At 46.4% G+C, this 91,809-nt stretch carries 47 protein-coding genes and 8 pseudogenes (1 of these 55 cut by a window edge); 19 read left to right on the top strand and 36 right to left on the bottom strand.

From position 1 onward, the window contains the following. Positions 1-468 precede the first annotated feature (468 nt). The 4 genes from DW083_RS04590 to DW083_RS04575 all read right to left on the bottom strand — a co-directional run bounded on the left by DW083_RS04590 (position 469) and on the right by DW083_RS04575 (position 3,033). Positions 469-687, bottom strand: coding sequence for a hypothetical protein (locus DW083_RS04590; RefSeq protein ID WP_115498396.1), 219 nt, complete (start codon positions 685-687; stop codon positions 469-471). Beyond that, positions 684-1,172 carry a DUF3990 domain-containing protein gene (locus tag DW083_RS04585; protein WP_122331589.1) on the bottom strand — a complete coding sequence of 163 codons (489 nt, stop codon included), beginning with the start codon at positions 1,170-1,172 and terminating at the stop codon, positions 684-686. Before DW083_RS04585 ends, DW083_RS04590 begins: the two co-directional genes overlap by 4 nt. Then, on the bottom strand, positions 1,169-1,393 hold the full coding sequence (locus DW083_RS04580; RefSeq protein WP_115498398.1) for a DUF3791 domain-containing protein: 225 nt from the start codon (positions 1,391-1,393) through the stop codon (positions 1,169-1,171). The genes DW083_RS04585 and DW083_RS04580 overlap by 4 nt, the downstream gene beginning before the upstream one ends. A 65-nt stretch (positions 1,394-1,458) precedes the next feature. Continuing rightward, a complete protein-coding gene (locus DW083_RS04575; RefSeq protein ID WP_115498399.1) occupies positions 1,459-3,033 on the bottom strand; it encodes a beta-N-acetylhexosaminidase in 1,575 nt (524 codons plus the stop codon). 71 nt (positions 3,034-3,104) lie between these two features. On the opposite strand from DW083_RS04575, the pseudogene DW083_RS04570 reads away from it, so the two are divergent. Beyond that, positions 3,105-4,714, top strand: a pseudogene (locus tag DW083_RS04570) (dipeptidase). A gap of 38 nt (positions 4,715-4,752) precedes the next feature. Beyond that, positions 4,753-5,924: pseudogene (locus tag DW083_RS04565) on the top strand (aminopeptidase C). A gap of 92 nt (positions 5,925-6,016) precedes the next feature. On the opposite strand, the pseudogene DW083_RS04560 reads toward DW083_RS04565, so the two are convergent. Together DW083_RS04560 and DW083_RS04555 are read right to left on the bottom strand one after the other, a co-directional pair. Further along, positions 6,017-9,012: pseudogene (locus DW083_RS04560) on the bottom strand (glycoside hydrolase family 2 TIM barrel-domain containing protein). Between the two features lie 159 nt (positions 9,013-9,171). After that, positions 9,172-10,035, bottom strand: coding sequence for a helix-turn-helix domain-containing protein (locus tag DW083_RS04555; RefSeq protein ID WP_199659141.1), 864 nt, complete (start codon positions 10,033-10,035; stop codon positions 9,172-9,174). A 485-nt stretch (positions 10,036-10,520) separates the two neighbouring features. Between DW083_RS04555 and DW083_RS04550 the strand changes: the two are divergent. The 5 genes and pseudogenes from DW083_RS04550 to DW083_RS04525 all read left to right on the top strand — a co-directional run bounded on the left by DW083_RS04550 (position 10,521) and on the right by DW083_RS04525 (position 22,144). After that, positions 10,521-13,744: pseudogene (locus tag DW083_RS04550) on the top strand (SusC/RagA family TonB-linked outer membrane protein). Between the two features lie 17 nt (positions 13,745-13,761). Further along, complete coding sequence (locus DW083_RS04545; RefSeq protein ID WP_122331587.1) at positions 13,762-15,777, top strand: RagB/SusD family nutrient uptake outer membrane protein; 2,016 nt, start codon at positions 13,762-13,764, stop codon at positions 15,775-15,777. A gap of 347 nt (positions 15,778-16,124) precedes the next feature. Next, the gene (locus DW083_RS04535; protein ID WP_122331585.1) at positions 16,125-18,914 is read left to right on the top strand and encodes a glycoside hydrolase family 2 protein; all 2,790 of its coding nucleotides are present in this window, start codon (positions 16,125-16,127) and stop codon (positions 18,912-18,914) included. 762 nt (positions 18,915-19,676) lie between these two features. Next, positions 19,677-21,482 carry a LysM peptidoglycan-binding domain-containing protein gene (locus DW083_RS04530; protein WP_122331584.1) on the top strand — a complete coding sequence of 602 codons (1,806 nt, stop codon included), beginning with the start codon at positions 19,677-19,679 and terminating at the stop codon, positions 21,480-21,482. Next, positions 21,479-22,144, top strand: a complete 666-nt coding sequence (locus tag DW083_RS04525) for a porin family protein (protein WP_122331583.1) — start codon at positions 21,479-21,481, stop codon at positions 22,142-22,144. Before DW083_RS04530 ends, DW083_RS04525 begins: the two co-directional genes overlap by 4 nt. Before the next feature lie 7 nt (positions 22,145-22,151). Here the strand turns inward: DW083_RS04525 and DW083_RS04520 are convergent, their stop codons facing one another. The 7 genes from DW083_RS04520 to DW083_RS04490 all read right to left on the bottom strand — a co-directional run bounded on the left by DW083_RS04520 (position 22,152) and on the right by DW083_RS04490 (position 29,237). Then, positions 22,152-24,812: a two-component regulator propeller domain-containing protein gene (locus DW083_RS04520; protein ID WP_233551764.1), complete on the bottom strand. Its 2,661-nt coding sequence runs from the start codon at positions 24,810-24,812 to the stop codon at positions 22,152-22,154. A 409-nt stretch (positions 24,813-25,221) separates the two neighbouring features. After that, positions 25,222-25,683 (bottom strand): DUF4293 domain-containing protein, encoded by a 462-nt coding sequence (locus DW083_RS04515; protein WP_122331581.1) that lies wholly within the window; start codon positions 25,681-25,683, stop codon positions 25,222-25,224. Positions 25,684-25,849: 166 nt separating this feature from the next. After that, positions 25,850-26,182 (bottom strand): DNA-directed RNA polymerase subunit omega, encoded by a 333-nt coding sequence (locus DW083_RS04510; protein ID WP_115500999.1) that lies wholly within the window; start codon positions 26,180-26,182, stop codon positions 25,850-25,852. A 26-nt stretch (positions 26,183-26,208) separates the two neighbouring features. Then, a complete protein-coding gene (locus DW083_RS04505; protein WP_122331580.1) occupies positions 26,209-27,018 on the bottom strand; it encodes an outer membrane protein assembly factor BamD in 810 nt (269 codons plus the stop codon). Positions 27,019-27,084: 66 nt separating this feature from the next. Further along, entirely contained in the window at positions 27,085-27,510 is a 426-nt protein-coding gene (locus tag DW083_RS04500) for an amino acid-binding protein (RefSeq protein WP_115501001.1), read from the bottom strand. Between the two features lie 20 nt (positions 27,511-27,530). Beyond that, the gene (locus tag DW083_RS04495) at positions 27,531-28,832 is read right to left on the bottom strand and encodes a phenylacetate--CoA ligase family protein (protein WP_122331579.1); all 1,302 of its coding nucleotides are present in this window, start codon (positions 28,830-28,832) and stop codon (positions 27,531-27,533) included. Between the two features lie 147 nt (positions 28,833-28,979). Next, positions 28,980-29,237, bottom strand: a complete 258-nt coding sequence (locus DW083_RS04490; protein ID WP_115501003.1) for a hypothetical protein — start codon at positions 29,235-29,237, stop codon at positions 28,980-28,982. A 244-nt stretch (positions 29,238-29,481) separates the two neighbouring features. Here DW083_RS04490 and DW083_RS04485 point away from each other — a divergent pair, with 244 nt between their 5' ends. From DW083_RS04485 to DW083_RS04470, 3 genes are all read left to right on the top strand, one after another. Beyond that, positions 29,482-29,706, top strand: a complete 225-nt coding sequence (locus DW083_RS04485; RefSeq protein WP_122331578.1) for a hypothetical protein — start codon at positions 29,482-29,484, stop codon at positions 29,704-29,706. Positions 29,707-29,980: 274 nt separating this feature from the next. Continuing rightward, complete coding sequence (locus DW083_RS04475) at positions 29,981-31,792, top strand: helix-turn-helix domain-containing protein (RefSeq protein WP_122331577.1); 1,812 nt, start codon at positions 29,981-29,983, stop codon at positions 31,790-31,792. Next, positions 31,785-32,636: an SDR family oxidoreductase gene (locus tag DW083_RS04470; protein WP_122331576.1), complete on the top strand. Its 852-nt coding sequence runs from the start codon at positions 31,785-31,787 to the stop codon at positions 32,634-32,636. Before DW083_RS04475 ends, DW083_RS04470 begins: the two co-directional genes overlap by 8 nt. On the opposite strand, the gene DW083_RS04465 is transcribed toward DW083_RS04470, so the two are convergent. The 4 genes and pseudogenes from DW083_RS04465 to DW083_RS04450 form a co-directional block, all read right to left on the bottom strand. Further along, positions 32,615-33,622, bottom strand: coding sequence for an isoaspartyl peptidase/L-asparaginase family protein (locus DW083_RS04465; protein ID WP_122331575.1), 1,008 nt, complete (start codon positions 33,620-33,622; stop codon positions 32,615-32,617). The genes DW083_RS04470 and DW083_RS04465 overlap by 22 nt on opposite strands. Positions 33,623-33,636: 14 nt before the next feature. Further along, a complete protein-coding gene (locus tag DW083_RS04460; protein WP_122331574.1) occupies positions 33,637-35,853 on the bottom strand; it encodes a GH92 family glycosyl hydrolase in 2,217 nt (738 codons plus the stop codon). A gap of 99 nt (positions 35,854-35,952) precedes the next feature. After that, positions 35,953-36,832: pseudogene (tatC, locus tag DW083_RS04455) on the bottom strand (twin-arginine translocase subunit TatC). Positions 36,833-36,835: 3 nt separating this feature from the next. Then, positions 36,836-37,030: a twin-arginine translocase TatA/TatE family subunit gene (locus DW083_RS04450; protein ID WP_115501010.1), complete on the bottom strand. Its 195-nt coding sequence runs from the start codon at positions 37,028-37,030 to the stop codon at positions 36,836-36,838. 140 nt (positions 37,031-37,170) lie between these two features. On the opposite strand from DW083_RS04450, the gene fabD reads away from it, so the two are divergent. Continuing rightward, a complete protein-coding gene (gene fabD, locus DW083_RS04445) occupies positions 37,171-38,052 on the top strand; it encodes an ACP S-malonyltransferase (protein WP_122331573.1) in 882 nt (293 codons plus the stop codon). Positions 38,053-38,160: 108 nt separating this feature from the next. Here fabD and DW083_RS04440 read toward each other — a convergent pair. From DW083_RS04440 to DW083_RS04405, 7 genes and pseudogenes are all read right to left on the bottom strand, one after another. Continuing rightward, positions 38,161-39,377, bottom strand: a pseudogene (locus DW083_RS04440) (radical SAM protein). Between the two features lie 105 nt (positions 39,378-39,482). After that, positions 39,483-39,863 carry a type II toxin-antitoxin system RelE/ParE family toxin gene (locus DW083_RS04435; protein ID WP_122331572.1) on the bottom strand — a complete coding sequence of 127 codons (381 nt, stop codon included), beginning with the start codon at positions 39,861-39,863 and terminating at the stop codon, positions 39,483-39,485. Positions 39,864-39,874: 11 nt separating this feature from the next. Next, positions 39,875-40,150, bottom strand: a complete 276-nt coding sequence (locus DW083_RS04430) for a hypothetical protein (protein ID WP_122331571.1) — start codon at positions 40,148-40,150, stop codon at positions 39,875-39,877. Positions 40,151-40,276: 126 nt separating this feature from the next. Beyond that, entirely contained in the window at positions 40,277-42,196 is a 1,920-nt protein-coding gene (locus DW083_RS04425) for a SusD/RagB family nutrient-binding outer membrane lipoprotein (protein WP_122331570.1), read from the bottom strand. Between the two features lie 283 nt (positions 42,197-42,479). Next, positions 42,480-45,652: pseudogene (locus tag DW083_RS04415) on the bottom strand (SusC/RagA family TonB-linked outer membrane protein). A gap of 317 nt (positions 45,653-45,969) precedes the next feature. Then, the gene (locus DW083_RS04410) at positions 45,970-47,991 is read right to left on the bottom strand and encodes a RagB/SusD family nutrient uptake outer membrane protein (RefSeq protein ID WP_115501017.1); all 2,022 of its coding nucleotides are present in this window, start codon (positions 47,989-47,991) and stop codon (positions 45,970-45,972) included. A 12-nt stretch (positions 47,992-48,003) separates the two neighbouring features. Then, positions 48,004-51,227: pseudogene (locus tag DW083_RS04405) on the bottom strand (SusC/RagA family TonB-linked outer membrane protein). Between the two features lie 630 nt (positions 51,228-51,857). Here DW083_RS04405 and DW083_RS04400 point away from each other — a divergent pair. The 8 genes from DW083_RS04400 to DW083_RS04355 all read left to right on the top strand — a co-directional run bounded on the left by DW083_RS04400 (position 51,858) and on the right by DW083_RS04355 (position 68,899). Then, positions 51,858-55,094: a TonB-dependent receptor gene (locus DW083_RS04400; protein WP_122331568.1), complete on the top strand. Its 3,237-nt coding sequence runs from the start codon at positions 51,858-51,860 to the stop codon at positions 55,092-55,094. Positions 55,095-55,107: 13 nt separating this feature from the next. Continuing rightward, entirely contained in the window at positions 55,108-57,096 is a 1,989-nt protein-coding gene (locus DW083_RS04395; RefSeq protein WP_122331567.1) for a RagB/SusD family nutrient uptake outer membrane protein, read from the top strand. An 813-nt stretch (positions 57,097-57,909) separates the two neighbouring features. Continuing rightward, positions 57,910-60,099 (top strand): glutamine synthetase III, encoded by a 2,190-nt coding sequence (locus DW083_RS04390; RefSeq protein WP_122331566.1) that lies wholly within the window; start codon positions 57,910-57,912, stop codon positions 60,097-60,099. Between the two features lie 544 nt (positions 60,100-60,643). Continuing rightward, complete coding sequence (locus DW083_RS04385) at positions 60,644-63,868, top strand: SusC/RagA family TonB-linked outer membrane protein (protein WP_122331565.1); 3,225 nt, start codon at positions 60,644-60,646, stop codon at positions 63,866-63,868. A 20-nt stretch (positions 63,869-63,888) separates the two neighbouring features. Continuing rightward, a complete protein-coding gene (locus DW083_RS04380) occupies positions 63,889-65,349 on the top strand; it encodes a SusD/RagB family nutrient-binding outer membrane lipoprotein (protein WP_115499338.1) in 1,461 nt (486 codons plus the stop codon). Positions 65,350-65,600: 251 nt separating this feature from the next. Beyond that, positions 65,601-66,050, top strand: coding sequence for a hypothetical protein (locus tag DW083_RS04375; protein ID WP_122331564.1), 450 nt, complete (start codon positions 65,601-65,603; stop codon positions 66,048-66,050). 1,033 nt (positions 66,051-67,083) lie between these two features. Beyond that, positions 67,084-67,557 carry a hypothetical protein gene (locus tag DW083_RS04360; RefSeq protein WP_122331561.1) on the top strand — a complete coding sequence of 158 codons (474 nt, stop codon included), beginning with the start codon at positions 67,084-67,086 and terminating at the stop codon, positions 67,555-67,557. Positions 67,558-67,738: 181 nt separating this feature from the next. Continuing rightward, complete coding sequence (locus DW083_RS04355; RefSeq protein ID WP_122331560.1) at positions 67,739-68,899, top strand: 6-bladed beta-propeller; 1,161 nt, start codon at positions 67,739-67,741, stop codon at positions 68,897-68,899. Positions 68,900-69,149: 250 nt separating this feature from the next. On the opposite strand, the gene DW083_RS04350 is transcribed toward DW083_RS04355, so the two are convergent. The 12 genes from DW083_RS04350 to DW083_RS04305 all read right to left on the bottom strand — a co-directional run. After that, positions 69,150-70,832 carry a hypothetical protein gene (locus DW083_RS04350; protein WP_233551761.1) on the bottom strand — a complete coding sequence of 561 codons (1,683 nt, stop codon included), beginning with the start codon at positions 70,830-70,832 and terminating at the stop codon, positions 69,150-69,152. Continuing rightward, complete coding sequence (locus tag DW083_RS22575) at positions 70,820-71,449, bottom strand: hypothetical protein (protein ID WP_233551760.1); 630 nt, start codon at positions 71,447-71,449, stop codon at positions 70,820-70,822. Before DW083_RS22575 ends, DW083_RS04350 begins: the two co-directional genes overlap by 13 nt. Before the next feature lie 5 nt (positions 71,450-71,454). Then, positions 71,455-73,698 (bottom strand): hypothetical protein, encoded by a 2,244-nt coding sequence (locus DW083_RS04345; protein WP_233551759.1) that lies wholly within the window; start codon positions 73,696-73,698, stop codon positions 71,455-71,457. Positions 73,699-73,723: 25 nt separating this feature from the next. Then, positions 73,724-75,706: a DUF5054 domain-containing protein gene (locus DW083_RS04340; protein ID WP_122331559.1), complete on the bottom strand. Its 1,983-nt coding sequence runs from the start codon at positions 75,704-75,706 to the stop codon at positions 73,724-73,726. Positions 75,707-75,823: 117 nt separating this feature from the next. Then, positions 75,824-77,374 (bottom strand): glycoside hydrolase 43 family protein, encoded by a 1,551-nt coding sequence (locus DW083_RS04335; RefSeq protein ID WP_233551758.1) that lies wholly within the window; start codon positions 77,372-77,374, stop codon positions 75,824-75,826. 41 nt (positions 77,375-77,415) lie between these two features. Next, the gene (locus DW083_RS04330; RefSeq protein WP_122331558.1) at positions 77,416-80,334 is read right to left on the bottom strand and encodes a glycoside hydrolase family 2 TIM barrel-domain containing protein; all 2,919 of its coding nucleotides are present in this window, start codon (positions 80,332-80,334) and stop codon (positions 77,416-77,418) included. 13 nt (positions 80,335-80,347) lie between these two features. Continuing rightward, positions 80,348-82,774 carry a beta-galactosidase gene (locus tag DW083_RS04325; protein ID WP_233551757.1) on the bottom strand — a complete coding sequence of 809 codons (2,427 nt, stop codon included), beginning with the start codon at positions 82,772-82,774 and terminating at the stop codon, positions 80,348-80,350. A 178-nt stretch (positions 82,775-82,952) separates the two neighbouring features. Further along, positions 82,953-84,257 (bottom strand): family 43 glycosylhydrolase, encoded by a 1,305-nt coding sequence (locus DW083_RS04320; protein ID WP_122331556.1) that lies wholly within the window; start codon positions 84,255-84,257, stop codon positions 82,953-82,955. A gap of 131 nt (positions 84,258-84,388) precedes the next feature. After that, the gene (locus DW083_RS04315) at positions 84,389-86,518 is read right to left on the bottom strand and encodes a glycoside hydrolase family 2 TIM barrel-domain containing protein (protein ID WP_233551756.1); all 2,130 of its coding nucleotides are present in this window, start codon (positions 86,516-86,518) and stop codon (positions 84,389-84,391) included. A gap of 11 nt (positions 86,519-86,529) precedes the next feature. Next, positions 86,530-86,907 carry a hypothetical protein gene (locus tag DW083_RS22570; protein ID WP_233551755.1) on the bottom strand — a complete coding sequence of 126 codons (378 nt, stop codon included), beginning with the start codon at positions 86,905-86,907 and terminating at the stop codon, positions 86,530-86,532. 126 nt (positions 86,908-87,033) lie between these two features. Further along, positions 87,034-88,755 (bottom strand): RagB/SusD family nutrient uptake outer membrane protein, encoded by a 1,722-nt coding sequence (locus DW083_RS04310; RefSeq protein WP_122331555.1) that lies wholly within the window; start codon positions 88,753-88,755, stop codon positions 87,034-87,036. 21 nt (positions 88,756-88,776) lie between these two features. Beyond that, positions 88,777-91,809, bottom strand: the 3' portion of a protein-coding gene (locus DW083_RS04305) for a TonB-dependent receptor (protein WP_122331554.1). It continues 243 nt past the right edge of the window; 3,033 of the gene's 3,276 nt are visible here — the last part of the coding sequence; the start codon falls outside the window, past its right edge; the stop codon is at positions 88,777-88,779.

Genomic DNA, 91,809 nt, shown 5'->3' with positions numbered 1-91,809 from the left:
ACTATCCTTTTTTCAAAGGGTCTTGATTTAAATGGATAAGCATAAATCTATATATTTCTTTGCTTACGTGACAAAGGAAGGCCTTATATTTGACGTAAACAAATAAAAAACAATCTATTTTTATAAATATTGAATTTTCGGAGCTTTTAGACCGTAAATGCAGGTGTATTATCAGCTTTTACCGAAATACAGATGTAACAACTTCGCTTTCGTATCAACTTCCAAGCCTGTACAAGCCTGTTATAGTAGCGATAGATATTCCAAGAAAGTGAATGAAGTTCCCCCCCCAGAAATATCGGGTGAGCCAAAAAAGGGGCAAAATAGGGGGATTTTCTTTATGAAAACCTTACGGTCTGACTGACACAGGCACAGATTGCAGAATTGTTTTAGAAAAGAGAAAAGCGTTATTACGAAACATTTGAAAAATATATTCTCCAGCCAAGAACTGGAAGGGAATGTAGGAGCCCGTTACACCATTTTCCCTGTTGCCAGTTCTTTTTCAAGATATTCATACACATAGGCTGTACTTTGGGCATACAGTCCCGTTTCAAGATTAATAAGCCGAGTATATGTATCCGAGGTATAGAGTGCCTTGAGAGCCTCATTCATATCCATCTGATGTTCCTCCATAAGCAGCAACACAATTTCCTTGGAAATCTCCTCTATCATGAATGATTCTTTGGTCATACCTCACTTACTTTAGTTAAATAATGGACAGATTTTGGAGTACCGAAGAAGTACTGCATAGTCACACCTTTCATATATTTAAGTTCTTCAAGAAACTTGTCCATCTCTATCAGTCCGGATGTAAGACGACGTATCTGAAAGCCAACTGAATCATTTGCTATGGGACCGATAACGATATCATAACTATGCGAAGGTGTACGTGTACGATTCCGGCGATTCATCAATACAAACTCTGCCCATTCTTTGCTGTATTCCTGAAATTCGAGTACAGACAAACCCATATCACGCAAACTGTTCTCGTCAAATTTGTAAGTGTTCAGCGTAGGTGCTCCAATTCCCAATTGTTCGGTTTTTCTGACAGCCAACTCCAAGGCCTGTCCCTTATCTGCCGAAAGGTAGAAACCGCATCCAAAATCCTTGCCGACCTTAGAGATTGCAAGGTCTATCTCGGCGATGTCTGTATTAGAGCCATGATACAGAATCATACCAACGCTCCCCCTTTCCTGTGGCAATAGGCTGTAAGGTCTTCTATTACGTCTTCAAACGAGAGTGTATGCTCCACATTATAGAAACGGTTCACAAAATCGAGGCCTTTGAATCTCTCCAAATAGCGATATGCCTGTAATGTGTTAAGTGAATGGGCCGCGGCAAACTCACTTATAACGGCAATGATATATTCCACTTTATTTCTTACATTCGGATCCATTCTGTCTTCCTTTCTTGTCTTTCTGTTACGTCTAATGCAAAGATACACTTTTTTTTACAGAAACCTTACCCATTCTTCAACTCATCCTCCTTGTCCGGTGCACCGGGTTCGGGAGTGGTGTCGGGGGCGAAGGGGTTGAAATAGTAGATGCCTTTGGTATCGAGGTATTGCAGAAAGTAAGGAAGCTTCTGCATGAAGAGGCTGCATTCCTTTGACTTGGCCGGGGTCCAAGCGGATTCGGCTACGGCGACCAGACGGGGGAAAGTCATAAAGTCCAGACGCTTGGCATCGGCTACACGTTCGGTCCAGAGGGAGAACTGGAGGCCCATCAACTGGTCTTCGTAATCGCGTGTCAGGTGGATAATGGTTTCCGGGAAACGGCAGATATCCTCGACCGTGTTGTAACCACCCCATACACGGCCCACCTTATGAGCGCCGTACTGGATGAAGTCGGCATAGAACGGACGGCGCGGAGTCATAATCACACGGTAGCCGTTTTCGAGAGCTTTCACCAACTGATGTTTGCGGTCGTGGCGCCACCACATGATAACAGCTTTGTCAGGTGAAACGCCGGCGTCGATCATTTCATCCCAACCGATCATTGTCTTGCCTTTGGAGGCTACGATGTCGGCGGCACGGCGGATGAAGTAGTGTTCCAGGCCGACTTCGTTGCCCAAGTTCTTGTCTTTGATGAACTGCTGGATTTCGGGATCGGTGAACCAGCTCTGGTTACCGTAATGGACTTCGTCACCTCCGATATGGATATAGGGAGACGGGAAAAGAGCTACGATCTCGTCGAGTACGTTACTGATAAACTCGAACGTTTCATCCTTGCAGGGATGGAAAGTAAAGCCATTCCATTTACCTTCACCGCCGCCCGATACTTCGGGATAAGCGCGGCTGACGGAGGTGGCATGTCCCGGCATATCGAATTCGGGAACTACCATAATCTGGCGGTCGGCGGCATAGGCCACAATTTCTTTAATCTCGTCCTGGGTGTAGAACTGTGCCGGAGCTTTCGGATCATGCCAGTTGCCGATAGCGCCTACGCTGGTCAGCTTCGGGTAACGTTTGATCTCGATACGCCAGCCCGGTTCGTCGGTCAGATGCCAGTGGAAGACGTTCAGACGGAGAGACGCCATGATGTCCAGATATTGTTTCACTTTCTCTTTCCCGAAGAAGTGGCGGCTTTCGTCGAGCATGAAACCGCGCCAGCCGTAACGCGGCTGATCCTGTATCTTGCAGGCGCGTACACTGCCTTTACCGAAACGGGAGAGTTGCAACAGGGCTTCCTTGGCATAGAACAGTCCGGATTCGGAAGAGGCTTGCAACAGGATACTGCCGGGTTCAACAACGAGCGTATAGGCTTCATCGGCCATCTTCTGATCCGGGATCAGCTCCAGACGGATCGTCCCATTAGCAGGCGATGATTGCATACCGGCGTCTTTCAACTCGACCGGCAGGGCGGCAGCCAATTTATCGGCGTATCCGCCATTTCCTTGTATCTGGAGATTCTTTCCAATGGTGAACGAACCTTTGCCGTTCTGTACCTTTGCCGGCGTCGGGAACAAAGGTTGTTGTGCCATCGCAGGCAACACGAATAGAAGTAGTAATGTGCTTAAATAAATTAGTTTTCTCATGGCTTGTAATATTATTGGGCAAATATATATAAAATTTATATCTTTAGCCGCTGAACAAAAGAACAAAACTCATGAATAGACTTTTTATCCTTACGATCGCCTTTATCTGTTACTGTTGTAACCTGCTGGCCCAGGAAATCGAATACTCCCGGCCGGTCAATACTCCCGAAAGTTGTACAAGCATCATGGTCGGCAAGAAAGCCTCAGCCGATGGTTCGGTGATGACGAGCCACACGTGCGACGGAAACTACCGTACGTGGATGGAGATCGTCCCGGCTGCCCGGTATGACCGCGACACGACAGCCCAAATCTACAACGGACGCATGCACACCGAATACCCTGCCGACCGCACGAATGTGGAGTTGAAGGGGACAATTCCGGAAGCCCGTTCGACGTATCAGTTCCTGAACACCTCCTACCCTTGCCTCAACGAGAAGCAGTTAGGGATAGGCGAAACGACTATCTCCGGACGTAAGGAGATGCAGAACGAAAAAGGCATGTTCATGATCGAAGAGTTGGAAAAGATAGCTTTGCAACGTTGCACGACGGCACGTGAAGCGATCCGGTTAATCGGCCAATTGGTTGCCGAGTATGGATACGGGGATTCCGGAGAATGCCTGACGATTGCCGACCCCAACGAGGTGTGGCATTTCGAAGTGTTCGGCGAAGGGCCGGATAAGATCGGGGGCGTATGGGCGGCAGTCCGCATCCCGGACGACCATGTGGGGGTATCGGCCAATATCTCGCGTATCTCGACGCTCGACCTGAAAGACAAGGACAACTATATGGCTTCCGATAATGTATTCTCGGTGGCTAAAAAGATGGGATTCTGGGACGCAAGGAGCCGTTTAAGTTCTGGAAGGCCTATAGCGGAAGCAACTATTTCGGAGAACTGAAATCGTTCAGTGTCCGCGAGTATTTCATCCTGAATGCGCTTGCTCCTTCGCTCAACCTGTCGTACGACTCGGAAGAGCTTCCGATCAGCGTAAAGCCTGACAAACCGGTTGCCGTTTCGGATGTGATGGCCTTGCTCCGGCAGACATATGAAGGAACGGACTGGGATATGACGAAAAACCTGAAAGTGGCTGTCAGAAACCGGGAAACAAAAGAAATGGATACGATTGTCAGTCCGGCTGCCAATCCCTGGATGGGAACGGATATGCTGAATATGCTGAACAGTGTGAAGGAAGGAACGGTGACACGCAATCGCCTGGTGGCTGTCCCGCAATGTTCTTACTCGCATGTGATACAGCTTCGTAGTTGGCTGCCGGATGCAGTGGGCGGCGTCGCCTGGCTGTCGTTCGACAATCCGGGACAGAGTCCGCGTATTCCGATCTTTGCCGGGACAACGCAGCTTCCTGTTTCTTTCGGTATATGCGGACAACACCGCCACAGGGAAGATGCCATCGTATGGAAATACCGGACGGCTAACAAGTTGGCAACAGTCCGTTGGGGATTAACGAAAGACAAAATCAACGGAGCAGTCGCTCATTTCGAGGAGAAAGGGCTGTCCGAACTGCCTTTCGTGGAAAGCCGCTACAAAGAGTTACAGGGCACGAAAGGGGAAGAGGCTGCACGCGCATTCCTGACCGGCTACACGGCGGACTTCGCAGGGGCTACGATCCTTCGCTGGCAGGAGATGGCGGACGAGTTCTGGGGGATGTTTGCGAGAGGATTTTGAGAATTGAGAATTGAAAATTGAAAATTAAATTATATATCATGAAAAGACTTATTTTATCTTGTGTACTGGCGCTTTCTGCTTCGGCGATGTTTGGCCAGGGGTATCAGTTTACAGAGGTGGTGAAGGTTCCCGCTACTCCGGTAAAGAACCAGGCAGCAACAGGCACCTGTTGGTGTTTTGCCACTACTTCGTTTATGGAATCGGAGCTGCTCCGTATGGGTAAGGGGACGTACGATCTTTCGGAGATGTTCATTGTCCGCCAGAAATATATGAACCAGTTGCAGGACAACTACCTGCGTCGCGGGGAAGGGAACATCGGACAAGGCAGCCTCTCGCATACCTTTATGAATGCATACCGCCAGGTTGGGATCGTTCCGGAAGAGGTTTACACGGGTATCAACTACGATTCGGACCGGCATAACCACGGCGAAATGGTTCGTTTCATGCATGCTCTCGCCGACGTGGCTGTCAAGGCGAAACAACGCAGCCCGGAATATGACAAGCTGATCGAAAACCTGTTCGACACCTATTTAGGCAAGCTGCCGGAAAAGTTCACCTACAAGGGAAAGGAATATACGCCGAAGTCGTTTGCCGAATCATTAGGCTGAATATGGACGATTATATCGAACTGACAAGTTTCACGCACCATCCGTACTATGTGAAGTTCGACGTGGAAGTGCCCGACAATTGGGAACATTCCCTGATGTACAACCTGCCGCTCGACGAGATGATGGAAACGGTGGACTATGCCCTGAACAACGGCTATACGGTCTGCTGGGACGGTGACGTAAGCGAGAAGGGTTTCTCTTTCACGAACGGTGTCGCCATTAATCCGGAAGTGAAGAAAGTGGAAGATTTATCCGGTACGGACCGCGCCCGTTTCGAGAAATTAGGCGAGAAGGAACGCCTGGAAGAGGTCTTCAAGTTCGAACATCCTTATCCGGAAATCAACGTGACTCCGGAAGTACGCCAGGCAGGCTTCGAATCGTTCGTGACAACCGACGACCACCTAATGCATGTGACCGGTATCACCAAGGACCAGAACGGCACAAAATACTACATCACCAAGAACTCATGGGGCACCGACCGCAACAAGTTCGGCGGCTACCTCAATATGTCCGAAAGCTTCGTCCGCGCTAAAACCATCTATGTGATGGTTCATAAGGATGCAATACCAAAGGCTACTAAGGCTAAGTTGGGGATTAAGTAGCAACATTGCTGCAATCATGCACGCTGACACAATCTGTAATCATCCGCTCTATTAATGTCATCAGCGTGCCATGATATTACTTTTGAAACTTTTCAAAACACAATCTTCATCTCACCATAACAAGGCACAGCCTCCTGCGTCTTACAATAATTTCCCCAGGCTATTTCCGGGTAATCCCAGCGATTATTAATGTAAAACATCAACTGTCCGTCACCCCTTTTAGAGGCGCGGCAAGCCAGCGAAGCATCCGGTGAGCAAACCGTAAGCCCAACCTTTTCGCCCGTAGAGGAAAGTGTATAGCGATAGATATTTTCTTTCATGCCCTTTGCCATTTGGGTTAATGGGCGGTCACAGTTGGCACCCGCATCTGCCCAATAATAGTAGTTATGCGTATCAGACGACCAGGGTTGACCGGGATTCTCGCCATATTGTACTGACTTCGGATTATAAAGAGATGTTTTCCCCGTATTACCGGCAAAAGCATCTTCAGGATAATAGCTCCACATACCTTCACGCTGCCATTGCAGATAATCCAGGCATTCGGGCAGATAGAAAGACAAACCGGTTTCACGAAGATAGCCATTCGGCTGTCCCACTACCGTATAACTGACATTCATCTCACCATGAGGGGATATCCGGATCAGAATATCCGTTAACACGTCCTTATACGAACCAGCGAGAGCGACTTCCACAGTTCCCTCTTTTCTGGTATAAGTAAAGCTCTGTTTCTTCCAGTCGTTATCCGAAGTCAGAAACTTTCGGGCGCTTTTGCGAACTTCCGCTCCGGTCAGGTGGTTCAGGTTGATATCGAGATGCAGGAACGGGCCTTTCTCGATAAAAACCTGCCCTTTGGATGTAGCGTTACAGATCAGACCGGTTTCTTTGGAGAACGGAATCTCGAAGTCCATACCTTTTACACAAATCTGTCCGGGTGTCTCTTCTACCTGCAATTGGGCGGATACGGGAGACATCTGCTGCGAGACATCCCCATACGAATCACCGCCTAACGATACCTGCTCGGCATCCAGCAATTCACCGGTTGCCGTATAGAAACGAACCAGCAAGGGCTCTCCCTTTTCCCAAGCCTCGGCAGGGATTACCAAGAGTCCCTTTTGATGAGGAGCGACGGAAGGAGCGGCAAGCTCTTTTTCTAAACCTTTATAGGTATAACGTATCCGTATCTCGTTCAGATCGGTATGATCAAAACGGTTATAAACAGGAAGGAATAAACGCTGGCCGGAGGTAAAAGAGGGGATTTCGGTCACCATCAGGCGAACCGGGGAATAGGCTTTCTTGGTGGCCCAGAACTCCGGTTTCTCACGGCGCCAGATATCCACAATTCCCCATTCGCCATAGCCGACACATTTCCCCTGATAATCCTCCGGCTTGGCGGTATGGGCAAACTCTTTCCAGAATGCAGTACCGACTTTCGGTTCAGGAAGCATAAAAGTTTCATCCACATATCCCCAAATGGCACCTCCCAGACCACCGGGAGCTTCAAACAAGCCACTCCACATCTTCTCGAGAGAATGCCCCCAGAACTCACGGATATTCGGATCTTCCTGTAAGGTCTCATACGTGTAACAGGCCGGATGCGCCCACTCATCGAACAGGGCAGGTATCCCTTCTCCCTGAAAGCCTTGAGTCGTGCGGTTCCACTGATTCAGGTTACCGTTTACATCCTGATAGTGCATACTCAGAATATCGTAGACCGGCTTTTTCTCTCCTACCGATCCGGGATAACTGAAAATGACAGGACGAGTCTTATCCGTCGCCTTCACCCAGTCCCAGGACTGCTGGAAATTGGCACCATAGACGCTTTCATTTCCGATAGACCAAAAGAGAATGGAGGGATGGGAACGGAATGATTTCACCATCTCACGACATTGCGACAGGTAACGGGGAGCAAACTCTACACTATCCTGCGTCCTACCCGGCGCATAATTTTTCTGACGGTAAGTGTCGACAAAACATACGGCGGTTTCACTCTCTACATAGATGCCATAGCGATCGCAATATTCCAGAAAACGCTCCGTAGGAGGATAATGCGAGGTACGAACAAAATTCATATTAGAACGCTTAAACAAGATCACATCGAGACTATCCAGCTCTGCTGTAGTCGTACGCCCTAACGTCGGATGGATATCATGGCGGCAAGCGCCCCTCAATTTGACAGGCATACCGTTCACCAGCATACGGTCTTTCTCGATCTTCACGTCACGGAAACCGATACGGCGTTCAAAGCTGCCAATCTCTTTCCCGTCTTTTCGCAAGCTGACAGCCAGTTTATAGAGGCTCGGATGTTCGGCATCCCATTTCAAAGGACGCTCCACTGTTAGTTCGTTTATATTCTCACCCTTTTTTAAGGGAAATAAGGATCGGGATAACGGATATGTTTTCCCGTCAGGAGCGGTCAGTGTATAAGAGACTTCCACTCCATCCGGCTCGAGAGCGACATAGCCGACCTTCAAGACAGCATCCTGAAAGGCCGTATCGAGATGCGTTTCCGCATAGAAGTCGTACAGGCAGGTTTCAGGCAAAGCGAACAAGGTCACATCGCGCAAGATTCCTCCGATCGATGGTGTGCATAACCGGATGCATACGAAATATCGTCTATCCGATCCGTTACCTCCAGGCGTATCTCATTCTTTTTTCCAGGACGGACAAAAGTTGTTATATCCGTTTCCCAGCGGGTAAAGCCTCCATGATGTTCACGGACAAAAGTACCGTTCACGAAAAGACGGGCGTGGCTGTAGACACCGTCGAAACGCAGGATCGTATGTTTACCGGCATAATCAGCCGGAACGATGAACGACTTCCGGTATATAAACGGCTTGTCATGTTCAATGGCATATCCCTGCATGGCCGGTTCTCCCGGTACCTGTATAGGGGTCCATTTGCTATCCGGGGAATAACGGAACTGCCAGGTTCCGCTTAACAGGATAGCGGGGGTTTTGACTCCGGCCAATTCTTGCAGGACGGGATAGGACGCCTCATCCGGAAGCCTTTCAGCCTTAGCAAAAGTCGTTGGAACGGAAAGCAGAAAGCTGCAACCGATAGCGAATAATGTTGTCTTTATGTGTTTCATTTGTCTTGTTTAATTACCTCCAAAAATAATAAAGCCTTTTTGTTTGTTTTTCTGTTTACAAAGATAAAGTCCATGGAAAGGAACAAACGACCAGGAAGAACCCTGTTATTTATGCAACAAGGAACACAAAAGAGGAATAAGTAGACAAAACGGCTCTGGCTATTTTGTCACTTCACGCGGAGAAATCCCCATTTGCCGCTTAAAGATACGGGAAAAGTATTGAGGAGACTGGAAACCACAGGCAAAGCAAACCTCTTTAACAGACATCTCCGTATTCCGCAACAACTCTATGGCCTTGTTAATCCGTATTTGATTTAGATAGTCCAAAGGAGAAAGATTAAGATACCGGGAAAATAGCTTACGCAGATAACGCTCCCCTATCCCTGTCCGGGAAGCCACATCACTGATCGTGATATCGGACTGATAATTCTGGCGGATATATAAAATAGCCCTTTTTAACGAATCATTTGCACAAATCGGAAGATAAGCTTCATCCAGATAACGGTAAATCAGAATCAGCAATTCGGCATAATACATGACTACCAGATATTGATAATACTTACTCTTCTGATTCATTTCGTTCACGATGCACTGTACGGCACGCATGATACGGACATTATTGACGATCTTAATCAACCGGTTCTCCTCTGAAAAGATCATGACCGGCGTCAATTCATTTGCCGGTTCCTGCTCATGAGAATTGAAGCGAGAAAAAACTTCAGGCAGAAATTCAAGCTGCATCAGAGTCGTTTCCTCCGAACCCGCTTCAAACGTATGCTCGACATTGGAACAGATCACCATCATCTCATTCTCACTAAAACTGATACTCTCATTTTCCAAGTGCAGGATACAATTCCCCTTCTTCACATAGTTGATCTCGATACGCAAGTGCTTGTGCGGGCCAAACGTATCAAACGGCCGGAAAGAAACAAAACGGAACACATCTGCCAGACGTTTATGCTTCAGGTTTTCAGTTATACCTTCCAGTATTTCCCATAATGATTGTTCAGACGGTTGTTTCATATAACGCTGCATTTATTGATTGAACAAAGTTAACAAAAAATTAAAACAAGCACCGGTTCCGAAAAAGTATCCAACCCCTATCAACCGGTCGGATTAATTCCGTTTTATATCATTCTTTCCATCATTATATTCCTAAATATATACATATTTAAGCAATTAAAAAAGACTGTTTTTCAGTTATTACACCTATCGTACATTATTATAATATAATCCTTTTATTTGCTACACATCCGAACAAAACGTATATATAACACTAATATACAGAGATATGTAAAAACACACCTATTTACACACATCCAGAATATAATCCATTCTAATAATAAATTAATCCATTCCACCCAAATCAATAATAGCATTACTTTGCACAAAATTCAAGATGACACAAGAAGTACTATTCCAGATATATAACGAATCTATTCAAATGAAATATCGCAACAAACAAAATAAGATATATCTAATTTCTTTATTAATTAAACACATGAAGTATGTTGAAAAACTTTAAGCCGATCAGTCTAATCTTGTTAGCCGGCGCATTAAGCTATCCTGCTGTCAGCCACGCAGAGATGATGCCCAAACAACAGAATGTTGGTTTTTCCCAACAAAGTGGAAAACTCACCGGAGTGGTAGAAGATAGCTTCGGCCCGGTGGCCGGAGCGAGCGTTGTGGTGAAAGGCACCACAAATGGCATTATGACCGATATGAACGGACAGTTCATCTTGGAAGGAGTAAAAAACGGGGATATCATACAGATATCGTACATTGGCTATGTCACCAAAGAAATCAAATTCACAGGACAGGCAAGCCTGAAAATTTCTCTGGAAGAAGACACACAAAAACTGGATGAAGTCGTTGTTGTCGGCTTCGGTACACAAAAGAAAGTTAACCTGACAGGCTCAGTCGGCACGGTCAGTGCGGAAGCATTGGAATCCCGTCCCGTCCAAAACGCAGTCCAAGCATTGCAGGGCATGGTTCCGGGCTTACAAATCTCAACCACAAGCGGTACGCTGGATAAAAAGATGGACATGAACATCCGAGGTACCGGTACCATTGGTGAAGGATCAGAAGGCGGGCCGCTGGTATTGATCGACGGTATGGAGGCCGATATCAACTCCATCAATCCGCAGGATATAGAAAATATTTCTGTTTTGAAAGATGCGGCAGCCTCCTCTATTTACGGTTCACGTGCACCGTTCGGTGTTATCCTGGTAACAACCAAAAGCGGAAAAACCGGTAAAACGACCGTCAACTACAACAATAATTTCCGGTGGGGAAGCCCGGTTAAGATGCCGAAGCAAATGGACTCTTACACCTTTGCCACATTCTACAACGATGCTTGCTTCAATAAAGGCGACGGGGCCTATTTCAAGCCGGAGCATTTGCAACGTATCAAAGATTATCGAGACGGTAAAATATCTACGGTCAGCCTCGCAAACGGGGATTACTGGTATGACGGCTACACCGCCGGTAACGCCAATACAGACTGGTACGATACGATTTACCGCGACCACACTTTCTCGCAGGAGCATAATCTGAGCCTGAACGGCGGTTCGGAAAAAATCAACTACTATCTCTCCATGAACTATCTGGATCAAAATGGTTTGATGGAGTTCAATCAGGATACTTACAACCGTTATACGACAACAGCCAAAATCAATGTCATATTGACCGATTGGGCAAAACTCAATTACAGCAACCGTTTCACCCGCGAAGATTTCGGACGCCCTTCGGCTTTGACAAGCGACTTGTTCAGGGATCTTGCGAGACAGGGATGGCCGACATTGCCGGTATATGACGATAACGGCTATATGTACTCTTCCCCCTCTCCCGCCCTGGGATTGAGAGACGGAGGACGCGACAAAACCCAGACCGACAACGTCTACCAGCAGGCCTCATTGATTCTGGAACCGGTCAAAAACTGGATTACCCACGTCGATTTCAATTACAGGATCATGTCGGCCAACCGCCATTGGGACAAACAATACCTGTATAACCACGATGTCCACGGAAACCCGTATATATACGATTCAAGCTCCAATGTGCATGAAGACCAACTCAAAGAGAACTACATGAACATCAACGCTTACACGGAATACTCCCATAGCCTCGAATCCGGACATAATTTCAAAGGGATGGTCGGTTTCCAGGCAGAACAGTTAAAGAAGACCGAATTCGGATTGCAACGTAACGGCATCATCGTCCCGGGACAACCGGAAGTCGATATTACAACCGGACAGGACTATTACGGAAATACGATTACCCCGAGTACGAACGGTGCACGCTACGCCTGGTCTACAGCCGGTTTCTTCGGCCGTATCAACTATGACTACCAGGGTAAATATCTGGCAGAAGTCAACCTGCGTTACGACGGTACATCCCGTTTCCGTAAAGAACAGCGCTGGAATTGGTTCCCCTCCTTCTCTGTGGGATGGAACATTGCACGCGAAAGCTTCTGGGAACCCGTAGCCGATTATGTAGGCACACTAAAAATACGCGGTTCTTATGGTGAATTAGGAAACCAGAACACCAAAGAATGGTATCCGACTTACCGGGTACTGACGGTAAAAGCAAGTAACGGCGAATGGTTGCAAAACGGAATGAAGCCCAATACGGCAGAGGTCCCGGGCCTTATCAGCTCCTCTTTAGGTTGGGAACGCGTACGCAACTGGAATATCGGTTTCGACTTCGGAGCCTTCAACAACCGTTTGACCGGTTCATTCGATTATTATAACCGCATGACGCTCGACATGGTAGGCCCGGCACCCGAATTGCCTTACATCCTCGGCCTGGAAGTCCCCAAGACGAACAATACCGACTTGAAGACATACGGCTTCGATCTGGATATCAGCTGGAACGACCGCTTGCAGAACGGCCTGGGATATGGAATCAAATTTATCCTTTCCGATGCCCGTACCAAAATCACCCGCTATCCGAACCCGACCAATACGCTGGACAAATACCAGACCGGCCAGATGATGGGCGATATCTACGGATACGAAACGATCGGCATTGCCAAATCGAAAGAAGAGATAGACCAACACTTGGCCTCACTCCCGAACGGCGGACAAAATGCGCTGGGAACCAATTGGGATGCCGGTGACATCATGTACAAGGATCTGAACGGAGACGGTAAAATCGATAACGGCGGTAACAAGTACGACGACATGGGCGATATGAAAAAGATCGGTAACAACACGCCCCGCTACCTGTTCGGCCTGGATCTGAGCGCTGATTACAAAGCTTCGATTTCCGCGCCTTCTTCCAGGGAGTGATGAAACGTGATTACTGGCAGGGCAGTTCTTATTTCTGGGGTGTAACCAGCCTTTGGCACTCGACCGGTTTTGTAGAACATACAGACTATTTCCGCGCGGAAGCGTCAAACGACCTGTCGGCCAATTTAGACGCTTATTATCCCCGTCCCGTATTCGACTCCAGCAAAAACAGACAGAAACAGACAGCTTATCTGCAAAATGCCGCTTATATTCGTTTGAAGAACGTCCAGTTAGGCTATACATTGCCAGCAAACCTGACGCATAAGTTCTATGTTTCGAAACTGCGGGTATTTGTTTCCGGAGAAAACTTGTGGACCGGGACATCACTGGCTAAAATGTTCGACCCTGAGACTATCGGAGGAGGTGATGACACCGACAAAAACGGTAATGCTTATCCATTATCCAAAACGATATCTTTCGGTATAAGTGTAACTTTATAACAAAAACAAACAGAATCATGAAACAGATCAATATATTCAAATATGTAGCCGGAGCCGCACTGATCACGGTTTTCAGTTCCTGCAACGACTTTCTGGACAAGGAACCCCAAGCTACGATTTCACCGGACAAGTACCTGGTAGAAGAATCGCAACTGGCATCTTATGCAAACGGATTGTATAAAGACATACTGCCCGGGCATGGTTACGGCTACGGTATTTTCGGCGAAGACAAAGACACCGATAACCAGGCAAGCTTCGATTATAACGACCGGTACATTCCCGGACAATGGAAGACCAAACAGTCGCAAAAAATGGACGACGACTCTTACCGTTTCAAGTTCATCTATAGCTGCAATTATTTCCTCGAAAACGTATTGCCGCACTACAACGGGAAAACACTTTCGGGAGACGATACGAAAATCCGCCAATACATAGGGGAAATATACTTCCTCCGTGCACACGAATATTTCAAGCGTTACCAGATGTTCGGCGATTTCCCGATCGTACGCAACACGGTACCCGACCAGATGGAACCGCTGGCAGATGCCAGCAAACGCTCACCCCGTAATGAAGTGGCACGATTCATCATTTCCGACCTCGACTCGGCAATCATGCTGATGGGATCGGGCAAAGGCACCGACAAAACACGCATCAACAAGGAAACCGCTCTGTTGCTTAAATCGCGTGTCGCCCTGTTCGAAGGTACCTGGTTGAAATATTTCAAGAACACAGCGTTTGTCCCTAACGGACCGGAATGGCCGGGAAAAAGCAAAGAGTACAATGCGGGGTATCAATTCCCGACAGGAGATATCGACAAAGAAATCAACTATTTCCTGACTCAATCGATGGAAGCGGCCAAAGCAGTGGGAGACGCAATCACATTGGTTGAAAACACAGGCTTGGTACAGCAATCTGCAGCAGAAGCCGCCAACCCTTATATGGATATGTTTTCAGCAGAAAATATGTCCGAATACAGCGAAGTATTGTTGTGGCGTCCGTACAGCAAAGCTCTTGGGGTTACGCACAACGTAGTGACAGCAGGACAGCACGGCAACTACGGGATCGGCCTTACGCGTGGTATGGTAGAAGGTTTCCTGATGGCCAACGGCCTGCCGATCTATTCGGCTAATAGCGGTTACCAGGGAGACGAAACAATCGCCGACGTACGTAAAGACCGTGATTCGCGCCTCTCGATCTTCCTCAAAGAACCGGGACAAAAGAATATCCTGTTTGAAGCAGCGGGAGGAGACATGGCCGTGCCTGTCGAACCCTATCCGGTCATCCTGAACAGTAACCCTGAAAAAGGATACTCCACCGGTTACGCTTTACGTAAAGGCGGTAGCTATGACCGGAAGCAATGCGATAATACGCTTAACTATACGGGAGCTGTGGCATTCCGTGGCACGGAAGCCTTACTCAACTACATAGAAGCTTGCTACGAAAGAGACGGAGCATTGGACGGAACAGCCCAGAACTATTGGAGACAGATCCGCGAACGTTCCCATATCGATCCGGATTATAACAAGACAATCGCCGCAACAGACATGAGCAAAGAAGCGCTGAACGACTGGGGAGCATACTCCGCCGGACAACTGGTGAACCCGACCTTGTACAACATCCGCCGCGAACGCCGCTGCGAACTGATGGCGGAAGCATTGCGTTATATGGACCTGCGCCGTTGGAGAGCCATGGACCAGATGATCAATACTCCTTACCACATTGAAGGATTCAAAATCTGGGGCGAAATGCAAAACTGGTATAAAAACGAAGATGGCACGTCGCAACTGGTTTATGGTATGGACAATCAGAAATCAAACGTTTCGGAACCGACACGCAGCAAATACCTGCGCCCATACGAGAAAGTCAACAATAATATTGCAAAAGACGGATATAGATGGTCAATGGCACACTACCTGACTCCGTATAATATCCAGCATTTCGATATTACATCGAGCACCGGAAATATAGAAGATTCTCCCATTTACCAGAATCCATACTGGCCGACAGAAGCCAATATGCCGGCTATCCGGTAAGTTTCCGATATAAAAAAGAATTTTTACAACAAGAAACGCCGTTTCCTGGTACGAAAAACAAAATTTGCGGCCAGCGGAGGCGTTTCTTGCTGTAAATTTTGTTTTTTGAAGCCAGAAACAGCGTTTCCGGGTGTAAAAAAATCATTTTGTATCAAGCGGAGCCTCTTCTTGAACAAAAAATCACCGTTCGCAACAAGAAACAACGTTTCCTGAAACAAAAAAAATCATTTTGACACTTTCCACAAACGAAAACAATAAAAAGATTCTCCATCATAATCCATATTTAGTCTATCTTTATTACAAGACAAATACCTTTATTTGCACACGATAATTCTAATCTCTAATTTATGCGACGAATAAATATCTACATCTTGTTGACAGGCCTCCTTACCTGCCTGTTTTCATGTTCAAACAATCCTTCCCACATCTCCCTGGCCGGGGAATGGGAGTTTGCCTTAGACAGCACCGACACCGGAATAAACGAAGGTTGGTACTCGCAAACCCTCCCCAGCACTATCCAGCTCCCCGGTACGACAGACGATGCCGGATACGGGACACCCAACAAACTAAAGCCTGCCCTCCAGAAGCCGCAGGTCCTGCATCTCACCCGCAAGAACAGCTACGTCGGGCCCGCCTGGTACAGCAAAGAGGTCGACATACCTTCCGGTTGGAACGGAAAAAACGTCGAGCTCAAGCTGGAACGGGTGATCTGGCAGACATCCGTCTGGGTGGACGGAAAGCGAGTCGAAGGTATGCAGGAAAGCCTGGTCGCCCCTCATCTGTACGACCTCACAGAATATCTGACTCCCGGAAAACACAAAATAACGGTCCGCGTCGATAACCGGAAACGATATGATATTACGGCAGGCGACATGGCACATGCCTATACGAACGAGACACAGATCATGTGGAACGGGATCATCGGGGAAATATCCCTGACAGCCAAAGATGCCATATCGATCCGCAACCTGCAGGCATATCCCGACTACAAAAACAAGCAAGTAAGGATAAAATGCCAAATAAACAACGCGGGAGCCGCAACCACCGGTGCACTGACAACCGACATAAAAACGGCAACGGGGCCTGCAACGCAAATACAGCAACACGTAACGCTCCAGCCCGGAGAAAACCTTATCGACCAGGTATGCCCAATCAAAGACGATATCCAGGTATGGAACGAACTTTCGCCCACCCTTTATACGCTCCGGGCCTCCCTTGAAACAGATCCCTGCAAAGATTCCCGGGAAATCAAATTCGGCTTCCGGGATTTGGAGAAGAACGGACCGGCACTGCTGTTGAACGACCGGAAGATATTCCTTCGCGGGACGTTGGAATGCTGTATCTTCCCGCTTACCGGCTATCCCCCGATGGAACACGAAGGATGGGAAAAGGTGTTCAAGACTGCACGCGAATGGGGACTGAATCATCTCCGTTTCCATTCCTGGTGCCCGCCAAAAGCGGCGTTCGAAGTGGCGGACTCGCTCGGTTTCTATCTTCAGGTGGAACTTCCGCTCTGGTCGACCAATTTAAAGAAGGATGAGCGTGCCCCCTATTTATATGCCGAGGCGGATCGCATACTGGAAGAATACGGCAACCATCCCTCCTTCTGCCTGTTCAGCTTGGGGAACGAACTTCAATATGACTTCGAGTTCTTAGGCGCACTCCTGAATCATGTCAAAGAGAAAGACCCGCGTCATCTTTATACCACCACCTCCTTCACATTCGAAAGAGGACACGGCGACTGGCCGGAAGCCGATGACGACTTTTTCATCACGCAATGGACCCGGAAAGGATGGGTGCGCGGGCAAGGCGTGTTCAATACGGAATCCCCCCGGTTCGACAAAGACTATTCCGCCTCTGTCGAAGGGATGGATGTTCCCCTGATCACACACGAAATTGGCCAATATGCCGTCTATCCCGACCTGAAAGAGATCGAAAAATATACCGGCGTACTGGACCCGCTAAACTTTAAAGGCGTAAAAGAAGACCTCGAGAAGAAAGGACTGGCCGGCAAAGCAGACGACTACCTGATGGCAACAGGCCGGCTGGCAGCCCTGCTGTATAAGGAAGAGATCGAAAGAGCCATGAAGACTCCGGGAATCAGCGGTTTCCAACTGCTCGACTTGCACGACTTCCCCGGACAGGGAACGGCCCTTGTCGGACTGTTGAATGCCTTCTGGGAAAGCAAAGGCGTAACCGAGGCGGCTACATTCCGCCAGTCTTGCGCCCCCGTCACCCCCCTGGCCCGTTTCGCCAAAGCGGTCTATACATCCGCCGAAGAGTTCGAGGCAGGCATCGAAATGGTTAACTACAGCAATAGCGTTATCGAGGATGCCGTTATCGACTGGAAGCTGGCCGGACGGGACGGAAAGGCGATTGCCCAGGGAGAATTTCCGGCACGCCCGTTGCCTGTCGGAGAAAACAGCCCGGTCGGTAACATCCGTTGCCCGTTGAATACCGTCACAGAGGCAAAAGAGCTGACTCTGTCGGCTACATTACGAGGCAGTTCCTGCACAAACGAATGGAAGATATGGGTATATCCGACATCTTTGTCCGTCGACAAAGGGGACATTGTCGTCACAGACCGCCTCGCCACTGCCGAAAAAGCCCTGCAAGAAGGGAAGAAAGTATTATTCAACCCTCCTTACGAATCTTTGAAAGGATTGGAAGGGAAATTTGTCCCCGTCTTTTGGAGTCCTGTTCATTTCCCCAAACAGGCCGGAACAATGGGGCTGTTGCTCGACCCGGCCCACCCGGCATTCGCCCGTTTCCCGACTGACGGACACACAGACTGGCAATGGTGGAGGCTCACGACACAATCGAAAACGCTTTGCATCGACAGCCTGTACACGGAAGTCACCCCTCTTGTCGAATGCGTGGACAACTTTGCCAACAACCGTCGCCTGACCAACCTGTTCGAGACGAACTGCCTGAACGGCAAACTGATCGTATGCAGTATGGACCTGCTCCGCGAACAAGCCGAGAATCCGGAGAAGAAGCAATTGTTGTACAGCCTCGTGGAATATATGAAATCCGGTGCATTCAACCCGTCCCAACAGACCTCTCCCGCTACCATCCGGCAACTTCTAACCACCGGACAAACAGGTTCCCGGGAAAAACCGGAGTCCATTTATTAAGGACCTGCGATTTACAATAACTTATCGGGGATGTGTCAAAAACCGCTAAATGCTATAGGCAGGGGGTTGACGCATCCCTCTTTTGATTAATAATTCATAATACCGTGAATCCCCAAAAACACAGGAACTACAAGAATATCCATTCATTCCATTTTTTACAATAACCCCCTATTTTTCTATTTCACCTCAAAAAATGAACGATTTCAATTTGACTTTTCGCTATCGAAACAGCACATTTCGTGACAAACGGACCGGCGGCCTGCGCAGCCCGTTCAAAAAGGATGACATTTGTCAAAGCGGAGCAGAGACTTCCCGACATTCCGATAAAGCTTAACTCCCGGAGAATCGAATATTTGAAAGCATGAAGGGGAAGGGACAGGAATATGGCAAGGATTCGGAGGGTATTTTTCGGTAAACAGGCAGCTCTTTTCCATTACGACCGTCCTAATCGCCGTTACGACCGTCCTAATCTTCGCGAGGTGCCGAGTGCACTACCTATTAGCACGGTCGCGATGGCGATTAGGACGGTCGTCTTTTGGTAAAATTGCATATTTCACTAAAATAACCGGTCCGAAAGCGCTTTTTCGACCGGAAAACAATCGTCGGGGAGACACTTCTCGAAGCCTCTAAAGGAGGTTTTCAAGACGTTTTTTACAATAAGTAGGGTATATTTAGGGGTCAACTTATCTCAATAACCCATTTATGTATTTCACTCTCATTTTTTGTTGCTATCTTTGCCGCTAAATAATCCAATATCGGCAAATGAACAAGATTAGCATATATGTATTGACGTTCCTTCTGAGTCTGACCGGCGCGACTGCTTATGCGCAAAACAACAGGTCGCAAGTGGTTATTTCGAACGGACAAGACAACAATGTATTCTATCACACAATAGAAAGAGGACAAACCGTTTACGCGATCGCGACCATGTACGGAGTGACGACCGACGACATCTACCGGTTGAATCCGGGCAGCAAAGACGGTATCAAGGCTGGCGCCACCCTTAAAATCCCGCAACGGGACCTGGCAGGGGGCTCGTCGAAAAAACAGGACGGCAACTATATCTTCCATACGATCCAGCCGAAAGAGACACTGTATTCTTTGTCTATCCGCTACTCGGTACCGGCAACCGCCATCGTAAAAGCGAACCCTGGCTTGTCGACTTCCACGTTTACCATCGGCAAAACGATCCGTATCCCGGCCACACAGGTAGAAGATCTGCCGACAACGGAGGTAAAGACCGTCACCAAAGAGATTGAATACACAATACCGAAGAAAGAAACCATGTACCGGATCTGCCGGAAATTCAATATTTCAAGCTACGAGCTGATCAAGCGCAACCCCCAACTGAAAGAGGGCGTAAAAGCAGGCATGGTCATTAAAATACCGGTACAGACGAAAGAAAGCGTGACGACAAAACCGGCTACGGCCGTCCTTTCCGAACGGGATGCGAACGCCCTGCTTTCGGAACCGAAAAGCATCGAACGCGTCAATATGATCAAAGTAGCCCTGCTACTGCCGTTCATGACTTCCGAGACTAAGCCTTCGGCCGAGACGCAACGTTTCATCGAATATTACGAGGGCTTCCTGTTGGCAGTAGACAGCCTCCGCAATACGGGGTGCTCCGTCGACTTGTCCGTATTCGATACGGGCAACGGGACGAAGAAGCTCAAAGAGATACTTAAAGACGACGCTCTGCTGAACGCCAACCTTATCATCGGGGCTGTCCAGAACGACCAGATCAGCCCGGTTGCCGAGTTCGCACAGAAGAACAACATCAAGTATGTGATTCCGTTCACCTCGAAAAACGACGATGTCCTGTCGAATGCGCATATCTATCAGGTCAATACGCCTCACTCCTATCTCTACGCCAAGGCTGCACAAGCCGGTTGCGACCTCTTTGCAGCGGACAACGTGATCCTGCTGAACATGAACGACGGCAAAGACAAGACTGATTTTATCAAAACGTTCAAGACCGAAATGAAGCAACGGAACATCCCGTTCAAGGAGGTCAACTACAACGGCGAGACGCTGACAGCCGATATCGAGGCCCTGCTCGATGCGAACAAACGGAATGTGATCGTACCGACATCGGGCACGATGGATGCCTTGAACAAGATCAAGTCGCCCCTGCGCATGCTGGCGGAGACAAAACCGGAATTCGGGCTGACACTGTTCGGATATCCCGAGTGGCAGACTTATACGCGCGATTGCCTGGAAGATTTCTATGCGTTGAACACTTACATATACAGCAACTTCTATGCCGACAACCTGTCGAAAGAGGTTGCCGACTTCTATACCAAATATAAAAACTGGTACAGCAAGACGTTGATCAATATATTCCCGAAATACGGCATCTTAGGATTCGACACGGGCATGTTCTTCCTCGGAGCGATCAACAAATACGGTTCCAACTTCGAAGATAATCTGGATAAGATCAACTATCAGGGCGTACAGACGGGATTCGACTTCCACCGTGTAAACAACTGGGGAGGTTTCATCAATACGAACATCTTCATTGTTCATTACCAGAGTGATTTTAACGTAACCCGGAACGAAGTAAGATGATCAGAAAAGTTATTACTACAGCTCTCGTTTGCGTGCTTGCCTCAGGCGGCATCCATGCACAGGATAAGTTCAGACAGGAACTGTCGCTCGGCGCCTCTTTCGGCACGACCTTCTCCAAGGTGAGTTTCGCACAGACCAAAGTGCAGCAGGGCATGAAGATGGGCTACACGGGCGGGCTTACCATTCGCTGGATCACGGAGAAAAACCTTGGGTTGCAGGCGGAAGTGAATTTTGTCCAACAGGGTTGGGAAGAGAAGTTCGAGGAGCAACCGCAGTACAAATACAGCCGTACGATCAATTATATAGAGCTTCCGATCCTGACACATATCTACTTCGGCAGCAAGCGTTTCAGGGTATTCGTCAACCTGGGTCCGAAAGTGGGTTATGCTTTCGGCGAGAAGACGGACGAGAACCTGAACGGCGCCACGCCGAACACGGAAAACACGCAACACGGCATGCCGCTCGAAAAGAAATTCGACTGGGGATTATGCGGCGGACCGGGGTTCGAACTGCGTACGGGAATCGGTTCTTTCTTGCTTGAAGGCCGCTACTACTACGCTCTCGGGGATATCTTCAACAGCCGCAAGGAGGATTATTTCTCCAAATCGTCCTCACAGGTGATCTCTGCCAAGCTGACTTATATGATACCGATATTCAAATAAAAACGAGTTATAAATCCTGCCTGTACTGGGAAGGTGTCACACCGTACATCTGTTTGAACACGGTGCTGAAATAGCGTTGATGCGAGAAGCCGGCCTTCTCGGAGACTTCCTGTATGCTCAAGCCTTTGTCGGCAAGGAGCCGGACCGCTTCCTCCATCTTGAACTTATTGATATAATCGCCGATGCTGATATCTGCAAGCTGTTTCAACTTATTATAGAGCGAAGCGCGGCTCATCGCCATTTGTGTGGCAACAAACTGTACATCCAGATCCGGGTTCGTCAGGTTGCGGCTGATCAGGTCATTCAGTTTCTGCATGAACAGTTCGTCGGCCGGACTGAGGTTAATCAGAAAATGCAGTTTGTCTTCATACGTCTTACGTTCATGTTCCTGGATCGTCAAAGCCATTTTAAGCTCTTTTTTCTTCACTACTGACCATGCGGTCCACACCGAACCTCCCAGTATGACCAGAAGCAGCAGGGCGAAGAAACCGGTCGTCTTCCACCAAGGAGGCGTCACCGTAATCGAGAGCAGCTCGACGGGGGTACTCCAGTCGCCGTTTCGCTTGCTGCATGACACCCAGATATGATACTCGCCCACAGAGAGGGCATGGAAGGAAATGGCACGGCTGGAACGTTCGATCATCTCTTCCTGGTCGCCTCTCACATAATAACGGAACAGCTTCTTCCGCATCAGGTCGTTTTCCCTGACAATGATGTGGGCATTGAGGGAGGTATAGTTCCAGGGGATAGAGAGCCGGTTATTATTCCCTATCACGGCGGCACCGACCGATATGCCATCCAGTCCGACGTCGAGCAGGCTGATGGAGGGGTCCGCATCCTCGGGGAAGGGCACGTTGTCCCGGATATACACCAACCCGTTCACACCGGCCATATACAGATCGCCCGAAGTGGTCAGCAAAGGCGGCTTAAACAAATATTCATTGGCATAGACACCGTCGGATTCCCCGAAAACGACGGTTTTCTTCTCTCCCGGGATATAGGCGTATAGCCCGTTATGCGTCCCGATCCAGAGCCTTCCCTGTAAATCGAACCCTAACGAGCTGGTCCCGGCAAAACGGTTTTCCTCGATGGAAACAATCCGGCGTGTTGCGGGATCATACCGGAACAATCCGGTGGTTGTCCCGATCCAAAAACAACCTGCCTTATCGGGGCTAACAGTTCCCATCTGGCCGAGAGAATCAGGCGGATTAAAAAACGCACGTAGGGAATGGGTCTGGTGATCCAGTTCCAGCAATTGGAGCAAACTGCGCAGATAGGTGACAGAGTCGTTTCCGGAAACTTTCTGAAGGGATGAGCACACAAGGCCTTCCTCTTCGCACCTTATCGCTTTGAGACGCCCCGCCGGTTGGTCATACAAATAAACGCTATCGGAATACAAGAAAAAGCGGTCTTTATCCAGGCGGCTTAAATGGACGGACAAACCGGCACGGAAGATCCGGCGGGATCTTTCGGAATCCGCAACAGTATATTCACGCAAGCGGCCGGAAGATTTGTCGAAACGATACAGTCCCTGGCTGAAGACAGAAAGAAGGAGCTCTTTTTCTCCATAATCAATCACGGAGACCACCTTTCTGTCAAATGTCTCCGGATAATGGCGGAATACGCCGGTATGCGGATCAAAACGGTTAATACCGTCTCCGTCAGTTCCAAACCACAGAATATGGTCGCGGTCTTCATACATGCCGGTCACGGTCTTATAGCTCAGTCCGCCGGTCGAGTTTAGCGGCACGTCGCCATATGTATGCAGATAGGTTTCCTTCATGCCGATCAGTCCTCCCCGGATACTTCCGGCCCACATATTATTCTCCTGGTCGCTGTACAGGCAACCAAAAGAATTGACCGGCAAGGAATTGTCATCACCCGGCATATGCACGATCGACCGGATGCTATGTTTTTCCGTATTATAAATATAAATGCCGCCGCCATCCGTGGCAAACCACAGTTCGCCGTCTTTCTCCTTAATATCCAAAACGACATCGTTATTCAGCAGGTTTCCCGCATGCAGGTGGCAACGCTCCCTCCCTTCGCGCGTATAGCAATATACGCCATCCGCATATACCGACAGCCATATATCTTCCGAAGAGGCGAGGCAGACACTCGTTATCTCTTTTCCGGGCATAAAGGGGACCTGCTCCAGTTTGCCGCTTGCAGGGTAATACCACCACATCCCGTTACGGCGGCAGGCAAGCAGTATGATTTGCTTTTTCTCGTCATACATGCAGGCATGGGTAAAGGCCGAAGTCATCCGCCCGGGAATATCCACCGGCAAAACAGTGATCCGGTTACCGGCATAGGCATACCGGAAAGCCGTTCCTGCGCCGAAGAACAGCACTTCATCGTCAGTCACGACGGAACTGAACACATGCAAAGGCAAGCCGGCAAAAACGATGCGGATAAACTTGTCTTCACGGCGGTCATACCGGACCAACCCTTTATCCGTACCAATCCAGATATTGGAATGGCGGTCTTCCGTCAGAAAAAGAATATCATTACCGGGAATAGAGCAAGGATTATCTTTATCATAGAAATAAGACACGATCCGCTCCCGGTCGAAACGGTTCAGCCCGAAATTCGTCCCGATCCAGATCACTCCCTGATGGTCTGTCAAGACGCAATTGACCGTCGATTGCGAGAGACCGTCTTTCAAGGATATCTGTTTAAAATAATAGCTTGGAGAAACTGCTTGTGTAGAAAATATACATAAGATGAGACCTAATAATATGGCAAGCAGCTTTTTCATGTAGCAAATATAATAAAAAATATGATTTTTGAACAATCTTAGACGATATCAAACATAAAAATCAAGGTGTCCGAGTATCTTTGCATTGAAGACAAGCTAATAATGGGTAGCAGGCTCCTCCCAAAACAAGAACGCCGCCTTTCTCCCATAAAACCCGGAATCCTGTCCTGCAAAGGACTTGACGACAGGTATGCTAAGATTTATCAAAATGCTAATAGAGGTAAATATAGTCTTTAGGCTATCAGATTTAGGCCAAAAAAAGAGGATGTCTCAGTGATGAAACATCCTCTTCTTCTTATATAATATCAGATATTTATTATCTCAAACGATCCAGGGAACGAACCAGAGCTTCGTCCGCCCCGATATTGCGGATAGCTAAATAATCCAGAATCAGGCTGATCAGCGGGAAAGAGAGTGCAATCTTCAAGCTCAATGAGAAAATCTCCGTCTGGCCTTTCAGATTCCAACAAAAGAATGCAAACAGGCCATAAAAGCCCAACATCAAAATCGCATTAAATATGCAAAGACGTATCTGAAGGAGTCTTTTCTTAAACAGGAAGATTGTCAAAAGCGCCAGCAAAGAGATCACGACAACCAGCGCCAACAAGCCCCATGTCGGATACACGAGTTCCGGCTGGGCAGCCATCGTACTGATACCTGTCGCATCAAAAGTAAAAAACTGGTCGCCCGCTTGCAGGACAGCAAGGGGTAAAAACAAAATGGCAACCGTCAGTGCCACTATTATGAGTAAATATACGGTTTGTATTCGCTGTAGCATAATTTATATAAATTGAGAATTGAAAACTGAAAACTGAGAATTAAAAAGAGCAATTGCAAAAACCAAACCGGCTAAACCCCGTTTGTTATACACAATTGCTCCTTATACCTGAAAAAAGAAAACCAAAACATCTAATTGTCAATTCTCAATTTTCAATTTTCAATTATTAAAGGTTGTTCTTTTCTTTCGCCGGGTTCTTGTAATACACTTTCCCGTCTTCATACTCCTTAGCTGCGATCAGATTTGGTTTCGGGAGCTTTTCATAGTAACGTGAAATCTCAATCTGCTCTCTGTTTTCAAAAACTTCTTCGAGGTTATCATTATAAGATGCAAACTCCTGAAGTTTCTTTTCCAGATCCTGTTTCATTTCAACAGCAATCTGATTAGCACGTTTACCAATGATTGCAACGGTTTCATACACATTGCCCGTGTCTGCCGACAGCTTCATCATGTCGCGGGTAACTGTATTCGACGGAGCGTTAGTCTTTCTGTAATCCATACTTACTTTATTGATTAGTTGTTTCGTTAATACGTTTCTGTTATTCGTTTGCTGGCATAGTCGTAGAACTTCTGAACCTGTTTTACGTACTTGCCTTCGGGATATTCGTTCATGTAGTTGTAGTATTCATCCACAACTTCACGGTAACGGCCCTGCAACTTTTCTTCCACACTCACTATGGCCAATTCGTATTTGGAACGAATGGTATAGAACATAAACTCTTCCCTGTATTTTGAATAGGGATAGTTCTTAAGTGCGTTCTGCGCAGTGATCACACTTGAAAGATAGTTGTTTCCCATGTAGGTTCCCAGGTTGAAATACAACCGGACTGCCAATAATTCCTTGTATGCGAGTTTTTCCTGCAATTCGAACATAATGTTCTGGGCTTCCTTGGCCCGTTCGCTTTGCGGATAATACTCCAAATACAACTGCAACTGATTAATAGCTTCATACGTCTGTGTCTGGTCCAGACGAGGGTCCGGCGAATCCAGATACAATCCATATCCGGAATAATAGCGCGACAGCTCTGTGTACTCGCCTTTCGGATAAGTCGTATAATAGGTATTAAAGTACTGCGAAGCGGTCTGATAGTCCTTTTGGCCGTAATAGCTTTGTGCCAGCAAATACAACGATTCTTCGGCATTAGCTGTACCCTTGAATATGGGGACCAATTCATCCAGTAAAGTGGCAGACTTCGAATATTGTTTTGCATTGAAGTACTTCTTTGCATACGAATATTTCAGTTCGTAGTCTGTACTTTTCAGTATCTTATTATACTCCCCGCAGGAAGATAAGAATACTGTAATCATCATCAATAAAAATACAACCTTTTTCATTCACATACTTTTAGCGCGCAAAGTTAAAGTTTTCTGACAAATAAACGAAGCGCTTAACGTTAATATTTACAACTTGTATAAGTCACTGGCTGCAATCAGCTCCAGTTTATTGGCTTTTAGAATCTCTGCGCACTTCTCCACATTGTCCGGGCGAATGATCACATTGGCCGCTTCCCCTTGTGAAAAAGCATACATATATTCGATGAAAATACCGGCTGAAGTAATGATATCCATTGCTTTAGCCAATGCGCCCGGCTGGTTGGGGCAATGCAGGCAGACAACATCCGCTATGCTTACCGCATACAAACGTTCACGCAAAACCTTGATAGCCGTATCCGTATCCGACACGATCAAACGCAGAATGCCGAAATCCGAATTTTCGGCAACCGTGAAGGCTGACATGTTCACACCGGCTTCGCCTAATATCTTTGCCACTTCCGTAAAACGGCCTTTCTTATTCTCCAAAAAGATAGATAACTGTTTAATTAACATAGCATTTAATCTTTATAGGTTTATACTAATTTACGATTATCGACCACGTGTTTGGCTTTGCCCATGCTACGCTCGATACTGCGCGGCTCGACAATTTTTATATCGGGTTGCAAACCGATCACACTTTGCATGCGGTTCGCGATTTTCTTCTTCAAGGCGATCATCTTGTTCATCTCGTCCGAATAATATTCCTGGCGTACTTCCACCTGTATCTGGAATGTATCCGTATTGTTCACGCGGTCCACCACGATCAGGTAATGCGGTTCGAACTCCGGCATTTCAAGGATCACGGATTCGACCTGCGACGGGAATACGTTCACACCACGGATAATCAGCATATCATCGCTACGTCCGAGGATACGTCCCATACGCACTGCCGTACGGCCGCATTCGCACTTTTCATAGATCAGATGCGTCAGGTCACGCGTGCGATAGCGGATCATCGGCATACCTTCTTTTGTCAACGTCGTGAACACCAATTCCCCCTGCTTTCCCGGTTCAACAGGTTGCAGTGTGACCGGATCCACGATTTCCGGGAAGAAATGGTCTTCCCAAAGATGCGTACCGTTCTGGCATTCGCACTCACCTCCTACGCCCGGGCCACAGATTTCGGTCAAACCATAAATATCATAAGCCTTAATATTCAGTTTTTCTTCCAATTCCTTCCGCATATTTTCCGTCCAGGGTTCGGCTCCGAAAGCTCCGACGCGCAATTTAAATTCTTCCAACGGAATACCCGACGAATGGATCGTTTCAGCCAGATACAAGGCGTAAGAAGGCGTACAAGCCAATCCTTTCGCCCCGAAGTCGTGCATCAGTTGAATCTGTTTCTGTGTATTACCGCTACTCATCGGGATCACGGTTCCTCCGATATTTTCCACACCGGCATGCGCACCTAAACCTCCGGTAAACAAGCCGTAACCGTACGAAACCTGAACGGAATCATTCTTTGTCAGACCGTACGCGGTCAGACAACGTGCTACGGCCTCGGACCAGATAGACAAGTCTTTCCGGGTATATCCCACAACGATCGGTTTGCCGGTCGTGCCGGAAGAGGCGTGTAAACGTACGATCTCGGACATCGGCACGGCCATCAGTCCGAAAGGATAGTTGTCCCGCAAGTCCTGTTTAACAGTAAACGGAAGCTTCACTATATCATCTATAGAATGGATATCATCCGGAGTAATCCCCATTTCTTGCATTTTCTTACGATAAAAAGGGGAATTGTGGTATGCGTGTTCAACAACCCGCCGCAAGCGGATACTTTGTAGTTTCCGCATTTCTTCGCGGTCCATACACTCGATCGTTTCGTTCCAAATCATGGTATTAGTTTGTTATCTTTTAATTGTTAGTAGTCTAAATCAGTTGCAAAGTAATAACTTTTTTGGAAAGAAACCTCGTTTTGCCCTTCCTTTTATGCACATCTTATCCGTGGGACTGCCTTTTCAACGAAAAAGAGCCTGAATAACTCAGGCTCTTTTAATTTTATAAACATAGCTTACATCTTCTATGTTGACGACAGCAATCGATGCTACATCCGTCCTGCTTTTATTTTTACACAGGCAGACATACTTTTCTGACAAGCTTTTTCCCATTACATGAGAAATCAAACGCCCGGTTTGGCTATACACCCAAATTTCAACATCGACCCCTGTTTTCGCAGGAACAGTCAAATATGATTCGGGTGACATCAGTATCTGTCCCGATGACGAATAATGTGTATTCATAAAATTCTCATTTTTTTATATGCAATACAAATGAAACGTTTTTAGAACAAAATAGTGTGACAAAAAGTTTTTCACCTATGACAAATAGTCCCGAAATGCATAAAAAAACGATCAAACAGACCTGCCGGGACAATTTGTCACAACTTCGTGACAAAATGAGACAAGTAGTGGCCAAAAACACTTGCATCTCAACAGGAACCTCTATTTCTTTGCATATCGTTTGAAACCTCTAAGAATTTACAACATGAATAAAAAACAGATGATCCAGGCTATTGCTGACAAAACATTTTTGGAAACAGAGACCATTAAAAAAGTATTGGATGCATGCGAAATAATTTTAATGGAAAATATGCAGAAACAATACCAGCAATCACCGGATTTAAAAAAGTCAGTTTCATACAAAGGAAAGAAGGATGTGAAGATTATACAATTTCCCCGTCCAAGCAATATAAAGCACAATACGAATTAAGAAATAAACAATATGATATCTTTTTTGCATATATACACGGATATAAATGGCATGAAAGTAATAGGCGTCAGTCCCGGCGTGATACTTTTCACCGTCATCATTATCCTTATATTGATCGATATCATATTTTTATTGGTGATGAAATATAAATATACAATCGGATTTAAAAACAGAAAACTAGTTGAATATATCGATAAGGCAATAAAAAAGGAAGACACGGACCCTACTATATAATAATTTTGCCATATATTTGTAAGCAGTATAAAGTTCTATCATGAAGTATTTAAAGATTATAACCTGTATACTGTTTGGAATTATCCGGAGTTTCTCCGGTTTATCGGCACAAGAATCAATTCCTGACAGCCTTATCGATATCAAACTAGCTCGCTATACCGCAGAAACCGATCCCGACAAAGCATTGAGGATCGTCGAACTCGTCCGGCAACAGAAGAAAGCGCCGGAATACCAGATCGATTGGGTTATCACTCAGATTTATGGAAAAAAAGGACAGGACCGGATGGCCATCGAGATGGCTAAACGGACATTGGCAAACGACTCTGTCCGCAACAACCCGCAGTTCTACTTCAATATGTGTGTAAACATGATCGAAAGCATGATCTATTTGGAGGATTATGAACAGGCGATGCATTACGCAGAGGAGATGGTACAGCAGATCGAGAAAAAAGGAGCCAGTAGCAGCAATAAGCATCAGCCTTTTTGGGTTATGGCAAGAATATACAGGGCTACGGGTGACAAAGGGGAAGCCTATACCTTATTGAACAAGGCAATTGAACTGATTCAGCAAAGAATCGATTCGCTGCAAACGGAGAAGCAAGTTACAGCGATCAGTTTTCAGACGCAAGCCAAATATTACAGCGATCTTTCCCACTGGCAGGCTGAAGACGGCAATCTTGACGCCGCTATCCGGTCGGCATTGAATCAATATGAGACCATAACAAAGCTGGAACCCATAAAAGACGGGCCATATCCCTGGAAGATTCCTTTAAATGCGTTGAATAGAGAATATTGCATGGCATACGGTAATATTGCCTGCCTCTATGCGGAGTCCGGTGATACGGCCAACGGGCAGCAATGGTTTGACAAACTATTGGACAACCCGGCACACGATGCTTTTATTGCCCAGGGGTTAAAGATCAGGTATTACCAAATCAAAAAGAATTATCAGAAGGTGATCGAGCAGGCAACCCCTTATGCCAGCTTTCTAAAGGATGGCGACAGCATCAATTCGGTCCGGCTATCGGCTTTCCTGAACCTGGCAGAAGCCTATAAGCAATTAAAGCAACCGGAAAAGGCGCTTTTCTATACAGAAAAGGCGTTGGAGCAAACCGACAGCCTGAACCTGCGGAAGCAAAGAAGCAATGCGCTTGAAATGGCTACCATCTACGACACGCAGGAAAAAGAAAAAGAGATACAGAAACAGGATGCAAAACTTCATGCTCACCGGATACTTTCGGCTACAGCAGGAGGAACGATCTTGTTATTGGGAGTCATCCTCTGGCTGATCTGGCGGAACCTGAAAATGGCTCGCCGCAAAAACCGCCTTATGGTCACGCAGATAGACTCGCTTCTCTCCTACAAAGACGAATTAAATCTTGCAAAAGAAGAAATACGCAAGCTCACACAGCCCATCGAGACGGAATCCCCAAAAGAAGAAGCTGAAACTTCCGGAGATATCCCGGAAAACAATGTGCCGGTGACCTATACTACAGAAGATAAAGCAATGTTTGAAGAGCTGGATCGTATCCTGACAAAAGAACGTCTATTCCTGGACCCCGAATTGTCAAGGGATTCGCTTATCAAACGTACGCACATTAACAAGAACAGGATCGCATCTCTGATCCAGACGTTTACGGGAACGAACTTCAACGGTTATATCAACAATATGCGACTGGAATACTCCATCCTATTGCTTAAGGATTATACGAACTATACAATTCCGGCGGTAGCAGCCGACTCAGGCTTCAACAATGTCCGGACATTCTACCGTCTTTTCCGCGAAAGATACGGAATGACACCGACTGAATACCGCCAGATTGTATTGGATAATACGGAAACGAATGACTGACAAACAAATCATATTGGTAACCGGCGCATCCTCCGGTTTTGGTAAAATAACGGCTTCCCTATTGGCGCAACAAGGGCATATTGTGTACGGGACAAGCCGGAAAGAAACGACCGGCACACCCGAAGGAGTCCGGATGATCAAAATGGATGTTATCGACACTGCTTCCATACATGAAGCAATCGCACGGATCATTTCCGAACAAGGACGCATCGACGTGGTGGTCAACAATGCCGGAGTCGGGATAAGCGGCGCCATAGAACTGGCGACGGACGAAGAAATAGCCTGGCAGATGAATACGAACTTTACCGGAGTAACACGGGTTTGCAGTGCCGTATTGCCTTATATGCGCAAAGCGGGAAAAGGGAAAATCATCAACATCAGTTCCATTGGAGGCGTTATCGCTGTTCCTTTCCAGGGGTTTTATTCCGCCTCGAAATTCGCAGTCGAAGGATATAGCGAAGCATTAGCCGTAGAAGTCCATCCGTTCGGCATTCAGGTATGCCTCGTCGAACCGGGTGATTTCAATACCAATTTCACTGCCAACCGGAATATATCTTCGGCCACGCAGGAACATCCGGATTATAAAGAGACATTTGCCCGTTCGATGGGGATCATAGAGGATGCGGAAAACAACGGCTCCCATCCGGAAAAGTTGGGACAAGTCATTTGCAAGTTGGTAAAGGCCAAACGTCCGGCATTCCGGACAAAGGTCGGTCCGTTCGATCAGGTGTTATTTGCCAGAGTGAAAGGATTTTTACCGGATAAGCTGGTGCATGCCGTTATCCGGTTCTTTATAAGATCAAGTGAGAAAGCGACTGATCGCTATGGCTTTACTGGGCCATAGCGAACCATCTTATCTCCTATTCCGACTTCCTTTTCTACTTTATCCGTCCCTTTCAGTTTGTATAAATAGCCGCGAAACATTCCCGTACTGTTGAACGGCATGGCTATATTGCCATCCTTATCGACTGCGATCAGACCGCCGTTGCCTTCATTCGTATTCAGTTCGGTATTGATAATATAGCCGGCAGCCTTTTCCACCGGTTCCTGCAAATACTTATAACGGGCACAAACATTAAACGCGACTGCATGCCGGATAAAGTACTCGCCATGCCCAGTACAGGAAACGGCACAGCTATTGTTGTCCGCATACGTTCCGGCGCCGATCACCGGAGAATCGCCGATACGTCCCCATTTCTTCTTAAACATGCCGCCTGTACTGGTTCCGGCTGTCAGATTACCGTTCTTATCCAGGACGACGCAACCGACAGTGCCGTTCTTTTTGCTTTCCTGTTTCAGCTTTTCAATCCAGCCCAATGTCTTGGGAGTAGCAAAATACATATTGTCAACCAGTTCCAGCCCTTGCTCTTTAGCGAAAGCGTCAGCCCCGCTCCCGCTCAGCATCACATGGTCAGTCTTTGTCTTTACGGCGTAGGCTGCATTAATGGGGTGCTTGACTGTTTTCACACCGGCGACAGCACCGGCGGAAAGATCTTTGCCTTCCATAATGGATGCATCCAGTTCGAACGTCCCGTCAGCGGTACACGTCGCCCCTTTTCCTGCATTGAACAAGGGATTGCCTTCAAAATAGTTAATCACAGCCATCACCGCCTGCGGGCCTTCGCCACCGGAGGCTAAAATACGGTCGCCGATCATCAGGGCCGAATCCAAAGCGGCGTAATACTGAACAGACCTTTCAGGATCGTCCTGAAGGTCACCCATATTCCCGGCGCCTCCATGTACGACAATCACATATTCGCGCTCCTGTGCAAAAGCAGAGAGTGCGACACAGGAGCATACAAGACAAAATAAGATTAGTTTCTTTTTCATGGCAATTACAGATATTACTCGTACCAAACCGGTCCCGGCTGATTACCCATCTCAAACTCTAACGTGTCGCCGTTCATGATCTGTTCATGGGTGATGTAGCTCTTGTCGTACGGCTGGCCGTTCAGTTTAACAGATTGGATATAAATATTCTCGGGACTTACTGCCGGTGCCAGGATCGTAAAGGCTTTTCCGTTTGCCAGATGCATCTTCACTTCCGGGAACAACGGGGTTCCGATCTCATATTTGCCGCTTATCGGATCGACCGGATAGAAACCCATGGAGCTGAACACGAACCAGGCCGACATCTGCCCGCAATCTTCGTTACCGCAGATGCCGTCGGGAGCATTCCGATACAGATCGTGCAGTACTTCCGCCACATATTTCTGGGTCTTCCAGGGCTGTCCGACCTTATTGTATAAATAAATCACATGATGGCTCGGTTCGTTGCCGTGCGCATATTGCCCGATCATGCCGGTACTGAAGATCGGCAGGTCTTCGTTTGATTTAGGGACATAGGTGAACATGCTGTCCAACTTTTCCGCAAAGCGTTCCTTGCTTCCGACAAGGCCGATCAGGCCGTCCAGGTCTTGGGGGACAGACCAGAAATATTGCCAGCCGTTGCTTTCACAGATATCTTCCGTATAATCGTCGGGATTGAAGTTGGCAACAAAATTGCCTTTCTCGTCACGCGGCTGCATAAAGGAAGTTGCCGGATTATAGACATTCCGGTAGTTCTGGGCACGTTTATAGAACTCGTCGGCAATCTCCGTCTTACCCATCTTCTCGGCCATCATGGCGATGCAATAATCATCATAGGCGTATTCCAACGTCTTGGATAGGGACCAACTTTCCCATTTCTTCGGATCGCTGTAAGCCGGGACATATCCCAACTTCTTATACTCGCCGATTCCCCGGTAATCGTCCCGGTTAGCCGTCGCGATACAGGCTTCGAGCGCTTTTTCGGGATCAAAGTTTCCGATACCTTTCAGGTAAGCATCCACAATGACGGGAACGGCGTGATAACCGATCATCATATTAGTCTCCCAGCCATACAGGTTCCACAGCGGCAACGCGCCACCCTGTTCATAGAATTTCAGGAAACCTTTGACCATATCGTTTGCCCGTTCGGGTTCGGTGTAGGTGAAGAGCGGATGAGCGGCGCGATAAGTGTCCCACAGAGAGAAGGTCGAATAGTTCGTCCATCCGTCCGCCTTATGGATCTGCTGATCCGGGCCATAGTAGGAACCGTCTACGTCACTGTAGATTGTCGGGGCGATCATGGAATGATAGAGTGCGGTGTAGAACTTCACCATATCGTCCGTATTAGAACTCTTTACCTCTATTTTAGCCAGTTGCTTGTTCCATTCACCGGCCGCCTTTGCCTGATAGTAGTCGAAATCGTCTTTCAGGGCTTCTGCACGCAGGTTCTTACCTGCTCCTTCCATGCTGACGCCGGATATTCCTGTCGTAACGAGGATTTCCTCATCTTTCTCCGTATTAAAGTCGAAGCGGGCGATATAGGCTGTGCCGATCCAACCCCGGTCTTTCGTTGCAATGGAAGTTGTATCGATATGGCAGGCGGTGAAAGGTTTGGAGAAGCGAGTCTCGAAATAAACATGCTGAAGTGGAGACCAGCCTTGCGAGAAGCGATAGCCGCGAACCGTCATCGAGTCGACCACCTCGATACGCGAATCCAGCGTAAAGTCCCAGTTCATCGCCTTTTTCAGGTTCAGAAAGACGGAAGCCTCCGCTTTCGGGAATGTATAACGTTGGATGCCGCAACGCTCGGTAGCCGTCAGTTCGACATTGATATTATAGTCTTTCAGCAAAACACGGTAATAGCCGGCCGAAGCGGCTTCGTCATTATGGGAAAAGGTCGAATAGATTCCTAACGGTGCGGGAGCTTCTTTATACGGACGTGTCACCGGCATGAAAGAGATATCATACAAGTCGCCTGCACCCGTTCCGGAGAGATGTGTATGGCTGAAACCGGCAATTGTCGTATCGGGATAGAAATACCCCGAAATACGATCCCAGCCGGGCAAACCATTGTCCGGGCTCAGCTGGACCATCCCGAAAGGAACTTGCGCCCCGGGATAAGTATTACCGGTAAAATCCGTCCCGATCAAAGGGTTTACATATTGCGTATAATCTTCCGCCTCCTGTTGTTTTTCCGGCGTGCAGGCTGCCAGAGCCAGCAAGGAGACCGCCAATAAGGATATGTGCCTCATGTTTAATTCTTGTTTTAGTCCTGACAAAGATACAAAAAAAGAGACGCAACCTTTAAACGATGCGTCTCTTCTATAACTATTTTACAATGTCTGTAGTTTTTAGGCCGGTGCAATTTCCGTACATTCTTCATCCTCGTCGTCCGAATCTTCCTCTTCCGGAGGATCTTTCTTCACAAAGAGGGCACTCAGTTCGAACAGCCCATACAACGGGAAGAATACGATACTCAACGTGAACGGATCGCTACTCGGCGTAATAAAGGCAGCTGCAACAAGCAAGCCCACAATAGCATGCCGTCTATACTTATGGAAGAACGACCGCTTCAGCAAACCGATCTTCGACAACAGCCACGAAACCAACGGCATTTCAAAAACAATTCCCATCACAAAGATAAGCATCAGGAAATTATCCATATACGAATCCAGCGATACCTGTTCTTTTATATTTGCACTCAACTCGTAGGTTGCCAAAAAGCGCAATGTCATCGGGAATACCATAAAATATCCGACCGCACATCCGACAAAGAACATAATCGTTCCCAAGAGAAATACCCATCTGACATTCTTTTTCTCATTCTCATACAATGCCGGGCTGATGAACTTCCATATCTCCACATCAGATAGGGGAAAGTAAGCACAAGCGCCAGCCAGAACGAGGTTGTCATGTGAGTGAAAAACTGAGAAGCCAGCTTGATATTAAAAATATCCACATGAAACTATCGTTACAGAAATCGGGCAATACGTCAAACCAGGGACTTACATTAACCAACCATTGGTTCAAGTCGCACAACCATCTGTAAAAGATAAAGTCGGAATAGCAAGGAGCTTCTATTACACGGTGGAATATTCCATCCGGACCGCGCATAAAGGCAAAGGTTACTATGGCAAAAACAAAGAGCGCTAAAAAAGAACGGAACAAAGTCCAACGAAGTGCCTCCAGGTGGTCCCAGAAGGACATTTCTTCTTGTTCTAATTCTGCCATCTTTTACTTCTTTTCTGTGTCGTCCAGCTTAATGTCGTCTTCTAATCCTTTTACACCGTCTTTAAAGTTCTTCACACCTTTACCGATACCTTTCATCAGTTCAGGTATTTTCTTTCCACCGAAAAGCAACAACACAACAATGGCGATGATAACAATTTCGCCTGTTCCTAAATTTCCAAGAAATAATAATTGATCCATGATATTATATAAATTAGTCGTTAATATTCTTCTTATCGATGGGCAAAGATACAATTTGTAATGAATAGTACCCCAATTATTCTAAATTTATTACCTTTGCGCCATCTTAAAAAACTGAAATTAGAAAAAGATTAGAAAAAATGAAAGCGTATGTATTTCCCGGTCAGGGTGCACAGTTTGTCGGAATGGGAAAAGACCTTTACGATAACAATCCTCTTGCAAAAGAGATGTTTGAGAAAGCTAATAAAATCCTTGGTTTCCGTATCACTGACCTGATGTTCGCCGGAACAGACGAAGATCTGCGTCAGACAAAAGTGACACAACCTGCCATTTTCTTACACTCAGTCATTCTTGCTAAAACATTAGGTGACCAGTTCAAACCGGATATGACGGCCGGACACTCCTTAGGAGAGTTCTCTGCACTTGTTGCAGCCGGTGCCCTGTCTTTCGAAGACGGCCTCGTGCTGGTGTCCAAACGTGCTATGGCGATGCAGAAAGCCTGCGAAGCCACTCCCTCGACAATGGCAGCCGTACTGGCATTGCCGGATGAAAAAGTAGAAGAAATTTGTGCAAGCATTGAAGGCGAAGTGGTTGTATGTGCGAACTACAACTGTCCGGGCCAGCTTGTTATCTCCGGTTCAATACCCGGTATCGAGGCTGCTTGTGAAAAGATGCTGGCTGCCGGTGCAAAGCGCGCACTGAAACTGAAAGTGGGCGGTGCTTTCCACTCTCCGCTGATGGAACCGGCCCGTGCCGAACTGGCTGCCGCTATCGAAGCGACTCCGATTCACGAACCGTCATGTCCTGTATACCAGAATGTAAGTACAAAAGGCGAAACTAACCCTGAAACAATCAAGGCAAACCTGATCGCACAGCTGACCGCTCCGGTTCGCTGGACACAGAGTGTGCAGAACATGATTGCCGACGGTGCCGACCATTTCATCGAACTGGGTCCGGGCGCAGTATTGCAGGGATTGGTCAAGAAGATCAACAAGGAAATGACAACAGAAGGCATGCAATAAGCAATTAGTTCCATGCCGAGGAAACTAAAGTTTCTTGCCCATGAAAATAAAGTTTCATCGGCATGAAACTTTTGTTTCACCCTAACAAAGCAAGTGAAACTTTTTCACTTAACTCTTGCCAATATGCAGTTCATCCAGCTTTTCGCGGTCAAGGCCATATTTATCTTCCATACCGCGAAGCATTTCCTCATCAAAGACAATCGGGCGGTTCAGTTTCTTCATTTCACGGTAGCCTCTGTAGACCATTCCCAACATCTTACTCGGATTGAAAACGATGGATGAAGTGATCCAGCAACCGTGCGTACACCAGCAATTTGCCTTTGCCCCGTGTCCGATCGCCTCTATTTCTTGTTTCATGACATCGCTTTGCATCACTTTGCTGACGTCGCAGCCATAATCTTTTAGATTCCCGAGCGGCTCGCGCAACTCACAGGCACGGAAGCGGCCGTCGTAGTCGATCACCAAAGTTGTCTCGCCGGCTGTACAGTCCATTCCCCAAGCGTCGGTTCGTCGATGTTGCTGGCACGGACATTATATAACGTACGGATAAAACCGAGATAGAAGAAACGGGTAATCGGCTTCCTGAAACCACTTGTCTCCTGCACCATACGGTCGGCATAGCCGGAATAGATGTGTGCAACGTCGTCCTGAATCTTTCTCAGGGATGATTCGGTCAGAATCTTCACCCCGTCGTCACGCGTCATACCGCGAGCGGCTTCGATCGTATGCGTCGAAGTGTGGAAGCGGGCAAAGACCCAGAGCATGAAGTCCTGTATTTCATCAATGTTATACTTGGTGATCACAGTCGCAATATTCTTCAGCACTTTGCCGTCATCGCGGAAATGTTCGTCCACCAGTTTCAAGGTATAGAGCGCTTTATAGAAATTGCCCGGAACGCCACGCTGGATATCGTGCGTCTTTCCAAAGCCGTCGAGCGAAAGGCTGACGTTGAAATTGGTTTCGGGGCAGCTCTTGCGCAGGCGGGTCACCCACTCGACGATCCGTTCCGGTTTCAGTCCGTTGGTCGGAATGTTGACATCTTTCACCTGGTTGTTCTTGTAAAACATCTCGATTATCTCCGGCAGGTCTTCACGCAAAGTCGGCTCACCGCCGGAAATCCACAAGCGGTTAATCTCGCCGGCTGTCTCCGAGATTTTTTTAATCTCATCAAAAGTCAAGTCCGGCTCCTTTTTATCCATTTCCTCTGCATAAAAACACATGGCACATTTAGCATTGCACCGCCCTGTCACAAACAGGAATATGGATTCGAGCTTCCTTTTGGAACTCATCGTCCGGAAAGAACTTTTTGTTCGTTTTGTAGTCATTTCTTTATGTATATGATGTAATTGTATTTACAGTGACTACGCAAAGGTCTGTCATTATAACAGATGAAACAAGTTCTATCTTTAAGATAAAATACTCTATTATTACTATTTCCGGGGAGAGGTTTTCTTCTTCTCGTAAGGCACTGCTACATCTTCACAAACCCAACTGGAGTGATGTTCTATAATATATCGTAACTTGTCCGGAGACTGGCGGGTATCGAAAATCAAGGCGATCTTAACAATGTGGTCTTCTACCCAATAAAGGATTTTAAGGTTGGCATGCTGGACAAAGGTTCGGAAACATTGGGGATAGTCGGTTAAGGAAGGTTCGACATGGCCTAAACCGGGGAAATCAGCTATTAACCGAATTGTCCTTTTTACTTCGGCATATATCTGAAGACCACGTTGAGTACCAAATGTTATTTGATAATAGTTACGCAAATCCCTTATCTGGGATTTAGCAAGTGGTGATGTTCTTGATCTCATGCCTTGATAGATTAGACTAATCCAAATTCTTTATCCAACTCTGCAAACATCTCTTCAGTATCTTGCATTCCACCTTTCCGGTCTTCTTCCAAAACCTGGTCGATCAGGCTGCGAAGTCCTTCCACCGTGTCGGGCTCACGAAGGATGTCAGGAATCGGCATGGCAGAATTTCCTTCCTGGTAATCATAGATTTTATCTTCCAAAGATATCAACAGATCCTCATCGTCGATCTCACGGATTCGTTTGATCAGATCTTCTCGGCGGCGGTTTAATGATTGTTCGGACATTGTTTTATTCCTTTCGTTTTTTGATGATGAGGCAAATATAGACATTTATAATAAGAAAAACAGCGCCACACATCCGAAAACGTGTGACGCTGACAACATTATATATATATGGAGCGTGTGTGCTTCTTACTTCTGGCTCCACCACAAAGCGGTTCCGACGACATCGGGGCCGCCCAGCAGCTCGAGCGCCTTGTTATAGCCCGCCAGATTGTTTGTCTGGATATTGGCCGGGTAGCGATAGCGCTTCGGATAAAATTCCAGACGGCATTCTTTTGAGGTTGCGACAGTGAGCGGAACCTGGTTCAGCGGATTGTAATCCTTTTCGACAGCCTGGTTCTCGAAGAACGGCAATCCGATACGACGATGGTCGCTCCAGACCTCTTCCGGCAGCCAAGGCATCTGTGCGATGTATTTCTGGGTGAAGATCTTTGTCATCGCGTCGTTGTTGTAGGCGCCGCCGCGATAGATGGAATTCTTCGGATACCGGTAAGTCATCGTCTTGTTTTCCTTTGTATAAGGATCGACATAATTGATGGTGTACGGAACAGCTTCCGTCGTATGGTCGAAGCTGACGGAAGTTCCGATCCGGTTATAGGCGGTCGAAGCTAAATAAGCCCCGGCTTCACTCTGCAAGCCCTGGTATTCGAAACTGGAAGTCACGCCGTTCTCGTAGTTCGATTTGGCGGAACCCGGAACATTCCAACCGCGCACGGCAGCTTCGGCCAACAGGAAATAACTCTCCCAAGGTCCGAAATAGACGCGTTTCTTGGTGCTCATGCGGTATTGTTTGGACAAGGACGGATAGTTGTAGTTCTTTCCGGTCAGTTCGGTAGACAAACCGCCTTTCACATCCCACTCGCCGGCCACCCAAGTGCCCCAGGTGTATCGCGGGTCGATCGTCAGCATCGGTTTCGTGTTGTCGTTCGGGTCAAAGAGGGAGACTGGCTTCACCTCGCTGGCTGCTCCTATATAGTCGGAATAGACCACGCCGTCGTTCCAGCCGACAACGCTGAACAGTTTCGGCGCACGCGGGTCGACATACTGCGGAATACCGTCGAAATAGAATCCGGCGCACGGGTCATTCGTCGTCAACGGGAAATGTTTATCTAAATACAAGCCTAAATAGCTGTGCGGGTCTTTCAGATGCGCCTTCAACGAATCGGGCAACGGAAATTCGATGTCTCCCAGGCCGACAACCAGGTTTTTAAAGGTAACGGACATGGCCTGTGCATTCCACGTGCGCGACATGACACTCGTCAGGTCGCTCCAACCATCCTTCTCTTGCACGCCGGCCAGCTCTGCGACGGAAGAGATATAACCCTTCGAGGCGGCATCTTCAAACTCGCTCCGGGCCAGCTGCGGATCGGCATTCACGATACGCATGGCCAGACGCATACGCAGGGAGTTGGCATATTTCTTCCACATCGTCACATCTCCGGCATAGAAGGCATCTTCGGCTGCCATCGGAGACATACTGATCGAAGGATCGAGCGCCGCTTCGGCCTCTTTCAGTTCCTTCAGGATAAAGCCGTAAATGGTTTCCACACTGTCGTATTCGGCCGGAACGCCGGAGAAGGCGTCCAATGCCGGAATCGGACCGAAACCATCCGCCACTTCCGAGTTCAGATAAGCCCGCCAGATGCGCGCCATCTGGATCACATTCTTATAATAGGGATAGAGATCCGCCTCGCCGTCGGCCACTTTCTTCTCGCCTAACTGGATCGCTTTGGTCGCCTGGTTCAGCCACTTCACGGCGTAGTCATTACTCAGGTAAAGCGTGATATAGTCATTATTATCCGTACCGATCGTGAAACCGCTTCCCCGGTTGAAACGGGCCGCCCGGTTCCAGGTCAGGATAAAAATACGCTCGGCGATCTCCGGATTCATCTGGTCGCCGATGATCGAGGCGTTCAGGAACCATTCGGGCTTCACCTTTTCCTCTCCCACCTGGTTCGGGTCTTCATTTATTTCCTGGAAATCGCTACAGGAAGAAAACAAGGCCGCCATCGAGAACATGCCTGCCAATATTTTATTTTTCATATTCATATTCTATTTTTTCTTTTATCATTTACTAAATCTATCAAAAACAACCGTCCGGAGTTCCGGAAAGCCTCAAAAATGTTGCGGGAAGGTTTCCGGAGTCCCGGAAAGCTCCAAACGCGTTGCGGGAAGGTTTCCGAAGTTCCGGAAAGCCCCAAACGTATTGCGAGAAGGTTTCCGGAGTTCCCGAAAGCTCCAAACGCGTTGCGGGAAGGTTTCCGGAGTTCCCGAAACTTCAAACACGTTGCGGGAAGGTTTCCGGAGTTTCCGACGACCTCTAAAGCTTAGTTTAAAAGCCGACTGTCACGTTGAACGTGAACGAACGGCTTGTCGGAGCCGCCCCATTCTCGAACCCAGTTGCATTCGTATTGGTTGCCGAAACGGATTCAGGGTCGATGCCCGGCAGTTTGTAATGGATCATCCATACATTATTACAGGTGGCGGACAGGCGCAGACGTTGGAACGGAGTCTTCTTCAGCATGGCGCGGTTGAAATCGTAGCCGAGCGTGATGTTACGCAGGCGGATGTTAGTCGCGTCGTATGTAAAGACCTCCGGCAGGCCGTAATTGCCGGTCGAGCCGATGCGTTCCCAATAGTTCTGGTGCGTCACCGGGACGGTGTTTTCAACATATCCGCCGTCTTTCCGGACAACCGTGTTGGGCACGACGAAATTCTGCCGGTCACCGTTCACCACCGTTCCGGCCGCATTACCGCGGATATAAAGGTTGGAAGCGGTTGCCGAATACAGATCGCCGCCGATACGGAAGTCGACCAGGAAACTCAGATTGAATCCTTTATAAGAGAAATTGTTCGTCAGGCCGAGCATCCAGTCCGGATTCTGGTTACCGACTTTGCTCTTCTCTGTCGAGATCAGGGGCAAGCCGTCTTCCCCGACGATCACCTGTCCGTAGTGCGGATCGTTCTTGTCCGTCACACGCAGGAATGTCTGGCCATAAATATCGCCGTAATAACCACCCTGCACAGCTACAATCTGGATCGCATCCAGCGTCTTGATGTCATAGAGCGTCACGCCCGGATAAAGGTCGATGATCTTGTTGCGGTTCAGCGAGAACTGCGCCGTAGCGCTCCAGCTGAAACCTTGCGGATTGACGCTCCGGAAGATGTCGCCATTCAGGGATATTTCCAACCCTTCGTTCTGGATGTTACCGGCGTTGACCTTGCGGGAACTGTAGCCGGCGAACGGGTCGAGCGGCAAGTTCAGCAACTGGCGGGTCGCATTCGTCTTATACCAGGCAAAATCCACCCCCAACCGATTCTGGAAGAACCGGACATCGAAACCGGCTTCCCATGATTTGATCAGCTCGCTGCGCACGTCGGAGTTGAACAGGACCTGACCGGGAGAAGCCGTCGTATTGCCATTGTCGTCTTTTCCGACCGTATAATTATTGTACAGTTGATAAGGGTCCAAATCGTTACCGACCTCTGCATAAGAGGCTCTCACCTTGGCAAAGGTAAACCACTCCGGCATGCTTCCGCCGATCTTCGGCAACATATCCGAGATCACGCCCGACAGGCTGACCGAAGGATAGAAATAAGAGCGGTTGGCCTCGACATCGTAGAAGACCAGTCATTGCGCGCCGTCACGTCGAGGAACAGATAACCGTCCCAGTTCAGTTGTAACGAACCGTACAGGGAGTTCATCTTCCGGCGGATCAGTTCAGATGTCACAGTCGGTTTATTGATACCGTTGTTCAAGGAGAAAAGGTCCGGGACCAGCAATTCGCCTGCCGACGCATTCATCTTGGTCCTCTCCTGCATCATCAGGTTGCCACCGAACGTCACGAAGCCGCCCAGACGGCTAAGCAGGTTATCCTTGCGGGCGGTTGCCAGGAAACTATAATTGTTTTCATAAAATGTTTCGGAACCTTCGTTATACAGTCCGCGGGGCGTCGTATTGCCACCGGCATAGACTTTCTCGTTCTTGGTTGTCGTATAATAATCCGTACCGCCACGCAGCTCGATATCGAACCAATTGGTCGGTGCATATTTCAACGAGACATTGCCCAAGAGACGGTTACGGGTATCGTTGTTCTGGCGGTATTTAGTGACCCAGTACGGGTTTTCCTGCGGGTTGCGGGAGGCGTCCCACCAGATCATATTACCCGCTTCGTCCACACAATCTTTAAACTCGGCCACATTCAAGGAGCGCGGCAGGTTGTAAATCGTACTGAACGCATTCGACGGGTTCACACCCTGGATCGGGCGGTTATGGGCATTCATATTGATATAGTTCACTTTGGCATCAACCTTCCATTTTTCAGCTTTGTCGAGGAAAGTAGTTGCACGCAAAGTGATATTCGTCTTGTTCAGCTTGGATTCCGGTGTGATCCCGGCATCGTCCGAGCGGTTGATAGACGTGAAAACGGATGTCCCGTTGATATTCTGCTGGAAGCTGACGCCTTCATTGAAAGAAGTTCCGGTGCGGAAGAAAGCATCTATATTATCATATGTGCGGAGAGGCACCTGAAGCCCGCGCCAGTCTGTCACCGTCTGCCCTTCGGCTTTCGGTCCCCAGCTCATACGGGATTGGTTGTCGTAGACGCCGACTGAACCCTGTCCGAAACTGTTCTGCATTTCCGGCTTCAGGAAAATAGATTCGGCCGTGATTCCGGCGTTCACCGTAATGCCTAACCCCTCATTCTTCCGTCCCGATTTAGTCGTGATCAAGATCACGCCGTTACCGGCTCTCGAACCGTAGAGAGCGGCAGCCGAAGCACCTTTCAGGACAGTCATCGACTCGATGTCTTCAGGGTTGATATCGGAAAGTCCGTTACCCATATCGGCACCGGAGTTACCCCAGACATCATCCACACCGCCGGTGAAGTTATCCATCGGCGTACCGTCCACCACGATCAGCGGCTGATTGCTACCGGTCAACGAACTGTTACCGCGGAGCACGATCTTCGACGATCCTCCCACTCCATTACTGGAACGGACGATCTGCAAACCGGAAACTTTACCGGAGAGTGAATTGGCAAGGTTCGGTTCGCGGGAAGCCAACAGGTCGTCTCCTTTCAACTCCTGCATCGCGTAGCCCAATGCTTTCTTATCACGCTTCATACCTAAAGCGGTCACTACCACTTCGTCCAATTTCTGCGTGTCTTCTTCCAGATGTACAGTCAGGGAGGCTTGTCCGGTATAAGGAATATCCTGCGTGGTGTAACCGATAAAAGATATCTGGATTACATCTCCGTTCTTCAATCCGTCCAGTGTGAAATTACCATCCATATCGGTCATCGTCCCGTGAGTAGTTCCTCTTATAATCACAGACGCGCCGGCGACCGGCCCTAAAGCATCCTCAACGACTCCCGTTACTTTTCCATTTTGCTGGGAAATGCCAGTGATCGGATTGCCTGTACCCGAGGCTGCATATATGTTTCCGGAGAAACACAACGTACTCGCAAGCAAAACCATGCTGACAGGCTTCATTCTTTTCAACATAACTAATGTTTTTTGTTTAATTTATTTGATACATGTCTTGGCTGAAACCAACGTCTTTTTTGATATATCTAACACAAAAAAAGAGAAGTTGTTTTGTCTTTAACTTTACAGAGGAAGGATCGCTATGCCGGGAAAGGAATACCGGGACAATGACCGGATTTGTTTTATAAGGGTCAGAACAAACAAAGCAAAAACGCAAGCTGAAAAAGCTAAAAAGCTTTTTTTTGATTTGGCTACAAAAAATTAAATAGCCGCCAACCGGCTCCTTGACGGAGACAGTTGGCGGCCCTTAAAGACTTATAACTATTAATAAATACTTATTGTAAAGCTCCCTGGTTAGCTACCGTCGGCCAATACGGATTCTGGTAAATAGGAGAAGCCGAAACGTCCCCGCCAGAAGTTGTGATATCGAAATGCTGGATATTCAGCGGTTTCAGATAGTGTGCCATTGCCCATCTGTAACCATCTTTAGCAATCGAGTTCGATGTCTTTTCATACGGACGATAGTATTTACTGAGATCCGGAGATGAAATGTTCGCTTTAGGATTGTCCATGCCGTAAACCAACAGACTTGCACCTGTTGTTTCATCTTTATACCAATTCTGCATTTCGCCCCAGATTTTGATACCCTCGATATGATACGGAGTAGCGATCATCTGATCCATAGATCTCCAACGGCACAAGTCCATATAACGCAAAGCCTCGGCCATCAATTCGCAACGACGTTCACGACGGATATTGTATAATGTCGGATCAATCAATTGACCGGCAGAATAGGCACCCCAATCGTTTTTAGCCTCTTCGCTCATGACAGTGGCGGCAATTGTCTTATTGTAATCCGGATCTACATGAGCACGCTCACGCAAAGCTCTCCAATAACCCTGTGCCTTAGCATCCAGATTACCGTTCTTTTCATAACATGCTTCCATATAATTCAGCAAAGCTTCAGATGCACGGAACGTGATCGAACCTGTATAGTTTTCACCATTCACACATTGTGCCTGGTCGAAGCTACCGCCTTTACGCAAAGCATAACCTGTTGCATAACCTTTTGCAGCATCACCCGTCAGGATATTGGGAACAGGTTCCACCGGAACAGCATGGTCACCTTCCACTGCTTCGATCAGGATATTCTTCTGCCCCGGTTCTTTCAAGAAGATTGTCAGACGGGAGTCGCGTTCCTTGCGGACATCGGCAATTGTTTCATCACCTTTATAACCACTACCGGCCGCATAGATAGGCAAACCGTTAGCCATCAGGAAGCCATCGACCATACCACGAGTCACACCGACACCATAGTCTCCAAACTGTGCTCCAACAACCACGCAGTGCACCTGTCCGAGACCTTTACTATACGGGCGCCACATTAACACTTCACTATAAGATGACATATCTACAGCCGAGAACATATCCATGTACGGATTAGCCGGTTCTGTAGCGGCTTGTTGTACCAACCCGGTATTTTCGACCAATACGGTTGCATCTGCCACAGGCTGAGAAGCCTCCATTGCCAGCGTGAGGAAATAATTGATTTCACTGTCAATATCTCCAGTCGGGTACTGGTAATTGGCATTGTAATCTTTTTCTTTTCCCGGCCATCCCGGACCATTCGGAACGAATGCCGTATTCTTGAAATACTTCAACCAGGTTCCTTCAAACAAAGCAACGCGAGACTTCAACAGCAAAGCAGATTCCTTATTAATACGTGTTTTAGCCTTATCCGGATTCGATTCCATCAATACAATCGCAGAATCCAGATCCGAGATGATGAAACGAGCCACTTCGTTACGCGGCGAGCGTTTGCTGGCCGCCGTCAGCGGTTCCATCTGGTCCGGTAATGTATTCCGGACAATCGGGAAATCGCCAAACATCTGATAACGTTTGAAATACTCGTAAGCACGCAGGAAATATATTTCGCCGATATAATGGCGGATGTTGGCATCCGAACCGCTTATCTGCTTTTGGCTATAACGCGGCATCACATTTTCAAGGAAATAGTTACAGCTATAAATGAATTTGAAACGATATGGATCGTCGTCAGCCTTTTGTGACTGTATAGTCTTCCACTGACCGGGAATATACTTATTATCATAATTCATATAAGCCTGGTTGTCCGTGTGCTGGTCCGTACCGAACGTACCATAATTCCAGTTTCCATGAGAAGGCAGAATATCGGTATACAAGCCGTTTGCATAAGAAGCCAACTGAGATTCTTCCGTCAAATAGTTTTCGGGAGAGATAGTCGACATGGGAGTTTCATCCAAAAAGTCATTGCAGGAACACAACAGTCCCAGCAGGGCTACTCCTGCAACATGTTTTAATATATTGATTTGTTTCATTGTTTCCTGTTATTATAAAGTTACACTTACACCAAAAGAAATAGTTTTTGACAACGGATAAGCATTACCATTGTTATCTTTACCACCACTAACTGTTTCCGGGTCAAACATATTAGCCAAAGATGTACCGGTCCACAAGTTTTCACCTGAAACGAACACACGCAGTTTGTTTATAAAGAACTTATTTGTCATAGCAGACGGCAATGTATAACCCAACTGAATGTTTTTCAAACGGATATAAGCGGCATTCTGCAAATAGCGCGTCTGTTTCTTGTTGTTCTTGTCAGAGTCAAAGATCGGACGAGGATAATAAGCATTCAGGTTTGCAGCCAGGTCGTTGGATTGTTCTGCACGGAAATAATCGGCATGTTCTACAAAACCGGTCGAGTGCCAGATTCCACTGTTACCAACACCCCAGAAATAAGCACTGCCCTGCCAATAATCACGTTTCATTACGCCTTGGAAGAATGCACGGAAGTCGAAGCCTTTCCAGTCAGCATTCAGATCCAAACCGAACTGGAAGCGAGGAGTATCGTTACCGACAACCTTCAAGTCGCCATGATCATCCAGTTTATTACCGCCGTTATCAATCTTTCCGTCACCATTCAGGTCGGCATACATGATATCGCCGGCAGCCCAATTCGTTCCCAGCGCATTCTGTCCGCCATTAGGCAAAGAAGCCAAATGTTCGTCCATTTCACTCTGTGACTTTGCAATGCCGATCGTTTCATATCCCCAGATTTCACCCATCTTGCGTCCGGCATTGTATTTATCCAATGTTCCGGTCGGGTTCGGATAACGAGTAATTTCAGTCTGCGCATCAGAAAGGATAAATGTCACTCCATAGCCCAATCCGTTTTTCAAGCGGTCTTGCCAGCTGATATTCAAATCAAAACCATAAGTTTTCAAGTCGGTATTGTTTGTCTTCGGAACATCCAGACCTAAAATAGCAGGAAGCTCAGGAGCCGGGCCGATCATATCCAACGTTTTGCGCTGGTAGTAATCAAACGAACCTGTCAAACGGTTGTTCAGAGCGCCAAAGTCCAAGCCGACATTCCAGTTACGAACCCGTTCCCAGCCTAAAGAAGAACTGATCAACGCCGGAACATAAGCCGCATTCGGCAAAATACCGCCCTGTAACCATTTACCATCACTTGCCTTAACAGACAATGATTGATAAGTCGGATACCATTCTGTTGTATTCTGGTTACCCAATTCACCATAAGAACCACGGAATTTGAATGTTCCGACATAGTCCGCCAGATCACCCCAGAACTCTTCTCGAGCCACATTCCAACCGACAGAGAAAGAAGGGAACCAGTTCCAGCGCTGGTCTTCACGGAAACGGGAAGTACCGTCATAACGCAAGTTTATTTCTGCCAGATATTTACCCTGATAATCATAATTCAGACGGCCGAAGAAACCGGCTGTGCTCCAACGTGCACGTGAACCATTAGTGGAAGGAGTTACCGGATTGCCCTGATAGTCCAAACCCGTCGTAATATCGATTTCCGGCAATCCCGGTACAATAATACCGTTTCTCTGCAAACCAAACTTAGTCTGGCTTAATCTTTCGCACTGGAAACCAACCATCGCTTTGAAATTATGGCCTGATTCCAAACTATGTGAATACTCTGTATAAGCATTAATATTCATATAGTTTTCTTTCAGATAATCTTCATGTACATTCGTACTCTGGTTATAAACATAAGGATTGCCATCCACATCATGGTTATAAGTCAGCTGCTTGTCCCAATGACGGTTAGCTGATTTGATGCGATAGTTGAAATCGACATGTGTAACCCAGTTCTTAATCGGTTCCAGGATCAAGGAAGCCTGCTGATATAAGTTGTCAGTCTGCGTTTTGTCACGACCACCATCTCTCAGGCCCAGAGCCGGAGAAGGAGCAGAATATAAATATCCGTTACGGTCATACAAAGGCAAAGTAGGCCATCCCTGGCGGGCAAGGTTGTAATACAAGTCATCCGTCAAATCCGAAGGACGTCCGTAATCTTCGCGAGTAAAACGGTTGCTGTAATTAACTTAGCCCACTCCGTCAAAGCCACGTTTATTTTAGCAGTCGTAGTATAACGTTTATACTTATCCTGATTGAACACCATCAAACCATTTTGATCCAGGAAGTTCATTGACAGATAATAATTGATTTTTTCAGTACCGCCATTAACGCTCAAGTTATGTTCCTGAGAAAATGCCCAATTACGATACAAAGCATCATACCAGTTTGTGTTTGCATTACCGGCAGCATAGCCATCCGCCCAATATTGGCCATTCGCTGTGATAGGATCCGTCAATGTCCCATTCTGGAAATCTTTGATTCGCTGCAAATGCTCAGTTGTAAAATGCGGAGTCTGGCCGGCGTTGATAGCTGCATCATTATAGAACGTTGCAAAAGTGTAAGAATCCATCTGATTCGGAGTCTTTACCGGATCGTTCCAACGGAAGCTATTGTTATAGTTTACAACCGGCTTACCTGTTCTACCGCTTTTTGTCGTAATAAGGATTACCCCGAAAGGAGCACGTGAACCGTAGATAGAAGAAGCGGCGGCATCTTTCAGTACGGAAATGTTTTCGATATCCTGCGGGTTGATAGAGTTAATGTCTCCTTCCATGCCATCAATCAATACCAGCGGGCTACCTTTTGATCCCTCGCCGATAGTTGCCGTACCACGAACCTGGATATCTGCTGTTTTATCCAAACTACCACTGGACGACGAAATCTGCAAACCCGGCACCATACCTTGTAAAGCCTGCGTTGCGCTCACCACAGGACGTGATTCCAGCGCCTCCGAATTAACAGTACCGACAGAACCTGTCAAGTTCACTTTCTTCTGCGTACCGAAACCGACAACAACAACTTCGTCCAATTTCTGGGTATCTTCCGCCAATTTGATTTGAAGGGATGTCTGCCCGGTATATGGAATTTCCTGAGTGGTGTAACCAATAAAAGAGATCACGATAATATCACCCTTTTTCACCCCTTCCAAAGTAAAGTTACCATCCATATCGGTCATAATACCGTTAGTGGTTCCTTTTACGATTACTGATGCTCCGGCAACTGGGCCAAATTCATCTTCTACAACACCTGAACATTTTCCACTTTGTTGGGAAATGTTCAGACTCTCACCGACTGTAGTCGGTTCAGCGCAAGCGTCTTTTGGGAAAGAAAACGCTCCAGCCAGTAAGATTAAGCTGATAGGTCTGATTCTTTTAAACATAATTTGTGTTTTATTAAATTGAAAAAATCCTTCTGATATCTGTAATAACCTTTTAACGAAATAAAACAGGCAGGTTCTGCACGTTTTCGCGTTTTTGTGATTAACATGATATTAGTTCTAAAAGAACTCTGGTGTTTTAGTAATCGATTTTACTTTCATAACTCTCTTTATCTATCTGATTATCTATGTATTATAAACAAGGAGGTTTTTTTATGTCATAATTATTTAAGAAATTTAGTTTACTGATGTTTGCGCATCTTAACTGATTTGCCACAAGCAGTTAATACGATACTTAATATCCTTATTCAATAAAGTATCCTATTTTCAAAGCATACATTATTTTGATCCACAATTATTTATGTAAAATCGTAAAAAAGTACAATGTGTTAAAAAAGAAGTCTCTACGTATTTTTTTTAGAAAAATAACACTATAATGCAGAAATTTCATATCTTTGACACCGATATGAAATGTGCAGAGTTCTTTTAGAACTAATGACAAAAGAAGATAAAGACTAAACGCAAAAACTAAAAAAACTCCAACATTTTGTACATGAAAGTAGAATAGCGATTGTAAGCGCCGCCATTTTAATTAAAAGAACATTCTTTCAATTAAATATTAAGACACAAATTATGTTGAAAAATTTTAAACCTATCAGCTTAATCTTGCTGGCAGGAGCCACTTGTTTCCCCGCAAGTATTTTTGCAGAAACAATGCCCTCCAAGCAAAGCGTGAGTATTTCCCAGCAGAGCGGGAAAGTCACAGGTACTGTTGAAGATGACCTCGGTCCTGTAGCCGGTGCATCTGTCGTAGTGAAAGGGACAACCAATGGGATTATGACCGACATGGACGGTAATTTCGTATTGGAAGGTGTAAATAAGGGGGACATCATCCAGATTTCCTTCATCGGTTACACAACTCAGGAAATAACGTATAACGGCCAACCTTCTCTTCAAGTAAAACTTTCCGAAGATACTCAGAAGCTCGATGAAGTCGTTGTTGTTGCTTTCGGTACGCAAAAGAAAGTGAATGTAACCGGAGCCGTTTCATCTGTTGGAGCGAAAGAACTCTCGGCCCGTCCGGTAAACTCTACTATCGACGCCTTACAGGGTGTTGTGCCGGGTATGAATATCTCGACAAGCAACGCCGGTGGTTCTCTGAATGCCGATAAATCGTTCAACATTCGTGGTACAGGTAAAATCGGGGATTATGGTTCCGCTTTGACTCCTCTTGTTTTGATCGACGGCATGGAAGGAGACATCAACGCAATCAACCCGCAGGATATCGAAAACATCTCTGTACTGAAAGATGCTGCCGCTTCATCCATTTACGGTTCACGTGCTCCGGGCGGTGTTATTTTGGTAACAACAAAAAGAGGTAAAGCCGGTAAGCCGAACATCAACTACAACAACAACTTCCGTTTCAACTCACCGTTGAATATGCCGCATATGGCTGACTCTTATAGCTTTGCTCTTGCCATCAATGATCAAATTGCAAATACGGCAAATGCTGGAGCGCCGATGTATAGCGCAAAAAAGCTGCAACAGATTTTAGACTATCAACAAGGCAAAGGCGGCCAATACATGTGGGAACTTAACGGACGCTGGAATTCATTCGACGACCCGAACCGTATGGATATTATGCCTGCAGCCAATACAGACTGGTTGCACGAACTGTTCGGAAGCAGTTTCACACACGAACATTCTCTCAGCGTGAATGGCGGTTCCGAAGCGATGCAATACTACCTGTCGGCCAACTATTTGGATCAGGGTGGTTTGCTGAAATACGGAGACGACGGTAAAAAGCGCTATTCATTAACAGCGAAGATTAATGCCGATTTGGCAAAATGGTTAAAAGTGGGCTACAGCATCCGTTTCAATCGTTCTGATTTCGACTCGCCCTCATTTGCCAACAATGGTGTAGGTGATGTACATTCAAATGTATTCTATTTTGACGTTTGCCGTTATTGGCCGGTAATTCCGCTTGTCGACCCGAACGGTTATTACACAGCAGAATCAAAAATATATCAGTTGGAAACCGGTGGACGTTATAAAACCCAAAGCGACGTTCTGGCACAGCAGCTCCAATTCCTGATCGAACCGATTAAAAACTGGAAAACGACTGTCGAACTGAACTATCGTTCGAATTATAACTTCGATCATACGGATTACCAGACCGTTTATGCTTATGATGTAAACAAAAACCCATATGCCATCGCCAATACGACTTCCGGAGTAAAAGAATATGGTTATAAGAGCAACTTCTTTAACCCGAATATCTTTACAGAATACAGCCAGCAGCTTGAAAGCGGACACAACTATAAAGTAATGATCGGTTTCCAGAGCGAACTCTTCAAACAACGGGACATCACGGCCAGCCAGGACGGTATCATGGCAGGTATCCCGACATTGAATACGACATCGACCAATGCGCGCAATAGCGGTGGTTATGCAGAATGGGCAACAGCCGGTTTCTTCGGCCGTATCAATTATGACTACAAAGGACGCTACCTGGCTGAAGTAAATATGCGCTACGACGGTACTTCACGCTTCCTGGCCGACCAGCGTTGGAACTGGTTCCCCTCTTTCTCTTTGGGATGGAACATTGCACGTGAAGCATTCTTCGAGAACATGACAGACCTGATCAGCACATTGAAACTTCGTGGTTCATGGGGTGAATTAGGTAACCAGAACACAGAAAACTGGTATCCGTTCTATCGCATAATCGATTTCAAACAGAATGACGGTAAATGGTTGGTTAATGGGGTTAAACCCAATACCGCAGCAGAATCCAAACTGGTTTCCGCTTTATTGGGATGGGAAAAGACACAGACACTGGATATCGGTTTGGACGTAGCCATGCTTAACAACCGTTTGAATGTAAACCTGGACTATTTCCAGCGCAAATCCAAAGACATAGTTGGTCCGGCACCGGAATTGCCTAATATATTAGGTATAAAAGTTCCGAATGTAAACAATCTGGATATGACCTCCAAAGGTTGGGAATTAATGGTTACATGGCGTGACCAGATTCAAGACTTCAGATATGGAGCGACATTGTCATTATCAGACAACCAAGTTGTCGTCGATAAATTCCCGAACCCGTCAAAAGACTTAGGCCAAAAGTATTACGATGGTTCTCATTTAGGGGATATCTGGGGATACCAGACTGTCGGAATTGCCAAAACGGATCAGGAAATGCAGGATCATCTGAGCAAAGTAAACCAGTCCACTCAAGGAAGTAACTGGGGAGCAGGCGATGTCATGTATGCCGATATCAACAACGATGGCGTTATCAATGATGGAGATAATACTCTGAATGACCATGGTGATAAAGTTTTATTGGGAAACAGCACTCCACGCTATAACTTCGGTTTGAATCTGGATGCTGCATGGAAAGGTTTCGACCTGAAAGTATTCTTCCAAGGTACACTGAAACGCGACTACATGCCGTCTGACGGCGCTATGATGTTCTGGGGTTCCGTTGGCTACTGGCAGACAAACTTCTTCGAAAGCCACCTGGATTATTTCCGTCCGGAAGGAACCGACAGCCCGTTAGGAGCCAATGTCAACGGTTACTTCCCGCGCCCGGTACAGGATAACAAAAACCGTAAAGCACAAAGCCGGTATATGCAAAATGCAGCATATTGCCGCCTGAAGAACGTTACATTGGGTTATACATTGCCGATGCAATTGACAAACAAATTCTTCGTGAATAATTTGCGTTTGTTTGTCTCTGCAGAAAACTTATTCACAATCACCAGCTTGCGTGATACGTTTGATCCTGAAACAATTGGTGTAGGTGACTGGGACGGATGTACTTATCCTCTGTCTAAAACCTTCTCATTTGGTTTAAGTGCAACATTTTAATTAACAGAAGATTATGAAGACATATATTAAAGTATTAACAATAAGTGCATTAATGATGGGCGGCTTTAGCAGTTGCAACGATTTTCTTGACAGGGAACCGTTGGACAAAGTAATCCCTGAAAAGTTCTTTAATGCAGAGAGTGATTTGGCGGCTTATGCCATCAACAACTATAAGTTTGAGACAGTCACCGACAGCTACGGCATCAACCTGTTCGGTAAAGACAACGATACCGACAACCAGGCCGGAACCGGCGATCCGAAATTCTGGCTTCCCGGATTGAAACAAGTGGCATCTTCTGTTGGTGACAACGGATACAAGTGGGAAAACATACGTTCCTGCAACTATTTCTTCGACAACGTACTTCCCAAGTATGAAGCCGGAGAAATCAGCGGAAACCAGGATAATGTGAAACATTATGTCGGTGAGATGTATGTAAACCGTGCTTATTCTTATTACCAGATGTTGGTGAAATACGGAGATTTACCCATTGTCACAACAGCTCTCCCCGATATCGGGGATGAGCTGATGAAAGCATCCGAACGTCAACCGCGTAATAAAGTGGCACGCTTTATCATCGAAGATTTGAAAAAGGCGGAAGACATGCTGTTGACAACGGCTCCCGGCGGAAAAAACCGTATCAGCAAAAACGTTGCTTACCTGTTGCACGCACGTGTTGCCCTTTTTGAAGCGACTTGGGAAAAATATCATCAAGGAACAGCTTTCGTCCCGGGAGGAAAAGGCTGGCCGGGTAAAGACGCACAAGGCTATAACGCTGATGCCGAAATCAATTATTTCCTGGACGAAGCAATCGCAGCTTCTAAAGTTATCGGAGACCAGCTTGTTGGCAATCTGGCTAATAACACGGATGCAGCAGAAGGCATGGATGCAAACCTGAATTCCTTGAATCCTTATTACACCATGTTCTGCGACGAAAACATGGAAGGATACGATGAAATCCTGATGTGGAAGAAATTTGACGAATCATTAGGCGTCACAGCCAACTTGCAGATGGAATTGGAACGTAACGGCGGTGGTTCGGGATGGACACGCGGAATGGTCAATTCATTCCTGATGCGCAACGGTCTGCCTATTTATGCAAGCGGTTCCGGTTATGATAAGGAATGGGAAAAAGAAGGCGTAAACGCGACTCTTCAAAACCGTGACTCCCGTATCGTGATCTTTACAAAGAAACCGGGTGATGTAAACTTCTATCAGCCGGACGGAACACCTGCACTTTGTCAGATCAGCTTTATCTACGGGGATGCCGGAAGCTTGGCAACAACAGGTTTCATCATCAAAAAAGGAAAGCATTATTCCAGCCATATGGCAAACGACCATAATGCGTCTACATCAGGCGGTATCGTCTTCCGCGGTACGGAAGCCATGCTGATCTACATGGAAGCAAGCTACGAAAAGAACCATGTGGTCGACGCAACAGCCAGCAGTTATTGGAAAGCCTTGCGCCGCCGTGCCAAAGTGGACGAAGACTTCAACAAAACAATTGCAGCCACAATCATGTCGGAAGAGGCAAAAGGCGACTGGGGCGCGTATTCACACGGCCAGTTGATCGATCCTACTTTGTATAATATCCGCCGTGAACGCCGCAACGAGCTTTGTGCCGAAGCATACCGTTGGACAGACCTGAAACGTTGGCGCGCATTAGACCAGATGAAGACTACGGCCTATCGTACCGAAGGTATGCTGTATTGGGGTAGCGTGTATGAAAAGGAATTGGCAGACCTTTGCGTTGTCGATCCGGCAAAAGGCAATATGTCTTCTCCTGAATTAAGCAACTACATCGTTCCTTACGAAAAAACAGCTAACGGCGATATCGCCAAACAAGGAGGATTCAAATTCACTCCGGCTCACTATCTGGAACCGATCAGTGTCGACGTATTCCGCCAGACAGCCGTAGACAAAAACGATTTCTCAAGCGCTGTCGTTTATCAGAATCCAGGCTGGGGCTATCAAGCCAGCATGGGCGCGACAGAAGTCGAATAATATAGACGGATTTAGAATAAGTTAATTCATACCCGGAGAGAAACTGTAAACGTTCTCTCCGGGTATTTTTTGCCTTCTAACTTTCAATTTTCAACTCTTTAACTTTCAACTATCCCGGGGGGGCTTATTGTATAAAACGCATTTTTCAGGCTCGAAAGACATCCGAAACAAAACAAATGTTAATCCGCTTTTTTGACCTCAAAAAGGGACTTTTTCCTCTTTTTTGAACGTTTCCATCAATTACGACCGTCCTCTTTGCCATTACGACCGTGCTAATGTGTAGTGCACTCGGCACCTCGCGAAGATTAGCACGGTCGTAATGGTGATTTGGACGGTCGTAATTGAAAAGAGGACCGTTGTAAGGGCAAAAAAGCACCTGAATTTCCTTGGGATATTTGGAACGCCGTCCGTTTTATTTTCAAATATTCGATTCTCCGGGAGTTAAGCTTTATCACTTTGTCGGCGTTTCCGCTTTTGGGTAATCAAATTGTACGCTTTTGGGAACGGACTGCGCACCTCGTTTTTCCTATTGTCAGAAAGGGGAGCTTAAACCGTGAAAAGAGTCAATCCAAAATCGATCAAGATTTCGAACGAAATAGAAAAACAGTCGAAAATGGGGGTTATTGTAATTTGTCAGGTTTGCAGAAGATTCAAAACTTGACAAATATAAGCTATAACTAATGATTTATCATTGGCATATCGCCCCACTATTTCCTTTATGACACTCTTTCATCTATTTTTAACTACCGGGTGAAAGATGGAATAAAGATTTGCTTGTATCTTTGCAGGCGGTATAACATAAAAACAAACTGTATGTCAATCTCACGCTTCAATGCAGTGGAGAAAGCATCCAACCGAAAGGCTGTGGAAGCCATCACTCCCAATCAGAAAGTATCCGAATATTATGGTGAAAATGTCTTCAACCGGAAGGCAATGCAAAAGTACCTCTCCAAGGAAACCTACAAGGCACTTACTCATGCAATCGACAATGGTACGCCCATCGACAGGGAAATAGCCAACCATGTGGCTGCCGGTATGCGTATGTGGGCACTGGAAAAAGGAGTCACGCACTACACCCACTGGTTCCAACCTCTTACCGACGGCACAGCCGAGAAACACGACGCGTTCGTGGAGCATGACGGCAACGGCGGCATGATCGAAGAATTTAGCGGCAAGCTGCTCGCCCAGCAGGAACCGGATGCGTCCAGCTTCCCGAACGGCGGATTGCGCAATACGTTCGAAGCGCGCGGCTACTCGGCCTGGGACCCTTCTTCCCCTGCGTTTATCGTAGACGATACCTTATGTATCCCAACCGTATTCATCGCCTACACAGGTGAGGCGCTGGACTATAAAACACCGCTGATCCGTTCGATCGAGGTGTTGAACGAAGCAGCCAAAGACGTTTGCAACTACTTCAACGAAGAGGTAAACAAAGTCATTACATATTTAGGATGGGAACAGGAGTATTTCCTGGTCGACGAAGACCTTTATTCCGCCCGCCCGGACCTGTCACTGACGGAACGCACCTTGCTGGGACACGAAAGTGCCAAAAACCAGCAGTTGGACGACCACTATTTCGGAGCGATCCCTTCCCGGGTACAGGAGTTCATGAAAGATCTGGAAACGGAATGCTACAAATTAGGTATTCCGGTCAAGACCCGTCACAACGAGGTTGCCCCGAACCAGTTCGAGTTGGCGCCTATTTATGAAGAATGCAACCTGGCAAACGACCATAACCAATTGCTGATGTCGGTCATGAAACGAGTTTCACGCCGCCACAATTTCCGTGTGCTGCTTCACGAAAAGCCTTTCATGGGTGTGAACGGTTCCGGTAAACACTGCAACTGGTCGATGGGGACCGATACAGGCATCAACCTTTTCTCTCCGGGAAAAGACCGTGAAGACAATCTGAGGTTTATCACCTTCGTTGTCAACTCGCTGATGGCCGTATATAAATACAACGCCTTGCTGAAAGCCAGCATCGCATCGGCAACCAACGCACACCGTCTGGGAGCCAACGAAGCCCCGCCTGCAATCATCTCATCCTTCTTGGGAACACAGATCACGGAGATACTCGACAAGTTTGAAAACTGCTCCATCGAAGATGCCATCGAAGTAGACGACAAGAAGCGCCTGCACTTAGGCTTCGGACAGATCCCCGAACTGTTGCTGGACAATACGGACCGTAACCGTACCTCTCCTTTCGCCTTTACCGGAAACCGCTTCGAGTTCCGTGCACTCGGTTCATCGGCTAACTGCGGTTCGGCCATGCTGGCACTGAATTCGGCCGTTGCCTACCAGCTCCGCCAGTTCAAGGAAGATGTAGAGGCGCTGCGTGCAAAAGGCAAAAGCAAGGAAGCCGCCATTTTCGAAGTACTGAAAGCCTATATCAAGGAATCCAAACCCATCCGTTTCGACGGCAACGGCTATGGCGATGAATGGAAAGAAGAGGCTGCCCGCCGCGGCCTGGACTGCGAGAACAGCGTCCCGCTGCAATACGACGCTTACCTGAAGCCTGAAGTCATCAAGATGTTCAAGGAAACGGGAGTATTGAGCCTGAAGGAACTGGAAGCCCGCAACGAGGTGAAATGGGAGATGTATATTAAAAAGGTACAGATCGAAGCCCGCGTCCTCGGCGACCTGTCAATGAACCATATCATCCCGGTCGTCCTCCACTATCAATCCTTGCTGCTGAGCAACATCACAAAGCTAAAGGAGACCTTCGACAAAGAAGAGTATGACGAACTGTCGACCGAACCGCGCCGTCTGGTACGTAATATATCAAAACACGTCAACGCCGTGACCCGGATGACGGACGAAATGGTGGAAGCCCGCAAGAAAGCGAATCGCATCACCGACTTACGCAGCAAGGCAATTGCTTACCACGACACGGTTGCTCCTTATCTGGATGAGATACGCAGCCATATAGACGACCTCGAGTTGATGGTTGATAATCAGATGTGGCCATTGCCAAAATACCGGGAATTGCTATTCATTCGTTAATATTAACCTTACCCTATTCATATCAAAGACTGGCTTTATACAAATAAGTCAGTCTTTTTTATTACTCATAAACATAAGTCTTTGTAGAACTTAGTTAAAATACAATCAAACTAAGTAAATGGGCCCGTAATAATCATCAAACTGCTTCTCATAAACACATTTTTATATAGTTGAACACTCTTTTGTGGGCAAAAATATGTAAAAAGATTGTAACTACAATTTATTTGGACAAAAAAAGTAAGACAAGAATAAAAAAAATTAGCACTTCGTACATCGGCATTTATTAAACATTCACAATAGAACCATTGATTAAAGATTGTTTTTCATGACTTGAAGGATCCGGTACCACCATATACGTATTATTACGTATCAGATCATACACTTAATCAATAACTTAGACAAAACGCACAGGGTTAACATTGCAATTACCACATAAGAGTAAATTTTTATCAATAACATTAAAATACAAACATAGTTCTACAAAGACTATGGTAACTAATATGTCAGTGTGTATTGATTAGTCTAACTTATAAGAATGTGTATTATGATGAAAAAATTAATTATTATTTTTCAATTCCTTTTGATAGGAATCAGTATGATTGTTGCCCAAAATACGCAAGTAAAGGGAACAGTTACATCAGGCGATGACGGCTTACCTATTCCAGGAGCCTCCGTCGCAGTAAAAGGTACCACGCTCGGTACGATAACAGACGTTGACGGAAATTTCTCCCTGTCGGTTCCAGCAAACGCTAAAATCCTCCAGATATCCTTCGTCGGGATGAAAACGCAAGAGGTAGCAGTGAAACCGGTTATCACGGTCGTACTGCAATCGGATGTCGCTTTCCTGGACGAAGTAGTAGTCACTGCACAAGGATTGACGCGTAAAGAGAAATCCTTAGGATACGCGACTCAACAGGTAAAAGCAGAAGACCTGCAGGCTGTCCGCCAAACGGATTTGAACAACGCCTTGGTCGGTAAAGTAGCCGGTGTCCGCTTTTTAGGTGGTTCGGGAGCCAAGTTCGACGCTGGTAAGATCGTCTTGCGCGGTACCAGTTCGTTGACTGATGCAGGCGGTAGCGAACCGCTATATGTTGTGGACGGTATCATTACCAATGCAAACTCGATCAATATGGACGACGTAGAAGCCGTCAACGTATTGAAAGGGCCGGCAGCCACAGCTCTTTACGGTTCACGCGGTGGAAACGGAGCTATTATCATTACGACAAAAGGGCTTACCGGTGAAAAATCGGAATTCAACGTAAGTCACACGCTTTCTTTTGAAAAAGTGTACCTGCACAATGATATCCAGAAAGAATACGGAGGCGGTTATTACGGAGCAGACGCAGAAATGGACGTCTTCCACTATGATCCAGCCAGACATCCTTCCTACTTGCAAGCATTGGATGGCGTTCAATATTACGACTATGCCGACGATGCCAGCTGGGGACCGAAACTGGACGGACGTGAATACGCTCCCTGGTATGCTTGGGATCCGACAAGCCCGCTGTTCGGAAAGACGGATAAATGGACTTCCAAGATGAACCTGAACGATTTGTTCGACACAGGAGTCACCAATACGACAAACCTTTCGTTTGCCCGTTCCGGTAAAGACTACATGACACGCGTCTCATTCACCAATTCGGCACGCGACGGTGTAGCCCCCAACAGTAACGCTGTCCGCCGCTTCCTTTCGGCCAAGACACAATTCAAGCCGATGGACAGACTGACAATCTCTTTAGATTACAAGTACACCTACCGGAAAAACCACAACGCAGCAGTTGAAGGTTATGGCGGTTCCGGGAACGTGCTTTACTCATACCAGCAATGGGGACATACGAATGTCGACCTCAGCCAGTTACGCGACTACAAACGTCCGGACGGTTCTTTCCGCTCCTGGAACATTACGAGCCCGACAAACCTGACGCCTCAGTTCCATGACAACCCGTTTGCCCTGTATAATGAAATCAACAACACGGATATCTACCAGTGGAATGTATTCAGCGCAGACGCACAATTGGAATTACCCTGGAACATCAAGGCAGGTGTCAAGATGAACGGTAATATCCGTAACCAGCGTACCGAAGGCAAGATGCCGATGAATGTCTTAGACGAAGTATCCACCTACAATGAGGGACAAAACTCGCTGATCGACATGCAGGTACAGGGACGCCTGACATGGGGAGGCCGTTTCGTCGACGACCGCTTGTCGATAGACGCAGCTTTATTCCTTGAAAACAGAAATTATACCTATAACGAAGTGAGCGCCTTTACACGCGACGGGCTTTTCCTCGATAAGTTCTTCAGTACGGCTGCTTCCGTTGGTCTGGCCGGTGGTAGCAACTCCAAAACGGACATGAAGGAACAAAGTATCTACGGAACCGGTACTTTCGGATGGGACGATACTTATTATCTGGATTTCTCACTGCGTAACGACTGGACTTCCACGCTGCATCCGGATAGAAACAGCTACCTGTACGGAGGCCTTTCGGCTGCTGTAATGGTGAACAACTGGATGAAAGATGTTGAATGGCTGGACTACTGGAAAGTGAGAGGCTCCATGGCGCAGGTAGGTTCTACGATGAGTGCATACAATGTATATCCGACCTATAAGCTGAAAGACGCTGACGGCAACGTCATCAAATACGGCTCGCTTTCCAACCTGTGGAACGACACGAACCTGAAAGATCCTTATATCAAACCGACAATCTCAACCTCTTTCGAAGTCGGTACGGAATTCAAGATGTTCGGAAACCGTTTCTGGGGAGACTTCAACTTCTATAACCGTGATTCCAAAGACCAGATCATCAACGTGAACACGACTCCCGCAAGCGGATACAGAAGCCGTAAGATGAACGCCGGTCTGATCCGTAACAGAGGTATCGAACTTTCATTAGGCGGCACGCCGGTCAGCACAAGAGACTGGACGTGGGATATCAACGCCAATGTTGCCCGAAACAGAAATACACTGGAAGAGCTGGTTGAAGGACAAGACACATATCAGATCTACTGGATGAGCTGGAGCACACGCGTTTACTCGTATGCCGAAGTCGGCAAACCGATCGGTGTGATCCGTGGTTCCACATGGGCGAAAGACCCGGAAGGACGTATTATCCTTTCAGAACGTGCCGATCCTAACCATATTTACGGCCCTTACGCCCCGCTGCTCGATGCAAGCGCACAGGAAGAATTAGGTAATATCCAGCCGGATCTGACCGGAGGTTTCTCTACTTCTCTCCGTTATAAGAACTTCAGGTTAAGTGCTTCTTTCGACTTCCAGATCGGCGGTGAAATAGCATCTGCAACCAATATGTTCGGTGAAGGTTCCGGATTGCTGACCTCTACAGTCGGGCTGAACGATAAAGGAAATCCGATCCGTAACAGTGTTGCCGACGGCGGTGGTGTCCGTATGGATGGCGTTGTCGATAATGGCGACGGGACATACAGACCTGTAACGGCTTATGTCGATGCTAACTATTATTACCAGTCACGCAAAAGTCTGATCTGGGAAGATTATGTTTATGATGCAAGTTACCTGAAAATGCGCGAACTGTCCGTAACCTACGACGTTCCCACAGCTTTCCTCGACAAAACAAAGTCTGGTATAAAGAAAGCCAGTTTGTCGTTTGTTGCACAGAATCCTTGGTTGATCTATTCCGGCGTGCCCAACATCGACCCGTCTGAATCAGGTGGCGCAACCTATAATTATATAGAAGGAGGACAGGCAGCTTCTACCCGTTCTTTCGGTCTTACAGTAAATCTTACATTCTAAACTTAATAAGGAGTTGAATTATGAAATATATAAAATTTATAGCAATAGCATTAACCGGCTTAATGACATTTAGCAGTTGCGGGGATTTCGGCGACACAAACGTTGACCCGAACAACCCGTCAATGCCGGAGACACGTTTCTTGTTTACATACGCCTGCCGGGTAGTCCCGCAGTTCACCATGACCGGAACGTATGATCCCTGGAACCAGTTATACCCGCAATATTTCACAGAAAGACAAAATGTCCAATATAGCGGATATGCCATGACCGACTTCAACCTGGGTCCCTTCTACTACGAACGTCTCCGTAACCTGAATACAATCATCTCGCTGAACACAGATGAGGAAACGGCAAACGAGTCGTATGTGGTTCAATTGGGAGATAGAAACAACCAGATTGCCGCCTGCCGTACGCTGCGTGCATTCATTTATATGCACATGACCGACGTCGTGGGAATGCTTCCTTACACAGAAGCATTGAAAGGCGACGATGGTCTCTTTACTCCCAAATATGATACGCAACAATTTATCTACGAGGATCTGGACCGTGATTTATCCGAAGCATACAGCCAGTTCGACGAATCCGGCTCATTGGATAATACTTTCGACATCCTGTATGCCGGCAATATCGCCCGCTGGAAAAAGCTCAATGCATCTACACGTATGATGCTGGCAATCAAACTGTCAGACGTAGATCCGGCAGCCGGAAAAGCTCGTTTTGCAAAGGCTTATGCAGACGGAGGCATGGTTAGTAACGATGACCGCCTGGAATATAAATACTTGCCAGAAACAGCGAATGAGAATCCATTATATAACAATATCATTGTTTCCGGTCGTAAAGACTTTGCCCCGTCCAAAACGATTTTGGACCAGCTGATCGCCTACAACGATCCGCGTTTGGAAGTTTATGCAGACCCGAACAGCGAAGGTAAATATGAAGGTGTTCCGTACGGTATTGCACAGGCGGAAATTGTAAACTACCCGGATTGTGCAACTTTCGACCCTCGTTATTACCAGCAAAATTCACCGATGGTGGTCATTTCGCCCTCCCATATCTTACTGATTCAGGCAGAAGCAGCCGTCCGCGGATGGATAAATGCCGATGCAGAAGCATTATATAAAGCAGGTATCGCCGCTTCCTTCGGCCAATACGGATTGGACAGCCAGGTCGATGCTTACTGTGCTCAACCCGAGATCGCATTCACGGGGTCAGATCAGCAAAAGATAGAAAAAATAGCGATGCAACGCTGGTTAGGCAACTTTATGCAGGATGGCATCGAGGCTTGGTCCGACTGGCGCCGGTTGAACGTGCCGAAGTTGAAACCGGGTAGCGCAGCAACAGTAACCCATGTTCCGTACCGCCGTCATTATTATCCGGATGATTACAACACGAATGTACCCAACTACGAAGCTGCAATAGCTGCACAGGGACCGGACAATTTCGACACTCGCGTATGGTGGGATGTTGCACCGAACGAATGAAACTTTCTTATTTGTAAATAACTAAGATTAACCAGGAAAGGACCTTAATTAGACACACTTTTAGCCCTTCGGGTGGGTAGTGATACCAGCTCGAAGGGCGCTTTTAAATTTCTGATTTATTGTTCAACCTCTTTATTTAATTATAGATGAATATATATATACAACCACCACGTCTGATACAAGACATTCTTAAATATAGCGGAATCCTATTCTGCTTGCTACTATTTAAAGGATGTACTTCCGATGATTATATGACGGAAACAGACAAATTGCTCAAAGAAAATGTCCAAGCATTGGTAAGCCCCCGTACAATGGTTGCTGTTTCAAAATGTGTGGATGCATACGTTGATGTTGGCGGATACGAAACATTCAAAGGAACGCATTGCTGGACTGAATTAGTAGAAGGAGGTGACATCGGAGATATCATTTATATTGGAATAGAATATGATCCAGGAATGCTGAATCCTAACGGAGGAGGGAACTATGGACCTAAAGGCAATCCTTCTCAATTTAGCTTTACATACTTAACAACTTACTATGCCCCCGGTTCTTCATTAAATTTGAATGAAAAAATGAAATTGGAAAATGCATTGAATACAATATTGTCTTTTTCCACTATCTATACCCAAATGATGGAAATGTTGACTGAAAATAACGTAAAGTTAAATTTTATATCGACAAAGAGGCTTGTGAAAAACTAAAGGCCAATGCCTTTTTCGATAGAAAGTCTGGAAGCATTTGTTTCAAAAGCCCAGAACTAATCGATCATAAGTATTTGATCGAAGAACTCATCCATGCGGCACAATTTCAACTTTATGGGGACATGATGGGACAATGTAGCAAAAACTGCGAATTTGAAGCGAAAGTTTTCCAGGATTTAGTAAATGAACTTACAGGAACATCAGTATATATTAACGATTTACCTATAATGACAGACGATAATCCCGTTTTTCGACAAGAATATCTTTCATGGAAACAGAGTATTATCGACGTAAGATGCTTTACAAATCCCGAAGTTGTGGAATTTCAAAGGCTATGCAACTTGTGGCAAGGCTATGGAGGAAGCTATATGTCTAACTTCAGACCGCTGTTAATAGATCGATATTTTCGGAAACCTATTCCAGAGCACATGTAATTGTTAAATTTTTAAATTAAATATCATGAGAACTATTTTATTTATAATCAGTTTCGTTTTATGCAACACGTTTGCGGTTGCACAAACATCGCGTTATTTTGATGTCAAAGTCACTCCGACTAAAATATCCAAACATATAGAATTGACACCTAAAAATATCTCAGACGTTAGGCAAAAAAATTCCGGACATTGTAATAACTCTTGTATCTGTAAAAACGAGGATACATTTAATAAACTTGTCACCTCCATCGTTAAAAGTGCTTTCAAAGGCATAGACCAGGAGGATATAAGCCTTCTAAAACAATTTAAATTCAGTTTCACTTTTGATTCCTCCATGAAAATTGTGTATTTCAGATTTACATTCTATGAGAAATACGCCGACAGAATCATGAAATTAGAGAAAAACATGTATGACTTGTCACAAAAGTTCTTATACATGGATATAAGTCCTTATTTCGAAGTGGAAGATTCGAGTTTATTTCAATATGCACAATGGACCATTCCACTATACGGAGCATTTACCTCGGAACCATCAGAATAGTAGATGAACTAAATATCTACAGATTATCAGATGTGATTGTTGAATTTTCTAATCAAACATGATGAAAAGCATCCTACTAATAATCAGTTTCGTTTTATGCAACACGTTTGCGATTGCACAAACATCGCGTTACTTTGACCTCAAAGTCAATGCGTATAAAACATTTAAAGAAATAGTATTGACTCCTAAAAACATTTCGGAAGTTAAGCCTAAACCTTCCGGCCCCTATGATGACCGAAGTTCTTTTAAAGACATGAATGCTTTCAACAATATGGTCACTACCATTGTAAAAAATGCATTCAAAGACATAGACAAAGAGGATGTAAGTATTCTTCAACTATTTAAATTCAGATTTACTTTTGATACATCTATGAAAATCGTTTATCTCAAATTTGAATTCGATGAAGAATATTCCGACAAGGTCATGAAATTAGAAAAAAACATGTATGACTTGTCACAAAAGTTCTTATACATGGATATAAGTCCTTATTTCGAAGTGGAAAATCCGAGCTTATTCCACCACACGGAATGAACCATTCCACTGTACAACCTATTCACCTCGGAACCGTCGAAGCAATAAGCAATAAAAGAAAACGAACTGTCATTTCCTCGTTAATATAGATTAATCTTCTATTTATTATATAAGTATGAATAGTTCGTATCTACGATTTATTCATACTTTTGTATCCAAATTCATTTAATTCAATACAAATATGAAAGTAAAAACACTTCTTCCATTCGCAACTATCCTGCTAACAAGCCTTGCCGGTTGCAGTTCCTCCACTCAAAAATCGATGCAGGCAAACGACGGTAGCGTCCGGATAGTCGAAAACCCGGACGGTCCGCTATATATCTGCGACCTGAAAACGGTTAAGGACACAATTGACGTACCTCTTAGCGAATTGGTGGAAGACTGCCGGATCGTACGTTTTGAAACGTCTGACGAAGCAATGTTCAAGGCTTGGTGGATACAGGTAAGCGACAACTATATCTGCATCCGGCAGGAATCCGACGTGGTTAAACTATACGACAAAGACGGAAAATTCCTTTGCAACGTGGGTGCAATGGGGCACGGTCCGGGCGAATATGCGCTGACAACCTACGATGAGGTCATCGACGAACAACGCGGCCATATATTCCTTACCCCATTCTATGGAAAAAAAATCATGATGTATGGACTCGACGGGAAATGGATAAAAGACATCAACCTGCCCGGCCAGATAAATAAGGCGAAGATCGAGATAAATGCGGACGGTACGCTTTCCGTTATCCATATGCCGTTCCAAGAGGGTGCGCCTTTTGCTTTCCGGGTAGATACGGATGGAAATATTCTGGACAAGGTACCGGCAAGCCCATATATGCTGGCTTCGAATTTTGACGGCGAAATATTCTCTTACCGCAACACGGGAACATTTGACTTCTTCTATACAGGTGTCGATACGACTTATACCTACGACACAAAAGCAAACCGGCTGATACCGCGCTTCACCATGAACTTTCCGGGCCTTGGCGAAAAGCCTTACCATATTTACACGGAGCTTCCGAACCACGTCATAACCAACTATTATACCTGGGTCGACGGACAGTTTATACCGGGAGGGACCGTGCTTGTGGATAAACAAAAAATGTCGTCCACGCAATTCCGTCTGGTCAACGACTTCTATGGCAACCTCCCCGTTTCGAACCCCAACATCCACTTCAACAAAGGCTGGTTCATGTTTAATATAGAACCGGGCGCCCTATCAGAAATGATCGAAACCCATCTCACCTCCGGAAAATGCCCGGATAAGAACAAAGCGAAGCTGAAAGAGCTGGCTGGCTCGTTACACGAAAATGACAATAATCTGATGTTTGTAGGGAAACTGAAAAGATAAATGCCTGAAATAGCTCTCCTCGTATTTCATAATTTGACATATTTGAAACAAACAGACCTCGTAGGGGCGGTTCGCGAACCGCCCTCCGTGTCAACAAGTGCAGTACTTCATGAAGCTATAGTGCCGTAAAGGAATGAATAACCCGGCAGATAGAATGAACGATGCGGGATGTGTGTCCCCTCCGTCCCGAAAGAAATCTACATCGTTTGCCTGAGCAGTGGCAGCCACGTATTGACACAGGTTTTTCATTCTAATTATAGCTGCCAGGACAACGAACAATTGTTCGTGAAAGATTAAAAGACTCGCATACTTTTCCTGCTTCCAACCGATGTAGAATCCAATGATTACCATCCTCCATTGCCTCCAATGTCCAGTCATAAGCCGGATTCCGGAGCAATTTGCGTATCTCCCTCGGGAAAGCATTGGCACGCCGAGCATCTTCCCACGTACGGATAGCTTGAAATATTGATTCTTTTTGCCTGCAACTCTCCACATCTTTTTGGTCGACAATCAAAAAATAGGTAGCGCCATACCCGATGGCAATCGCTTCTACGTGCTCATATTGTTCAACAGTAGAAGTATCCTTTATTGCAAAATTCCCACCAAACGACACCGGATAATAATTCGAGTAAGTCACATCACGCAAATCTTTGCCCTGGCTGGTCGTACTTCCCCATTCCCGCGTATCAATATCATACAGGTTACGTCCGCCTCCAACGTTCCATATGCTTTGGTAATGCCAGGATCCTTCCGAAAGGGTTGCACCGGAGAAACGGATATAAGGGACTCCCAGCTCTCCGGCCCGTTCGAACATTTTACGAAAGAAACGTTTAGCCGAGTAATAACCATGTCCGTTATTAAAAAGAAATTCCTGTCCGTCGAAATCATATAAGGTGAGTCCACTACGGGCAGCCACCTCTCCATAATACCCGGCAATCTCGTCCTGAAGCGCCATATTCGGGATAAGGCCTTCATAACCATACTCAACTGTCACCTGTAGTTTACAAATGGTATCGTTAGCCTGATGAGCCTCTGCCTTCGTCCCCCAGTACCCTCTTTTCACATTCAATAATCTGTAAGGAGGCATATCGGACACACCGGAATAATGGATCAGTTCCTTACCTATTTTCACCATATTCAAGCTTTTACAATGCCCCTCCCAACTGGCTATTTCGTCCAGATAGGTGGGATCATCAACCATAAGGACTGTATCTTCCGGAGATATACTTTCCGCCAATATACGTCTTTGCTGATAGCACAGACTGTCGCTCGGAACCGGGCTGGCGTCTTTCGTCCCGGGAGCCAAAGAGTTTGTGATACAAACACGGCCCAACATGATCCCCTCAGCCTTGGCCATATCTGCAAATTCGCGGTGCGATTTATTGCCGGAGGAAAAACGAAAAGGCTTTTTCGCCAGGTCTTTTCCATCCAGATATCCTCCGTTAGCCCGGTCGGGGCGAAGAAAGCCCCGGTCGTAAGCATGAATAGCAGGAAAACCCAGCCGCTTCGTATATGCAATGACGCTGTCATACTGATTACCCTGGGTTAGCAGGTCCGGAGAATAAGCTGCCGGATCTTTAATCCACCTTCCATTTACCGTCGGGTAAGGCAATCCTTCCGATAATACGACACATTGAATGACATCCATCAAAGCCGTACTGTCAGGACTTCCCCACAACGCTATGGAAGAACCGATAAAATCGACTCCGGGAAGCGGCTCCACATCTATATGGTTCGGTGTGTTGGCCAGCATATTAGGAATTAACGAATAGAGAATCTGGCGTGGTTTTGAACGGTCCCTGGACTGATAATTCAAAGAGATGCGCCCTTTACCGTCTACCATTGCCGCATTTCCATACATAATACGGTAATAAGGTTCCTTATTGGCATAAAAAGCCACATCACTGATACCGTTTCCCCCTAAAGAAAACACCTGCCTTCGTGCAAGCTGTCGGGCAACGGATATTGCCGGGCATCCGGAGTATGGATTATATACTGGAACGGGGCAGCATCCCCTTCGAGATCAGCTGTTCCCCCTATGGTATTATCATTCAGGGCCAAGACACCAATGCTGTAATTCACGATCTCGCTCGTGTCACGTGCAACCCCGATAATCTCGCCCAACAAATTCGTTATATTCGTATGATAAGTTCCCCATTGAATGGCCTCGATCCCATTACGCGGTTCCAAACTCTTTAATGTCAATTTAAAATATTTACCCGCAGGCTGTAAAGAGACTTTGGCAACCGATCCGTTCGGATATTTCAAGGTAAAGCAACCGGTGGCTTTATCGAAAGCGGCCCCATCAGGTAAATAATAGATTTTCTTCCCGCAATCATAGAGCGACAGTAAAGGAGAAGGTTTATCCGACGGGCTGAACTCGCGCGACGGGGAGACTGTCGTGTTCTTCATACTGATGATATATCCCTTATTGTTCACCACGATACCGAAATAATCCGTATTAAATTCCCATGTCCTTCCGGCATCACAAGCAGATAACAACAATACGGCCAATATGCCGGCCACAAAAACCTTACTCAAATTCATCATTCTTCTTATTCTTTTGTTTTTAATTTACAGTTAACCGTTTCCCCTGCCTTCACTGCAATCTTATTCGTCCAATGCAAGAACGCATTATCGCCCAAAGGCCGGCATGCCTGTTCCCCATCCTCTGCAAAAACAGTCACAATAGCATCAAACGCAGTCGGATTGGTAAACTGGAGCACGATCTGTTTGCTGTTTTTCTTCACGATCTTTACATCTACATGGTCAAAAACATAAACGGCGTCCAAATCCGTACGGATATAAACACCCGGGATCTCCAAAGCCATCAAGGCTCCATTCGTCTCATTCCATCCCGTTTTGCCGCCATCCCCTCGGCTCCCCCGGCTGTCAGCATCGCAATAGGTCAGACGTTCCGTTATTTTTCCATTCGGTTGTACACCTTCTGCATGAGCATGGATAATATCCCGCAACAACCCGGCATAAAGCGTATCTCCCGTAGCCCGGTATAGTTTAAACAATGCATCCCCCGACTGCGTACAAAACCCCGGGGCGCCATGCTTGTTTTGTGTACTTGCCCACACAGCTCCGGTCAGATTCGCGCCTAATTTTGCCAATGGAGTCCCAGCAGGCAAACGATACGGGAAAGAGACCGTCCAGGTTGCACATAAATGGGCCAGGTCAGCCGATTGTTTCAAATAAGACTGCTCTCCTGTCACTTCGTATAAAGTCATCAGGGAAGTCATTAAAGCAGCAGCCGTTTCCGAATCCGCATTCTGTAATATATCTCCGCACCCACCGGAAGTAAACCCCAACAGAGCAAAGCTGTCATAATAATATGCAGCCGCCTCACAGGCAACTTCCTGATAAGCGGGTTCCTTATAGTAAGCGGAAGCCAAAGCAAGCCCGCCGACAGCCATTGCCCCGCTTGTCGTATTATAGACAGCGATCTCTCCGGTCTCGACGTTCACATAATTTCCCCATGTTCCGTTCTTTTTCCAGGTTGAGACAAAAGCATCTGCCAAACGACGAATCTCCGCTTCCCAGGCAGGAGCTATTCTATCCTCTCTTCCCTGTTCTTTTAAAAGATTGAACTGTTTAACCATCCAATAAAGGACATCTGCATTTTTGCGGGTCAAGCCGATGCCCGGGACCAATGCCGCCGCATCCCGATACACCACCTTACCGTCTGCGCCCAAGACATCATAAAAGAAACCGCTTTCCCCTTTCCCGGCAGGGAGCGCAAAGTCAAAGGTATTTTTTACTTTACGCAAATGCCCGGTATCTCCTAAAGCGAGCATCGGATAGGTATTGATCAAGCCGCCGACCCAGCCGTATGACATCCAATTGGCATTCTCCGGACAGTAGAATCCGAACTCCCCCTCTTCATAATAACGTTCGTCTATATTTTGCGTCATCCGGGAAAAAACTTCGCTCATCGGCATCAGGTTACGGACTTCACTTTCGGACGTATATATCTTACGGACTTGCATAAAACGGGCCAGTAGCTGCGGGATATCCCGGCAGGGAAAATCAATCTTCGTTACTTTCAATACGATCTGACCGCCTTTTGCAACAGAGACGCCCCGATCCGGGCTTTCGCTGAAACCGATAAACTCCGGTTTGCGGGAACGGACTCCGGGGGCACTGATTACAAAAGAGGCTGTATGCCTATCCGGCGTCTCCGCCACTGTCAGTCCGTGATCCAGCATATAACCATCAGGTTCAAAACCTTGCTCCGTGAGCAGGATAACCCCTGTTCCCTTCCTGCGATCCATATAAACAATAGCCGGCGTAGCCACATTGCACACGCTCAATTCCAGTAATGAAGGAGAACCGAACTCCGGTGAAAGCTGGGGGATCGGGTTGGAAGTCAGCGCCAAATCTTTCCGATAGTAATCGCTTTTGTCCAGTCCTGTAGCATATTCCCGATTAACGATACGCTGCCGGTTCCCATTATAGACCGCAGCCGGAATCATCACATAATTATCGCTACTCCAATCATATTCATCAAACGCCACTGCCACCCCTGCATTTTCCAAAGCCTGTTGGGCAGTAAAAGTAAAAGTATAAGAAACACCTTCGGGAATCTTTTCCTGTTTGGTGTCTACCTTCCAGGTTGTTGATGCCGGCGTGATAACCCGGCTACTTTCCAGTTGCGCCTCGTTGTAGCCACACTCCAGCAAACGATATTCCTGTTTTCCGGAAACAGACTGCGGCGTCCAGCCATGCTGTGCCTGTAGCGGGAACAGCCCCATCCCGCAAAAACAACCGATCAAAAACGTTTTTATTTTCATGATCAAATAGTTTCTGATATCACCTTTATAACCATTCCACTGTGAAACGGTACGTCAGCGATCCTTCGTTCCACATCGTAAAGTTCGTACCCCAGAGGTTGTTGCTCAGGTTGAAGTGGATGCCGCCACGCTTATCCGGATATTGGGTCGAATAGTTGATGCCTCTTGCTTCCCCCACATTGACCAGGAAAGCGGCCTCGCTCCAGATCCGGATCGTTCCGCCGGAAGTGATCAAATCGACATAGCGGTCTATGCCGTGCTGCTGCCGGTTTCCTTTTTCCACTACATCAAGCAGATCGACCGGCGCACCTGTTTTCTCCGCAACAATCGAAAGGATATCGTCTGTATTGAACGAAAGCCAGTAAGTTTCGGGAAGACGGACTGCCGGTTTATTGAAAATAGTCAGTTCGATTTCCGCTTTTTTCCCATTCTTGTAATCCAGACAGTTCATGATCATTCTCTCAGGATACACGCGTGCATCCACGCCTTCCTGCTGAGGGAAAGAGAGTTCACAAAGCGTGCGCATCCCTTTCTTCTCCTTCTGCACTTCCCGCTTTACGACTTGTGCCGGCAAAGAGACACTGACTGCCTTCGAACGGTCCAACCCGGTTTTACCCAGATCATCAAACGCCCAACCTTGATGGCTACGCAGAAAATGATCCAGATAGCGATCGTAATCATGGCTGTCATACATCTGGTAAAACAGACCTTCCACTTTTAACTTATCATTTTTCAGCAAAAAGAGTTTCCAAGCTTCAGGCTGCACCTCGACATTCTTTTTCGAGAAAGCCGGCAATACGGGAGAATCTATTTCTTTCATCTTTGCCAATGCCTCCTGCTGCAAAGGTGCCGGCAGGTAATTGATGGCATTATAGATATACCAGTCGATCTCTTTCCAGGATTTCTCAACTTTCCGGAACGGTTCGGTCGAACGGGCGGCAAGAAACTGGTCCATGTCATATTTATCCCAGTTACGGAGATGCGTCTTGATATCCATTCCTTGCGTATGTTCGGCTATCAATCCGAGTTCCACGGCAAAATTCAGCGACTCGTCACTGCCGCGATCCAGCGTCTTCTCTTTCAACCATTTCGAATAGAGTGCAGAAAGCGCCCTGAACTTAGCCATCCGGATCGGTGCACTTCCATAACCATAAATCCAAGTATCTCCGATCTCGGAAGTCACAACAGGCAAAGATTCTTTCATGTCCAGCAACTCCCCGGCGATTTCATTGAAAGACGCAGCAACCAGTTGTGCATTTGGATAGCGTTTATGCAAACCGGCATAGATTTCTTTCACCGTTTCGTATGAATGCGGTCCGTGGTTATCTCCGGTAAAATTAACCGATATAGCCGTTTTTCCTCCCGGCAACAGGTTCTCGGAACCGTAATCCTGCTGATAGACCAATATCAGTTCGTTTCCCTCCGGATCCCTCCATCGGCAAAACTCGGGAACAGCCGGAATAGGAGTAGCCGGATTCACACCGACATGCAAAAAACGAATCCCGGCCCGGTTCATCGGAGCAATAATACTGCGGGTATGTCCCGGAACATCCGTCATCTTGGCGGCAATCGTTTTCTTTCCGTATTTTTCATCCAGCTTATGCGCCAGCAATAAATTGGTTTCCAGCAAATCCAGGTTCATGGATTCGGTCTCCACCGTATAGGGTACGCTATTCCAGACGATATCTCCCTGCCGGATAGCAGTTCCCAAACGTTTCACTTCTTCATCCGAAGCCGTCTGAAGATATTTCCAGATCAGCCAGGAACCTGTTGTCCAGACATACCGTTCGCCGGACTGGTCCATCCGGAGCTTTTCAGCCACATCCAGAGCTTTAGGTATAAATTCATCGACATAACGTTTCTCCACAACAGAACTCAGATCGGTAAACCCGACATCGAGGTGGGTCTTAAATACGACATAGACTTTCGAGACTTCCTCGTTGACTTGAGCGACAGCCGACACGCAGTACAGCCCGCAAATTATCAATGCAATAAATATCTTTTTCATACTATTAAAAGTGTTTATACACAAGCATCAGACTTTACGAAATCTCCACAACTACACAAAAAGCAAGTGGCTATCAATGTTTGAAATACCTCCACGAACAATACGAATATCAAATTATTATTTCCCATAAAACCGAAACCAGTTGAAATCAGCGATACCGTCAACCCCTTCTTCCGTTGTTGAGAAGTTGAACAGGGCAAAACGATTAGCCGTCCAAGGCAATCCCAATCCCATATTCAGGACATTGCCGACCGGAGAGAAAAAAGCTCCGTCAAGACTATAATAAAAACGAGCCGTAAAGCCCTTATCGGTCACACGCGCCCGGATCCAGATTTTATCCTGCGTAAGGTTTTCTATCGGCGTTTCGATTATTTTCCCGTCGTTGCACATAACCACTTTGCGTTTTCCTTCCTCCTGTTGCACCGCAATATAAGCATACGGAGACTCGAAAACGCCGAAACCCGCTATATTCCCATCCTTCAGACCGGAGAGATCGAGTTCGACTGTTCCGGTTGAATTAGGCCCCTGCACACGTTGTGTCAGCGTATTACGGGCATTCTTCAAGTCAATAGCTTTAGACGCCTTCAGACGCATATAACCGGGACGTTCCCGAAGCGACCATTTTTCATTATCCGGATTATGATTCCATTGCCACTGCAAACCTAAACGCTTGCCATCAAACTCGTCTGTTGTCGCAGGCACCTTCACTTTATGATTCTTTCCGACAGTCGGTTTCGGATATGTAATGGCATCTTTCCCTCCTACACCCAATATGGGCCATCCGTCTACCCACTTGACCGGCAATAAATAAGGAACACGTCCGATCGGACCACGATCTTGCATAATGATGAACCACCAATCTCCGTTTTTCAACTGAACCATCCCTCCTTGATGTAAACCGTTTACCGGATAGGAAGTGTCATCCTGAATAATTACTTTGGATTCATAAGGTCCATAAATATTTTTCGAACGAAGGCAGACCTGCCATCCTTCCGTCCCACCCGCCGGACAAGTGATATAGTACATTCCATTTATCTTATAGACATGAGATCCTTCCATTCCGGCTCTTTTACCCGATCCGCGGGCATCATCTACGCCTTTATTCCAAATTTCGACCGGCTTGCTTTTGACGGACTTCACATCTTCATTTAGTTCCGTCACATATAACTTATGCTGTCCATGCACAACATAGACTTTCCCGTCGTCATCGAAAAACAACCCCGGATCATATAAATATTCCGGAAATATAGTCCGCACCCAAGGTCCTTCCGGCTTCTCAGCTTCACAAACCGAAAAGTGTCCGGTTTCCGTACCCCAACCGTAAGGCGTACAAAAAGCGACATAAAACTTACCCTTGTTATACCGGATAGAATTAGCCCAGGAACCATTCAAATAAAGTTCACCGCCTTTCATATCGTAGCGAGGATCTTCATCATACCGATCGACTGCATAGCCGACAATTTCCCAATTCACCAAATCTTTAGACTTGGCGACCGGCGATCCCGGCACATAATGCATACTGGTAGAAACAAAATAAAAATCATCTCCAACCCGGATCACATCCGGATCCGGCCAATCGCCCCACATCAATGGATTGGTGAATGTCCCGTCTCCATTGTCCGGAGTCCATACCTGTTGTGCCTCATGGTAAGAAGACTTAAACAACAAAAGCCTCCTATCAAAAATGTTTTAATCTTCATCAGATATCCTTATTTATTAATTACTATTAGAGACATCTCACCCAAACCTGCACGCCCTTCGGAGACATCCTCGATGGTCAAACGGACATATTTCACTTCACGGTCAACAACCATCGGTTTGAATTCCCATCCTGTACATTCCCGCTCATACAACAATTCCCAATGCACACTGTCAGTGGATGTCTCCACCTTGTGTTTATAAGAAGAACTGTCTTTCTGAAAAAGGATACGGCTGGCAGCCACGTAAGTCGGACGTTCCAAAACCAATGTAATGACTTGCGGCAACTTATCCTCTCCTGCAATCCACCAGGTATGGTCGTCATTATCTATAATATTCGAAGCCGGATATCCGTTCTGGCTACTGCCGACCTGTACGGAAGCGATCTTCAAACGAGGTTTCTCCAGGATACGTTTCTGCCACAAGGTAGGTTTGATCACTACGTTATCTTCTTCCTTACCACCAAACAGGCCATGTTGTCCGTCCGCCACGTAAGCCCCTTTATACGGCTTCGTCACAATCTCCGCCTCACCTGCCGATAAACCTTTTGCTGTCGCTTTCACCGTTATCTTGCCGGCTTTCTTCGTCGTACGGACAAAAGCAAAGCCAACGCCACCTTCTACCTTCTGAGGATTTATTCCGATTCGGCGAATCGTATCTCCTATCAGCACACCTTCGCCGGACACCTGAATCATTATTTCCTGCCCGGAGTCATAAACCAGCGAGCCGTTCTTATCACAAACCTTGATATAAACAGGGATCATATCCGATCCATCGGCTATGGGGATAATACAGTCTGTCTTGATATCCACGACCAAACGATCCGCCTTTTCCGGCGTACTTACACGGTGCGTAGCCACGACTGCTCCTCCAACCAGAGCTTCGGCCTTCAGCTCGCCGGCCTCATACCCTCCGGCATTAAAGACAAAGACCGGGCTTCCCCCTTTTTCTACGACCGAACGGTATAGTGGCGTTCGTTCTTCCCGCGTCTGCGTCCCGATCAGCTTATCGTTACGATACAACCGGACTTCGTCACAATTGGAGAAAACCGTAATATCCGTGGTGGAAGAGGCTAAAGCTGCGGATGCATTATAGGAAGCGATAAAGACCATCGGCCCTTCATATAGCCCCGGTTGTGAGACGGATTTATCACGCATGCTTTGCAGCATATAGTAGCTGAATTTCGAACAACGGTTGATATCCACAACGCCGCTATACATGGTTTCATCCTGGCTACCTCGCGCATAATCGTTATAGCTCCAGACAAAATGTCCCCCCATATGCGGATTGGCATCCAACATACACCAATCGAAATATCCTCTACCGTTCAACTGTTCGATACGGCTACGGCATTGACGCATCTGCTCTTCCTCGTTTTCTTGTAGACTGACACGCGGCTTTTCGCCAACACCATCTCCCCATTCACGGGTAAACAGAGGCTTGACAGAGATAAAATCTTCCGGATAGTTACTCATCACATCCCCATCTTTCGGGAATTTGGAGGCCTGTTTATAAAAGACATCATAATAAGGTTCCATCTCTTCATGACCGAAATAATCACCAGCCGTGTACATCTGGTCACCCGGATATTCGGCATGCGAAAGGTCAAAGATCTCTTTCGCCAAAGATACCGGATAGCGAGACTCGTTCAAAGCCGTTTCCCAGAGCACGACAGACGGATGATTCCGGTCACGCCGGATCATCTGGCGCCCGACCTCATAAAGCCGCTTGATGAAGGTCGAATCCGGATTATAGAACTGCCAGCCCGGAATACATTCGACCACCAATAAACCGTATCGGTCGCACGCATCCAGAAAAGCGGGATCATTCGGATAATGGGCCGCACGAACAGCATTATAACCGCCGCGTTTCAGATCGATCACATCTCTCACCTGCATCGAGTTGGATGCGGCATCGCCGACATAGGCAAAAGCCTGATGACGATTTGCACCGCGCATATACAGTTTCTCTCCATTGATAAAGAAACCCTCTTCCGCAGTATAGCGAATCGTACGGATACCGATCTCACGAACTGTTTCGTCCAGCACTTTATTTTCAGACAGCAATTGGGTTTGCAACGTATAAAGATTGGGATCGTAGGGATGCCACAAGGCCGGTCGTTCAACAATCAAATCCTGTCCGACTGTCCAGGCAGACCGTCCAGGCAGATCAACAGGGGTCTTTATCTCCGACACGACACGGCCGGTAGAATCTTTCAACCTGGAAAGGACAGACAATGTTGCATCCTGGTCTGTCAAATTACGGATATGAGTTGCCACATGAGTCTTTGCTTTTTCTTTTGTCACTTCAGGAAACGTAACGAACTGCCCTCCGCCGGCAACCAGATCTTCCTGTAACGGATCTGTTACATAAATCTTATCCGTAATCTCCATCCGGACATCCCGGTAAATACCGCTGTAATAATAGAAATCCATCTTATCTTGCGGTTTCCCCGGAGGTGTCAAAGGATCGTATTCGGCAGAGACACGGACAGCCAGGACATTATTTCCCTCCCAGTCGATCCGGTCTGTAAGGTCTGATACGAATCCCATATAGCCGCCATGATGTTCCGTAATCTCTTGCCCGTTCAGATAAACAGTACAATTGGTCATAACTCCTTCGAAAGAAACGACTATCCGTTTATCTTTATACTTTTTAGGTAGTTTAAAATAACGACGATACCAACCGATCCCGTCATAAATGGAATTTCCTCCGCAATGTTTCGTTTCCAACTGCATGATATGCGGCAAAGCGACAGCCATCCACCCGGAATCATCCAACTCCCTCCGGCTACCATCCTTTACTTCTCCCCGGTAAAAAGCCCAGTCTGTATTCATATCCAGGACTTCCCGACCAGAGGAAGCAGAAGTGGGAGTACAAGCATAAGTTATAACAATAAGAACGAGAAAGGAAATAATTTTATAATTCATAACCTCTATCTATTTATTTATTATTTCTGACTTCAGCCGCATCAATGTAAGGAGCTATTTCCACAGCATTCAAAACTGCACCATTTTCAGTCTGACGTAAGCCCATTACTAATACGTTCTTTTCTTTCCCCCAATTTAACCAACATTCCGGTAGATAGTATTCACGTTGTGGACCAACTTCCCAATGACGACCGATATTATGTCCGTTCAACCACATATATCCATTGCCGGAGGCATGGATGCGAGCTAACCAAGGAATCCATACAGCAGTATTCTGTTTAGGAAGCTCGAATTCGATCCGATACCAAGTGAAAAGACCATCCGGCTCTCTTTTCGGTTGTACATTATTCCCCTTATGAGGTATTTCACAAATCGTATCCAATGTTACAGACTGCCAGCCTTCCGGTACAAATTGCGGCTGTATCCAACCTTTTGTCACACCTGCCATATCTGTAGCGCAATCCCATTGCAACGGATGGGTCAGAGCTGATTCAACAACAGAAAGACCTCCTTGACGGATACCGGCCAATTCCTCCATAGGGAAATAACCATGGGCATGTCCTAAATTTTCATACACTGCAATGATTTCATTATCTCCTTCTTTTAAAAGCCCGGTCACATCAAAACGGTTATCATATTCATCCGGCCGAATACGTTCAAAACAATCACGCGTAGTCCAACTTTGCGCATCTGCATGATCCGGGAACAAACGTTTGGCTTGTTTCCCATTTACCTGCACAGAAACGATATCGCGAGTAAACATATTAAATAACAGGTAACGCTCGTCCACAGCCTGCTTTGCTGCCAGTTGCACATGTGCCCGATACAAACTGTAACGGAAATCGTTTACCCCCAAATCGGACAAAGAGACCAAACGCGGCAATTGCATCCAATCAGCCTCGGTAAAGGCATCTTCCTTCTTTTGCACAGAAGCTATACGAACGGGAGCCGGCAAACGGGACGGACGTAACGGACGCATCTGTTCCTGCGGCCACCATTTTCCCTGCTTGGCAGACTTACCAGCCGGGATCACTAAAACGTTCGAGCCCAAAGCAGGCATGTCATAATCGACATCTATCGGATCGACTGTCATCATCTTGTCGCCGCCCGTTTCGGAAGCTGCAATCAGGACTTTTTCGCCATGCTGGTTGATATTATACATCGACTCGGTCGGACGATCCAGCTTACCGGGAATCAAGCGAGCTTTTCCTTTGACCGGATTCTTCGGGTCCGTATTGTGCAAAAAGACAAAACGGGTTCCATCGGCTGCCACCCGGACACCACCGAACAATGATTTCACTCCTCCTTCGACCTTGCAAGGGCCACCGGTCGAACGGACCAATTGAGGTTCAAAAGTTCGTATGAACTGTCCGATTGCCTTCGCTGCATAATACTTATCGCCCAATGCGCCATTTTCGCGGATCGCAGCATTGTAATCATAGCTGGTAGTCATACCACGCGCTCCCCATCCGGCAAAGTGGGTCCCGCCAAAAAACATATAATAGTTGATGCCGGTGGCTCCTCCCAACAATGACATCAGGCCTACAGCCTTAAAATGGCGTGCATCCGAATAATGGTCTTCGCTCAAACGTCCTGTCACCAAAGAGAACCATCCTCCTTGGAGTTCGGTCACGAATCCCGGCGCGTCCGGCTGTGCCTTTTTCAGGTTGCTCATACGATAAGCGCAATCAGGGGCGGAAGAAAGGCCAACATAATAATTGTCGCTATCGAACACTTGAGACAAATCCGGTTCCTGGCTGCTACGGCACTCATTCGTCAGACAAGTAAAGACAGGAATATCCAGCCCGCTCTTGCGGACAGAACTATAAAGGGCTTTCAACAATTTTCCCTTTCCGTCGCAGTCATGATGGTTGTATTCATTCTCGATTTGAATCAGGATGATCCCTTTATCGCCAACCGGCTTACGTGTGATCTGTTCATCTGCCACAGCTTTACAAACAGCATCGAACCAATGCTGCGCCCAGCGGATATGTCGATAATCCGCACTTCTCAACCAGAAACCCTCTACACTTTCCGGACGGAACTTGGCCAGCCAACGCGGATAACCGCCTCCCGAATACTCGGCACAAATAAAAGGCCCCGGACGGACGATCGTATAAAAACCGTATTCTTCCTGCGCCATCTTCAGCCATCGCTTCAGATCGGAAAAATCGAACCGGGTCGTATCATCCAGGCTAAGCGGCATGGTCCTTTCATGCCAGTTCCAGGGTACATAAGTCTCGACCGTATTAAATCCGGCCTCCTTGATCTGACGAAAACGATCTTTCCACAATTCCTCCGGACAACGGAAATAATGAAAGGCCGCACTATAAATTAACATATCCTTTCCTTCAATTGTCATGCACGAACCGTCATAGCGAACACGTTCCGGATGAACAAACTTCTTCTGTGCAAAAGACAATTGGCTAACAAAAACCATTAAAGCAAGCAATAAGCTTCTCGAGATATACTTCATATTTATCTATTAAAATTCATAACATTTCCACAATAAAGCGGTACATCAGTGAGTCTTCGTTCATTAGTGCTGCCCGGCATTTATCGCCAGGCAGCACTACAACGACACTAAAAGACTTGATAACAGATGCTTTTATTATATTTCATTTTTTCCTATTTTCAAATGTAAACCATTCCAGATTCATCAAATCCTGCCCGTTGGAAGCAGGCGACGCTGCTTTGAAGACCAACACTAAGGCTCGCTTGCCCGTAGCCGGCTTGATCTCAGTCTCATGTATAGCGTAAGCGACTTCTCCATCCATCGATGCCACTTCGCAGGTTCCTAACAGTTCACCTGCCGGATCATCCAGATGTATCTCAATCTTACCAGCTTGATTCTTCCCCCATGTCTTACATACGAAATGAGTGACCATTGACGCATCGAAATCATAATATTTCCAACAGGCACAATCACCATTCCGGATTTCAGACAGATACTCCACTGGAATATCATCAGCCGGACGACGTACAGCGACTGTCATATTACCCGACATCAGACAAGCCCTCGCTGCATCCATTCGCAATAGAGGAGAAATAGGCCCTCCGGCTCCTTGGGTGGTCATTTCGGCTTCCTGAATTGTTCCGTCCGGATTAAAGAAGATCGGTTCAAGACATACCTTCCGCATAGAAGTCCCTCCATGAGTAGGACGGTGATAGAAGATATACCATTGTCCATCTATTTCTATAATCGAACCATGATTATTCTCGACCCTCCGGTTACTATGCAGATTGTCGACGATAACACCTCGATAGGTATAGGGCCCAAAGGGAGATGTCGCCGTTGCATAGTTCAACGTAGCACAATTCGATTTGCCATGTCGTTGGTGGCCGGCATATATATAATAGTAAGTCCCGTTTATCTTACGCACAGAACTGGCTTCATTAAATGCATGTTCCTCATACGTCAGTAAACGTTCATGAACTTCCCCTTCGATGGACAACATATCTTTACTCAACTTCGCCCCTTTCGCATTTCCTTGTCCCCAAAACAGATAAGCCTGTCCGTCGTCATCAATAAAAACAGAAGGGTCTATTCCTGTGATACCTTTTATCGCCAGTCCGTTTTTAAACGGTCCGTAAGGAGAAGAAGAAACCGCTACCCCTTCGTTTTCACCATCGGCAGCCAGACAGTAATACAGATAATACAGCCCATCATGATATATGCAGTCCGGCGCATAAAGCACCTCTTCCGTATAATCGGTCTGCTTCCCGGCTCCCTGCGTCGCAAAAGAAAACTGTTCCACATCCCAATGAACCAGATCAGAAGAGGACATCACATGATAGGAATGGGAACACCAGGCCGTTCCCGGTTCATCCCGGGAACCATACAGATAAATCTTTCCATCCGGCATCAGCCTTACTTCCGGATCTGCAATATAAACCCCAGCCGGTACAATCGGATTAAGCATCCTGCCGTCGCAACGCCCGGATATTTTACTTCGTCTTGCAACTTTGCCTGTTTGGAAGTGCAACCGATGGACAAGATTGTGAAGGCAGACACACACAATAAATTAAATAACAAGACTTTATTCATGGTAACTTAATTTTCTATCATAATTTTCATTTCCGCCCTTTCCAGCCCTTTCGATTCAACAATCAGATGAAGCGGACCATTACAACCGAACCGGGCTTTTACAATCGCTAAATACAAACCATTAAAAGCTGGACGCGTGGTTTCCTGAAAAGGTATCAAACAAGTAGGATCGCCGTTATCCGTTGCAATAACTTCACCTGAACCTACTAATGTACATGATATGACATTTTCGGCAGTCGGCACTTCATTTCCATCTTTATCGGTCAAAGAAACCTTTACAAACACCAAATCCTCACCATCCGCCTTAATGGATGTTTTATCCGGTGTCAGTTTTAATTTAACCGCTTCTCCTGTCGTTCTCACTACTGTTTCAGCCCATTTCTGATTTTGTTTGTAAGCGACAGCCTTCAATTCGCCCGGTTTATAAATAACATCATCCCACCGTAAGCGATACTCGTAAGGTAGCTTCTTTTTCTTTCCTAACGATTTCCCATTCAAAAACAGTTCTGCCTCATCACCGGATGTATAAACAAAAACAGGTGTCACCTCTCCCATCCTATCTGGAAAATTCCAATGCGGTAAAATGTGTACCATCGGTAAATCCGGTAACCAACGGGACTGATACAAATAATAACGATCTTTCGGGAAACCGGCTAAATCCACAATTCCAAAATAGCTACTTCTGGAAGTCGGACGATTCTTTTCTATTTTTTCCAAGGCTTCTTTTTCCTGTGCCATCTGCTCACGGTTCAGAGCTTCCGCATGATTCAACAGAACACTGGCATCACTGTTAAACGGGGTCGGCTCGCCCAAATAATCAAAGCCGGTCCAGACAAATTCGCCGCAGATGGCGGGATATTTATCCAAAGCTGCAAATTCCCAGTCGGGCAGTCCTCCCCATCCGGGTTCCGTCAAATCATAAGAAGAGACATGATGTTTACGCGGGAAATATTCACCACGCGAGCTCATCGTCGAACTTGATTCACTCGAATAGCCCGAAAGGTGCTCATGTCCTTCTTTATTCAAAAACTTACCATAAAAATCAGGTCCGCCATACACGCCCGCCGCATAATTCATTCCATGTACATCCACTTGCAACTCCGTCCCATTCATTGCCGACTTACTGGGATAAGATGCTCCGAATGTCACCGGACGAGTATGATCGAAACGATGTACCACCTCCGTTAGATGACGGGCAACGCCTTTCTCCGGTTCATATTGTTCATGCACTTCATTGCCGGTACTCCACATGATGACCGACGGATGGTTGCGATCCCGGCAAACCAACGTCTCTATATCTTTTTCATGCCATTTATCGAAAAGAGCACTATAATCATTCTTTTTCTTCCCGACCGTCCAACAATCAAAAAGTTCATCCATCACAAGAAACCCCATTTTGTCTGCCAACTCCAACAATTCCGGTGCAGGAGGATTGTGGGAGGTACGCAACGCATTACAACCAAAACTCTTTAAAATCCGCAACTGGCGTTCCAACGCAACCTTGTTTATCGCAGCCCCTAATGCCCCCAAATCATGGTGGTTACACGTTCCATTGATCTGTACACGTTTCCCGTTCAGCAAAAAGCCATTATCATGTGTAAAAAGGATAGTGCGAAAGCCAAAAGGTGTATCATACACATCCACCAATTTGTTTTTATCGTACACCGAAACACATGCCAAATAACGATGAGTATGTTCCAAATCCCATCTTTTGGGTGATTTCACACGCAAAGAAACCGAGTCCGCCACAGAGGATCCGGCATCCAAAAACATCGAACGTTTGGTTGTCGAAGCCACTTTTTCACCGATGACATCATTCGCATCCAATTCATAAATATCAACAGTATATTGCCCTTTTACCGCATATTGCCTGTTATTTTCCACCTCCACATGAACGAATGCCGTAGCATAAGTATCCGTAATTTCAGGAGTCGTCACGAAAACACCCCAATGCGCCACATGGACCGGTTCGGTTTTTACCAAACGAACATGCCGATAGATACCGGCTCCCGGATACCAACGCGAACCGAACTTTTCCGTATCTAATCGTACAGCCACAACATTATCCGCTCCATACAGAACATACGGCGTCAAATCTACCTGAAAAGAGCTGTAACCAAAAGGACGTTCCCCCACTTTCTTTCCATTCAGCCAAACCTCGCATTCGCCATCGCTCCGTCAAAGTCCAGATAAAACATCTTCTTTTTATCTTTGGCTGACACTGTAAAATGTTTCCGATACCAACCGATTCCCTGCCAAGGCAATTTTCCGGTATATCCGTCCAAATCAATACGGAAAGGCCCTTCAATTGCCCAATCGTGCGGAATATCCAACTTCCGCCAGCTCGTATCGTCAACCTCGTACGCTTCAAGCGAATCCGGTTCAGGCAAACGTGTTCCATCTGCCTGCAAACCAAACCGTGCAAAACGCCAGTCCCTATCAAAATTCGATACGTTCCGTTGCCCCCAAGCTGATAATCCGAGCAAATTCAGATATGCAATTACCAAAAAAAATCCGCACTTCATCTTTCTCTTTTTTATACTTGTTATACGCATAAATACATTCTCTTTCAAGTAAAAAAATATAGCTTTTATCCCTGTATATGTCACAGGACTAAAAGCTATATCTTTTACATGAGACACATCAAACAATTAATGCAACCACCATTTATCCTCTTGTTGCTTAATGTTTTCGTTTTGGTCGATAGAAGCTTGAGGAATAGGCCAGAAATAACGGCCTTCACCCTCTGCCCAAATACGTTCTTCGAAAACAAGCGGATTGTCGTGTTTCTGAGTTTCAGGATTCCAACGTTTCCATCCATAAGCAGGTCCATTGAGTACTTTGGGTGCAATACCCCAACGTATAATATCGTAGTAACGCAATCCTTCAAAAGCTGTTTCTACACGACGTTCATGACGCACTTTGGCAATCATATCGCTTTGACTGGTCACAGCTGGATATTCGGGCATTTCGGCACGATTACGGATATCGTTAATGAGACTCAAGGCTTCGCCTAAGTTTTCGTTTAACTCGATCAATGCTTCAGCCCTCATCAACAGAACATCAGCATAACGGAAGATCGTTATATTTTTATGACCTATCCAACGATCAGGTTCCTCCCCTTCCAGGTCAGTCCACTTGGTCAACAAAAAACCGGTACTTACAGGTTCTTTACCAATGTAATCGCGGCTATTGGGATCTTCTACGCCATAATGTGAGTCAACTTTACCGCCTTTAATCCATTCCCATCCCGGATGAATAATAGTTGATTTCAAACGAGGGTCACGGAATTCGTATTCGCCATAACTCAACATACCCGCTTGGTCCAGAGCAGCACGTTCGGCAGCGTGAGGACAATTCAACGCTTCACATTGATCGTAGGGGTGACCTTCGATACATTCGTATTCATCGACAATATTCTGCAAAGGAAGCAATCCCTTCCAACCACAATATACAGATGAAGGATAAGATAGATTGTTATTCAAGCTGTGAGTCTTCAAAGAAGGGAAGTATTGACGTTCAAAAATCACTTCGTTGTTGTTTCCATCTGCTTGAGGCCGGAACAATTCTTCGTAACTATGCTTTTTGGGATCGCCATCGTAGGCACGGTATAAACCATAACGACCACCGTCTATAATAGCTTGAGTAGCTGTCAACACTCTTTTATAAAGATTATCCGTCGATTCCTTACTATTCTTCAAGAAGCTAATATATTTTGATTTAGCAGCTTCATGCAAAGAGACACGAGCAATCATAGCATTTACCACATCCTCGGTAACACGGCCTGATTCAAAATTGGGAGCTTTCTTAATGTCTACTAAACATTCTTCCAGTTCATTAATCACAAATTCGTATACATCGGCACGAGGAGCACGAGTCAGTGCACGCGACTCGTCTACAGTCAATACTTTATCCACCAAAGGTATATCCCCAAAGAAGAAAAGCATGTCATAGTAGTTCAATGCACGGATGAAACGTACTTCGGCACGCATATGTGCATATTGTTCCGGAGTGACATAATCTTTAGACAATTCCAAACCATGAAGCACATAGTTCATCTGAGCAATGGATTTGTATTTCCATTCGTCTTCCAGACCACGAGAGGTGGGGCGTAAATCACCATTGGCAAAATGTTCTAACCCCCACCAAGTCGAGTTATCGGACCAAGCGTCACGAAAAGCGATGATGTTATCGCCATCACCTTGGTAAGCATAATCATAACATCCGTCTACCATCATTTGGGTTTGCTTGGCGTCTTTCCACCAGGCATCTTCTGTAATTTGATCCAACGGAGGTGTTGTCAGGAAGTCGTCGCATCCTGTTAAGGCAACAGTACAAAGCGTTGCCATCATGATATGTTTTAAAGTTTTCATTACAATATCTTTTTTATTCAATTAAAACTGTAGATTTAAACCAAATGAGTACGTTCTGGACAACGGATACGTAAACGCATCAAGTGTTTCAGGGTCGTATCCGGGAGTAAAGTTACTGATGGTAAACAAGTTGTTTGCCGAGAAGTATAGACGGATATTTGATAATCCTGTTTTCTTCAACAAATCGTTCGAGAAATTATAACCAACCTGTAAGTTCTTCAAACGTAGATAACCTGCATTGATCATCCAAAAATCGGATGTCAGATGGTTGAATCCTAATGAGCTTGTAGCTTCCAATAGACGAGGATATTTAGCGTCACGATTGTCTTCAGACCAATAGTCTAACTGATGCTCGAAGGCCGGACCTTTACCTTGGTCCGATAAAGGACGAATGCTGGGACCATTCAATATATAGTTACGTTTACCAACTCCTTGCATGAAGATACTAAAGTCAAATCCTTTCCATGCACCATTCAGCGTGATACCAAACAAGTAGTGAGGATCACGGTCACCAAGAACCACACGGTCGTCAGCATCAATCACACCATCATTGTTCTGGTCTTTGTACTTCACATCGCCCGGCTTGGCATAACGGCGGCTGTATACGGCAGAACTTTCAACTTCTTCCGGAGTTTGAAACAAACCTAAAGCTTCATAACCGTAGTAAGAGTTCATGGCAAGACCTTCAGCTGTATAACCATCTTTCCAAGGACTCGTTCCACCTAAGTCTTTTACTTCATTCTTATTATTAGACAAGTTAGCCTGTACACCATATCTGAAGTCACCAATCTTATCATTCCAACTCAATTCTAATTCCCAACCTTTGTTTTGCACCTCACCAATATTGACATTAGGTTTACCAAAACCATATTCCAAAGGTACGGGAAGACCAATCAAGATGTCTTTTGTATTCTTAAGATAGTAGTCGAAAGTCACACCCAAACGGTTATCCAACATACGGGCATCGAAGCCAAAGTCTAACATAGAAGTCTTTTCCCAACCCAAATCAGTGTTTCCCAGTCCACTTAAATAAGCCGACAAAATGTATTGATTGCCCAAAGCCGCGTTTCCAAAGCCAATAGTAGAGTAGCTCGGATAAAGACCAATACCGGTAGTAGCACCTGTCAACCCCCAAGAAGCACGAATTTTCAAATCATCCAAATAGTTTCGTGTTTTTTCCATAAAACTTTCAGCGCTGATACGCCACGCTGCCGATACAGAGGGGAAGGTAGACCAACGCTGGCCGCTCGCCAAACGTGAAGAACCATCCGAACGCATCTTCAATGAAAGTAAGTACTTACTTGCATAGTCGTAGTTTAAGCTACCTATGAAAGAAGCAATTGCCCAGTGAGTAGCCGAACCATCGTTTGACCAGTTCTCTTTCGACCCGCCATCGAGCACATGGATAAGATCGGTAGGGAATCCGTCGCGATAAGCACCCACGTGATCCCACTTTTCATTTTCTTGTTGATATCCGGCCAAGACGTCAAAGTTGTGTTCACCAAATTTCTTCTGATAAGTAAGCAAAGCCTGTAAGTTATAGTATTGGTTAAAGTCACGTCCTTCGTCCAAAGCATTTTGACCCATATAAGTTACCTCCTGGCTGTCATAATCAGTATAACCTACCTGACGGTAGAAGGTAGTCGATTTTCCAAACTTAAAGTTCACGTTGGCAATACCTTGGAACTTCAAGGCATCCCAAATGTCGTACGTCACCTTAAAAGTACCCGATGCATCGTGAGTGTCATTCAAATTGTGACCTCTTTGGTGCAGGTCAGCCATAGGGTTGACTACCGATTTGGGATTCATAGCATAGCTACCATCAGTATTATAAGCTATATCGGTGGGGTTCATTTTATACACATCGATAATGAGACCATCCATACCATCCACTTCGTCTTTTTGTCTCAAGATGTAACGCATATCGAATGACAAGTTCAACTTTTTAGTAAGTCGAGCATCAACGTTTGAGCGAACATTATATACTTTGTGCTGTGATTCAGGTAGCGCGCCAGTTTGATAATCTAATCCAGCACTCAAGAAATACTTCACATTCTCAGCACCACCGGTAGCCGAAATAGAGTGGCGAGTGGTGATACTGTTTTCGAACATCAAATCCACCCAGTCGGTATTACCATAATGATTAAGATCGGATCCATCAGCATATTTACGTATTTGTTCTTCACTATAATATTGATTTTTACCGTCTTCCGGCTTTAAATTGTACATAGCTTCATTACGCATACGAGCGTATTTTTCCGAACTAACCATCTTAGGCATTTCAGTTGGAGTGTTTACACCTACGTAACCATTATAACGAAAAACAGGCTTGCCTGCTTTACCACGCTTGGTAGTAACCAATATGACACCATTTGCTGCACGCGAACCGTATACAGCAGCCGAAGCAGCATCTTTCAAAACGGATACACTCTCAATATCTTCTACGTTCAAGTAGTTAAAATTCTCAACATCAGTAGGAATACCATCGACTAACAACATGGGTGAAGTTTTATCATCTGAATTCAATGATGTAGCACCACGCAACTGCATACTTGAGGCTTTGCCCGGACGACCGGACTGAACAATAGACAAACCCGGTACTTGACCTTGCAATGCATCAGCCACAGAACTAACAGGGCGATTTTCCAAAACATCAGCCTTAACAGAAGTTACCGCATTAGTCAAGTTACCTCTCTTTACAGTACCATAACCTACTACTACCACTTCGTCCAACGCTTGCATATCTTCGCGCAATGTTATATTGATTACGCTCTCCTTACCTACTTTCACCACCTGTTCATTAAAACCGATATAAGAAATCTGCAAGCTGCTTCCCGGTGCGACCGTCAATGTGTATTTACCATCCATATCCGTCATCATTCCGTTGGTTGTTCCTTTCTCTACTACATTCGCACCAATAACCGGTTCGCCGTTTTCGTCCTTTACGATACCGCTTACCGTTTTCTTATTCTGTTGAACACCGGAAACTGAAGCTGACTCTGTAGAAAGAATAATTTTTTTATCCACCACCGAATAGCGCACATTCGTCCCCGA

The organism is Parabacteroides sp. AF48-14 (assembly GCF_003477465.1).
GTDB classification, from domain to species: domain Bacteria; phylum Bacteroidota; class Bacteroidia; order Bacteroidales; family Tannerellaceae; genus Parabacteroides; species Parabacteroides acidifaciens.
Note: the sequence above shows the minus strand (reverse complement) of the source record. Positions and strands in the feature narration are given on the sequence as shown.

What these genes read in the sequence shown, in the direction of transcription:
- DW083_RS04495 (WP_122331579.1), bottom strand. Translation starts at nt 28,832, where the DNA reads ATGATTTGGAACGAAACGATCGAGTGTATGGACCGCGAAGAAATGCGG.
- DW083_RS04510 (WP_115500999.1), bottom strand. Translation starts at nt 26,182, where the DNA reads ATGGATTACAGAAAGACTAACGCTCCGTCGAATACAGTTACCCGCGAC.
- DW083_RS04535 (WP_122331585.1), top strand. Translation starts at nt 16,125, where the DNA reads ATGCGACGAATAAATATCTACATCTTGTTGACAGGCCTCCTTACCTGC.
- DW083_RS04545 (WP_122331587.1), top strand. Translation starts at nt 13,762, where the DNA reads ATGAAACAGATCAATATATTCAAATATGTAGCCGGAGCCGCACTGATC.
- DW083_RS04460 (WP_122331574.1), bottom strand. Translation starts at nt 35,853, where the DNA reads ATGAGGCACATATCCTTATTGGCGGTCTCCTTGCTGGCTCTGGCAGCC.
- DW083_RS04310 (WP_122331555.1), bottom strand. Translation starts at nt 88,755, where the DNA reads ATGAAAACTTTAAAACATATCATGATGGCAACGCTTTGTACTGTTGCC.
- DW083_RS04515 (WP_122331581.1), bottom strand. Translation starts at nt 25,683, where the DNA reads ATGCTACAGCGAATACAAACCGTATATTTACTCATAATAGTGGCACTG.
- DW083_RS04360 (WP_122331561.1), top strand. Translation starts at nt 67,084, where the DNA reads ATGATGAAAAGCATCCTACTAATAATCAGTTTCGTTTTATGCAACACG.
- DW083_RS04330 (WP_122331558.1), bottom strand. Translation starts at nt 80,334, where the DNA reads ATGAATTATAAAATTATTTCCTTTCTCGTTCTTATTGTTATAACTTAT.
- DW083_RS04465 (WP_122331575.1), bottom strand. Translation starts at nt 33,622, where the DNA reads ATGAAAAAGAAACTAATCTTATTTTGTCTTGTATGCTCCTGTGTCGCA.
- DW083_RS04435 (WP_122331572.1), bottom strand. Translation starts at nt 39,863, where the DNA reads ATGAGATCAAGAACATCACCACTTGCTAAATCCCAGATAAGGGATTTG.
- DW083_RS04390 (WP_122331566.1), top strand. Translation starts at nt 57,910, where the DNA reads ATGTCAATCTCACGCTTCAATGCAGTGGAGAAAGCATCCAACCGAAAG.
- DW083_RS04410 (WP_115501017.1), bottom strand. Translation starts at nt 47,991, where the DNA reads ATGAAACAAATCAATATATTAAAACATGTTGCAGGAGTAGCCCTGCTG.
- DW083_RS04400 (WP_122331568.1), top strand. Translation starts at nt 51,858, where the DNA reads ATGTTGAAAAATTTTAAACCTATCAGCTTAATCTTGCTGGCAGGAGCC.
- DW083_RS04450 (WP_115501010.1), bottom strand. Translation starts at nt 37,030, where the DNA reads ATGGATCAATTATTATTTCTTGGAAATTTAGGAACAGGCGAAATTGTT.
- DW083_RS04395 (WP_122331567.1), top strand. Translation starts at nt 55,108, where the DNA reads ATGAAGACATATATTAAAGTATTAACAATAAGTGCATTAATGATGGGC.
- DW083_RS04430 (WP_122331571.1), bottom strand. Translation starts at nt 40,150, where the DNA reads ATGTCCGAACAATCATTAAACCGCCGCCGAGAAGATCTGATCAAACGA.
- DW083_RS04470 (WP_122331576.1), top strand. Translation starts at nt 31,785, where the DNA reads ATGACTGACAAACAAATCATATTGGTAACCGGCGCATCCTCCGGTTTT.
- DW083_RS04320 (WP_122331556.1), bottom strand. Translation starts at nt 84,257, where the DNA reads ATGCTTAATCCGATTGTACCGGCTGGGGTTTATATTGCAGATCCGGAA.
- DW083_RS04340 (WP_122331559.1), bottom strand. Translation starts at nt 75,706, where the DNA reads ATGAAAAAGATATTTATTGCATTGATAATTTGCGGGCTGTACTGCGTG.
- DW083_RS04485 (WP_122331578.1), top strand. Translation starts at nt 29,482, where the DNA reads ATGAATAAAAAACAGATGATCCAGGCTATTGCTGACAAAACATTTTTG.
- DW083_RS04500 (WP_115501001.1), bottom strand. Translation starts at nt 27,510, where the DNA reads ATGTTAATTAAACAGTTATCTATCTTTTTGGAGAATAAGAAAGGCCGT.
- DW083_RS04575 (WP_115498399.1), bottom strand. Translation starts at nt 3,033, where the DNA reads ATGAGAAAACTAATTTATTTAAGCACATTACTACTTCTATTCGTGTTG.
- DW083_RS04585 (WP_122331589.1), bottom strand. Translation starts at nt 1,172, where the DNA reads ATGATTCTGTATCATGGCTCTAATACAGACATCGCCGAGATAGACCTT.
- DW083_RS04375 (WP_122331564.1), top strand. Translation starts at nt 65,601, where the DNA reads ATGACGGAAACAGACAAATTGCTCAAAGAAAATGTCCAAGCATTGGTA.
- DW083_RS04590 (WP_115498396.1), bottom strand. Translation starts at nt 687, where the DNA reads ATGACCAAAGAATCATTCATGATAGAGGAGATTTCCAAGGAAATTGTG.
- DW083_RS04490 (WP_115501003.1), bottom strand. Translation starts at nt 29,237, where the DNA reads ATGAATACACATTATTCGTCATCGGGACAGATACTGATGTCACCCGAA.
- DW083_RS04525 (WP_122331583.1), top strand. Translation starts at nt 21,479, where the DNA reads ATGATCAGAAAAGTTATTACTACAGCTCTCGTTTGCGTGCTTGCCTCA.
- DW083_RS22575 (WP_233551760.1), bottom strand. Translation starts at nt 71,449, where the DNA reads ATGATGAATTTGAGTAAGGTTTTTGTGGCCGGCATATTGGCCGTATTG.
- DW083_RS04555 (WP_199659141.1), bottom strand. Translation starts at nt 10,035, where the DNA reads ATGAAACAACCGTCTGAACAATCATTATGGGAAATACTGGAAGGTATA.
- DW083_RS04380 (WP_115499338.1), top strand. Translation starts at nt 63,889, where the DNA reads ATGAAATATATAAAATTTATAGCAATAGCATTAACCGGCTTAATGACA.
- DW083_RS04505 (WP_122331580.1), bottom strand. Translation starts at nt 27,018, where the DNA reads ATGAAAAAGGTTGTATTTTTATTGATGATGATTACAGTATTCTTATCT.
- DW083_RS04345 (WP_233551759.1), bottom strand. Translation starts at nt 73,698, where the DNA reads ATGAAAATAAAAACGTTTTTGATCGGTTGTTTTTGCGGGATGGGGCTG.
- DW083_RS04475 (WP_122331577.1), top strand. Translation starts at nt 29,981, where the DNA reads ATGAAGTATTTAAAGATTATAACCTGTATACTGTTTGGAATTATCCGG.
- DW083_RS04425 (WP_122331570.1), bottom strand. Translation starts at nt 42,196, where the DNA reads ATGAATATGAAAAATAAAATATTGGCAGGCATGTTCTCGATGGCGGCC.
- DW083_RS04580 (WP_115498398.1), bottom strand. Translation starts at nt 1,393, where the DNA reads ATGGATCCGAATGTAAGAAATAAAGTGGAATATATCATTGCCGTTATA.
- fabD (WP_122331573.1), top strand. Translation starts at nt 37,171, where the DNA reads ATGAAAGCGTATGTATTTCCCGGTCAGGGTGCACAGTTTGTCGGAATG.
- DW083_RS04325 (WP_233551757.1), bottom strand. Translation starts at nt 82,774, where the DNA reads ATGGTTTTTGTTAGCCAATTGTCTTTTGCACAGAAGAAGTTTGTTCAT.
- DW083_RS04530 (WP_122331584.1), top strand. Translation starts at nt 19,677, where the DNA reads ATGAACAAGATTAGCATATATGTATTGACGTTCCTTCTGAGTCTGACC.
- DW083_RS04355 (WP_122331560.1), top strand. Translation starts at nt 67,739, where the DNA reads ATGAAAGTAAAAACACTTCTTCCATTCGCAACTATCCTGCTAACAAGC.
- DW083_RS22570 (WP_233551755.1), bottom strand. Translation starts at nt 86,907, where the DNA reads ATGAAGTGCGGATTTTTTTTGGTAATTGCATATCTGAATTTGCTCGGA.
- DW083_RS04385 (WP_122331565.1), top strand. Translation starts at nt 60,644, where the DNA reads ATGATGAAAAAATTAATTATTATTTTTCAATTCCTTTTGATAGGAATC.